This window comes from Burkholderia vietnamiensis LMG 10929 (assembly GCF_000959445.1).
In the GTDB taxonomy this organism is placed as follows: domain Bacteria; phylum Pseudomonadota; class Gammaproteobacteria; order Burkholderiales; family Burkholderiaceae; genus Burkholderia; species Burkholderia vietnamiensis.
Map to the genome: position 1 here is coordinate 2,504,680 of NZ_CP009631.1, position 113,413 is coordinate 2,618,092.

The 113,413-nt window shown below is 65.9% G+C and carries 104 protein-coding genes, 5 tRNA genes and 2 pseudogenes (2 of these 111 running past the window's edge); 46 read left to right on the top strand and 65 right to left on the bottom strand.

The window, feature by feature from the left end:
* A protein-coding gene (cysT, locus tag AK36_RS21280) for a sulfate ABC transporter permease subunit CysT (RefSeq protein WP_014722988.1) crosses the window boundary here: on the bottom strand, window positions 1-337 show its beginning. Its footprint begins 551 nt before the window's first position; 337 of the gene's 888 nt are visible here — the first part of the coding sequence; it begins with the start codon at window positions 335-337; the stop codon falls past the left edge of the window.
* Window positions 338-483: 146 nt separating this feature from the next.
* Window positions 484-1,521 carry a sulfate ABC transporter substrate-binding protein gene (locus AK36_RS21285; protein WP_045579132.1) on the bottom strand — a complete coding sequence of 346 codons (1,038 nt, stop codon included), beginning with the start codon at window positions 1,519-1,521 and terminating at the stop codon, window positions 484-486.
* A 264-nt stretch (window positions 1,522-1,785) separates the two neighbouring features.
* On the opposite strand from AK36_RS21285, the gene lexA reads away from it, so the two are divergent.
* Genes lexA through AK36_RS21300 form a run of 3 tightly spaced genes read left to right on the top strand, consistent with a single transcriptional unit; the run spans window position 1,786 to window position 3,535 of the window.
* On the top strand, window positions 1,786-2,433 hold the full coding sequence (gene lexA / locus AK36_RS21290; protein WP_011884733.1) for a transcriptional repressor LexA: 648 nt from the start codon (window positions 1,786-1,788) through the stop codon (window positions 2,431-2,433).
* A 26-nt stretch (window positions 2,434-2,459) separates the two neighbouring features.
* The gene (locus tag AK36_RS21295) at window positions 2,460-2,798 is read left to right on the top strand and encodes a hypothetical protein (RefSeq protein ID WP_011884731.1); all 339 of its coding nucleotides are present in this window, start codon (window positions 2,460-2,462) and stop codon (window positions 2,796-2,798) included.
* A 29-nt stretch (window positions 2,799-2,827) separates the two neighbouring features.
* Entirely contained in the window at window positions 2,828-3,535 is a 708-nt protein-coding gene (locus tag AK36_RS21300) for a DUF2939 domain-containing protein (protein WP_045579133.1), read from the top strand.
* A 111-nt stretch (window positions 3,536-3,646) separates the two neighbouring features.
* On the opposite strand, the gene AK36_RS21305 is transcribed toward AK36_RS21300, so the two are convergent.
* On the bottom strand, window positions 3,647-4,144 hold the full coding sequence (locus AK36_RS21305; RefSeq protein ID WP_011884727.1) for a universal stress protein: 498 nt from the start codon (window positions 4,142-4,144) through the stop codon (window positions 3,647-3,649).
* Window positions 4,145-4,469: 325 nt separating this feature from the next.
* On the opposite strand from AK36_RS21305, the gene nodI reads away from it, so the two are divergent.
* Together nodI and AK36_RS21315 are read left to right on the top strand one after the other, a co-directional pair.
* A complete protein-coding gene (gene nodI / locus AK36_RS21310) occupies window positions 4,470-5,384 on the top strand; it encodes a nodulation factor ABC transporter ATP-binding protein NodI (RefSeq protein WP_014722983.1) in 915 nt (304 codons plus the stop codon).
* Between the two features lie 6 nt (window positions 5,385-5,390).
* Window positions 5,391-6,224: an ABC transporter permease gene (locus AK36_RS21315; protein WP_045579134.1), complete on the top strand. Its 834-nt coding sequence runs from the start codon at window positions 5,391-5,393 to the stop codon at window positions 6,222-6,224.
* Between the two features lie 48 nt (window positions 6,225-6,272).
* On the opposite strand, the gene AK36_RS21320 is transcribed toward AK36_RS21315, so the two are convergent.
* The 5 genes from AK36_RS21320 to AK36_RS21340 all read right to left on the bottom strand — a co-directional run bounded on the left by AK36_RS21320 (window position 6,273) and on the right by AK36_RS21340 (window position 10,656).
* Window positions 6,273-6,695, bottom strand: a complete 423-nt coding sequence (locus tag AK36_RS21320) for a hypothetical protein (RefSeq protein ID WP_011884724.1) — start codon at window positions 6,693-6,695, stop codon at window positions 6,273-6,275.
* A 212-nt stretch (window positions 6,696-6,907) separates the two neighbouring features.
* On the bottom strand, window positions 6,908-7,966 hold the full coding sequence (locus AK36_RS21325) for a permease (RefSeq protein ID WP_011884723.1): 1,059 nt from the start codon (window positions 7,964-7,966) through the stop codon (window positions 6,908-6,910).
* Window positions 7,963-9,102: a tRNA 2-selenouridine(34) synthase MnmH gene (gene mnmH, locus AK36_RS21330; RefSeq protein ID WP_045579135.1), complete on the bottom strand. Its 1,140-nt coding sequence runs from the start codon at window positions 9,100-9,102 to the stop codon at window positions 7,963-7,965. The genes AK36_RS21325 and mnmH overlap by 4 nt, the downstream gene beginning before the upstream one ends.
* Before the next feature lie 111 nt (window positions 9,103-9,213).
* Window positions 9,214-9,390, bottom strand: coding sequence for a hypothetical protein (locus AK36_RS21335; protein ID WP_410719673.1), 177 nt, complete (start codon window positions 9,388-9,390; stop codon window positions 9,214-9,216).
* Window positions 9,391-9,603: 213 nt separating this feature from the next.
* Window positions 9,604-10,656: an NADP(H)-dependent aldo-keto reductase gene (locus AK36_RS21340; protein ID WP_011884718.1), complete on the bottom strand. Its 1,053-nt coding sequence runs from the start codon at window positions 10,654-10,656 to the stop codon at window positions 9,604-9,606.
* A 237-nt stretch (window positions 10,657-10,893) separates the two neighbouring features.
* On the opposite strand from AK36_RS21340, the gene AK36_RS21345 reads away from it, so the two are divergent.
* Window positions 10,894-11,517 (top strand): phospholipase D family nuclease, encoded by a 624-nt coding sequence (locus AK36_RS21345; protein WP_011884717.1) that lies wholly within the window; start codon window positions 10,894-10,896, stop codon window positions 11,515-11,517.
* 160 nt (window positions 11,518-11,677) lie between these two features.
* Here the strand turns inward: AK36_RS21345 and AK36_RS21350 are convergent, their stop codons facing one another.
* Window positions 11,678-11,899 (bottom strand): hypothetical protein, encoded by a 222-nt coding sequence (locus AK36_RS21350; protein ID WP_045579136.1) that lies wholly within the window; start codon window positions 11,897-11,899, stop codon window positions 11,678-11,680.
* 274 nt (window positions 11,900-12,173) lie between these two features.
* Here AK36_RS21350 and AK36_RS21355 point away from each other — a divergent pair, with 274 nt between their 5' ends.
* Complete coding sequence (locus AK36_RS21355; RefSeq protein WP_011884713.1) at window positions 12,174-13,145, top strand: GGDEF domain-containing protein; 972 nt, start codon at window positions 12,174-12,176, stop codon at window positions 13,143-13,145.
* Between the two features lie 95 nt (window positions 13,146-13,240).
* On the opposite strand, the gene AK36_RS21360 is transcribed toward AK36_RS21355, so the two are convergent.
* Window positions 13,241-13,714, bottom strand: coding sequence for a VOC family protein (locus AK36_RS21360; protein ID WP_014722977.1), 474 nt, complete (start codon window positions 13,712-13,714; stop codon window positions 13,241-13,243).
* 270 nt (window positions 13,715-13,984) lie between these two features.
* The gene (locus AK36_RS21365) at window positions 13,985-14,293 is read right to left on the bottom strand and encodes a hypothetical protein (protein WP_034193095.1); all 309 of its coding nucleotides are present in this window, start codon (window positions 14,291-14,293) and stop codon (window positions 13,985-13,987) included.
* 120 nt (window positions 14,294-14,413) lie between these two features.
* Here AK36_RS21365 and AK36_RS21370 point away from each other — a divergent pair, with 120 nt between their 5' ends.
* Both AK36_RS21370 and AK36_RS21375 read left to right on the top strand, forming a co-directional pair.
* On the top strand, window positions 14,414-15,157 hold the full coding sequence (locus tag AK36_RS21370; RefSeq protein WP_045579137.1) for a DUF695 domain-containing protein: 744 nt from the start codon (window positions 14,414-14,416) through the stop codon (window positions 15,155-15,157).
* A 484-nt stretch (window positions 15,158-15,641) separates the two neighbouring features.
* Window positions 15,642-16,106 carry a plasmid fertility inhibition factor family protein gene (locus AK36_RS21375; protein WP_011884706.1) on the top strand — a complete coding sequence of 155 codons (465 nt, stop codon included), beginning with the start codon at window positions 15,642-15,644 and terminating at the stop codon, window positions 16,104-16,106.
* A 78-nt stretch (window positions 16,107-16,184) separates the two neighbouring features.
* Here the strand turns inward: AK36_RS21375 and AK36_RS21380 are convergent, their stop codons facing one another.
* A complete protein-coding gene (locus AK36_RS21380) occupies window positions 16,185-17,624 on the bottom strand; it encodes a PAS domain-containing sensor histidine kinase (protein WP_011884703.1) in 1,440 nt (479 codons plus the stop codon).
* Window positions 17,625-18,271: 647 nt separating this feature from the next.
* On the opposite strand from AK36_RS21380, the gene AK36_RS21385 reads away from it, so the two are divergent.
* Complete coding sequence (locus AK36_RS21385) at window positions 18,272-19,000, top strand: lysozyme inhibitor LprI family protein (RefSeq protein WP_045579472.1); 729 nt, start codon at window positions 18,272-18,274, stop codon at window positions 18,998-19,000.
* A gap of 402 nt (window positions 19,001-19,402) precedes the next feature.
* Here the strand turns inward: AK36_RS21385 and AK36_RS21390 are convergent.
* From AK36_RS21390 to ssuD, 8 genes are all read right to left on the bottom strand, one after another.
* Window positions 19,403-19,478: transfer RNA gene (locus tag AK36_RS21390), tRNA-His, on the bottom strand.
* Between the two features lie 59 nt (window positions 19,479-19,537).
* A complete protein-coding gene (gene dusA / locus AK36_RS21395) occupies window positions 19,538-20,524 on the bottom strand; it encodes a tRNA dihydrouridine(20/20a) synthase DusA (RefSeq protein WP_014722972.1) in 987 nt (328 codons plus the stop codon).
* Between the two features lie 136 nt (window positions 20,525-20,660).
* Complete coding sequence (locus AK36_RS21400; RefSeq protein WP_011884697.1) at window positions 20,661-20,915, bottom strand: hypothetical protein; 255 nt, start codon at window positions 20,913-20,915, stop codon at window positions 20,661-20,663.
* Window positions 20,916-20,970: 55 nt separating this feature from the next.
* Window positions 20,971-21,168: a hypothetical protein gene (locus AK36_RS21405; RefSeq protein WP_011884695.1), complete on the bottom strand. Its 198-nt coding sequence runs from the start codon at window positions 21,166-21,168 to the stop codon at window positions 20,971-20,973.
* Window positions 21,169-21,311: 143 nt separating this feature from the next.
* Window positions 21,312-21,527 carry a TOBE domain-containing protein gene (locus AK36_RS21410; protein WP_006400187.1) on the bottom strand — a complete coding sequence of 72 codons (216 nt, stop codon included), beginning with the start codon at window positions 21,525-21,527 and terminating at the stop codon, window positions 21,312-21,314.
* Between the two features lie 55 nt (window positions 21,528-21,582).
* Entirely contained in the window at window positions 21,583-22,548 is a 966-nt protein-coding gene (locus AK36_RS21415; protein WP_045579138.1) for an ATP-binding cassette domain-containing protein, read from the bottom strand.
* Complete coding sequence (gene ssuC, locus AK36_RS21420; protein ID WP_014722970.1) at window positions 22,545-23,354, bottom strand: aliphatic sulfonate ABC transporter permease SsuC; 810 nt, start codon at window positions 23,352-23,354, stop codon at window positions 22,545-22,547. The genes AK36_RS21415 and ssuC overlap by 4 nt, the downstream gene beginning before the upstream one ends.
* A gap of 16 nt (window positions 23,355-23,370) precedes the next feature.
* Entirely contained in the window at window positions 23,371-24,528 is a 1,158-nt protein-coding gene (gene ssuD, locus AK36_RS21425) for an FMNH2-dependent alkanesulfonate monooxygenase (RefSeq protein WP_011884686.1), read from the bottom strand.
* Window positions 24,529-24,869: 341 nt separating this feature from the next.
* Here ssuD and AK36_RS21430 point away from each other — a divergent pair, with 341 nt between their 5' ends.
* Window positions 24,870-25,298, top strand: coding sequence for a hypothetical protein (locus tag AK36_RS21430; RefSeq protein ID WP_014722967.1), 429 nt, complete (start codon window positions 24,870-24,872; stop codon window positions 25,296-25,298).
* A 130-nt stretch (window positions 25,299-25,428) separates the two neighbouring features.
* Here the strand turns inward: AK36_RS21430 and AK36_RS21435 are convergent, their stop codons facing one another.
* From AK36_RS21435 to AK36_RS21445, 3 genes are read right to left on the bottom strand one after another with little or no spacing between them, the layout of a single operon-like run.
* On the bottom strand, window positions 25,429-26,589 hold the full coding sequence (locus AK36_RS21435) for an enoyl-CoA hydratase/isomerase family protein (RefSeq protein WP_045579139.1): 1,161 nt from the start codon (window positions 26,587-26,589) through the stop codon (window positions 25,429-25,431).
* A 31-nt stretch (window positions 26,590-26,620) separates the two neighbouring features.
* Window positions 26,621-26,953: a DMT family transporter gene (locus AK36_RS21440; RefSeq protein ID WP_371464602.1), complete on the bottom strand. Its 333-nt coding sequence runs from the start codon at window positions 26,951-26,953 to the stop codon at window positions 26,621-26,623.
* Window positions 26,954-26,962: 9 nt separating this feature from the next.
* Entirely contained in the window at window positions 26,963-27,460 is a 498-nt protein-coding gene (locus AK36_RS21445; RefSeq protein ID WP_045579140.1) for a heme-degrading domain-containing protein, read from the bottom strand.
* A 213-nt stretch (window positions 27,461-27,673) separates the two neighbouring features.
* Here AK36_RS21445 and AK36_RS21450 point away from each other — a divergent pair.
* From AK36_RS21450 to AK36_RS21480, 7 genes are all read left to right on the top strand, one after another.
* Window positions 27,674-27,750, top strand: a tRNA-Met gene (locus tag AK36_RS21450).
* Between the two features lie 160 nt (window positions 27,751-27,910).
* Complete coding sequence (locus AK36_RS21455; RefSeq protein ID WP_011884676.1) at window positions 27,911-28,456, top strand: NUDIX hydrolase; 546 nt, start codon at window positions 27,911-27,913, stop codon at window positions 28,454-28,456.
* Window positions 28,457-28,467: 11 nt separating this feature from the next.
* A complete protein-coding gene (gene aat, locus AK36_RS21460; protein ID WP_014722964.1) occupies window positions 28,468-29,232 on the top strand; it encodes a leucyl/phenylalanyl-tRNA--protein transferase in 765 nt (254 codons plus the stop codon).
* A 33-nt stretch (window positions 29,233-29,265) separates the two neighbouring features.
* Entirely contained in the window at window positions 29,266-30,096 is an 831-nt protein-coding gene (locus AK36_RS21465) for an arginyltransferase (protein WP_011884672.1), read from the top strand.
* Between the two features lie 139 nt (window positions 30,097-30,235).
* The gene (locus AK36_RS21470; protein ID WP_034193041.1) at window positions 30,236-31,273 is read left to right on the top strand and encodes a quinone-dependent dihydroorotate dehydrogenase; all 1,038 of its coding nucleotides are present in this window, start codon (window positions 30,236-30,238) and stop codon (window positions 31,271-31,273) included.
* A gap of 99 nt (window positions 31,274-31,372) precedes the next feature.
* Window positions 31,373-32,167, top strand: a complete 795-nt coding sequence (locus tag AK36_RS21475) for a cystine ABC transporter substrate-binding protein (RefSeq protein WP_011884668.1) — start codon at window positions 31,373-31,375, stop codon at window positions 32,165-32,167.
* A 122-nt stretch (window positions 32,168-32,289) separates the two neighbouring features.
* On the top strand, window positions 32,290-32,982 hold the full coding sequence (locus tag AK36_RS21480) for an amino acid ABC transporter permease (protein WP_041493821.1): 693 nt from the start codon (window positions 32,290-32,292) through the stop codon (window positions 32,980-32,982).
* Between the two features lie 46 nt (window positions 32,983-33,028).
* Here the strand turns inward: AK36_RS21480 and AK36_RS21485 are convergent, their stop codons facing one another.
* The 6 genes and pseudogenes from AK36_RS21485 to rnr all read right to left on the bottom strand — a co-directional run bounded on the left by AK36_RS21485 (window position 33,029) and on the right by rnr (window position 40,231).
* Window positions 33,029-34,015 carry a Gfo/Idh/MocA family protein gene (locus AK36_RS21485; RefSeq protein ID WP_045579473.1) on the bottom strand — a complete coding sequence of 329 codons (987 nt, stop codon included), beginning with the start codon at window positions 34,013-34,015 and terminating at the stop codon, window positions 33,029-33,031.
* 97 nt (window positions 34,016-34,112) lie between these two features.
* Window positions 34,113-34,829 carry a FadR/GntR family transcriptional regulator gene (locus tag AK36_RS21490; RefSeq protein WP_045579141.1) on the bottom strand — a complete coding sequence of 239 codons (717 nt, stop codon included), beginning with the start codon at window positions 34,827-34,829 and terminating at the stop codon, window positions 34,113-34,115.
* 282 nt (window positions 34,830-35,111) lie between these two features.
* Window positions 35,112-35,804: a ribose-5-phosphate isomerase RpiA gene (gene rpiA, locus AK36_RS21495; RefSeq protein ID WP_011884660.1), complete on the bottom strand. Its 693-nt coding sequence runs from the start codon at window positions 35,802-35,804 to the stop codon at window positions 35,112-35,114.
* An 89-nt stretch (window positions 35,805-35,893) separates the two neighbouring features.
* Window positions 35,894-36,723: pseudogene (locus AK36_RS31515) on the bottom strand (N-acetylmuramoyl-L-alanine amidase).
* A gap of 131 nt (window positions 36,724-36,854) precedes the next feature.
* Window positions 36,855-37,598, bottom strand: coding sequence for a 23S rRNA (guanosine(2251)-2'-O)-methyltransferase RlmB (rlmB, locus tag AK36_RS21500; RefSeq protein WP_011884657.1), 744 nt, complete (start codon window positions 37,596-37,598; stop codon window positions 36,855-36,857).
* Between the two features lie 149 nt (window positions 37,599-37,747).
* A complete protein-coding gene (rnr, locus tag AK36_RS21505) occupies window positions 37,748-40,231 on the bottom strand; it encodes a ribonuclease R (RefSeq protein ID WP_011884656.1) in 2,484 nt (827 codons plus the stop codon).
* Between the two features lie 249 nt (window positions 40,232-40,480).
* On the opposite strand from rnr, the gene AK36_RS21510 reads away from it, so the two are divergent.
* The 7 genes from AK36_RS21510 (at window position 40,481) to AK36_RS21540 (ending at window position 46,394) form a co-directional block, all read left to right on the top strand.
* Window positions 40,481-40,567: transfer RNA gene (locus AK36_RS21510), tRNA-Leu, on the top strand.
* Window positions 40,568-40,793: 226 nt separating this feature from the next.
* Window positions 40,794-40,880, top strand: a tRNA-Leu gene (locus AK36_RS21515).
* 259 nt (window positions 40,881-41,139) lie between these two features.
* Window positions 41,140-41,226, top strand: a tRNA-Leu gene (locus tag AK36_RS21520).
* 277 nt (window positions 41,227-41,503) lie between these two features.
* On the top strand, window positions 41,504-42,751 hold the full coding sequence (locus AK36_RS21525) for an ROK family protein (RefSeq protein ID WP_045579474.1): 1,248 nt from the start codon (window positions 41,504-41,506) through the stop codon (window positions 42,749-42,751).
* Complete coding sequence (locus AK36_RS21530; protein WP_014722957.1) at window positions 42,738-44,291, top strand: sugar ABC transporter ATP-binding protein; 1,554 nt, start codon at window positions 42,738-42,740, stop codon at window positions 44,289-44,291. The genes AK36_RS21525 and AK36_RS21530 overlap by 14 nt, the downstream gene beginning before the upstream one ends.
* 38 nt (window positions 44,292-44,329) lie before the next feature.
* On the top strand, window positions 44,330-45,367 hold the full coding sequence (locus AK36_RS21535) for an ABC transporter permease subunit (protein ID WP_011884653.1): 1,038 nt from the start codon (window positions 44,330-44,332) through the stop codon (window positions 45,365-45,367).
* Window positions 45,368-45,449: 82 nt separating this feature from the next.
* Window positions 45,450-46,394, top strand: coding sequence for an ABC transporter substrate-binding protein (locus tag AK36_RS21540; RefSeq protein WP_011884652.1), 945 nt, complete (start codon window positions 45,450-45,452; stop codon window positions 46,392-46,394).
* A gap of 289 nt (window positions 46,395-46,683) precedes the next feature.
* Here AK36_RS21540 and AK36_RS21545 read toward each other — a convergent pair whose 3' ends face one another.
* The 3 genes from AK36_RS21545 to AK36_RS21555 form a co-directional block, all read right to left on the bottom strand.
* Window positions 46,684-48,402: a SulP family inorganic anion transporter gene (locus tag AK36_RS21545; RefSeq protein ID WP_011884651.1), complete on the bottom strand. Its 1,719-nt coding sequence runs from the start codon at window positions 48,400-48,402 to the stop codon at window positions 46,684-46,686.
* A 38-nt stretch (window positions 48,403-48,440) separates the two neighbouring features.
* Window positions 48,441-49,067, bottom strand: coding sequence for a ParB-like protein (locus AK36_RS21550; RefSeq protein ID WP_011884649.1), 627 nt, complete (start codon window positions 49,065-49,067; stop codon window positions 48,441-48,443).
* Window positions 49,068-49,178: 111 nt separating this feature from the next.
* Window positions 49,179-49,721 (bottom strand): GNAT family N-acetyltransferase, encoded by a 543-nt coding sequence (locus AK36_RS21555; protein WP_045579475.1) that lies wholly within the window; start codon window positions 49,719-49,721, stop codon window positions 49,179-49,181.
* A 268-nt stretch (window positions 49,722-49,989) separates the two neighbouring features.
* On the opposite strand from AK36_RS21555, the gene AK36_RS21560 reads away from it, so the two are divergent.
* From AK36_RS21560 to AK36_RS21575, 4 genes are all read left to right on the top strand, one after another.
* The gene (locus AK36_RS21560) at window positions 49,990-51,210 is read left to right on the top strand and encodes an MFS transporter (RefSeq protein ID WP_014722954.1); all 1,221 of its coding nucleotides are present in this window, start codon (window positions 49,990-49,992) and stop codon (window positions 51,208-51,210) included.
* A gap of 216 nt (window positions 51,211-51,426) precedes the next feature.
* On the top strand, window positions 51,427-52,245 hold the full coding sequence (locus AK36_RS21565) for a TetR/AcrR family transcriptional regulator (RefSeq protein WP_045579142.1): 819 nt from the start codon (window positions 51,427-51,429) through the stop codon (window positions 52,243-52,245).
* A gap of 270 nt (window positions 52,246-52,515) precedes the next feature.
* On the top strand, window positions 52,516-54,270 hold the full coding sequence (locus AK36_RS21570; protein WP_045579143.1) for an AMP-binding protein: 1,755 nt from the start codon (window positions 52,516-52,518) through the stop codon (window positions 54,268-54,270).
* A 29-nt stretch (window positions 54,271-54,299) separates the two neighbouring features.
* Window positions 54,300-55,217 carry a DUF1571 domain-containing protein gene (locus AK36_RS21575; protein ID WP_045579144.1) on the top strand — a complete coding sequence of 306 codons (918 nt, stop codon included), beginning with the start codon at window positions 54,300-54,302 and terminating at the stop codon, window positions 55,215-55,217.
* 30 nt (window positions 55,218-55,247) lie between these two features.
* On the opposite strand, the gene AK36_RS21580 is transcribed toward AK36_RS21575, so the two are convergent.
* Window positions 55,248-55,529 carry a PXPV repeat protein gene (locus AK36_RS21580; RefSeq protein ID WP_041493957.1) on the bottom strand — a complete coding sequence of 94 codons (282 nt, stop codon included), beginning with the start codon at window positions 55,527-55,529 and terminating at the stop codon, window positions 55,248-55,250.
* 294 nt (window positions 55,530-55,823) lie between these two features.
* Between AK36_RS21580 and hfq the strand changes: the two genes are divergently transcribed.
* Window positions 55,824-56,384, top strand: coding sequence for an RNA chaperone Hfq (gene hfq / locus AK36_RS21585; protein ID WP_034195564.1), 561 nt, complete (start codon window positions 55,824-55,826; stop codon window positions 56,382-56,384).
* An 83-nt stretch (window positions 56,385-56,467) separates the two neighbouring features.
* Here hfq and AK36_RS21590 read toward each other — a convergent pair whose 3' ends face one another.
* The 15 genes from AK36_RS21590 to AK36_RS33825 all read right to left on the bottom strand — a co-directional run bounded on the left by AK36_RS21590 (window position 56,468) and on the right by AK36_RS33825 (window position 70,983).
* Window positions 56,468-57,172 (bottom strand): DUF2968 domain-containing protein, encoded by a 705-nt coding sequence (locus AK36_RS21590; RefSeq protein ID WP_011884635.1) that lies wholly within the window; start codon window positions 57,170-57,172, stop codon window positions 56,468-56,470.
* A gap of 54 nt (window positions 57,173-57,226) precedes the next feature.
* On the bottom strand, window positions 57,227-58,618 hold the full coding sequence (locus tag AK36_RS21595; protein ID WP_011884633.1) for a sigma 54-interacting transcriptional regulator: 1,392 nt from the start codon (window positions 58,616-58,618) through the stop codon (window positions 57,227-57,229).
* 11 nt (window positions 58,619-58,629) lie between these two features.
* Window positions 58,630-60,669, bottom strand: a complete 2,040-nt coding sequence (locus tag AK36_RS21600; protein ID WP_080938704.1) for a pilus assembly protein TadG-related protein — start codon at window positions 60,667-60,669, stop codon at window positions 58,630-58,632.
* An 11-nt stretch (window positions 60,670-60,680) separates the two neighbouring features.
* Complete coding sequence (locus AK36_RS21605) at window positions 60,681-61,004, bottom strand: DUF3613 domain-containing protein (RefSeq protein WP_034195566.1); 324 nt, start codon at window positions 61,002-61,004, stop codon at window positions 60,681-60,683.
* 20 nt (window positions 61,005-61,024) lie between these two features.
* Complete coding sequence (locus tag AK36_RS21610; RefSeq protein WP_045579145.1) at window positions 61,025-61,867, bottom strand: tetratricopeptide repeat protein; 843 nt, start codon at window positions 61,865-61,867, stop codon at window positions 61,025-61,027.
* 17 nt (window positions 61,868-61,884) lie between these two features.
* Entirely contained in the window at window positions 61,885-62,877 is a 993-nt protein-coding gene (locus AK36_RS21615) for a type II secretion system F family protein (RefSeq protein ID WP_034195568.1), read from the bottom strand.
* A gap of 4 nt (window positions 62,878-62,881) precedes the next feature.
* Window positions 62,882-63,868 carry a type II secretion system F family protein gene (locus tag AK36_RS21620; protein ID WP_034195569.1) on the bottom strand — a complete coding sequence of 329 codons (987 nt, stop codon included), beginning with the start codon at window positions 63,866-63,868 and terminating at the stop codon, window positions 62,882-62,884.
* Window positions 63,861-65,225: a TadA family conjugal transfer-associated ATPase gene (locus tag AK36_RS21625; RefSeq protein WP_034195570.1), complete on the bottom strand. Its 1,365-nt coding sequence runs from the start codon at window positions 65,223-65,225 to the stop codon at window positions 63,861-63,863. The genes AK36_RS21620 and AK36_RS21625 overlap by 8 nt, the downstream gene beginning before the upstream one ends.
* Before the next feature lie 3 nt (window positions 65,226-65,228).
* Entirely contained in the window at window positions 65,229-66,503 is a 1,275-nt protein-coding gene (locus AK36_RS21630) for a fimbrial protein (RefSeq protein ID WP_045579146.1), read from the bottom strand.
* 60 nt (window positions 66,504-66,563) lie between these two features.
* The gene (locus tag AK36_RS21635) at window positions 66,564-67,895 is read right to left on the bottom strand and encodes a type II and III secretion system protein family protein (protein ID WP_045579147.1); all 1,332 of its coding nucleotides are present in this window, start codon (window positions 67,893-67,895) and stop codon (window positions 66,564-66,566) included.
* A gap of 64 nt (window positions 67,896-67,959) precedes the next feature.
* Complete coding sequence (gene cpaB, locus AK36_RS21640) at window positions 67,960-68,904, bottom strand: Flp pilus assembly protein CpaB (RefSeq protein WP_045579148.1); 945 nt, start codon at window positions 68,902-68,904, stop codon at window positions 67,960-67,962.
* A 75-nt stretch (window positions 68,905-68,979) separates the two neighbouring features.
* The gene (locus AK36_RS21645) at window positions 68,980-69,474 is read right to left on the bottom strand and encodes a TadE/TadG family type IV pilus assembly protein (protein WP_034195574.1); all 495 of its coding nucleotides are present in this window, start codon (window positions 69,472-69,474) and stop codon (window positions 68,980-68,982) included.
* Complete coding sequence (locus AK36_RS21650) at window positions 69,471-69,971, bottom strand: A24 family peptidase (RefSeq protein ID WP_034195575.1); 501 nt, start codon at window positions 69,969-69,971, stop codon at window positions 69,471-69,473. Before AK36_RS21650 ends, AK36_RS21645 begins: the two co-directional genes overlap by 4 nt.
* A gap of 99 nt (window positions 69,972-70,070) precedes the next feature.
* Complete coding sequence (locus AK36_RS31520; protein ID WP_034195576.1) at window positions 70,071-70,298, bottom strand: Flp family type IVb pilin; 228 nt, start codon at window positions 70,296-70,298, stop codon at window positions 70,071-70,073.
* A 460-nt stretch (window positions 70,299-70,758) separates the two neighbouring features.
* Entirely contained in the window at window positions 70,759-70,983 is a 225-nt protein-coding gene (locus AK36_RS33825; protein WP_014722940.1) for a hypothetical protein, read from the bottom strand.
* Here AK36_RS33825 and AK36_RS21660 point away from each other — a divergent pair.
* The 4 genes from AK36_RS21660 to AK36_RS21675 all read left to right on the top strand — a co-directional run bounded on the left by AK36_RS21660 (window position 70,960) and on the right by AK36_RS21675 (window position 76,401).
* Window positions 70,960-72,549: a collagen-like triple helix repeat-containing protein gene (locus tag AK36_RS21660; protein WP_045579150.1), complete on the top strand. Its 1,590-nt coding sequence runs from the start codon at window positions 70,960-70,962 to the stop codon at window positions 72,547-72,549. The two genes, AK36_RS33825 and AK36_RS21660, sit on opposite strands and share 24 nt — an antisense overlap.
* Window positions 72,550-72,590: 41 nt before the next feature.
* Window positions 72,591-73,943, top strand: a complete 1,353-nt coding sequence (locus AK36_RS21665) for a collagen-like triple helix repeat-containing protein (protein WP_045579151.1) — start codon at window positions 72,591-72,593, stop codon at window positions 73,941-73,943.
* A 144-nt stretch (window positions 73,944-74,087) separates the two neighbouring features.
* Window positions 74,088-75,773 (top strand): ShlB/FhaC/HecB family hemolysin secretion/activation protein, encoded by a 1,686-nt coding sequence (locus tag AK36_RS21670; protein ID WP_011884609.1) that lies wholly within the window; start codon window positions 74,088-74,090, stop codon window positions 75,771-75,773.
* 166 nt (window positions 75,774-75,939) lie between these two features.
* Complete coding sequence (locus tag AK36_RS21675) at window positions 75,940-76,401, top strand: DUF2147 domain-containing protein (protein ID WP_011884608.1); 462 nt, start codon at window positions 75,940-75,942, stop codon at window positions 76,399-76,401.
* A gap of 100 nt (window positions 76,402-76,501) precedes the next feature.
* Here AK36_RS21675 and AK36_RS21680 read toward each other — a convergent pair whose 3' ends face one another.
* The 6 genes from AK36_RS21680 to typA form a co-directional block, all read right to left on the bottom strand.
* Entirely contained in the window at window positions 76,502-76,915 is a 414-nt protein-coding gene (locus tag AK36_RS21680) for a transposase (protein WP_014722934.1), read from the bottom strand.
* A gap of 142 nt (window positions 76,916-77,057) precedes the next feature.
* The gene (gene zapE, locus AK36_RS21685) at window positions 77,058-78,155 is read right to left on the bottom strand and encodes a cell division protein ZapE (protein WP_011884606.1); all 1,098 of its coding nucleotides are present in this window, start codon (window positions 78,153-78,155) and stop codon (window positions 77,058-77,060) included.
* Window positions 78,156-78,254: 99 nt separating this feature from the next.
* A complete protein-coding gene (lpdA, locus tag AK36_RS21690) occupies window positions 78,255-79,685 on the bottom strand; it encodes a dihydrolipoyl dehydrogenase (RefSeq protein ID WP_014722932.1) in 1,431 nt (476 codons plus the stop codon).
* Window positions 79,686-79,766: 81 nt separating this feature from the next.
* Entirely contained in the window at window positions 79,767-81,044 is a 1,278-nt protein-coding gene (gene odhB, locus AK36_RS21695) for a 2-oxoglutarate dehydrogenase complex dihydrolipoyllysine-residue succinyltransferase (RefSeq protein ID WP_011884604.1), read from the bottom strand.
* Between the two features lie 135 nt (window positions 81,045-81,179).
* Window positions 81,180-84,044: a 2-oxoglutarate dehydrogenase E1 component gene (locus tag AK36_RS21700; protein ID WP_011884602.1), complete on the bottom strand. Its 2,865-nt coding sequence runs from the start codon at window positions 84,042-84,044 to the stop codon at window positions 81,180-81,182.
* A gap of 316 nt (window positions 84,045-84,360) precedes the next feature.
* Entirely contained in the window at window positions 84,361-86,187 is a 1,827-nt protein-coding gene (gene typA / locus AK36_RS21705) for a translational GTPase TypA (protein WP_011884600.1), read from the bottom strand.
* 335 nt (window positions 86,188-86,522) lie between these two features.
* Here typA and AK36_RS21710 point away from each other — a divergent pair, with 335 nt between their 5' ends.
* The 4 genes from AK36_RS21710 to AK36_RS21725 all read left to right on the top strand — a co-directional run bounded on the left by AK36_RS21710 (window position 86,523) and on the right by AK36_RS21725 (window position 91,470).
* A complete protein-coding gene (locus AK36_RS21710) occupies window positions 86,523-87,014 on the top strand; it encodes a MarR family winged helix-turn-helix transcriptional regulator (protein WP_014722928.1) in 492 nt (163 codons plus the stop codon).
* Window positions 87,015-87,101: 87 nt separating this feature from the next.
* Window positions 87,102-88,607 (top strand): efflux transporter outer membrane subunit, encoded by a 1,506-nt coding sequence (locus AK36_RS21715; RefSeq protein WP_045579152.1) that lies wholly within the window; start codon window positions 87,102-87,104, stop codon window positions 88,605-88,607.
* A 52-nt stretch (window positions 88,608-88,659) separates the two neighbouring features.
* Window positions 88,660-89,883, top strand: a complete 1,224-nt coding sequence (locus tag AK36_RS21720) for an HlyD/EmrA/EmrK family protein (protein WP_045579153.1) — start codon at window positions 88,660-88,662, stop codon at window positions 89,881-89,883.
* 27 nt (window positions 89,884-89,910) lie between these two features.
* Window positions 89,911-91,470 (top strand): DHA2 family efflux MFS transporter permease subunit, encoded by a 1,560-nt coding sequence (locus tag AK36_RS21725; RefSeq protein WP_045579154.1) that lies wholly within the window; start codon window positions 89,911-89,913, stop codon window positions 91,468-91,470.
* Window positions 91,471-91,554: 84 nt separating this feature from the next.
* Here AK36_RS21725 and truB read toward each other — a convergent pair whose 3' ends face one another.
* The 8 genes from truB to AK36_RS21765 form a co-directional block, all read right to left on the bottom strand.
* The gene (truB, locus tag AK36_RS21730; RefSeq protein ID WP_014722924.1) at window positions 91,555-92,487 is read right to left on the bottom strand and encodes a tRNA pseudouridine(55) synthase TruB; all 933 of its coding nucleotides are present in this window, start codon (window positions 92,485-92,487) and stop codon (window positions 91,555-91,557) included.
* Between the two features lie 12 nt (window positions 92,488-92,499).
* Window positions 92,500-92,898: a 30S ribosome-binding factor RbfA gene (rbfA, locus tag AK36_RS21735; RefSeq protein WP_011884590.1), complete on the bottom strand. Its 399-nt coding sequence runs from the start codon at window positions 92,896-92,898 to the stop codon at window positions 92,500-92,502.
* A 112-nt stretch (window positions 92,899-93,010) separates the two neighbouring features.
* A complete protein-coding gene (gene infB, locus AK36_RS21740) occupies window positions 93,011-95,935 on the bottom strand; it encodes a translation initiation factor IF-2 (protein ID WP_014722923.1) in 2,925 nt (974 codons plus the stop codon).
* Window positions 95,936-96,026: 91 nt separating this feature from the next.
* Window positions 96,027-97,502, bottom strand: coding sequence for a transcription termination factor NusA (nusA, locus tag AK36_RS21745; protein ID WP_011884586.1), 1,476 nt, complete (start codon window positions 97,500-97,502; stop codon window positions 96,027-96,029).
* Window positions 97,502-97,960, bottom strand: coding sequence for a ribosome maturation factor RimP (gene rimP, locus AK36_RS21750; RefSeq protein ID WP_011884583.1), 459 nt, complete (start codon window positions 97,958-97,960; stop codon window positions 97,502-97,504). The genes nusA and rimP overlap by 1 nt, the downstream gene beginning before the upstream one ends.
* 425 nt (window positions 97,961-98,385) lie before the next feature.
* A complete protein-coding gene (rluB, locus tag AK36_RS21755; RefSeq protein ID WP_045579155.1) occupies window positions 98,386-100,083 on the bottom strand; it encodes a 23S rRNA pseudouridine(2605) synthase RluB in 1,698 nt (565 codons plus the stop codon).
* A gap of 60 nt (window positions 100,084-100,143) precedes the next feature.
* Entirely contained in the window at window positions 100,144-101,166 is a 1,023-nt protein-coding gene (gene scpB, locus AK36_RS21760) for an SMC-Scp complex subunit ScpB (RefSeq protein WP_011884579.1), read from the bottom strand.
* Between the two features lie 397 nt (window positions 101,167-101,563).
* Complete coding sequence (locus tag AK36_RS21765; RefSeq protein WP_045579156.1) at window positions 101,564-102,466, bottom strand: LysR family transcriptional regulator; 903 nt, start codon at window positions 102,464-102,466, stop codon at window positions 101,564-101,566.
* A 428-nt stretch (window positions 102,467-102,894) separates the two neighbouring features.
* Here AK36_RS21765 and AK36_RS21770 point away from each other — a divergent pair.
* Together AK36_RS21770 and AK36_RS31535 are read left to right on the top strand one after the other, a co-directional pair.
* Window positions 102,895-103,290 (top strand): annotated as a pseudogene (locus AK36_RS21770) (transposase); the annotation flags it as partial.
* 199 nt (window positions 103,291-103,489) lie between these two features.
* Window positions 103,490-103,741 carry a hypothetical protein gene (locus AK36_RS31535; protein ID WP_011884576.1) on the top strand — a complete coding sequence of 84 codons (252 nt, stop codon included), beginning with the start codon at window positions 103,490-103,492 and terminating at the stop codon, window positions 103,739-103,741.
* A gap of 209 nt (window positions 103,742-103,950) precedes the next feature.
* Here the strand turns inward: AK36_RS31535 and AK36_RS21775 are convergent, their stop codons facing one another.
* The gene (locus AK36_RS21775) at window positions 103,951-104,268 is read right to left on the bottom strand and encodes a hypothetical protein (protein ID WP_011884575.1); all 318 of its coding nucleotides are present in this window, start codon (window positions 104,266-104,268) and stop codon (window positions 103,951-103,953) included.
* 157 nt (window positions 104,269-104,425) lie between these two features.
* Here AK36_RS21775 and AK36_RS21780 point away from each other — a divergent pair, with 157 nt between their 5' ends.
* From AK36_RS21780 to AK36_RS21790, 3 genes are all read left to right on the top strand, one after another.
* A complete protein-coding gene (locus AK36_RS21780) occupies window positions 104,426-105,142 on the top strand; it encodes a YdcF family protein (RefSeq protein ID WP_034195586.1) in 717 nt (238 codons plus the stop codon).
* 219 nt (window positions 105,143-105,361) lie between these two features.
* A complete protein-coding gene (locus tag AK36_RS21785) occupies window positions 105,362-105,631 on the top strand; it encodes a hypothetical protein (RefSeq protein ID WP_034195587.1) in 270 nt (89 codons plus the stop codon).
* Between the two features lie 137 nt (window positions 105,632-105,768).
* Window positions 105,769-106,026: a hypothetical protein gene (locus tag AK36_RS21790; protein WP_011884572.1), complete on the top strand. Its 258-nt coding sequence runs from the start codon at window positions 105,769-105,771 to the stop codon at window positions 106,024-106,026.
* A gap of 568 nt (window positions 106,027-106,594) precedes the next feature.
* Here AK36_RS21790 and bamC read toward each other — a convergent pair.
* A complete protein-coding gene (bamC, locus tag AK36_RS21795) occupies window positions 106,595-107,806 on the bottom strand; it encodes an outer membrane protein assembly factor BamC (protein ID WP_034195588.1) in 1,212 nt (403 codons plus the stop codon).
* Window positions 107,807-108,853: 1,047 nt separating this feature from the next.
* Between bamC and AK36_RS33220 the strand changes: the two genes are divergently transcribed.
* From AK36_RS33220 to AK36_RS21800, 3 genes are all read left to right on the top strand, one after another.
* The gene (locus AK36_RS33220) at window positions 108,854-109,063 is read left to right on the top strand and encodes a hypothetical protein (RefSeq protein WP_126220149.1); all 210 of its coding nucleotides are present in this window, start codon (window positions 108,854-108,856) and stop codon (window positions 109,061-109,063) included.
* Between the two features lie 118 nt (window positions 109,064-109,181).
* Window positions 109,182-110,879, top strand: coding sequence for an arylsulfotransferase family protein (locus tag AK36_RS31540; protein ID WP_224383387.1), 1,698 nt, complete (start codon window positions 109,182-109,184; stop codon window positions 110,877-110,879).
* A gap of 729 nt (window positions 110,880-111,608) precedes the next feature.
* Window positions 111,609-113,009, top strand: coding sequence for a tyrosine-type recombinase/integrase (locus tag AK36_RS21800; RefSeq protein ID WP_158348957.1), 1,401 nt, complete (start codon window positions 111,609-111,611; stop codon window positions 113,007-113,009).
* A 329-nt stretch (window positions 113,010-113,338) separates the two neighbouring features.
* Here AK36_RS21800 and AK36_RS21805 read toward each other — a convergent pair whose 3' ends face one another.
* On the bottom strand, window positions 113,339-113,413 hold the final stretch of the coding sequence (locus AK36_RS21805) for a DEAD/DEAH box helicase (RefSeq protein ID WP_045579157.1). It continues 2,169 nt past the right edge of the window; only the last 75 of its 2,244 coding nucleotides appear in the window; its start codon lies beyond the right edge, outside the window — the gene reads right to left on this strand; its stop codon occupies window positions 113,339-113,341.

Consider the following 113,413-nt stretch of genomic DNA (forward strand, 5'->3'; position numbering starts at 1 on the left):
CGACGGACGTCGGCAGCGCGAACGGCAGGTCGACGATCGCGTCGACGACGCGCTTGAACGGGAACGTGTAGCGCACCAGCACCCACGCGACGAGAAAGCCGAACACGGCGTTGATCAACGCGCCGCCGAGTGCGGCCGAAAACGTCAGCCGGTACGACGCGAGCACGCGCGGCGACGTGACGGCCGCGACGAACTGGTCCCACGACAAGGTCGCGGTCTTGAGAAATGTGGCGGCGAGCGGAATCAGCACCACGAGGCTCAAATACGCCACCGTGATGCCGAGCGTCACGCCGAAACCGGGCAGCGCGCTCGGCTTGCGAAAGATGTACGTCGTCATCGGATGCTCTTGCTGGGTCGATGCTGCTCATGGGCCCGACGCATATGCCGGCGCTCGGAATCGCGCGCCGGCCCGTCGGGTATGCGGCGCGCTGTCGTGGCGCGCCGCTGTCGTTATCGTGTGCTGCGTGTCGTTACTGCGTGGCGTTATTGCGGCTTGTAGATCGAATCGAACACGCCGCCGTCCGCGAAATGCGTCTTCTGCGCATTCGTCCAGCCGCCGAACGTGTCGTCCACCGTGTACAGCTTGAGCTTCGGGAACTGCTTCGTCAGCTCCGCCGGCACGTTCTTCGAGCGCGGCCGGTAGTAGTTGCGCGCGGCGATCTCCTGGCCCTGCGGGCTGTACAGGAAATTCAGGTAGGCCTCGGCCAGCTTGCGCGTGCCCTTCTTGTCGACCACCTTGTCGACCACCGCGACGGGCGGCTCGGCGAGGATGCTCACCGACGGCACCACGATCTCGAACTTGTCGGTGCCGAATTCCTTGATCGACAGGAACGCCTCGTTCTCCCACGCGATCAGCACGTCGCCAATGCCGCGCTGCACGAAGCTCGTCGTCGCGCCGCGCGCGCCGGAGTCGAGCACGCCTGCATTCTTGTAGAGCTTCGTCACGAACTCCTTCGCGCTCTGCTCGCTGCCGCCCGGCTTGTGCACCGCGTACGCCCACGCGGCCAGATAGTTCCAGCGCGCGCCGCCCGAGGTCTTCGGGTTCGGCGTGACGATCGAAATGCCGGGCCTGGTCAGATCGTCCCAGTCCTTGATGCCCTTCGGGTTGCCCTTGCGCACCAGGAACACGATCGTCGACGTGTACGGCGATGCGTTGTCCGGCAGGCGCTTCTGCCAGTCCTTCGCGACGAGCCCCTTGTTCGCGAGCGCATCGATGTCGTATGCCAGCGCGAGCGTGACCACGTCGGCCTGCAGCCCGTCGAGCACCGAGCGCGCCTGCGCGCCCGAGCCGCCGTGCGACTGCTTGAAGTTGACCGTCTCGCCCGTCTTCGCCTTCCATTCCTTGCCGAACGCCTGGTTGTAGTCCTGGTACAGCTCGCGCGTCGGGTCGTAGGACACGTTCAGGAACGTCGTGTCGGCCCATGCGTGCGAGGCGATGCCGAGCGCCGCCGCCGCGCCCAACGCCAGTGTTGCGATCAGGCGCCCCGCTGCGCCGCCCAGCCCCGTATTGCGCTTCGCCATCATTGGTTCTCCAGTGTCGTCGGTGTTGCGATGTCGGGCCAGTCTAACGAACGGGTTACATTATTAAAAATAATCGTTCTTCATTTTTTAATACTCAAAAGTGCTAACGCAGACTGGGCGGACGGTTGCGGCGGATGAACCGGCGTCGGGACGTCGCAAAACGACGGCGGAATCGGCGCGATCGCATCGAACCTCAAGTAACACTTGAAATTCGCGAAGTACTGTATAAAAATACAGCTCACTGTCTATCCATACAGTTGAGCCATGACCAAACTCACCGCACGTCAGCAGCAAGTGTTCGACTTGATCCGCCGCGCGATCGAGCGCTCGGGTTTCCCGCCCACGCGCGCCGAGATCGCCGCCGAACTGGGCTTCAGCTCGCCGAATGCAGCCGAGGAGCACCTGCGCGCGCTGGCGCGCAAGGGCGTGATCGAGCTGGCGGCAGGCGCCTCGCGCGGCATCCGCCTGCTCGGCATCGACGACATGCCGCACCAGTTCACGTTGCCGCACGCCGGGCTGATGCAGTTGTCGCTGCCGCTCGTCGGCCGCGTCGCCGCCGGTAGCCCGATCCTTGCGCAGGAACACATCTCACAGCATTACGCGTGCGATCCGGCGCTCTTCACGAGCAAGCCCGACTATCTGTTGAAGGTGCGCGGCCTGTCGATGCGCGACGCCGGCATTCTCGACGGCGACCTCCTCGCGGTGCAAAAGCGCACCGAAGCGAAGGACGGCCAGATCATCGTCGCGCGGCTGGGCGACGACGTCACCGTCAAGCGCCTGATGCGCCGTCCCGGCGGCATCGAGCTGATCGCGGAGAACCCGGATTACGAAAACATCTTCGTCAAAGCCGGCAGCGCGGAATTTGCGCTGGAAGGCATCGCCGTCGGGCTGATCCGCTCGGGCGAACTCTGACAATCGGTCTCGCTGAGGAGAACACCATGGAACGCCTGTCCCGTCTGCTGCCTTTCCGTCAATTCGGCCGCCTGCGTCACCTGCGCGGCCGCACGCCCTGCGCGCCGCTGTCCGCTGCGGCGCCCGCAGTGAGCGAAGAAGTCGCAGTCGAACGGCAGGCGTCGCTGCTGCCGTCGGCGCTGCCCGCATTCGCGCGGGTCTCGCTGAATGCCGGCCTGAATCATGCGGAACCGGCGCGCCGCGCACCGGTGCGCGTCTATCACGGCCGCTCGCGCCTGATCATGGTGGGGACGATCGACGCCGTCTGCCGGATGATCGACCGTTGCATCGCCGAGGAACGATCGGCAGCGCACCACGGTCTCTGAGGGCGGAACCCATCCGCACCGGAGGCATCGTGACTGGATCTGCGGGCCGCGTCCGGCGGCTCAAGCCGCTACTGATCGCCGTGCTGATCGTCGCCGTATTGGCGGCGATCGGTTACGCATATGCGTCGCCATACGTGGCACTCGGCCGGCTCAAATCGGCAATCGATGCGCGCGATGCGCAGGCGGTCAGCGAGTACGTCGATTTTCCGTCGCTGCGCATCAGTCTGAAGCAGCAGGTCACGGAAGAATTGATGCGCCGGATCGACGCGGTGAAGAAGAACAATCCGTTCGCGGTGCTGGGCGCATTGATCGGGTCTGCGTTGATCGGCCCGCTGGTCGACGCGTACGCGACGCCGGAAGGTGTTGCAGCGTTGATGAGCGGCATCCCGCCGCGCGGTAGTCCCGGCGAACGGCCTCCCGAATGGGCCGGCTCGCCGTCGAGGTCGCCGTCAGGCACCGCGCCAGCCAGCGCGCCGGCTGTGCCACCGTCGAGCGCCGGCAGTCCAGCGAGCGTGCCGGCAGCCGCCAGCGGCGCCACCTCGGTCCCGGTGCCAGCTCCCGCCCCAGCCGGCGCGAGCGATCCCGGTCGGACACAGCAAACGAGCGCGGGCTACCGCAATATCGACGAGTTCGTCGTGACGTACCAGCGCAGCGCCGACGGCACACGCTACGCGGCGATTTTCCACCGCTTCGGCCTGTTTACGTGGAAGCTCGCGGCAATCGACCTGCACGGCTGAGCGCGCGTTGCCGGTAGGCGGTGCCGCGGATGCGGCACACGGCACGCGCTCATCGCGAAGCCAGCGAGCTGGTCATGCGGCAAACGCGTGCATCCTCGTGCCATTAGCCCACTATTTACCGCTCGCGGTAGCCGCCTCGCGCTCGCGTGCGATCTCGGCCTTCTGCTCCTGGGCCGACGAACATGCGACGAGGATGCTGCAGTTCACGCGATCGAGCAGTAGCGTGTTGCCGGCCCCCATCCACCATCTCGACAATCCGCTTCGACAGCGATGGCCGACGACGACGAGGTCGGCGCCGATCTCGGTTGCGAGGTTCGCGATTTCGTCGATCGGGTAGCCGAACGCAAAATGACCTTCGGCCTGCACGCCGCGCTCGCGCAGCCAGTTCACCCCTTCCTGCAGGATCTCGCGCGCGGTTTCTTCGAAGCGGCCGCACGCGACATCGGTCAGCAGTCCCGCGCTCTGCGCGATGCTCGAGCGCATGTCGACGACCGACAGCAAATGCGTTTCCGCCTTCAGGTCGAGCGCGAGATTCGCGCCGCACCGCAGTGCCTTGCGTCCCTCGAGCGTGCCGTCGTAGCAAAGCAGAATCTTGTTGTAGCTAGCCATGAAACCTCCCGGTCGCGACTACGTGCGCTATGCAATCATCATGGTGCGCCGCAATCCAACGCGCAAGGGATGGAAAACGCTGATTCGCCGCACCACGCGCGTCGGCAATGATGCAGCGCACGATTCGTGTGCGCATCCGACGCAAACCGCAGGCCCGCGCTGAAGCGGCGCGGTCGATGCACTAGAATGGGTCGTCCGTGCCGTCAGCGCGGGCACGCGAGCCATGTCCGTGTGACCGGCGACAGTCCGAGCCGTTCGCATACGGCGCGTGGCATCCGCCGAGCCGGCCGGCGCGGCGGCGCCCGTTCACAACGACACCCTGCCCATGTCCGTTGCACCGATCGATTTCCGGAACGTCGAAAAACGCTATGGCGACCGACTCGTCGTCAACGACCTGTCCTTCCACGTCGAGGCCGGCGAATGCTACGGGCTGCTCGGCCCGAACGGCGCCGGCAAGACCACCACACTGAAAATGCTGCTTGGCCTCGTCTATCCGGACGCGGGCGCCATTTCGCTCTGCGGCGAGCCGGTCCCGTCGCGCGCCCGCCATGCGCGCCGGCGCGTCGGCGTCGTGCCGCAATTCGACAATCTCGATCCGGACTTCACGGTCCGCGAGAACCTGCTCGTGTTCAGCCGCTATTTCGGGATCTCCGCGCCGGCCGCGCGCGCACTCGTGCCGCCGCTGCTCGAATTCGCGAAGCTGGAGAACAAGGCGGACGCGCGCGTCGGCGAGTTGTCGGGCGGCATGAAGCGGCGCCTGACGCTCGCGCGGGCGCTCGTGAACGATCCCGACGTGCTGGTGCTCGACGAGCCGACGACCGGCCTCGATCCGCAGGCGCGGCACCTGATGTGGGAACGCTTGCGCTCGCTGCTCGCGCGCGGCAAGACGATCCTGATCACGACGCACTTCATGGAAGAAGCCGAGCGCCTGTGCGATCGGCTGTGCGTGATCGAGGAAGGCCGCAAGATCGCCGAAGGCGCGCCGCACGCGCTGATCGAGTCGGAGATCGGGTGCGACGTGATCGAGATCTACGGGCCGGATCCGGTCGCGCTGCGCGACGAGGTGGCGCCGTTCGCCGAGCGCACCGAGATCAGCGGCGAAACGCTGTTCTGCTACGTGAGCGACCCCGAACCGCTCGCCGCGCGGCTCAAAGGCCGTGCGGGATTGCGCTATCTGCACCGTCCGGCCAATCTGGAAGACGTGTTCCTGCGGCTCACGGGCCGCGAAATGCAGGACTGACCGACCATGGACGTTCGCAACTATTCCGCCTCCACATCGTCCGCCCCGCCGCGCGAAACGCGCTTCGCGATCGCGCTGCCCGCGAATGCGACCAACTGGATCGCGGTGTGGCGGCGCAATTATCTGGTGTGGCGAAAGCTCGCGCTCGCGTCGCTGTTCGGCAATCTCGCCGATCCGATGATCTACCTGTTCGGGCTGGGATTCGGGCTGGGGCTGATGCTCGGGCACGTCGACGGCGTGTCGTATATCGCGTTCCTCGCGGCCGGCACGGTCGGTTCGAGCGTGATGATGTCCGCGAGCTTCGAGTCGATGTATTCGGGCTTCTCGCGCATGCACGTGCAGCGCACGTGGGAAGCAATCATGCACACGCCGCTCGCGCTCGGCGACATCGTGCTCGGGGAGATCGTCTGGGGCGCGAGCAAGGCGCTGTTGTCGGGCGCCGCGATCATGCTGGTCGCCGGCCTGCTCGGCTATGCGCGGTTTCCGTCGATGCTCGCGGCGCTACCGGTGATCGCGCTCGCCGGCCTCGCGTTCGCGAGCACCGCGATGATCGTCACCGCGCTCGCGCCGTCCTACGACTTCTTCATGTTCTACCAGACGCTCGTGCTGACGCCGATGCTGCTGCTGTCCGGCGTGTTCTTCCCGATCACGCAGTTGCCGCCGCTCGCGCAGCACGCCGCGCATCTGCTGCCGCTCGCGAACGCGGTCGAACTGATCCGGCCCGCGATGCTCGGCCGGCCGGCAACCGACGTCGGGCTGCACGTCGCGGTGCTCGCCGCCTATGCGCTCAGCGGCTTCGTGGTGTCGGCGTGGCTGTTCCGGCGGCGGATGATGCGCTGACGCGCACGCGCATACCGCGCCGGCCGGTGTGCCGAGCCGACGACGACGTCACTCGTCGTCGTCGCTCCACGGAATTTCGACGTCGGTCAGGAACGCGACGGTCGCCAGCGGGCCGCCTTCCTGACGACCGAGCTTGCCGTCCGCGCGATGCCACTCGACGCGGAACTGCGTGCCGGGATCGTCGGCGATCAGATAGACCGCGCGCAATTCCTCCGCGTCGGCCTCGGCTACCGGACCGTCGAACGACACCAGCATCTTTTGCGGCCACAGCCCGTTGACCGGGTCGTAGATGCGATCGCCGTGCGGAATCTCGATGCTCGCTTCGACGCCGATCGTGGCGGACGCTTCGATGATCATCGTGCCGAGCGCGTTCAGCACGGCCGTGGCGCGTGCGGAATTGGCCTGGCGGATCGCGAGATCGCCGCGCGTCAGCGCCTTTTCGAGTCGAGGATGAATCTTCGGTTGGGTCATGCGTTTTCCTGTTTGCTTCTTGTAAAGGGCACCGCACGCGTGTAGCGGCGGCGCCGGGTGAATACGAGGCGCGGGCGGCGCGCCGGCCGGCCGGTCACCGGGCACGCGCACACGGCCGGCTCGCTGGTCCGCATGGGCGGCTGTCGCGCGCGGCTACTGCGGTGACAGCGGCGGCAGCAGCGAGCATCCGCCAATACGGCGCCGGCCGCCGGTCAGAACCCGAACGCGATCGCGAGCAGCCCGCTCACGACCCCGAACACGACGACGAGCACCGAGACGATCGCCAGCATGTACGGCTTGAAAGAGCGCGCGAGCATCGCGAGCGACGGCACGCTGATCGGCGGCAGCGTCATCAGCAGCGCGGCGGCCGGGCCGACGCCCATGCCGAGCGACAGCATCGCCTGGATGATCGGCACCTCGCCGGCGGTCGGGATCACGAACAGCGTACCGGCGACCGCGAACGCGACGATCCAGCCGAGATGGTTGCCGATGTCCGGACCGATGTGCGGGAACAGCCACGCGCGCGCCGCGCCGAGCAGCAGCACGAGCACGATGTATTCGGGCACGAGCCGCACGGCCATGCGCGCGAGCAGCTTCACCCAGCGGACGAACGGATTGCCCGCGGCGGCCTGCTCGGCCGCCAGCGCGGCGAGCTGCGCGTCGTCGATGCTGCGATCCTCGGGGCGCGCGATGCGGTTCAGCAGATAGCCGATCCCGAACACCATCGCGACGCCGAGCACGAGACGCAGCGCGCTCCATTGCCAGCCGAGCACGAAGCCCATGAACACCAGCGCGGCCGGATTGAGCACCGTGTTGCCGAGCCAGAACGCGACCGCACCGCCCGGCGACGCATGTCGCGCGCGCAGGCCCGCGACGACCGGCGCCGCGCAGCAGGTGCACATCATGCCCGGCAGCGACAGCAGGCCGCCCGCGGCGACGCTGCCGAAGCCGCTGCGACCGAGCACGCGCGCGACCCAGTGCGCGGGCAACAGCGCCTGCACGGCCGAACCGAGCAGCAGGCCGAGCACCATCGCCTGCCAGATCGCCTTGCCGTACGCCCATGCGTAGTCGAGCGCCGCCTTCAGCGACGGTTCGGGCGCGCTCGCCGACGTGCCCATCAGGATCGAGTTGCCGATCGAGTGATGCTCGGCGGCGACGAACGCCTTGTTGTAGTACGGGAACCATTTCACGTAGAACAGGCCCGCGACTGCGATCAGCAGGAAGGTCATCCAGCCGAGCGCCGGACTGGGTTGGGAGCGTGTGGTCGTCATCGTGTGGGAGTCGTTGCGTTGTTGTGGGTATCGGTATTGGTATCGGCACGCGCCGCCGCATCGCCCGCGGGCGATGCCGGCAGGCCGGCCTGCGCGAGCGCATCGAGCAGCGCGCGCGCCTGATCGCGCGCGTCCGCTGCGTTCGGCCGGAACGTGAACGTCAGCACGCGGTTCGGTCTGTCGTACGACGAACGATAGGTGCGCGCATAGGCAGGATCGTAATGCCGGTCGATCAGCGCGCGGAACAGGTCGGCGCGCGCATCGGCGTCGACCAGCGTGCTCCAGTGCGCGACCTCTTCGCGGCTGTGCAGCCCGATCAGCCGCGCGAGTTGCGCCTTGAACGCGTCGCGGTCGTCGAACAGATGCGCATAGTCGTCGAGCAGGAACGCGATGCGCTCGTCGTGCGCGGCCTCGACCTGCACCCACGGCCCCGCACGGAACGCATCGAGCAAGGCGAGCGGCAGTTGCACCAGCCCGATCTTGCGGCTTTCGGACTCGACGAACACCGGCCACGCGGGGTCGAAACGTTCGAGCGTCCCGACCAGCCCCGAGTCGAACGCCTTCTGCGTCGGCTGCGGCACGCCCGGCAGCGCGCCGAGCAGCGAGCCGCGATGACGGGCGAGCGCCTCGAGATCGAGCGTCTGCGCCCCTTCTGCGCGCAGCGCGTTCAGCAGCCGCGTCTTGCCGCAACCCGTATGACCGACGAGCGTGATATAGCGAAACTGCGCGGGCAGCGTATCGAGCGTCGCGCACACCGAGCGCCGGTATGCCTTGTAGCCGCCGTCGAGCTGGCGCGCCTGCCAGCCGATCAGGTTGAACCAGGCCGTCATCGAACCCGAGCGCTTGCCGCCGCGCCAGCAATAGATCAGCGGCCGCCAGTTGCGCGGACGGTCGGCGAAGGTGGTATCGAGATGCCGCGCGATGTTGCGCGCGACCATCGCCGCGCCGACCCGCGTCGCTTCGTACGGCGACACCTGACGGTACATCGTGCCGACGATCACGCGCTCCTCGTTACTGAGTACGGGCGCGTTCAGCGCGCCGGGGATGTGGTCCTCGGCGAACTCGAGCGGCGTGCGCACGTCGATGATCTCGTCGAACTCGCCGGCGCGATCGAGGGTGACAATCAGGTTCTTCAATTTGGCGTCGAACAGGGGCGATGCGGCTCGGCGAGCCGCACGGGCACGGAAGGCGGATTCGCAATTATCTCACGGCCGGGCGTCGCCGGCGGCGCGCGGTCGGCGTGGCGCTCATCGCGTCGAGCAGGTGATCGCGAAAAGCGCGCACGGGCGCCACAGCGAGAAACCGGCGCGGCGCGCCTTGAAGGCGGCGCGCGCGCCGGGCAGGAACTCGCTCGAGAATCCCTCCGAGCACGCGATCTTCAACAGGCTGCCGTGCAGCACTTCCAGCGCGCCGATTTCCTTCATCGCGTGCTCGACCTCCAACAGGCAACCGTGCGAAGTGCAGCAGCCGCTCGCCGCCCGGCAACCAGCTCGCGCCTGGACTGTACCTGATGGGCTGGCGCCGTTCGGTCTTGCCGCACAGCCGAGCGCGCATCCGGCTCGGGATGCGCTGACCACGCTGCGCCATGAAGCGACCTCGCAGCATCGATAGCGATGCCGCGCGTTGATCGAGGCCGCTTACGGCGCCGGGTTCGGCTGCAATTCGTGCAGCGCGTCGATTTCGGCGAGGACCTCGTCGGACAGCTTCACGTCGATGCTGCCGATGTTCTCCTTCAGCTGCTCGAGCGACGTCGCGCCGATCAGGTTGCTGCGCACGAACGGCCGGCTGTTGACGAACGCGAGCGCGAGCTGCGCGGGCGACAACCCGTGGCGCTGCGCGAGTGCGACGTAGCGCGACGTCGCGGCAACGGTGTGCGGCTTGCTGTAACGCTGAAAGCGCTCGAACAGCGTGATGCGCGCACCGGCCGGCCGCGCGCCGTTCTCGTACTTGCCCGACAGCCAGCCGAACGCGAGCGGCGAATACGCGAGCAGACCGATGCCGTCACGATGGGTGAACTCCGACAGGCCGTTCTCGAACGTGCGGTTCAGCAGGCTGTACGGATTCTGGATGCTCGCGATGCGCGGCAACCCGAGCCGCTCGGCCGCGCGCAGGAACTGTGCGACGCCCCACGGCGTTTCGTTAGAAACGCCGATCGCGCGGACCTTGCCGGCCTTCACGAACTCCGCGAGCACGCCGAGCGTTTCCTCGATCGGCACCGTATAGGCATCGTCGACCCACGGATACGCGCTACGGCCGAACGTCGTCGTGCTGCGATCGGGCCAGTGCAGCTGGTACAGGTCGACATAGTCGGTCTGCAGACGCTTCAGGCTGCCATCGAGCGCCTCGGTCAGATTCTTGCGGTCGAACTGATTGCCTTCGCCGCGAATGTGACGCGGGTTGTGCGGCTGCCGCGCGGGGCCAGCGATCTTCGTCGCGAGCACGATGCGTGCGCGCTGCGCACGATGCTGCGCGAGCCAGGTGCCGATGTACTGCTCGGTGCGGCCCTGCGTGTCGGCCTTCGGCGGCACCGGGTACATCTCCGCGGTATCGATCAGCGTCACACCCTGCGCGAGCGCGTAATCGATCTGCTCGTGCGCGTCGCGCTCCGAATTCTGCTCGCCCCAAGTCATCGTGCCCAGGCCGATCAGGCTGACCTCGATGCCGGAATCGCCGAGTGTGCGGTATTCCATGGTGCTCCCGTCGCGTCAGTGGAAAGCAGGAACGCTATCACATCGGCGCGCGCCGTTCAGATGGGCCGTGCGTACGCTTACGGACCGCCTGCTGCCCCGGGCGCCGCACGTTGCCGCAGGCGATCCCGGTACCCGCACCCGCCACGTCGTCCGTTGCATCCACATCCGGGCGTGGCCGCGCCGCCCTGTCTGCGTTACACTCACGGCCCGCTGTCTCAAAATCATTCGCTGTCCACGATGTTGTCGCGCCAACGCCTCGCCGCCGCCTGTCTCGCCGCTTCCCTGCTCGCCACTCCGTTCGCCGCGTTCGGCAAGACGCACAACGAATCGCTGCTTCAGCAGGCGATCGATTTCGTCACGCAGCTGCTGCCCGCCCCCACCCATGCAGCGCCCGCCACGCAGGTCGTCGAATCGGCGTTCTCGCCCGATGGCGGCGCCGAGGCGCTGGTGCTGAAGGCGATCGGCGCAGCACGCACTTCCATCCGCGTGGCCGCCTATTCGTTCACGTCGCCGCCGATCACGCGCGCGCTGCTCGCCGCGAAGCGGCGCGGCGTCAACGTCGCGGTGGTCGTGGACGACAAGGGCAACCGCGCCAAAAGCAGCCAGCAGGCATTGAACCTGCTCGTCAACGCGGGCATCCCGACACGCACGATCGATGTGTACGCGATCCACCACGACAAGTACCTCGTGATCGACGCCGAGCATGTCGAGACGGGCTCGTTCAATTACAGCGCGTCGGCCGCCAGCCGTAATTCGGAGAACGTCGTCGTGGTGTGGAACAACCCGCAGCTCGCGTCGCGCTACCTCGCGCATTGGCAGAGCCGCTTCGACCAGGGCACGCCGTATCGCTCATCGTATTGACGCGCCGCACCGGCGCGATCGCCGTGGCCGTTCACGCACGCCGCAGTCGGCAAGCACCGCGACGTCGTCCATGATCCGCGTGGACGGCGCGCGCATCAACCTGGCCGAATGGCCAGCCCCGCACGCACGACGCTAGCGCAGCCGGTACGAACGAGCGACGTCAGTGGATCTCGGCAGAAGAGTGTCCACCGCTCTGCGCCGTCGCGACACATCGCCCGGGATGCGCGTGCGCGTCGCTCGCGGAAGGCTTGGGCACGTCGCGCGCACCGCCCGGCAGCGCGCCGACGATACAGCCCGCACTGAAGGCCAGCGTGTTCTGGACCATCGGATAGAGCAGATACAGCGCAAACGCGAGATACCCTAAATACAGGAAACGGACCATGGGGCGATAGCGGAACGATTGATCTCGCCCCTGTTTACGGCCTCGCAGCGGGCGGCTTGAGCGCGCAGAGCTCGAACCTCGGGCCGCCGGCGCGGCACCATGCGACGCGCCCAGCCCGTTCTGGCGGCGCGATGGAGAATGCGCGATACTGATTCACAGTCGCTCGTCGGCGCGCCTTCGGCAGCAACCGCCGCCCGCCTGCTACGTCGTGTCCGCGCGAGGCGACATTCGTTCGATGACCGGCTGCCCATGCCGGCACCCGAGACAAAGACCCATGCAGATTGCTTCCAAACCGGCCGACGAGACGGCCCGGCTCGCCACACTCCATTCATTGTCGATTCTCGACACGCCGCCCGAAGAACGCTTCGACCGCATCACGCGCCTCGCGCGCCGGCTGTTCGACGTGCCGATCGCTGTCGTGAGCCTCGTCGACGAGGACCGCCAGTGGTTCAAGAGTCATCCGGGGCTCGACGCCACGCAGACTTCGCGCGACGTGTCGTTCTGCGCGCATGCGCTGCTCGCGGACGACACGATGGTCGTCAAGGACGCGCTCAACGACGATCGTTTCCACGACAACCCGCTCGTCACCGGCCAGCCCGGCATTCGCTTCTACGCAGGCCGTCCGCTTGCCGCGCCGAACGGCGCGCCGGTCGGCACGCTGTGCCTGATCGATACGCGGCCGCGTGAGCTGTGCGCCGACGAGCTCGCGCTGCTCGGCGATCTCGCCCACATGACCGAACGCGAAATCGCGGCGCTCCATCTCGCGACCACCGACGAGCTGACGCAACTGACAAACCGGCGCGGCTTCGAGATTCTCGCGCGTCAGGTGCTCGGCCTGTGCGAGCGCACGGGCCGGCAAGCGGCACTGCTGTTCTTCGACCTGAACGGTTTCAAGGCGATCAACGATCGCTGCGGCCATGCGGAAGGCGACCGTGCACTGAAGGCGTTCGCGCAGACGCTCACCGGCACGCTGCGCGACAGCGACGTGATCGCCCGGCTCGGCGGCGACGAGTTCGTCGTGCTGTTGAGCGCGATCGACCCGGCCGACGTCGGCGAGCCGATCGAACGCGTGAAGCAGGCGCTCGAGCGGCGCAACGCGGACGACGCGCGCGGTTACGCGATCCGCTTCAGCGTCGGCCACGTCGCTTACGATCCCGCCCGTCATCGCACGGTGGCCGACCTGCTCGATTCGGCCGACCGGCGCATGTACGAGGACAAGCGGCGCGGCAAGGCCACCGGCGGCTGAGCGCCGGCACGCCGCTGCCGATGCCGCGGCGGCGCGCGGCCGGGGCTGCGGCGTTCAGCCCGCTGCGTCGGCCCCGCGGGGCCTGCCTGCTGCGGTCAGCTGCCGCAAGGCGGCGCGCTGGCCATCGCCTCGGCGATCTGCCCGGGCGTCAGATCGCGCTGGTGGGTCGCGATCGACCAGCGATGACCGAACGGATCCTCGACCTGACCGTAGCGATCGCCCCAGAACATGTCGGCCGCCGGAACCCGGAGGGTCGCGCCGGCCGCGACGGCCTGCTCGATGGCCGCATCCACGTTCGGCACGAACAGATGCAGACTGACCGGCGTGCCCTTCAGCGCCTTCGGCCCGACCGCGCCGTGCTCGGGCATTTCATCCACGAGCATCAGCGCCGAATCGCCGATCGCGAGACACGCGTGCGCGAGCCGGCCGTCGGGCAGCATCAGGCGGAACCGTTCGGTGGCGTTGAACGCGCGCGTGTAGAACTCGATCGCGGCGGTTGCGCCGGCGCAGATCAGGTGCGGCGTCAGCGTGCGCATCCCTTCCGGAATCGGTTTGACGGACGTGGCCATGGGTGTCGCTCCTTCAGTGAGTTGTCGTATCGGAAACGGGACGGACGCGCGATGCATCCGCCGCCGATGACACGACGAACGGGCTCGACTGAAATCGACATCGGTTCGGAAATTTTTTTGCGACGTGCCGGACCGGCACGAACGTACGCGGGCAGCGAGCGCGGTGCGGCGCCAACGGCGCGCTGGAGACCGGCGGCATCGCGTTTGCTGCCGCGGCGGGATGGGTCGTCGTGCGGCGCTGCGCAGTGCGGGCGCGCGCCGCAGTTGCCGTCAGATTTGCGGAAGGTCGCGCAGCGTGCGCGACTCGTTCGTCGCGTCGATGTCGAGCTCGATCCCTTCGGATGCGTCGCGGTACAGCACGCGTTTCAACCTCGGCCCGACGGCCGTTGCGTCCGCTTCGTCGAACACGGCCAACACGTCGGCGCCGGCGGCGAGCGCGCTGGCGACCTCCGCGACCGTCGCCTCGCTGGGCGCTGCGGCCCACGAGCGGTCCGTTGGGTTGACGGCCGCCCAGCGCACGTGTGTCACCCGCGCGCTGCGCACATCGATTCGGACACCATTCACCGCGAACATCGACATCGACCTCTCCTTCGAAACGGTTGCGACCGGCCGCGCGCGCGGCTTCGGCCGACGCGATTTTCGATGATACATTGAGACGCTTTGCAACCGTCAACAGACCATCGTGCACCGGAGAAACACATGACCGACGCCTGGGGAACCTTCCCGGCCAGAATGGGCGACCATCAGGCTTTCATCAGCTTCAATCACGCGTTCGCGGAAATCGCCGAGACCGACCCGCGCACGTCGCTGCTCAGCGTGCGCGTCGCGCTCGCGCATCCGACGCCCGACGGCCTGCCCGGCAGCGACGAATTCGCCGAACTCACGCGCGTCGAGACGCTGCTGGACGCCGCGGTGACTGGGCGCAACGGCGTGCAGGTCGGCCGCATCACCGTCGACAACAACCAGGATTTCCTGTTTTACGTGTCGTTCGACGAAGACACGGCGGCCGGGATCGTCGACGCGCTGGCCGACCAGACGGCCTACGCACTTCAGTACGCATACCACGAGGATCCGGACAAGGAGACCTACTGGCGCACGCTCTACCCGACCGACGACGACTGGCAATTGATGCGCGACATGCGCGGGCTCGACGCGCTGCTGCAAAAAGGCGACGTCGGCGACGTGAGCCGGCGCGTGGCGCACTGGGCCTACTTCCCGGATCCGAGCGACGCGCACCAGTTCGCCGACTTGGCCGAGTCGAAGGGCTATCTGGTCGAATCGGTCGCGCCGACCGAGGACGGCAAATCGGCCGTGCGCTTCGCGCACGAAGGGACGATGGCGCTGGCCGACATCACGCGCCATACGCTCGAGATCAACCGCGAGGTGCGCGCGCTCGGCGGCAACTACGACGGTTGGGAAACGAGCGTCGAACAGGCTGGGTGAGCGGGCCGGCCTGCAAAAAGTCCCCGCTCCTGCACGAGCGAGCGGGGAAACGTTGACCGGGCCGGGGAGAACGGTCAACCCGTCGGATTGTGATCGTGGCGCGCGCAACCGTCTGTGCGACAACTCACCCTTGCAACCGGCAAGCGCCAGTGTCGATCGCGCTCGTCGACAACGACGCTTGCACCCTTCGTCGGCGAATTCCGTTGTTTCCCTCCGCGCGGCACGCGCCGCGTCCGCGATGTGCCGGCGCGTCCGGATGCGCGCTGCACCGCGTGAATCTTGTGTGAATTTCGCTCGTGGGAATAAATTCCGGACGCACGGTGCCGTTATTCTCGGAATGATCGCGAACGCGTCGACGAGCGCGGCGCGGCGGCGATCGCGCGTTAGCTGCTCGTGTGACCTCTGTCGCCGCATTCCGCTGCGGACGGAGGCCGCCGCACTGCGACGGTCGAGCCACAGAAATCACCGCAATACGATGCAAACCATGACACTCGCTCAGGCACAACACGACGGCGTCGACGTCTGGATCGTTCCGTTGCCCGGACACGCCGCCTACGCCTATACGCACCTCAAGCGGGTATTCGGATCCGACGACTCGCGACATCGCGTCGTGACCATCGACCTGCGTCGGCTGCTCGCGTGCGCGGACCGCGACACGACCGATTACGTGCTGCCGTCCGTTCAGGACTGGCCGCCCGGCAAGGCGGCCGGCATTCGCGAATTTCTCGACCCGGACAAGGCGCGGATTCCGGACATGCCGTTCATCACGTTCCGCGAGACGAGGCCGCGGACGCTGCTCGGCATCCCGAGTCTGTCGAAGACCGGCGTTGCGTCGTTCCGGAACGGGCAGCATCGCGCGCGCTATCTGGCGCACGCGGGCGCGACGCGCGTGCCGGTGGAGGTGCATGAGACGGAAGCGGATTTGCTCGCGCGCTATTGCGGTATGTGAGGCTCGATCGGATCGGCAGTGGCGGCGGTTCGGTCTCGACGTTCGCGAACACGGCGCGACGACGTTGTGCCGTTGGCCTCAGTCGGTCGTGACCGATCTGCGTGGGACCGACAGACTGATGCCGAAGCCCCGCGACGGTAAAGGCTCCGCGACGCTCGTGCCGCCGAGCCGTCGCACGCGATCGCGAATGCCGGCGAGCCCCGACGAGTGAACCGCAGCCGGCGGGCGCTCGGTTGACGGGGCCGGCTCGCCGTCGTCCTCGATCGACAGGTCGCATTGCGATTCCGTGCAACGGAATGCGATCCGGACTTCGGTCGGATTCCATGCGTGCCGCGCAATGTTCGTGAGCGCCTCCTGGACGATGCGGAACAACGCCGTCGACGCGGCGTCCGTGAATCTCACATCGCAACGCTCTGTGTGGAACAGCACCCGCAAGCCGGAGCGTTGCCGAAAGTCGTCCACCAGCCACTCGAGCGCGGGAAGCAGGCCGAGATCGTCCAGGATCGCCGGCCGCAAACCGGCCGACAAGCGTCGCACCGACAGGATCGCGCGGTCGAGCGCGGCGCGCATGCTGTCGGCGAGCTGGGCCGCTTGGGCACTCGGCGTCGCGTCATCCTGCGTCACGAGCCTGTTCAGGCCCATCTTCAGCGCCGTCAGCTGTTGGCCGAGGTCGTCGTGCAGTTCTCGCGAGATCCGCTTCTTTTCTTCCTCGCGAGCCGTCTCGATACGCGCCGCGAGTTCGCTTGCGTACTCCAGTTGCTTCAGGCGATTACGCTCGGTCATGTCGCGCGTAACTTTCGCGAAGCCCAGCAATTTGCCGGCCGGACCGTAGACCGCCGTAATCACGACGTTGGCCCAGAAACGCGATCCGTCTTTGCGCAGCCGCCAGCCCTCGTCCTCCACCCGGCCCTGTGCGGCCGCGGTCGCCAGTTCCCTCTCCGGCTTGCGCGCCGCGATGTCTTCCGCCGGATAGAAACGCGACACGTGGTGGCCGATGATCTCCGCCGGTTCGAAACCTTTGAGCCGCTTCGCACCGGCGTTCCAGCTGGTGATGTGACCGTCCGGGTCGAGCATGAAAACGGCATCCTCGACCGCGTCCATCAGCAAACGCAAGCGCTCTTCGCTCTGACGCAGTCTCTCTTCATTGCTGCGGCGCTCGGTCAGGTCGCGCGTGACTTTCGCGAAGCCGACCAGCATGCCGTCGCGGTCTCGCAGCGGCGTAATGACGACGTTGGCCCAGAACCTCGAACCATCGCGGCGTATGCGCCACCCTTCGTCCTCCCAGCGTCCGAGCGTGACGGCGCGAGCGAGTTCTTCCGCCGGATAGCCGCGCTGTTGCGCGTCGGATGGGTAAAAGACCGAGAAGTGCTGGCCGATGATCTCGTCGGCGCGATAGCCTTTGATACGCTCCGCGCCGGCGTTCCAGCTGGCGACATGGCCAGTCGGGTCCAGCAGAAAAATCGCATAGTCGCGGATTGCGTCGACCAGCGAGCGGTAGCGCTCCTCCGCTGAAACCATGGCGATCGCCTCGCTCGGGTGCCCGCCGTTCGGTCCGTTTTCGGCATATTCCAAGGCGCTCGTTCCTCCATAAACCTTGTGTCGGATATCGACAGAATAAACCGCGGTCGAATCGGCGGTGATATTGCGGCGGTAATCATGCTGAAAATAGGGGCGCCAAAAGCGATCGTGCTGCTTCCCCGTTTGTGTCCATCAGAAAAAAACGCTGATTTGACACCTTCAGCCACCGACTGATCCAAGTCAACACCGGCATACTGATTTAGCATCAAATTAGTTAACAAAACAAATAACCTTGAACCAGACCGTAGGTACCGGGCTCGGCTATGCGATGGGCCGCTTGCGATGCCCGCGGCCGACTGACATGATCGACTCGCAAGCGCACCTTAGGCGCATGTGCGTGCAGCGAAATCTGCTAGTCGCAATGGAAATACTAAATCAAACAAGAAACGAGGAAGACCATGAAACATATTGGCCCTGTGCTGCTTGTCGTTGCAGCTCTCGCGGGATGTAATTCGAAGCAGGACAACACTAATTCGCAAACCACAACGGCGGCACCTGCCGCGGCCAGTGACACTGCCCCGGCCTCTCAGGTTTCTCCGACGCAAACGACCATCACTGCCCCGCCCGCGCCTCGGCACAATTACGCCATCAATCAGGACGGGACTTATGGTTACGAGCCGGGCCTAAGCGAAGATGATATTCGTGCCGGAAAGACGGCCAAGCCTTTGGTCATGATGCGATACGTCGGCCTTCGCGACGGCACGTACATCCTGCTGTTGATCGACGAAGATAATCCGAATTTCTCGACGCGCGTCGCGTGTCAAGCGCCCTGTGAATTCGCAAAATCGCAGACTATGGCCGGAGATATGGTGGTAAAGACGGAAACCATACGTGTTGCGCCGGGATCCCTGTTGAATGGAATGGTGGAAGATGCCGTAGCCGGGCAACTGATTCCGTTCGGCCAGAGAGCGCCAAGTCAGACCGTGAGCCAGGCTCCGGTCGGTGCAACATCGTCATCGCAAGTGCTGCAACCACCGACCACGACCACACCCGCCACCGACGCTCAGTATGACTCTGCCAACGGCCCCGTCCAGCAAACGAGCTTCGACTGCAGCAAGGCGAAGTCGATTCCAGAGTTTCTGATCTGTCACGATCCGGATTTGGCGGCAGCTGACCGCGACCTCGCCGACACGTACCGTCAGGCCAAGGAGGCCGCGGTAGACAAAACGGCGTTCAATAATAGAACGAGGCGGCAATGGAACTTTCGAGAAAAAAATTGCCGCGATAAAGACTGCCTGATGTCCTGGTATGCATATCAGAAGCGCGTGCTATCCAAGATTGCCCAGACCGGTGACGCGGCCGTTCAAGACAACTAGGACGGCGACCGCCGCGGGTCAAACTCCGCTCGATGAGGGACGCTGTCTGGGTTCGCCGCGGGTCCCGGGCCGGGTTCGGGTGGCTTGCGTCGGCTGACGCGCGCGGCTTCAACGGCGCGACGAGAAGCGACTGCTCGGCCGCGAGCCGTTTCCGGCAGCGCACCGCTGCCGCGCGACGGACTCGGCACTGGGAGCCGGCGCACGTATTCGTGACCCGGCAAAGGCGGACCCAGTGCGTTGCGGGATCGGCATGCGTCCGGCGACGGCTGCCCGCCCCTGCGACTTCACATAGCTCGTAAAGCGTTACCGCGCGCAATTCCCAATTCGGGAATGCCAAAACAAAAACGGCACTGTCTTTCAGGACAGTGCCGTTTCAACGACTTGATACCGCTAGGAATTCTTTGGGGTGGCTGATGGGACTCGAACCCACGACAACAGGAATCACAATCCTGGACTCTACCAACTGAGCTACAGCCACCACTGATACTGCTTTGCGTCTTCGCTGTTTCGTTTCGTGTTCAGCAGCGAAGAACAAGATTATACGAACACTTTTCCATCTTGCAAAGCATTTTTTTCAAAATTTTCGATAGCGTCGTTCAGATGCGTGCGCGCCTCGTCGAACACGCTCAGATCGCCGCGCGCGAGCTTCTTGTTGTCCGACAGCACGCGCCGCCAGCCACGTGCGCCCGCGACACCGCGATACAGCCCGAGCGCGTGCCGGACGATCGCGCCGAGATAGGTGCCGCGCTTCAACTCCGCCGCGCAATATTCGATCAGCTTCGCCTCGGCCTCTTCGCGCGTCGGCGCCGGCGCAGTCGATCCGTAAAAGCGCGCATCGACGCCCGCGAGCACGTACGGGTTGTGATACGCCTCGCGGCCGAGCATCACGCCGTCAACGTGCTCGAGATGCTCCGCCACCTCGTCGAGCGTCTTGATCCCGCCGTTGATCACGATCTCCAGCGCCGGGAAATCGCGCTTCAGCCGATACGCATAGTCGTACTTGAGCGGCGGGATCTCGCGGTTCTCCTTCGGCGACAGCCCTTTCAGGATCGCATTGCGGGCATGCACGATGAACGTGTCGCAGCCTGCCTGCGCAACCGTGCCGACGAAGTCGCGCACAAATGCATAGTCCTCCACTGCGTCGACCCCGATCCGGTGCTTGACCGTCACGGGCACCGACACCGCATCGCGCATCGCCTTCACGCAGTCGGCGACGAGTTGCGGCTCGTTCATCAGGCACGCACCGAATGCGCCGCGCTGCACGCGCTCGGACGGGCACCCGCAATTCAGGTTGATCTCGTCGTAGCCCCACTGCTCGCCGAGCTTCGCTGCGCGGGCGAGATCGTCCGGTTCGCTGCCGCCGAGTTGCAGCGCGACCGGCGATTCGTTCGGCGTGAACGCGAGATGCCGCTGCGCGTCGCCGAACAGCAGCGCGCCCGTCGTGATCATTTCCGTATACAGCCACGTGTCGCGCGTCAGCGTGCGATGGAACGAGCGGCAATGACGATCGGTCCAGTCAAGCATGGGCGCCACGGAAACGCGGCGGGGAGGAAGCGTAGACGGTGCGGACATGGAATTCGGGGCAGCAAGCAGCGCGAAAGGCAACCCGTGATTTTACCGCAACGCGGGCCGCACGGCCGCGCCGGCCACCGTAACGAGGCTACGCGGCCGCGCCGCCGCCGAGTTCGACGTCCACCGCGCGCCGCGCCTCGTCGAGCACGCGCTCGATCACACGTCGTTCGGTCAGCAGCATCCCGTCGACTTTCACGAGCCGCCAGTCGATCCGCACGACGGCGTCCTGCAGCACGCGGTAGTGCGCGTGCTCGCCGTCCCACACCTGCTCGGTCTTCACCTCGATCTCATAGCCTCGGTACGGCTCGCTGAAATCGCCGAGATCGCTGCCCGTCGGTTCCATCGCTGGCTCCGTCGCGCCACGGCGCCTGGCCGCCGCGGCGGCCGGCGACGCGCGCTCAATCGTATTCGTTGGACAAAACGGATCGGCCGTCGGCGGTCAGATCGACGCGCCCGGCTGCCGCCTGGTAGATCAGCCCTTCGTTCAGCAACGCATACACCACGTCGTCGAACGCGGCGGGCACCGGCCGGCTGTCGCCGAACTGGTCGATCCACTTCAGCGCCTCGATGGCTTCGGGAGAAAGGATGGGGGTCATGCGTTGGCCTCCGGCATCGGTGTCGCTCCATCCTAGCACTTCGTCCGGACGGCGAATACCGAGGCAAACGCGGGCTGAACCCGCCGCCCGCCGCCGCGCGGACCGGCAACCGCCCCACCCGCGCGCCGGCACGGCAAACCGGCTCAGAGGCGCGCGATCGACACCTCGGTCGACTTGACGAGCGCAACGACTTCCGCGCCGACCTTCAGTTCGAGTTCGTCGACCGAGCGCGTGGTGATCACCGACGTGACGATGCCGAACGGCGTCTCGACGTCGACTTCCGACACCACCGGCCCGCGGATGATCTCCTTCACCTTGCCTTTGAACTGGTTACGTACGTTGATTGCAGTGATGCTCATCGGGTAATCGCTCCGAATGGAAAGTCCAGGGACGGGCGGCCTCAGCCGCCCGCGTTTAAACGGCCCAGCGAATCTGCGCGGCCGGTCGTACGTAATCGTCGTCGCGTGCTGCGTGCGGATCGGCACCGCCCGGCCCGCCGGCGAGCACGCGTTGCAGCACGCGGTCCTCGAGCGCCGCGAACGCCGCCGACGCGCGCGCACGCGGCCGCTCGAGCGGCACGGGCTGATCGAGCGCGACGCGCCCCTGCTCGATCAGCAGGATCCGGTCGCCGAGCGCGACGGCTTCCTGCACGTCGTGCGTGACGAGCAGCGCGGTGAACCGGTGCTCGCGCCACAAGCGCTCGATCAGCGCATGCATTTCGATGCGGGTGAGCGCGTCGAGCGCGCCGAGCGGCTCGTCGAGCAGCAGCAACTGCGGCCGGTGCACGAGCGCACGGGCCAGCGCGACGCGTTGCCGCTGGCCGCCCGACAGCTGGGCCGGCCAGTCGTTCGCGCGCTCCAGCAGTCCGACTTCGTCGAGCACCGCACGCGCCCGCTCGCGCGCCTCTCGGCCGCGGCCGAGGCCAAGCATCACGTTCTGCAGCACGGTCTTCCACGGCAGCAGGCGCGCGTCCTGGTACATGATCCGCGTGTCGAGCGCGCCGCCGCCGTCGCCGTGCGTCGCGAGCGTGCCGCTGCTCGGCGCGTCGAGCCCCGCGACGAGACGCAGCAGCGTCGATTTCCCGCAGCCGCTGCGACCGACGATCGCCACGAAGCTGCCGCGCGCGATGCCGAGTTCGACGTCATCGAGCACGGTGCGCGCACCGAACCGCTTGCTGACGCCCGACAGCGTCACCGCATCGTCCCGTGACGGATTGCCCGCGCGGCGCGGCGCGATCGGGACCACCGATGCGCGGCCGTCCCGCTCGGCGAGCGCCGCGTCGCGCGCGTCATCGTCGGTCACGCGCGCGTGTGCCAGCTCGGCCTCGAGGTCTGCGCCGGCGAGCGCGCCGTAGGCCGCCGCCGAAGTCGTCGCATTCATGCCTTTGCTCCGGGTTGATAAGCGGGGTGCCAGCGCAGCGTCACGCGCTCGATCCATTTCGCGAGCACGTCGGCCAGCTTGCCGAGCACCGCGTACAGCAGGATGCCGACCACCACCACATCGGTTTGCAGGAATTCGCGCGCGTTCATCGTCATGTAGCCGATGCCCGATTGCGCGGAGATCGTTTCCGCGACGATCAGCATCACCCACATCAGCCCGAGCGCGAAGCGCACGCCCACGAGGATCGACGGCAATGCGCCGGGCAGGATCACGTCGCGATACAGCGCGAAGCCGCGCACGCCGTAGCTCTTCGCCATCTCGATCAGGTTCGCGTCGACCGAGCGGATCCCGTGATACGTGTTGATGTAGATCGGGAAGAACACGCCGAGCGCGACGAGGAACAGCTTCGCCTTCTCGTCGATGCCGAACCACAGGATCACGAGCGGAATCATCGCGAGCGCCGGGATGTTGCGGATCATCTGGATCGTCGAATCGAGCGCGACCTCCGCCGCCTTCGACAGACCGGTCGCGAGGCCGAGCGCCAGGCCGACGCCGCCGCCGATCGCGAAGCCGAACAGCGCGCGCCACGTGCTGACCTTGACGTTCGCCCACATTTCGCCCGACGTCACGAGCGACCATGCGGCGCGCACCACCGCCACCGGTTCGGGCAGCACGCGGGTCGACAGCCAGCCGGCGCGCGCGCCGATCTCCCACCCGGCCAACAGCGCGAGCGGCACGAGCCACGGCGCGACGCCGCGCCACGCGCGGGCGGCGACGGCGGCGGTCACGGAGGTTTTCGTTGTCATCGCCAGCCTCCTTCGTTCAACTTTGGCTCGCCTTCGGCAGATAGTTGTTGCCGACGATCTCGCCGAACGGCCCGGACAGCGGACCGGACGCCCGCTTCGCGCCGCTGCTCTTGATCAGCGGGAACACGAGTTCCGCGAAACGGTACGACTCCTCGAGATGCGGATAGCCGGACAGGATGAACGTCTCGATGCCGAGATCCGCGTATTCGCGCATGCGTTCCGCGACCTGCTGCGGATTGCCGACGAGCGCCGTTCCCGCGCCGCCGCGCACGAGGCCGACGCCGGCCCACAGGTTCGGATACACCTCGAGCGTGTCGCGGCCGCCGCGCTTGCCGCCGTGCAGCGCAGCCATCCGGCGTTGCCCTTCCGAATCCATGTTCGCGAACACCTGCTGCGCGCGGGCGATCGTCTCGTCGTCGAGACGGCTGATCAGGCGCTCCGCGTCGCGCCACGCTTCGTCCTCGGTCTCGCGCACGATCACGTGCAGGCGGATGCCGAACTTGATCTTGCGGCCGCGCGCGTCGGCGCGGGCGCGGATGTCGGCGATCTTCTTCGCGACGGCCTCGGGTGGTTCGCCCCAGGTGAGATAGGTGTCGATGTGGTCGGCTGCGATCGCATGCGCGGCCGGCGACGAGCCACCGAACCACAGCGGCGGATGCGGCCGTTGCACGGGCGGATACAGCGCCTTGCCGCCCTTCGACTGCAGATGCTTGCCGATATAGTCGAAGCCGCCGTTGTCGTGCGACGCGGTGAGCAGCCCGCGCCAGATGTTCAGGAAGTCGTCGGTGATTTCGTAGCGCGTGTCGTGATCGGCGAACAGGCCGTCGCCTTCGAGCTCGGCGGAGTCGCCGCCCGTCACGACGTTGATCAGCAGCCGGCCGCCCGACAGCCGGTCGAACGTCGCGGCCATCCGCGCCGACAGCCCCGGCGACGCGATGCCGGGACGGATCGCGACGAGGAACTTCAGACGCTGCGTCGCCGGGATCAGGCTCGACGCGACGACCCACGCATCCTCGCAGGAACGGCCCGTGGGCAGCAGCACGCCTTCGTAGCCGAGCGTATCGGCGGCGACGGCGATCTGCTTGAAATAGTCGTAGTCCGCTGCGCGCGCGCCTTCGGTCGTGCCGAGGTATCGGCTGTCGCCGTGCGTGGGAATAAACCAGAAAACGTTCATCTGCTGCTCCTGCTTGACTGTTCGTGCCGGAATTCGGACAAAAGGCGCCCCTGCATGCATCGCGATTACGCGGCGCATGCATGGTGTGCATTCAAATCGGGATGGCTCGCCGGCCTGATCGTGCCGCTCGCGAGAGCGCCACTGCACGGCTGATTCCGGGAAATCAGTCTATGGATCGCTACAGGGCTTAGGAACGATTTTTTTGAGCTTAGGTTTTCCGCTTTCGTGATTAGCGCGACGCTGCAGCGAATATCGCGTCGACCGGCCCCTATAATGACGGATCTCTCCGAACAACTTCGCGCGCCCGGCTTGCGTCGTGCACGCCTGCAATGCACTCATCGATGCAGAAACTGATCCTGCCGTTCCTGTCCGGCTTCCTGGCCGCCCTGTTCTTCCGCGAAGCGACGCTCGCGCTGCTGCATACGGCCGATCTGATCGCCGCCGCCGGCTTCTCGACGCAACCGTTCGCGCCGCTCGGTATTCCTGAATTCGTCGCGAACGCGCTGATCAGCGCGTGCTGTGCGGTGCCGATGGCGTGGCTGCTGCGCGTGTCGCCGGATCGCGAAGCACCGTGGATCGGCGCACTGGTATTCGGCGGCATCGTGTTGACCGCGGCGCGCGTGTTCGCGATCGATCCGCTGCGCGGCATCTGGCCGTCGGGCAACATGATGCCCGTGCTCGCAGCCGGTTTCGCGACCAACGCGGTGTGGGGATTCGGCGCGCTCGTGTTCATGCGCGCGTTCATGTCGGACGACGCCGGCGACGAGTAAGCGCGCCCGTCCGCAGCGCGGACGGCGTTGCGGCCGCGACGCGGCCGAACCGCTATCCGCAACGCAAAGAGGCCGCGTGCATCTGCACGCGGCCTCTTTTGTTTTTGAAGCGATCGCGTGACGCTCGCGATCAGTCCTCGAGGTCGCGCAGCGGATGGGTGTCGGGCGTCCACGGGCTGTCGAACATCGCGACGACGTGCGCGCGATCGAGCGCGTCGATCGACTTGAAGCGCCACACCGGCTGGTGGTCCTTGTCGACGATCAAGGCCCTGACGCCTTCGATCACGTCGCCGTGCGCGAACGTCGAGCGCGTGAGGTCGAGGTCGCGCCGCAGGCAATCGGCCATCGTCGCATCGCGCGCGCGCTCGACGACCTCGAGCGACACGGCCATCGACAGCGGCGACAACTGGCTGCGCATCGCATCGGCGGCCTGCGCGACCCATCCGTCGACGGCCGCGCCGTCGCGCGCCGCGTCGAGCGACGCGAGGATCGCGCCGAGGTCGGGCTGCGCGAAATGGCGGTCGATGCCGGCGCGCGCGGCGGCGAGCGCCGACGTATCGGGCGTCGGCACGACGCGGTGCGCGGCGGCCGCGTCGATCACGCATTGCACTGCGTGCGCGCCGCTGTCGAGGCGCGCGCTGCGCAGCGTATCGAGCAGCGCGGGCAGCGTCGCATCGGGCAGATAGACGTCGGCGAGCTGCGCGTACAACGCGCCGGCCGCATCGAGCGTCGCGCCCGTCACCGCGAGGTAGCGGCCGATCGCGCCGGGCGTGCGCGCGAGAAACCAGCTCATACCGACGTCCGGGAACAGGCCGATGCGCGTCTCGGGCATCGCCATCCTGGTCGAATCGGTCACGACCCGCAGGCCGCCGGTATGGCGCGCGGCCTGCGAGATGCCCATGCCGCCGCCCATCACAACGCCGTGCATCAGCGCGATATACGGTTTCGGATACGTGAAGATCGTATGGTTGAGCGTGTATTCGTCGATGAAGAACGTGTCGATCGCATCGCGCTCGCCGCGTTGCCATGCGTCGTGGAAGAAGCGCACGTCGCCGCCCGCGCAAAATGCGCGCGGATGCGGGCTGTGCACGACGACGGCGACCACGTCGGGATCGGCGCGCCACGCGTCGAGCGCCTGCTGCATCAGGCGGATCATCCCGACCGACAGCGCATTGAGCGCCTTCGGGCGGTTCAGTTCGAGATAGCCGATGCGGTTCGCGACGTACGCGCGCACATCGGGCTGAGGCGTGTCCGCGCCAGCGGGCCCGGAACGGGAAGTGGAATCGGTCATGTGAGTCATCCGGCGTATCGCGGGCGCACGCTCAGTGCGCCTGCATCTTCGAGAACAGGTTCAGTACCACGACGCCCGAGACGATCAGCCCGAGGCCGATCACCGCCGGTACGTCGGGCACCTGGCGATACAGCAGCATCGCGACGAGCGTGATCAGCACGATGCCGGCGCCGGACCACACCGCGTAGATGATGCCGACGGGCATCGTGCGCAGCGTCAGCGACAGGCAGTAGAACGCGATCCCGTAGCCCGCGACGACCAGCGCCGACGGCCAGAAGCGCGTGAAGCCATCGGCCGCGCGCAGCGCGGATGTGCCGACCACTTCCGCGACGATCGCGATCGCGAGCCATGCGTAACCGGGCAGTTGCATCGGTCAGCTCCTTTCGAGTGCCAGCACCGCATAGTCGTGTCCGAGTTCGGCGCACAGCGCTTCGACGACGAACTCGTGATCCGCGCGCTGCGGCAACCCCGATGCGGTGATCGAGCCGATCACGCCGGCCCCGGCGACGGTCAGCGGAAACGAGCCGCCGTGCAGCGAATATTCGGAGATCGGCAGCCCGTGCTTGTCCGCGAGCGTTGCGCCGGCCTGCTGCATGCGCAGGCCGATCGCATACGAGCTGCGGCGAAAATGCGCGACCACGTTGCGCTTGCGGCGCACCCAGTCCGCGTTGTCGGGCGTCGCGCCCGCAAGCGCCGCAAAGAACAGCGGCTGACCGAACGTCGCGATGTCGATCGCGATCGCATGGCCGCGTGCCGTCGCGAGCGCATGCATGCGGTTGCCGAGCGACCATGCGCGCGCGGGGTCGAATTGGGGAAACACGAGCGCCTGTTCCTGCGCGCCGATCGATTGCAGATCGTGAGCGATGTCCATGAATCCGTCGAGGCAGTAGTGAGGGTTGCAACGGCGACGATGCGAGATGCGCACGGCCGCGCTGCGGCATGAATGACACGAGCAAACCGAGCGATTCTAGCGCACGCGCCCGAACCTCCGCCCTGCGCGGCCCGCGATGGGCCGTGCAGGGCGATTGTCAGAAAGTGCTTGCATGCATTTGGGGAAGTCCATATAATTCAATTCTTCGACGGACGCGGGGTGGAGCAGTCTGGCAGCTCGTCGGGCTCATAACCCGAAGGTCGTAGGTTCAAATCCTACCCCCGCAACCAACGTCCCGATTCATGCAAAAAGCCCGGCTCTGCGCCGGGCTTTTTGTTTTTCCGCGTCCGGTTTCTTGCATTGCTCGTCGCGCGCCGCGCACACGCGCCGGCGTTCGAGAATGCGCGGCCCCGGTGATACACTCGCATCACCTCGTCCCTTCCACTCGACATGAAATTCTGCTCCGTCTGCGGCCACGAAGTCATCGCGCGCATTCCTCAGGGTGACAACCGCGAGCGCTTCGTTTGCGATCACTGCGGCACGATCCATTACCAGAATCCGCGCAACGTGGTCGGCACGGTGCCGGTCTGGGGCGATCAGGTGCTGCTGTGCCGCCGCGCGATCGAACCGCGCTACGGGTTCTGGACGCTGCCCGCGGGCTTCATGGAAATGGGCGAGACGACGGCCGAGGCCGCCGCACGCGAAACGCTCGAGGAAGCCGGCGCGCGCGTCGAGATACAGAACCTGTTCACGCTGCTCAACGTGCCGCACGTGCACCAGGTCCACCTGTTCTATCTGGCGCGGCTCATCGATCCCGACTACGAGGCCGGCGAGGAAAGCCTCGAAGTGAAGCTGTTCGACGAAGCCGACATCCCGTGGGACGAGATCGCGTTCCCGACCGTCAGCCAGACGCTGCGTTTCTTCTTCGCCGATCGCGCCGCCGGCGACTACGGCGTGCATACCGGCGATATCTTCCGCTCGCTGCGCACCGGCTGAGCCCGCGCCCCATGGTCCCCTGGCTCGACCCGGACGATCCGTTTCCGCCCGTCGAACGCGCGCTCGGGCCCGCGACCGGCGCGCCTGGGCTGCTCGCCGCGAGCGCCGACCTGCTGCCGTCGCGGCTGATCGACGCTTACCTGCGCGGCATCTTCCCGTGGTACTCGGACGGCCAGCCGGTGCTGTGGTGGAGCCCCGATCCGCGGATGATTCTCGCGCCGGCGGAATTCAAGGTGTCGCCGTCGCTGCGCAAAACGCTCAAGCGCGTGCTGCGCGACGCCGCATGGGAAGTGCGCGTCGATCACGATTTTGCCGGCGTGATGCGCGCCTGCGCGCAGGCGCCGCGCCGCGGTCAGCGCGGCACGTGGATCACCGCGGAGATCATCGACGCGTACACGTCGCTCCACCGCTCGGGCAACGCGCACAGCATCGAGACGTGGCACGACGGCCGGCGGGTGGGCGGCCTCTACGGCGTCGCGTTCGGACGGATGTTCTTCGGCGAATCGATGTACGCGGATGCCACCGACGCATCGAAAATCGCGCTGGCGACGCTGGTCGCACACCTTCGCGACCAGGGGCTGGAAATGATAGACTGCCAGCAGAATACGTCGCATCTAGCGTCGCTCGGCGGCCGCGAGATCGCACGCAAGGCCTTTGTCGCTCACGTGCGCCGCGCGGTGGCCGAACCGCCGATTCCGTGGCAGTTCGACAAGCGCGCGCTCGCCGCGCTGACGGGCCCCGCCGGAGCGGCGGCCCCTCGTGGGATCGAGCGCTAGCGCGGCACTCCTTCCCTGCATCGAGAGCTGCCCATGACTCACCCGACTGAGCTGCCGCTTTCACCGCTTTCGGCGTTGCAATTCTATGCAACGGCGCCTTATCCGTGCAGCTATCTGGACGGTCGCATCGCGCGCTCGCAAGTCGCGACGCCGAGCCATCTCATCAACTCCGACATCTATACCGAACTCGTGAAGGCCGGCTTTCGCCGCTCGGGCGTGTTCACCTATCGGCCGTACTGCGACGGCTGTCGCGCGTGCGTGCCGGTGCGCGTGCCGGTGCGCGCGTTCACGCCGTCGCGCACGCAGCGCCGGATGTGGAAGCGCCACCGCGCACTGGTGGCGACGGTCTCGCCGCTGCACTACGACGAAGAGCACTACGCGCTCTACATGCGCTACCAGTCGGCGCGTCATGCGGGCGGCGGCATGGACCGCGACAGCCGCGACCAGTACGAGCAGTTCCTGCTGCAAAGCCGGATCAACTCGCGGCTCGTCGAATTCCGCGACCTCGACGCGTCGGGCGGCGAGCCCGGCAAGCTGCGCATGGTCAGCATGATCGACATCCTCGGCGACGGTCTGTCGTCGGTCTACACGTTCTTCGAGCCGGACGACGCGCACACGAGCTACGGCACCTACAACATCCTGTGGCAGATCGAGCAGGCGCGAAGCCTCGGGCTGCCGTACGTGTATCTCGGCTACTGGATCCGCGAAAGCCCGAAGATGGCGTACAAGGCGAACTTCCATCCGCTCGAAGGCTTGCTCGACGGACGCTGGAAGACGCTCGATCCGGCCCGCGTCGACCTGCCGCCGGTCGACGCCGCGCTCGCCCGCGCGCCGCTGCCGGGCGGGCATTCCGGCGCGGGCTGAGGACGGCGCGCGCTCGCGCGCCTTCACTCTCCCCTTCGCCCGCGCAACGGAGACGCCTACGAAGCGAAGCGCGCCCTTGCCGCGCAACTCCCGGTAAAATAGCGGGTTGTCATCCATTTCGGCCGTCCGCCCAATTCCCGTGTTCAGTTCCCTCTACCCGCTGGCCCGCGCATCCCTGTTCAAGATGGATGCGGAAGACGCTCATCACCTCACGCTGCGCGCGCTCGGCGCGGCTGGCCGCACGGGCCTCGCGTGCGCGCTGTCGGCCCGTGTGCCCGATGCGCCGCGCACCGTGATGGGGCTCACGTTCCGCAACCCGGTCGGCCTCGCGGCGGGCCTCGACAAGGACGGCGCGGCCATCGACGGCCTCGCCGCGCTCGGCTTCGGCTTCATCGAGGTCGGCACGGTCACGCCGCGGCCGCAGCCGGGCAATCCGCGCCCGCGCATGTTCCGGCTGCCGCAGGCCGACGCGCTGATCAATCGGATGGGCTTCAACAACCACGGCGTCGACCAGTTCGTGAAGAACGTCCAGGCGGCCCGCTATCGCGGCGTGCTGGGCCTGAACATCGGCAAGAACGCCGACACGCCGATCGAGCGCGCGGCCGACGACTACCTGTACTGCCTCGAACGCGTGTATCCGTTCGCGAGCTACGTGACGATCAACATCTCGTCGCCGAACACGAAGAACCTGCGCCAGCTGCAAGGCGCCGGCGAGCTCGACGCGCTGCTCGCCGCGCTGAAGGACAAGCAGCAGCGGCTGGCCGACCTGCACGGCAAGCTGGTGCCGCTCGCGCTGAAGATCGCCCCCGATCTCGACGACGAGCAGGTCAAGGAAATCGCCGACACGCTGCTGCGCCACAAGATCGAAGCGGTCATCGCCACCAACACGACGCTGTCGCGCGCAGCCGTACAAGGGCTGCCGCACGCGGACGAAGCCGGCGGGCTGTCGGGCCGGCCGGTCTTCGACGCCTCGAACGAAGTGATCCGCAAGCTGCACGCCGAACTCGGCAGCGCGGTGCCGATCATCGGCGTCGGCGGCATCTTCTCCGGCGACGACGCCCGCACGAAGCTCGCCGCCGGCGCGTCGCTGGTCCAGCTGTATACCGGCTTCATCTATCGCGGCCCGGCGCTCGTCGCCGAATGCGTGAAGGCAATCGCCGCCGAGCGCGCCGCGTAATATAGCCATAATCAAACGATATTTAGTAGCCGATTGCATTCTTGCTATGATCGGCGTCACTGTCCGAATCACGCCCGCTGGGGCAAGGAAGCTCACACGATGAAAATTTCGCTGCTGAAGAAGCTGCTGGTCGCCGGCCTGGTCGGCACGTCGTTCGCTGCTGCCACCGCGCACGCGGCCGACCTCCTCGACGAGGTCAAGCAACGCGGCACGCTGCGCGTCGGCCTCGAAGGCACGTTCCCCCCGTTCAACTCGAAGAGCCCGCAGGGCGAGCTCGTCGGCTTCGACGTCGACATCGCGAAGGCCGTCGCCGCGAAGCTCGGCGTGAAGGCCGAGTTCGTGACGACCGAATGGAGCGGGATCATCGCGGGCCTGCAGGCCGGCAAGTTCGACGTGATCGCCAACCAGGTCGGCATCACCGACAAGCGCAAGGAAACGCTCGACTTCTCGCCGGCATATACGTACTCGTCCGCGCAGCTGATCCAGCGCAAGGACGACACGCGCCAGTTCAAGTCGCTCGAGGATCTGAAGGGCAAGAAGCTCGGCGTCGCGCTCGGCACGAACTACATGGACATGGCGAAGTCGGTGCCCGGCATCGACGTGAAGACGTACCCGGGCGCGCCCGAGTATCTGCGCGACCTGGCGGCCGGCCGTCTCGACGCGGCGCTGAACGACCGTCTGATGCTCGCGTATCTGACGAAGAACTCGCAGCTGCCGCTGCGCCCGGGCGCGAACGTCGGCTCGGCGAACCCGTCGGGCATCCCGTTCAAGAAGGGCAACCCGAAGTTCCAGAAGGCGATCGACGACGCGATGACGCAACTCGAAGCCGACGGCACGTTCACGAAGATCTCGGACAAGTGGTTCGGCATCGACGTGACGAAACCCGTCAAGTAAGCACGCCTCTGTTTCCCGCCTGACGGCGGGCTGGAATGGGCGGCATCCGAAACGATGCCGCCCTTTGTTTTATTCGTCCGGTTTATGATTGCGCTTTCGCGCACGCACTCGATTCGCCATCCATGTCGACAACGTCCCTGCTCGTCCAATCGCTGCCGGTGCTCGCCCAGGGCGCCGTGCTGACCGTCAAGTTCGCCGTGCTGTCGATGGTGTTCGGCCTGCTCGGCGCGGTCGTGCTCGCGATGATGGGCATCCGGCAAAGCGAAGCGCTCGAAGGCTTCGAACGGATCTGGGTCAACGCGCTCGCATGGCTCGCTCGCGGCTACGTGAGCCTGATGCGCGGCACGCCGCTGCTCGTGCAGATCTTCGTCATCTATTACGGGCTGCCGAGCCTCGGCATCTCGCTCGATCCGACGCCGGCCGGCGTCATCGCGCTGTCGGCGAACGTCGCGGCGTACATGTCGGAAAGCATGCGCGGCGCCATCAACGGGATCGCGCGCGGCCAGTGGCTGGCCGCCTACAGCCTCGGGCTGTCGTGGTCGCAGACGCTGCGCTACGTGATCGGTCCGCAGGCGCTGCGCATCGCGGTGCCGAGCCTGTCGAACAGCCTGATCAGCCTGATCAAGGACACGTCGCTCGTGTCGGTGATCACCGTCACCGAACTCCTGCGCAGCGCGCAGGAAGTGATCGCGGCGACCTATCAGCCGCTGCCGTTGTATCTGGCCGCCGCGGCCGTGTACTGGGTGCTGTGCCAGATCCTCGAATGGGTCCAGCGCTGGTACGAGAAGCGCCTGTCGCTGCCCGGCCGACACTGAACGCCGCGCTGCGCTTCGCGGCCGGCGCGGCCAGCCTGCTCTCTCCCTACTCGCCCGAATAGCGCACGCCGAGCGCCGCGCGTGCCGCATCGGTCATCGCGATCATCTGCCGCGAATGGTCGTGCGTCACGATCGGGCTCTCGAGCGCGCCCGCGCGCAGCAATTCGCAGAAATGCGCGGTTTCGTAATTGAGGCCGCCGCCTTCGACCGGCGCATCGAGTTCGACGGTGCGGCCGTCCGCGTAGCGGATCGTCGCGCGCGCCGGGTTCCACCACTTCTCGTGAATCGTCACGTGGCCGCCGGCCGCCGCCAGCAACGCGTCGCCGCGCCCCATCACGTCCAGCCCGCAAAAGAGCTGCGCGATGCCGCCGTTCGCGTGGCGGCTGTTCAGGCTCGCGAATACGTCGACACCGGTCGCACCGACGCGGCCGAGCGTCTGCACGTCGTGCACCGCGCCGAGCCAGTCGACCGCCAGAAACGCTTCGTAGATGCCGATGTCCAGCAGCGCGCCGCCGGCGCAGTCGAGCCGGTAGACGGAATGCTCGGCCGGCACCGTCGATGACGCGCAGCCCGCGCGCACGAGCCGGATCTCGCCGATCGGGTCGTCATCGAGATGCGCGCGCAATCGTCGGTACAACGGAAAGAACGGCGGCTTCATCGCCTCCATGAAAAGCCGCCCCGCCACGCGTGCCGCGTCGAGCACGGCATCGAGCTGCGCTGCGTTCAGCGTCGCGGGTTTTTCGCACAGCACGGCCTTGCCGGCCGCGAGCGCGGCCTGCGCGTACTGCGCATGGCTGTCGTGGAGTGTCGCGATGTAGACGGCGTCGATATCGCTTGCCAGCAGTGCATCGAGGCTCGCGGCCGGCGTGCCGCCGCAGCTGTTGCAGAACGCGATGGCGGCGTCGGCGCGGCGCGCCCACACACCGCTGAGTACGGCGCCGGGCACGTGCGAGAGGCTTTGCGCGAAACGGTGGGCGATGCTGCCTGCGCCGACGATGCCGAAGCGCACCGGGCGGTCGTTCAAGTCGTTCATCGGATCTTCCGTGGCGGTCGTATGACGGTGGCCGGCGCACAGCCGGCCGGCCGTCATGATACGCGCACCGGCTCGCCGATGAACGACCCGTGCAGCGTCACGCCCGCACCGGCACGTCGACGGAGAAGTCGCGCGAGATCTCGTCGGCGCTGAAGTCGATCAGCGCGAGCGAGGCGGCCTCGGCCTCGCGCGGATCGCGTCGTTCGATCGCGTCGACGACGCGCGCATGGGCCTTCACCGCGATGTCGTGCGCACCTTCCTTCTGCACGACGCGCGGATTCACGAGCCGCACCGCGCCTCGCACGATCGCCGCCATCTGCTGGAAGAACTGGTTGCCGCTCGCCTGGACGATGCGCGTATGCAGCAGCTCGTCCGCGGTGTCGTAGTTCGGGTCGCCCGGCTGCAGCACCTTGACCGCCTCGAATGCCTCGCGAATCCCGGCGATGTCGACCGCCGTCGCGCGCACGGCCGCCTGGGCGGTGGCGCGCGGCTCGATCAGCATGCGGAATTCGATCACGTCGCGCATGAACTGCGGGTCGGGCTTCGCACGAAACCGCCAGCTCACGACGTCTTCATCGATCATCCGCCAATCGCGCATCGGCCGAACCCGCGTGCCGACTTTGGGACGCACGTCGAGCATGTCGCGCGCCAGCAACATCGACAATGCTTCGCGCATGACCGTGCGGCTGACGTCGAACTCTTTCGACAACACATCCTGCGGCGGCAAAATGCCGCCGTACTTGTCCTCAACGATACCCGCGACAAGTCCATCCATCACTTTAGCGACCAGTGACCGGTCTTTGCCCTGCTCCATGACACCTCCCCGTGCGTCTATTTGCGAATAACTGCTCCGCAGTTCCGCCGGCCCTGGTTACGACTGTTCTTATGATCTATAAGTTGATGAGTTCGGAGATATTTCGCTATCTGGTAAACACCTGACAGGGTTATCCCTCTTTTATATGGAGTGATTTATAAGGCCTCAAAAAAAGCCCGGGAAGCGCTCTGCGCTTGCCGGGCGGGCCATTGAACAATATTTAAACATGCAGTCCGTTACGACTCGTGACGCAACTACGGACTGCTTCTCATTCAGAAAAGATTAAGCGGGATAAATAATCGTTTCAACGCCGTTTTCCGTGCCGAGCAGGCACAGGTTCGCGCCGCGCTCGGCAAACAGGCCGACCGTCACGACGCCCGGCCACGCGTTCACCTTCGCCTCGAATGCGCGCGGCTCCGCGATCTGCAGCCCTTTGACGTCGATGATCTCGTTGCCGTTGTCGGTGATGTACGGCGCGCCGTCCTTCGTCACGCGCAGCACCGGCACCCCGCCGAGCGCGGCGACGCGCCGGCCGATCGCCGTGCGCGCCATCGGCACGACTTCGATCGGCAGCGGGAAGGCGCCGAGCACCGGCACGCGCTTGCTGCCGTCGGCGATGCAGACGAACGTATCGGCCACCGACGCGACGATCTTCTCGCGCGTCAGCGCACCGCCGCCGCCCTTGATCATCGCGCCGCTCGCGTCGATCTCGTCGGCGCCGTCGACGTACACCTGCAGCGCGTCGATCTCGTTCAGATCGAACACCTTGATGCCGTGCGATTTGAGCCGCTCGGTCGTCGCGACGGAGCTCGATACGGCGCCGCGATAGCGCGACTTGACGGCCGCGAGCGCATCGATGAAGCAGTTGGCGGTCGAGCCGGTGCCGACGCCGATCACCGCGCCTTCGGGCACGTTCTGGATCACATAATCGGCGGCCGCCTGGCCGACCAGGCGTTTGAGTTCGTCTTGAGTCATGGTGGAAATGCTGCGGGATGGCGAAAAGGCGCCAGTTTACCGGACTCGGACCACGGCCCACGCTTTTTCGGCGCGGGAGGTGCCGGCGATCAAGGTGCGCCGGGTGCCGTCGCGTCGCCGCCAGCCGCGTGCCGGGGAAATACTTGTCGAGCAGCGCCTGCGCGATCGCGTCGGTGCCCGCATCCGGATTGCCGTCGTAGTCGGACGGCCGGAAGTGCATCTGAAACGCCGCGAACACGCGCCGCGAGCGCTCATCGAGCACGCCATCGGTCGGGACGTCGTAACCGTAGCGCGCGAGCTTCAACTGCAGCTCGCGCACGTCGACGAGCGCATGCGGATCGCGCGTACCGAGCCGCGCGGCGACGGTCGCATCGTCGGGCCACGCGCCGACGCCGGCCTGCGCGAGCGCATGCCACGGAAAGAGCGGGCCCGGATCGATCTTGCGCTGCGGCGCGATGTCGCTGTGGCCGACCACGCGCGTCGGCGGGATGCCGTAGCGCGCGACGATGTCCTTCGAGAGCCGGATCAGCGCATCGACCTGCTCCGGCGTGTACGGTTGCCAGCTGCGGTGCTGCGGATCGAGCGGCCCGCGGTTCACGTTCTCGATGCCGATCGACACCGCATTGAGCTCGGTCGTGCCCTGCCATGCGCTGACGCCCGCATGCCACGCGCGTTTCGATTCCGGAACGAGCTGGTACACGACGGGCTCACCGCGTTCGATGCGCGGTTGCGGCGGCACCACATAGTGCACGCTGACCGAGTCGCCCGTCAGCGTGCGCAACGCTCGCACTTCGTCGCTTTCGGTGTAATGCATCACGAGGAAGCGGATGCGCGAATCGGCGCCGCGCGCGTGCAGGCTCGTGTCCGCGTAGTAGCTGCCGCGCTCGACCAACGAAGGCGACGCGCAGCCGGCCAGCATGCCGGCGATCGCGCACGACGCACCGATGCGCAACAGGAACCTGGTTCGCAGTGCGTCGAGCACGCGCCGCGCGCGATCGCGGCACGCGTGGTTCGGGTGAAGCGGCTTGCCCATACGCAACGCCGGGCGCGTCAGCCCTTCACGCGCCGCTGCCGTACCGCTTCGTACAGGCATACGCCGCTCGCGACCGACACGTTCAGGCTTTCGACGCTGCCGGCCATCGGGATGCTCATCACGTCGTCGCACGTGTCGCGCGTGAGCCGGCGCATGCCTTCGCCTTCCGCGCCCATCACGATCGCCACGGGGCCGTCGAGCTTCGTGTCGTACAGCGTGCCCGACGCTTCGTCGGCGGTGCCGATGATCCACACGCCCGCGTCCTTCAGCTCGCGCAGCGCGCGGGCGAGGTTGGTGACGGTGATGTACGGCACGGTGTCGGCCGCGCCGCTCGCGACCTTCGCGGCCGTCGCGTTCAGGCCGACGGCGCGGTCACGCGGCGCGATCACCGCATGGGCGCCCGCCGCGTCGGCGACGCGCAGGCACGCGCCGAGGTTGTGCGGATCGGTGACGCCGTCGAGCACCAGCAGCAGCGCCGGGCCCTGGATGCCGTCGAGCAGCTCGGACAGGTTCTGCGCGAGCGGAACGTCCTCGACGCGCGCGACGACGCCTTGATGGCGCTCGGTATGCGCGAGCCCCCACAGACGCGTTTCGTCGGCCGCGATCAGCCGCACGCCCGCTTCCTTCGCGGCGTGCAGGAACTCCTGCATGCGGCGATCGCGGCGCGTCTGGTCGTACAACACCTCCGCAACCGTCGACGCATCGTGCCGCATACGTGCGGTCACCGCATGGAAACCGTAAAGAACCTTCAGACGTGACATGACTGGAACAACCTTCGATCAAACGTGCGGCCGCGCAACGCGCGCGGCCGCGACCATGGAAAAGGAAAGCGCCGCGTGGCCGGCCGGCGGCCGGTGCAACGCGGCGTCTGTCGATACGGCGAGGGCGGCGCCGGCGCCGCCCCGTACGCTCAATACTTCTTGCGCGGGTGCGCCTTCTTGGCGGGCGTCTTCGCCGCCGCACCGCCCTTCTTCTTCGCGGCGCGCGCGGCACGTGCCTCCTTCACCGCGGCAGTCGGCGCGCTCGCCGCCTGCTTGCGGCGCGGCGCGGCTTCGTCCGCGGCCGGCAGCATGCGCAAGCGCGGGCCGCCGCGATCGCTGCCGTTGGCATTGGCGTTGCCATTGCCGCCCGCAGCGGGCGCCTGCGGCGCCGGACGCGGCGCCTTCACCGGCGTGTCGCGCACGAGGCGGAAGTCGATCTTGCGCGCGTCGAGATCGACGCGGCTCACCTGCACGCGCACGCGATCCGACAAGCGATAGCGGATGCCCGTGCGCTCGCCGCGCAGTTCGTTCTTGATCTCGTCGTACTGGAAATAGTCCGAGCCGAGCTCCGTGACGTGCACGAGCCCTTCGATGAACAGCGTGTCGAGCTGCACGAAGATGCCGAACGACGTGACGCCGTTCACCATCCCGCCGTACTCCTCGCCGAGCTTGTCGCGCATGAAGTAGCACTTGAGCCACGCTTCGACGTCGCGCGACGCTTCGTCGGCGCGCCGCTCGTTCGCCGAGCAGTGCAGACCGAGCTCTTCCCAGATCGCCGTGTTCGGACGCGAGCGGCCGCGCGTTTCGTCGTCGGCCTGCTGCATCGCGCGCGCGCGGGGCGACAAAGCGGTGTTCAGCTCGAAGCCTTCCGGCGCCTTCGGCGTGTACTTCTTGCCCGACAGGATCGCGTAGATCGCGCGGTGCGTGAGCAGATCGGGATAGCGGCGAATCGGGCTCGTGAAGTGCGCGTACGCCTCGTAGGCGAGACCGAAGTGGCCGATGTTGTCCGGGCTGTACACGGCCTGCTGCATCGAGCGCAGCAGCATCGGCTGCAGCATCTGCGCGTCGGGCCGGTCGCGGATCTGCGCCATCAGCGCCGCATAGTCGCTCGCGTGCGGCTTCTCGCCGCCGCCGAGCGTCAGGCCCATGCCGCGCAGGAACGCGCGCAGGTTCTCGAGCTTCTCGGGCGTCGGGCCCGCATGGACGCGGTACAGGCCCGCATGCTTGTTGCGCTTCAGGAAATCGGCCGCGCAGACGTTCGCGGCCAGCATGCATTCCTCGATCAGTTTGTGCGCGTCGTTGCGCTGGCGCGGCACGATCTGCTCGATCTTGCCCTGCGAATTGCAGACGATGTACGTCTCGGTCGTGTCGAAGTCGATCGCGCCGCGCTTCTGACGCGCGGCGAACAGCGCCTTGTACACGCCGTACAGATCCTGCAGGTGCGGCAGGAGATCCGCGCGGCGCGCGGCTTCCGGCCCCTTCGTGTTCGACAGCACGGCAGCGACTTCGGTGTACGTGAGCCGCGCGGCCGAGTGGATGACGGCCGGATAGAACTGGTACGCCTTGATCTCGCCGCGCGCGGTGATCACCATGTCGCACGCGAGCACGCAGCGGTCGACCTGCGGATTCAGCGAGCACAGGCCGTTCGACAGCTTCTCCGGCAGCATCGGAATCACGCGGCGCGGGAAGTACACCGACGTGCTGCGCTCCAGCGCGTCGGCGTCGAGGCCGTTGCCGGGCTGCACGTAGTGCGAAACGTCGGCAATCGCGACGATCAGCCGGAAGCCGTCGCCGCGGCCGACCTTGGTGGGCTCGCAGTAGACCGCATCGTCGAAGTCGCGCGCGTCCTCGCCGTCGATCGTCACGAGCGGCACGTCGCGCAAATCGACGCGGAAGCGCAGATCGGCCGGCCGTACCTTGTCCGGCAGCGCGGCGGCTTCGTCGAGCGCCGGCTGGCTGAATTCGTGCGGCACGCCGTACTTGCGCACCGCGATCTCGATTTCCATGCCCGGATCGTCGATGTCGCCGAGCACTTCGACGACGCGGCCGAGCGGCTGCGAATGGCGGCTCGGGAAGTCGGTCAGCTCGACGACGACCACCTGCCCGACCTTCGCCTTCTTCACGTTCTGCGTGATCAGGATGTCGTGACCGATGCGCTTGTCTTCCGGTGCGACGATCAGCGCGCCGTTCTCGTTGAGCAGCCGGCCGATCACGCGCTTGTTCGCGCGCTCGGTCACTTCGACGACGTGACCTTCCGGGCGGCCACGGCGATCGTAGCCGACGATGCGCGCGAGCACGCGATCGTTGTGCATCACCTTCTGCATTTCGCCGTTGGGCAGGAACAGGTCGTCCTGACCGTCGTCACGGATCACGAAGCCGTAGCCGTCGCGATGCCCCTGCACGCGGCCGGCAACGAAGTTCGATGGGTGGGTGAGCTGATAGTGCCCGCGCTTGTCGAGGCGGATCTGGCCGTCGCGTTCCATCGCGGCGACACGCCGGAAGAACCCCTCGCGCTCCTGGCGCTTGATCGACAGCGCCTCGGCGATGTCGTTGGCGGCCAGCGGCGCGTCGCTCGTGCGCAGCACGCCCAGAATTTCTTCACGGCTCGGAATGGGGTACGGGTATTTGCTCAAGGGCTTGTCGATGGTTGTTCTCGTTGCGTTGACTGATGGTGCACGGCATCAACATAGAAGTGTCCGTCAGACAGTTCTATAGTGACGGCGGCGAGTCATTCTATCACCCGCCCGTGTCGCGAAATGACCCGAATGCCGCATGCATGCGCCGCCGCGCGCCGTTCACGGTGCATCGCAAAAAAGTGTTGACACGAATAATTGGGGCGCTATAATTTCGCTTCTTTGCAGCAAGCAGCTACTGCAAAACGTGCCCAGGTGGCGGAATTGGTAGACGCACTAGGTTCAGGTCCTAGCGGTGGCAACATCGTGGAGGTTCGAGTCCTCTCCTGGGCACCATCTGTTTTCGAAAAGGTCGGCTTCTAGCCGGCCTTTTTTATTTTCCGCGCGCGGTTCGATGAGATCGCCAGGTGCACTCGTTCAGCGGCGTGATGCGCGGCAACCTCACCCTGCACCATCGTGAAATCGCATCCGGAAAATATTATCGTTCGCAGCCTCAAATTCTGTTGACAGATCTCCCAGACACGCTAGAATAGTGGTCTTCGCATCGCAGCAAGCGAAACGTGCCCAGGTGGCGGAATTGGTAGACGCACTAGGTTCAGGTCCTAGCGGTGGCAACATCGTGGAGGTTCGAGTCCTCTCCTGGGCACCATCTGTTTTCGAAAAGGTCGGCTTCTAGCCGGCCTTTTTTATTTTCCGCGCGCGATTCGATGGGCTCGCCAAGTGCACGGGCTGGGGGAAGCCACGCGCATGCGGCGCGATTCATCCAGCGGCGTGATGCGCGGCAACTTCACCCTGCACCGCCGTGAAATTTCATCCGAAAAATATTATCGTTCGCGACCTCAAATTCTGTTGACAGATCTCTCAGACACGCTAGAATAGCGGTCTTCGTATCGCAGCAAGCGAAACGTGCCCAGGTGGCGGAATTGGTAGACGCACTAGGTTCAGGTCCTAGCGGTGGCAACATCGTGGAGGTTCGAGTCCTCTCCTGGGCACCATCTGTTTTCGAAAAGGTCGGCTTTTAGCCGGCCTTTTTTCATTTCTGCTCCCTGAACCACGATTCCCGATCGCGCCGACACGACGCGACCAGCCGCCCGGCATGCGTCGCATCCGCGCGGTAACGCGCCGGCAACCGCCCTCTCCCGCATGCCCCCACTCTCGTCACCAAGAAAAACCGGGATTTCCCTAGGCTGACATGACGCCGTCCACGCGGTTAAATAAATCAACATGATTTATTTAATGCGCCGACACCGGTGCGACATGGAAGGAGACGCGATGAGAAGCCCGCACATCGGTCAGGGCAGCAACTCGGCCAACGTGCGCCGTTACAACGAGCGCCTGTTGCTGAAGACGCTGCGCCGCGCGGGCAGCGCGTCGAAAGCCGATCTCGCCCGACTCGCGAACATGACCGGCACGGCCGTCGGCAGCATCATCGCGTCGCTCGCCGATGCGAAGCTGATCGAATTCGCCGGGCGCACCGAAGGCCAGCGCGGCCAGCCGGCGTCGCTGATCCGTCTCGATCCGCGCGGCGCGTTCGGCATCGGCGTCCATCTCGACCGCATGCGCATCGAGACGGCGCTCGTCAATTTCGCCGGCGACGTACTCGGCCGCCGTTCGCACGACACCCTGCTGCCGCCGCCCGCCGAAGTCATCGAGATCGTGCGCCACGACATCGACGCGATGCAGGCTCTGCTGCCCGCGCACGAACGCGCGCGGCTCGCGGGCATCGGCGTCGCCCAGCCGTACAACCTCGGCGCGTGGATGCGCGAGCTCGGCCTGGCGCCCGACACGTTCCGCGCGTGGGAAGACGTCGACTTCGCCAGCGACCTCGGGCGCACGGTGTCGCTGCCCGTGTTCGGCGAGAACGACGGCAACGCGGCCGCCATCGCCGAACTGTTCTACGGGTACGGCCGCCAGTGCGACGACTTCGTCTATCTGTTCATCGGCCCGGCGATCGGCGGCGGCATCGCGATCGACGGCGACTGCCTGCGCGGCGTGACGGGCAATGCCGGCGACATCGCCGTGATCCCCGTGCTGCCGAGCCGGCTCGCCTCCGCGCCGCCGCCACGCGGGCCGTGGGACATCCTGCTCGCGCGCGCGTCGCTGCATGCGCTGGTGCGCCATCTGCGCCATCACGGCGAGACGGTCGAAAGCCGCGCCGACCTCGAGGCGTGCATCGCCCGCGGCCTGCCGGCGGTGACCGAATGGATCGACGACTGCGTCGATGCGCTCGCACCGGCACTGCGTGCGGTGCTGTGCGTCGTCGATGCGCCGGTGGTCGTGCTCGACGCCGATACCGACGCGGGCCTGCTCGACGCGTTGACCAGCCGCCTGCGCGCTGCGCTCGTCGCCACCGCTCCGGAAGCGCGCGGCACGCCGACGCTCGTGCGCGGCACGTTCGGCGCCGACGCCGGCGCGATCGGCGCCGCGACGCTGCCGATGTACTTCAACTTCTCCCCGCGGGCCGGCATCCTCAGGGGCGCCCGCATCGAATCGCAGGAGGTCAACCATGTCGCGATCTGAGTCGCCGCGGCCGCTGCTCGAAATGCGCGGAATCAGCAAGACGTTCCCGGCCGTGCGCGCGCTCGACAATGTCAGCCTGACCGTCTATCCGGGCGAGATCCACTCGCTGATGGGCGAGAACGGCGCGGGCAAGTCGACGCTGATGAAAATCCTCTCGGGCGCGTATCGTGCCGACGCCGGCGGCGAAATCCTGATCGACGGCCAGCGCATCGACGTCGACGGCCCGCTCGCCGCGCGCGATGCCGGCGTCGCGGTGATCTATCAGGAGCTGTGCCTCGCGCCGAACCTCACCGTCGCGGAGAACATCTACGTCGGGCGCGAGCTGCGCCGCGGCAACCGGCGCTGGGGCACCATCGACCGCGCGGCGATGGCGCGCGGCTGCCAGGACGTGCTGGCGCGCCTCGGCGCGCCGTTCGGGCCGGACACGCTGGTCGGCACGCTGTCGATCGCCGAGCAGCAGCTCGTCGAGATCGCGCGCGCCGTGCATACCCGCGCACGCATTCTGGTGATGGACGAACCGACGACGCCGCTGTCGTCGCGCGAAACGGAACATCTGTTCGGCCTGATCCGCCAGCTGCGCGAGGAAGGCCTCGCGATCATCTACATCAGCCACCGAATGGCCGAGATCTACGAGCTGTCCGACCGCGTGTCGGTGCTGCGCGACGGCACCTACGTCGGCACGCTCGAGCGCGCGGCGCTGTCGGCCGACCGGCTCGTCGCGATGATGGTGGGCCGCGACATCTCCGGCTTCTACAAGAAGGAACACGCGCCGTACGACCCCGGCCACCTGCTGCTGTCGGTGCGCGACATCGCCGACGACGAGCGCGTGCGCGGCTGCAGCCTCGACCTGCACGCGGGCGAAGTGCTCGGCATCGCCGGGCTGGTCGGCGCGGGCCGCACCGAACTCGCGCGGCTGATCTTCGGCGCGGAGCCGCGCACGCGCGGCGAGGTGAAGCTCGGCGAGCGCACGTTCGGCGCACATTCGCCGCGCGATGCGATCGACGCCGGCCTCGTCTATCTGACCGAAGACCGCAAGCGCCAGGGCCTGTTCCTCGACATGAGCGTGCGCGACAACATCAACATCTCGGTGTGCAACCGCGACGCGCGGCTCGGCACGCTCGATCTCGCGCGCGGCGCCGAGCGCGCGCGCGACGCGATCGCGTCGCTGTCGATCCGCGTGCCGCACGCGAACGTGAACGTCGGCGCGCTGTCGGGCGGCAATCAGCAGAAGGTACTGCTGTCGCGGCTGCTCGAGACCAAGCCGCGCGTGCTGATCCTCGACGAACCGACGCGCGGCGTCGACATCGGCGCCAAGTCCGAGATCTACCGGATCATCAACGAACTGGCCCGCGCGGGCGTCGGCGTGATCGTGATCTCGAGCGAGCTGCCGGAGATCATCGGCGTCGCCGACCGCGTGCTCGTGATGCGCGAAGGCGAAATCGCCGGCGAACTCGGCGGCCACACGCACACGCCGATCACGCAGGAAGCGATCATCGCGCTCGCGACCGGCTCGCAGGCCGAACTCGCCGACGCGCACTGACCGCGGCCCTCACTCACTCCTTCATCCAAGGTACCGACATGATCAACCAGCCCAAGCAACGGAACCTCGCTTCCGCGGCGGCCCAACCGGTCGCCACCCGCACGCCGCTGTTGCGCGGCGCCGATCATCGCGCACGCATGCAGTCGCTGCTGCGCACGGCAGGGATGCTGCCCGTGCTGCTGGTGCTGTGCATCGGCTTCGGCTTCCTGACCGACGGCTTCTTCACGCTGCAGAACCTGTCGATCGTCACGCAGCAGGCGTCGATCAACATCGTGCTCGCCGCCGGCATGACGTTCGTGATCCTGACGGGCGGCATCGACCTGTCGGTCGGCTCGGTGCTGGCCGCGTCGGCGGTCGCCGCGCTGCTCGCGTCGACGATCCCCGGCTGGGGCTGGCTCGGCGTGCCGATCGCGCTCGCCGTCGGCCTCGCGTTCGGCGCGATCAACGGCGGCCTGATCTCGTTCCTGCGCCTGCCGCCGTTCATCGTCACGCTCGGCGCGATGACGGCCGTGCGCGGCGTCGCGCGCCTGATCGGCAACGACACGACCATCTTCAACCCGCAACTGCCGTTCGCGTTCATCGGCAACGGCACGGTACTCGGCGTGCCCTGGCTCGTCGTGATCGCCTGCGCGGTGATTGCGCTGTCGTGGTTCATCCTGCGCCGCACCGTGCTCGGGATGCGGATCTACTCGGTCGGCGGCAACCCGGAAGCCGCGCGGCTGTCGGGCATCAACGTGCGCGCGATCCAGCTGTTCGTCTATGCGGCGTCGGGGCTGCTCGCCGGGCTCGGCGCGGTGATGTCGGCCGCCCGGCTCTACGCGGCCAACGGCCTGCAGCTCGGCCAGTCGTACGAGCTCGACGCGATCGCCGCGGTGATCCTCGGCGGCACGAGCTTCGTCGGCGGCGTCGGTTCGATCGTCGGCACGCTGATCGGCGCGCTGATCATCGCGGTGCTGACCAACGGCCTCGTGCTGCTGGGCGTATCGGACATCTGGCAGTACATCATCAAGGGGCTCGTGATCATCGGCGCCGTCGCGCTCGACCGCTATCGCCAGCGCGACTCGGCCCGCACCTGAGCCGCCCTTCCCGTTCAACCATCGGGGCGCAGGCAGGTCCTCCTGCGCCCGACCGCCAACGGACCTTCGGAGACACAACGACATGTTCAAGCACCAAGCCGCCCTGACCGCCGTCGCCTGCGCGCTCGCATTCGGCACCGCCGCCGCCCACGCGGCCGACAAGCCGCTGAAATCGATCGGCGTCACGGTCGGATCGCTCGGCAACCCGTACTTCGTCACGATCGTCAAGGGCGCCGAAGCGCGCGCGAAGCAGATCAATCCGAACGCGAAAGTCACCGCGGTGTCGGCCGACTACGATCTGAACAAGCAGTTCACGCAGATCGACAACTTCATCTCCGCGCACGTCGACATGATCCTGCTGAACGCGACCGATCCGAAGGCGATCGAGCCGGCGGTGAAGAAGGCGCAGGCAGCCGGCATCACGGTGGTCGCCGTCGACGTCGCGGCCGCCGGCGCGAACGCGACCGTGCAGACCAACAACGTGAAGGCCGGCGAACTCGCGTGCGACTACCTCGCGAAGAAGCTCAACGGCAAGGGCAACGTGATCATCGAGAACGGCCCGCAGGTGTCGGCCGTGATCGACCGCGTGAACGGCTGCAAGGCCGTGCTCGCGAAGAACCCGGGCATCAAGCTGCTGTCGAGCGACCAGGACGGCAAGGGCTCGCGCGAAGGCGGGATGAACGCGATGCAAGGCTACCTGACGCGCTTTCCGAAGCTCGACGGCGTGTTCACGATCAACGATCCGCAGGCGATCGGCAGCGATCTCGCGGCGAAGCAACTGAACCGCCCGAACATCGTGATCACGTCGGTCGACGGCGCGCCCGACATCGAGGTCGCACTGAAGTCGAACACGCTCGTGCAGGCGTCGTCGAGCCAGGACCCGTGGGCGATGGCGCAACAGGCGGTGAACGTCGGCTACGGCATCATGAACGGTCAGAAGCCGGCCAACCCGATGATCCTGATCGAGCCGACGCTCGTCACGCGCGACAACGTGAAAGGCTACAAGGGCTGGACCAGCCCGCGCTGATCGCGGCGTACGTGCTCGCGTGCGGTGTCGGACGGGGCGTGTGGGCTGAGGGCGGATGCGGGTGGTCGCGGGGCACGAGTCGCACTGGCCGCATTCATTGGCGGCCCCGCGCCGTGGATCGCACGAGCGGCACGGGTGGCACGAGCGGCGCTGGCGGCACGGATTGCATTAGCCGCCGCCCGTCACGCCGCATGCAGCGCGACCGCCCGCCGCGCTTCACGTCGACGCCGCCGGCGCGAGCGTCCCGCTTGCCCGTTACATATCCTGCTCAACGCACCACCCGCCCCCATCACCCGCCACTCGCCCCGTCGCGACCGCGCGCCTGCAGCAATTGCAGGCTCTCATCCACGCTCAGTTCCGACATCGCGTCGTCGCGCAGCGTATCGTCGGCCGCCCGGCGCAGCGCATTGAGCGCATGCGCCTTGAGCCGCACGATCGCGAGCCGCAGCCCGCGCGCCGCACACTCGGCCGCGAACGTGCGCAACGACTCGATCGTCGTGCCGTCCACGTCGGGCGTTTCCTCGAGGCTCAGCATCACGGTGTGCGCATCGGGTGCGTCCTTCATCAGCGCGCGCACGCGGTTGAGCATCCGGTCCGCGTTCGCGAAGAACAGCTGCGCCTCGGGCCGCACGATCAGCACGCCGGGCACCGGCTTCGCATCGGCATGATTCGCGACGTCGACGAAATCGTGCCCGTCGCGCAGCCGGCCGAGCACGCTGACGTTCGGCTCCGACAGCTTGCGCAGCGTCAGCAGCAGGTTCACGCCGATCGCCACGAGCAGCCCGTGCAGCACGCCGAGCACGAGCACGGCCAGCAGCGCCGCGATCACGACGAGCCGGTCGCGGTGCCATACCCAATACGGCCGGAATATCGACGGATGCAGCGAGTGGCTGACCGCGAAGATCACGATCGCCGCGAGCACGGGCTCCGGCGTGCGCGCGAGCTGCGGCAGCAGCAGCCCCACGATCAGCGCGACCACCGCCGCGGCCCACAGCCCCGCGAAGCGGGACTGCGCGCCGGCGGCCTCGTTCGCGGCCGTCGCCGAATAGCCGGCGCCGACCGGCATCCCGTGCAGCAGCCCCGAGACGAGGTTCGCGCAGCCGATCGCGACCAGGTCGCGATTCGCGGACACGCTGTCGCCGTGCTTCAGCGCGAAGTTGCGAATCGATCCGTACGACTCCGCGTACAGGATCAGCATCAGCGCGAATGCGAGCTCGACCGTCTGCATCCACGCATTGCGGTCGAGCCGCGGCAGCCCGAATTCGATATGCCGGAAATCGATGTGTCCGACCACCGCGATCCCGTAGCGCTGCCAGTCGACCAGATAGCCGGCGACGATCGACAGCACGATCACGACGAGCGTCGCCGGCACGCGCGAGCGGCGCCCGAGCGCAAACAGCAGCGCGAGCGCGGCCGCGCCGAGCGCGACGCTCGCGAGGTTCGCCTGCGGCGCGCCCCTGACGAGTTCGAGCACGACGTGCGGCGCATCGCCGTGCCGCACGGAAACCGCGAGGATCTTCGGCAGTTGCTTGATGACGATCGTCAGCGCGAGCCCGAACGTGAACCCGCGCAGAACCGGCCGAGCGACGAAATCGGACATGCCGCCGAGCCGCGCCGCGCCCGACAGGATGAACAGCACGCCGGTCACCGTCACGAGTGCGGCCGCCAGCGCGAGTTGAGCGGCCAGCGCGAGCCCCGACTCGCTCAGCACGGTCGCGGCGAGCACGGCGGCCGACGACGACGTCGACGACACGATCGCAAAGCGGCTGCTGCCGGTCAGCGCATAGATGACGAGCCCCGACAGCAGCGCGATGAGGCCCGCCTGCGGCGGCAGGTTCGCAAGGCCGGCATATGCGACGGCCTCGGGGATCAGCAGACCGGCGATCGACAGGCCGGCCAGCGCGTCGAGGCCAACGCGCCGCGGCGGCGAAGGCGCGGCCGCATCGAGTGCGGCGAAATGCTCGGCGCGCTGCGGGCCGGCTTCCGGGCGAGTCTGGGTGGTCGTCATCGAGCCTTCTTCATCGAACGTCGGATCGCCTGCGCCGGTCACGGCTTGACCGCGATCACGCCGGACCAGCCCGGCAGATAGCGCGCGTCCTGATCGTGGGCGCGGCGCAGCGACAGGTCGAGCGCCTTGTCGAAATTCTTGCGGATCTGGTCGAGGCTCACGTGCTGGCGCAGGTAGTCGGCCCACAGGAATTCGCTGAACGGCGTCGCGTCCTTCGCGTAGCCGCCCGCGGTGCGCAGCTCGCCCGCGAGGCTGCGATACGGGTCGTCCTCGAGCCCGGTCAGCGCCTGCGGCAGATGCGCGTATTCGCGCCGCGCACCGTCCGGGCCGAACGGATGCACCCACTGGTTGTGCTCCATGATCCGCCAGAAAATCGTGTCGTCGAGCCACGACAGATCCTTCAGCAGCATGGCGTTCACGCGCGTCTCGCCCTCCTCGATCAATGCGAGGCCGAGATGGTGATGATCGGTGATGTAATGCAGGCCGCCCGGGCCGAGCACCGCGGGAAACCAGTGCGATTCGATCGCGGCCTGGCGCGCGCGCTTGCCGAGCGTCTTCCAGTGCTTGCGCTTCGCCTTCACTTCGCGATAGCCGACCGTCATCTGCGTCGGACGCAGCGCGTCGAGCCGGACGGGAATCAGATGAACGTCGTTGCCGAGTGCCATGGTCGTACCCCATGTTGCGAATGTCGGCAACGATACTCCTGATCGGACGAGCCGTTAATACGTCGCGACCTCGATACGCGTACGCTTGACGATCTCTGACAACCGGCGCCGCTAGGTGCGCAGGTCGTCGCGCTCCAGACGATGCCGCACATAAGAGATGCCGTCATCCACGACGCCCACGCGGCGCATCCCGAGCTTGTGTGCGACGTTCAGCGAACCGGTGTTGGCCGCCGCGATGTCGGCGATCACACGCGGCAGCCGCACGGTGTCGAATGCGTGCCGCACGACGGCCGCCGCGGCCTCGCTCGCGATGCCGCGCCCCCACGCCGTGCGCACGAGCCGCCAGCCGATCTCGACGTCGCGCGCGCCGCCCGCGTAGTCGGGAATCAGCAGCACCCAGCCGATGAACCGGTCGGGCGCGGCCTTCTCGAAGATCGACCAGTAGCCGAGGCCGGCCGGATAGTCGCGCGTGATCCGGTGCGTGACGAAGCGGCGATGCTCGGCGGGGTCGTGCCACGGGCCGGCGATGTACCGCGTCACTTCCCGATCGCGATCCATCTCGATACACGCGTCGAGATCGGCGAGCACGCGCGGGCGCAGCCACAAGCGCTCGGTCTGCAGCACCGGCAACGCGGGATCGGGGGATTCGGCCATCTGGATTCCTGCTTCGGGAACGATGCGCATCGCGCGTGACGTGATCGATACAAAAAGCCTGCCGCAATGATACAGACGGCTGACGCGTCGCTCGGCCGGCATCGCCTCCGTTGCACGCAATGGATCATTTCATAGGGATTATTCCCGATTCGCCCGTATCGCGCGGCGCGACGGCCTACACTCGATCCATGCCCGCCGCACTGCGCGCCTGCCGGCCGGCAACCGTACGAGCCGGCAGGCAGGCAAGCCAACGAGGAGAACCCACGACATGAGCTGGACTCGCGAGCAACGCAACGTCACGATCGCCGCCTACCTCGGCTGGACGCTCGACGCATTCGATTTCTTCCTGATGGTGTTCGTGCTGAAGGACATCGCGGCCGAATTCGCAACGACGATCCCCGCCGTCGCGTTCGCGCTCACGCTCACGCTCGCGATGCGCCCGCTCGGCGCGCTGATCTTCGGCCGCCTCGCCGATCGCTTCGGCCGCCGCCCGACGCTGATGGTGAACATCGCGTGTTATTCGCTGCTCGAGCTGGCGTCGGGTTTCGCGCCGAGCCTGACCGCGCTGCTGGCATTGCGCGCGCTGTTCGGCGTCGCGATGGGCGGCGAATGGGGCGTCGGCTCGGCGCTGACGATGGAAACCGTGCCGACGCATGCGCGCGGCATCGTGTCGGGCCTGCTGCAGGCCGGCTACCCGAGCGGCTATCTGCTCGCTTCGGTCGTGTTCGGGCTGTTCTACCAGTACATCGGCTGGCGCGGCATGTTCATGGTCGGCGTGCTGCCTGCGCTGCTCGTGCTGTACGTGCGCGCGCACGTACCGGAGTCGCCCGCGTGGAAGCAGATGGAGAAACGGACGCGGCCGAGCCTCGCCGCCACGTTTCGGCACAACTGGAAGCTCGCGATCTACGCGATCGTCCTGATGACCGCATTCAACTTCTTCTCGCACGGCACGCAGGACCTGTATCCGACGTTTCTGCGCGAACAGCATCACTTCGATCCGCATACCGTGTCGTGGATCACGATCGTGCTGAACCTCGGCGCGATCGTCGGCGGCCTGTCGTTCGGCGCGATCTCGGAGCGGATCGGCCGCCGCCGCGCGATCTTCATCGCGGCGCTGATCGCACTGCCCGTGCTGCCGCTGTGGGCATTCTCGAGCGGCCCGCTCGCACTGGCGGCCGGCGCGTTCCTAATGCAGATATCGGTACAGGGCGCGTGGGGCGTGATCCCCGTGCATCTGAACGAAATCTCCCCCGACGAGATCCGCGCGACCTTCCCCGGTTTCGTCTACCAGCTCGGCAATCTGCTCGCGTCCGGCAACGCGACGATGCAGGCGTCGCTCGCCGTGTCGCACGGCAACGACTATGCGTTTGCGCTCGCGCTCGTGGCCGGCATCGTGGCCGTCGCGATCGCCGTGCTGATCCTGTTCAGCCGCGAGCGGCGCGGCATCGACATGACGCAATCGGTCAATACACGTACCGGCGCCGGCTGAACCCGCACGTTGCCGCGCCGCACCATCGGATGCGCCGCGCGGGGCGTGGCTTGCGTCCGACGTATCCCGCATCTGCACATCGAACTAGAGGAATTTGCCGAGACTCCGCGCTTGCCCGGCCTGCCTGCGTCTTTTTATCTTAATAAAAACAGCCGTTTGAATCAGACGAACGAATCAGCTGTTCGCGGCAGGGCGACCGGCATTGGGAGGCGGGACATGGCAGTAACTCAGGAGGGGCGGCCGTCGACGGGACGGCCGTCGGGGACGCGACCGTCCGGCGCTCGGCAGAGCGGCGGCACGAAGGTGCGCATCCTCGATGCAGCCGAGGATCTGTTCATCGAGCACGGCTTCGAAGCGATGTCGATGCGGCAGATCACGTCGCGTGCGGCGGTGAACCTTGCCGCGGTCAATTACCACTTCGGCAGCAAGGAAGCGCTGATCCACGCGATGCTGTCGCGTCGGCTCGACCAGTTGAACCAGGAACGGCTCGGCATCCTCGACCGCTTCGATGCGCAACTGGGCACCCACATCACCTGCGAGCACGTGCTCGGCGCGATGTTCATTCCCGCGCTGAAGGCGTCGCGCGATCCCGAGCGCGGCGGCCCTGCGTTCCTGCGGCTGATCGGCCGCGCGTACACCGACCCGTCGCCGTTCGTCCGCAACTTCCTGACCGCGCACTACGCGAGCGTCGCCGGTCGTTTCTTCGATGCGTTCCAGCGCGCGCTGCCGCACCTGCCGCGCACGGAACTCGGCTGGCGGCTTCACTTTGCGATCGGCGCGCTGTCCGGCGCGCTCGCCGGCGCCGAAACCGAAAGCCTGATCGACGAATTCTCGCAACGCCGCACGATGAACGACGTGCAGATGATCGCGCGGCTGTCGTCGCTGATCGTCGCCGCGCTGAAGGCGCCGATGCCCGACAGCGCGCAGCTGGCAATCTTCGCCGCCGTGCTCGACGATGCCGGCGCGAGCGAAGCGCTCGGGATGCCGTCGGCGGCGGCTGCCGTCGATACGGCGGCAGCGCATTCGGCGGGTTGAACGCGGCGCGTTGTGCAGATCCAGCGTTTCATGACTCGTTTGATCGAGGCCGGTGGGGGTACGTCGCCGGTTGGGATCGGATTTTTGTGGCGAAAACCGATGGGGTTTTCGCCGGATGAGGATAGTGCGGGCGGTGACGCGCTGGGGTGCGTCGACCGCGAAGCATGGGGCGAGAGTAGGCGCTGAAGCGCCAACTCTGGCCGACCGCGAAGCATGGGGCGAGAGTAGGCGCTAAAGCGCCAACTCTCGCCGACACCGGAGACACACATCATGTCAGCACCCGCAGCAACCGCAACGGCGCAGCTCCCGCCCGACACCGACGGCATCTGGTACAAGTCGTACCCGCGCGGCGTGCCGCACGAAATCGACGTCGCGCAATACACGTCGCTCGTGCAATTCTTCGACGAATGCACGACGCGTTTCGCCGAGCGAGTCGCGTACGTGAGCGCCGGCGCATCGATGACCTACCGCACGCTCGCGCAGAAAGTCGATGCGTTCGCGTCGTATCTGCAAAGCATCGGCGTGAAGCCGGGCGACCGCGTCGCGATCATGCTGCCGAACACGTTCCAGTATCCGGTCGCACTGTTCGGCACGCTGAAAGCCGGCGCGATCGTCGTCAACGTCAATCCGCTCTACACCGCCCGCGAACTCGCGCACCAGCTCAAGGACAGCGGCGCCCAAACCATCGTCGTGTTCGAAAACTTCGCGCGCACGCTGCAGGACGCGCTGCCCGACACCCAGGTGAAGAACATCGTCGTCACCGCGCTCGGCGACCTCCTCGCCGACGGTCTGAACGCCAAAGGACACCTGATCAACTTCGTGCTGAAGCACGTGAAGAAGCTCGTGCCGCCCTACAACCTGCCGCAGGCGGTGCGGCTGCGCTCGGCCCTCGCGCTCGGCGCGCGCACCAAACCCCAGCCGGCGCGCGTCACCCGCGACGACCTCGCGTTCCTGCAATACACCGGCGGCACCACCGGCGTCGCGAAAGGCGCGATGCTCACGCACGGCAACCTGATCGCGAACCTGCTGCAAGCGAAGGCATGGATCGCCGATCAAGTGTCGGGCGACGTCGAAACCGTCCTCACGCCGCTGCCGCTTTACCACATCTATTCGCTGACGGTGAACGCGTTCATCTTCATGGGGCTCGGCGGGCGCAACATCCTGATCGCGAACCCGCGCGACATGACGATGGTGATGAAGATCATCCGCAACGAAACCTTCACCGGCATCACCGGCATCAACACGCTGTACAACGCGTTCCTCGACAACGAAGAATTCCGCAAGCGCGACTTCTCCAAGCTCAAGCTCGCGATGGCTGGCGGGATGGCGATGCAACGCGCGGTCGCGGAACGCTTCGAGGAAGTCACGGGCAGGCCGGTCGTCGAAGGCTACGGGCTCACCGAATGCTCGCCGATCGTCACGATGAACCCGGTCGACCTCAGCGACATGGCCGCGTTCAGCGGCTCCGTCGGCCTGCCCGCGCCATCGACCCAGGTGCGCTTTCGCCGCGAGGACGGCACCTGGGCCGGCATCGGCGAGCCCGGCGAGCTGTGCGTGCGCGGCCCGCAGGTGATGCGCGGCTACTGGCAACGCCCCGACGAAACCGCCAAGGTGCTCGACGCCGACGGCTGGCTCGGCACCGGCGACATCGGCGTGATGGACGAGCACGGCTTCATCCGTCTGATCGATCGCAAGAAGGACATGATTCTCGTATCCGGCTTCAACGTGTACCCGAACGAGATCGAGGAAGTGCTGGTCATGCATCCGGGCATCAGCGAGGCTGCGGCGATCGGCATTCCGGACGAGGTGCACGGCGAGCGGATCAAGGTGTTCGTCGTGCGGCGCGACCCCGCGCTCACCGTCGACGACGTGCTCGCGCATTGCCGCAAGAACCTCACCGGCTACAAGATGCCGAAGTCGGTCGAATTCCGCGACGCGCTGCCGCAGACCAACGTCGGCAAGATCCTGCGCCGCGCGCTGCGCGACGAGGAGCTCGCGAAACTCGACGCCGCGAAACAACGCTGAACGATGGCTCGCCCCCGGAGACGCCGCCGATGAACCCACGAACGATGCGCCGCGCCGCGCATGCGGCCGCCGCCGTCGCATGCATGCTGACGCTGGCACCGCCGCACGCGCAGGAAACGGCCGCCGCTGCCGCCAGCGCGCCCACGGCCACAGCCACGACGCTGCCGGCCGAGCTCGACAAGGTCACGCACGAACCGGCTGCGCAGCAGGCGCGCTGGCTGCGCGCGGCCGCGCAGCGCGGCACGCTCGCGCAACTCGACGACGCGACGCTCACCGCGCTGTTCAACGCGCTCGATCCGCTCGCGGTGCCGCTCTATGTCGGTCATGGCCCGAACGGCTATCCGTCGTACCAGTTCACGATGGCGCGGCAGGAACGCATCAACGGCAAGTGGCCCGACACGCCCGACCGCATGCTCGTGAAGACGACGCGCGAGCCGCTGCGCGTGTACGCGAAATGGCTGCCGGGCGGCGCGCATGCGGGACAGGAAACGATCTACGACACGACGCTGCGCAAGGACGAGATGTACGGCCATCTCGGCGGGCTGCTCGGCAAGATTCCGCTGTGGACGGCGCTCGACGGCGCGCTGGCGCGCGCCCAGTCGAATCACCAGGTGAAGGATCTCGGCACCGAGTTCATCGCGAACCTGTACCTGAGCGAAGCAAGGAAATACCAGGAGGCCGGCGTCCAGCGGCCGACCCACGTCGAAGCGAAAACCATCGGCGGCGTACGCGTGGTCGCCCTCACCTACGAAACGCCGACCGGCCGCCCGCAGTTCTATGCGAAGAAGGAAGTGCTCGGCCTCGATCTGCACGCGCCCTACTTCCGGACCGTCGAGTCGTACGACAACGACGGCAGGATCTTCGAGCGGATCGTCATCGAGACGATCGCGCCGGCGACGCTCGACGCGTCCGCGTTCGATCCGAAGAACCCGGACTACGCGTTCTGAGCGTCACGCGTGCTGCGCCGCGCGCCGTGCTCAATCGTCGTCATCGTCGTGGTGCTTGCGCCAGTGCTTGTAATAGTGCTTGCGCCACTTCCGGTAACCGTCGTCGTCATCGTCGCCATAGTAGCCGTACCCGTAGCCCGGATAGGCGACGACCGCCGGCTGCGGCGCCACATAGACCGGCGCCGGCTCGACATAGACCGGCGCGACCGGCACGCCGATCCCGACGGACAGGTCGACGTGCCCCGCCATTGCGCTGCCGGACGCGACCAATGCCGCGCCGCCGATCCACACCGCCAAGCCCCTCTTGTTCATGTTTCGTTCCATGTTCCGCCGGCCTGCCCGGCATTCGCCGCGACTGTAATCCGGACGCACACGGCGAGGTGCTACGCCGCTGCGAGAGTCGTAACGCGACGTAACGGAACGGCAACTGGCCGTTCGGCCGAATCGCGAAAATGCCGCGGAGCGTCTATAGTGGGTTACGGTTCGACACAATCGCGATCACGCGCGGGCGGAACGAACAGGGTAGAATCCCGCTAAATACTTGGTGAGCGATCACGCCACACACACGCACAACACATCTCTGACGCAGGCTCCTGCCGCACCTCAATGGCCAATCCCGCAGAATCCCATCCGCAAAACGACTTCATCAATTCGGCACGCAAGGAACGTAAGCGTGTTGAAATCTATCTCGTCAACGGCATTCGTCTGACGGGTTGCATCGAGTCGTTCGATCAGTACCTGGTGATGCTGCGCACCCCTGTGGGTCTGCAAGGCATCTACAAGCGCGCGATTTCGACGATCCAGCTCGACACGGGCGGCTCGCGTCCCGGCGGCGGTCCGCGTGGCCCGCGTCCCGGCGGCCGGCCGGGCGGCCGTGAAGGCGGCGGCCACAGCCCGTACGGCTCGCACGGCGGCTCGCGCGAGTCGCGCGGCGACGGCGGCTACGGCTCGCGTGAACCGCGCGAAGGATACGGCTCGCGTGAGCCGCGGGAAGGCTACGGCGCACCGCGCGAACCGCGCGAAGGTTATGGCGCACCGCGCGAAAGCTACGGCGCGCCGCGCGATACCAGCGACGCACCGGGCAGCAGCGCGCCGTCCGATTCACGTGGCGGCACCGGGCCGGTGATCGTCACCCGGCGCCGGCGAATCGTGCCGGACGGCCAGTAAAACAAAAGGGCAAGCCAAACGGCTTGCCCTTTTTGCTGGTAGGCCGGCGCGGCATGTCGCCGCACCGCGCACCCCATGACCGCTCAGTGTGCCGTCGACGGCAAGCCCGCATTGGCCTCACGCTGCAGCGCGCGCACCTGCTTCTGCAACGCGCGCAACTGACCCTGAAGCTGCGCCTGCTGCGTCTGCAGCGCCGCCGTTTCGTCGCGTACGTTCTTCTGGTGATCGGCGACCGCGGCCTGCTGCTCGTGCGCGATCGACAGGTCGGCTTGCAGGCGACGTGCGCGGTCCTGCGTGGCCTGAATCTGCCGGTCGGTTTGCGCCTTCTGCGCTTCCAGCTTCGCCGCCCGCAACTCGTTGACGGCCAGCCGCGCCGCCTGATGCGAGAAGTCGCGGTAGATCGCTTCGGCGCGCGCGTCGTCGTGCGTCTTGATCACACGCCAGAACGCCTTCTGCTGAAACAGCGCCACGAAATACGCACCGTCCTTCACGTTGAACAACAGGCTCGCGCCGTAGCTGCCGTTATAGTTCGTGCGCATTTCCGTCAATGCATGCGCCTGCATCTGCCGCTGCAGCTCGTCGACCGTGCTTTGCCCGGTCGTCTCGCCCGCCTGCGGCTGCACCGACTGAACCTGCGGATCGAGCGCCGGAATCGCCGCTACCGGCGCCGACGCCTGCTGCACCGCCGATGCCGCATCGGCTGCCAATCCCTGCGCGTACACGCCCTGCATGCCTCCCATCATGGCGAACAGCACGCATGCCCGCCCCAACCCCGTAATGTGGCTCATGAATTTTTATTCCCGCCCGTGTCGTTGTAATTGAGCGCGATTTTATCTCATTAATTAATCGCTTTCGCGAGTCTCGGGCTCTTCGTCGAAGATCTGGTACTTGCGCATCTTTTCCCACAGCACCTTGCGGCTGATGCCGAGTTGCTGCGCGGTGTCCTGGCGTCGCCAGCCGTTGGCGTCCAGTGCGGCGATCACGCGGCTGCGTTCGTTCATGTCCCACTTGCTGCGATCGACGAACACTTCCGCCGCGCTCTCCGCCGGCACCGGCTGCGCCGAATTGCGCGCGTGCGCGATCAGCCGCTGCAGCCGCGCGGCATCCCAGCCGCCCGTCTGCCGCACCGTCACGCCGACGCGCTCGGCCAGATTGCGCAATTCCCGCACGTTGCCCGGGAAATAGCTGTCCGCGACCGCGTCGGCGAGCCAGTAAGGCAGGTCCGACAGCTCGGCGAGGCGCGCCTCGCCAACCACGTCGGCGACGAACGACTTGAACAACGCGATCTTGTCGACCGCGCCGCGCTCCTCCAGCGACGGAATGCTCAGCTCGATCACCGCGAGCCGATAGTACAGATCCGCGCGAAACAGCCCGTCCTTCACGAGTTGCGGCAGCTTCTTGTTGCTGGCCGCGACGAGGCGGAAATCGACCTTGACCGGCGTCGTCGCACCGACCCGCAGCACCGCGCCGTCCTCGAGCACGCGCAGCAGCTTGACCTGCTGATACAACGGCAGATCGCCGACTTCGTCGAGGAACAGCGTGCCGCCCGCCGCCTGCTCGAAGTAGCCTTTATGCGCAACAACCGCACCCGTGAACGAGCCCTTCGCATGGCCGAAGAACAGCGATTCGAACAGGCCGTCGGGGATCGCGCCGCAGTTCACCGGCACGAATTCGCCGTGCCGGTAACGCGAATGCTTCTCGTGCAGCAACTGGGCGATGCGCTCCTTGCCGACGCCGGTTTCGCCGTGCAGCAGCACGTTGGTGTCGCAGTCGGCGAAGGTATCGACTTCGTGCAGCAGCGCCTGCATCGACTCCGAGTGCGCGACGAGTTCGGACGGCTGCAGCGTTTCGGCCGCGTGCGCGCGCAATTGCGTGACGAGCTTGCCGACCATCCCGCGCAGTTCGGCACAGGTGAAGTCGAGCGGCAGGATGTGCGAATAGTCGGGCGGATACTGCGACGCATCGTGATCGCGCGCCGCACCGACCCACACGACGGGCATGCCGATGTTGGCCTGCCAGTCGCGCAGGAACGCCGCACCGGTTTCGATCATCGTCACGCTGATGATCGCGAGCGACGGCCGCAGTGCGGCGCGCTCGGGCGAGATCTCCGCGTTGTCGGCACGGATCACCTCGACGTCGAAGCTCGCCATGCAGCGGGCAACGCGGTCGACGATGTCCGCCTTGCCTTCCCAGACGTACAGGTCGAGTTCTGCGATTGCGGGCGTGTTTCTCATGGCTGTTGCTTTCAATGGACGATTTGCGGGGCGTTGCATGTCAGGCTGTGCTGAATCACGGTCAATTGGCCGACTTGCAGTCCGAGTGCGGACAGCAGCGGCGTCACGAGCGTGTTGAGCAACGGATTCACAAGCCCGACGAGCAACGGGATGAGTTGGTCCGTCAGCGGTTGGAGAATCTGCGTGAGAATCGACAGATCGAGGCCCAGAACGTTGAGCTGCAGCGCGGTGCCATTCAACACATTGGTCAGCTGGACGCCCAGCGTGTTGGTGGCAGTCGCCGACGTGGTCCAGTTGGGCCCCGGAGACCAGGCCGACGATGCGCAAGCGCCGTTGCCCGGCTTGGTATTGCAGAACGAGTATTGCGAATTGTTCGGATAGACGATGCCGGTACCGGTCAACGGCAGGTCGGCATTCAACGCGCCCGGTGTCGACGGCAACGGCGGCCCGCTGTATATCGGCGTGCTGGCGCTGCCGCCTACATACGCGACGGGGTTCGACGCCGACAGCGCGATTTGCAGCGCGGTGAAGTTGCCGAGTATTCCAGACGCCGAGAGCTTCGCGACGGGAATCGTGCCGGACGAAGCCGCACAGCTCGGCGCATTGAGGTTCAGCTTGCCGCCGGTATTCTGTCCGGCGCAGATCATCGCCGCGCCCGGCAAGGCGCCGAACGTCGCGGTGCTCGCGGCCGGCGCCGACTGGCAATCGGTACTTGCCAACCAGGCCCGCGCCGGGCCGCCCGCGATGATATAGAGCGGCAGACGCGGCCCGGAAAGCTGGATCGTCAGCAACGGCACCAACGGCGGAATCTGCAGCGGCGGCGGGTCCGACAATACCTGCAGATCGGCGTAGATGCCGATCTCCGCCTGCGACGCCTGCGTGCGCCAGATGCCGTTCACCTGCCCTGCCTCGCCGATGCCGATCGACGGCGGCGCCAGCACCTGCAGTTGCAGACTGTTGACGCGCGCAAGCGCCGATACCGCGCTGATCAGCGGACACAATGCGTTTCCCGGGCAACTGGTTTGCCCGATCGATACCGACAATGCACTGTTGTATGCGCCGACCTCCGCCGTCGTGATCAGCAACTGCAGCACATTGATGCTGGCGTTCGCCGCAGCCTCCGCGTTACTGCCGGAGTATTGAAGGAGGCTGCCCAACGCGATCTTCGACACATTGACGCTCGCACCGACGCTGCCCCGCAACGTGGTGAGCACCACGCCGACCGTCGTATCCTTGCCGACCGCCGTCGCGGCGAGATTGAGAATATCGGATACGGTCAGATCGAGGCCCAGCAGCTGGCCGATCGTGGGCGGACTCGACATGCCGGACTGGCCGAGCTGCAGCGCGGCGTTGGCCAATTGAGCCAGCGTGACGTTGGCCACGGCCAGCGACTGATAGCTCGCCAGGCCGACGTTGACGTTGGCCGAAGCACCCAGCAAGCCGGTCAGCAACGAATCGAGCAGCGCGGAAGACGACGTATTGAGACTCGCGAGCGTCGCAGCGACGCTGAACGTATCGATCGCCGACGAACGTGCCGTTGCAGTGGCCGACAACACGGCCTTTCGACCACTCAATTGGCTCAGCAGCCCGAGAAAGAAATACTGCACTTGCCGGTACACCGTCACGCGTGCCGCATTGGCGACCGACTGCGCCGGCGTAACGTATGCATTCGCGGTATCCCATGCGCCGCAGCTGACGGCGATCTGGTCGTTGCCCGGCGTCGGCGTGGCGTTCGCCGCGGCATCGATCAGCGTGACCGAATAACCGTTGTCGTTCAGGCCCGCGCTGACCGCCACGTTCTTCTTCGCATCGCTCAGGCATCTGGCCGGATCGCTCGACATCGGCTGAACCGCCGCCAATGCGACCATGTCGGCGACGCGCTGCAGGTCCCGCTTCTGAAAATACAGGTTGCCGACGTCGATCGCCCCCAGCACGACGAGCGCGACCAACACCCAGATCGCTCCGATGACCGCAATCGAGCCGCGCTGCCGACGTCGCGCCATCCAACCTGCGCTGGGCCGCCGAATCACGTATGGATGATCACCGCGCATCGTCGTCTCGCTTACTGCGCACTCTGCCCGCCGCCCGACATGCCGCCCGCGGAGCCCATCTGCGAACTCATCGATTCTGGAATCTTGTTCTTGAAGGAATCCAGATAGCGCTGGTACGTCAGCGTCGCAACGTCGCCGAGCAACGGCTGTGTCGGCGCAGCCACGCGGTTGTCCCGCTGCAGCGACAGCCATTGCTGCGTCGAGCGCCCCACCTCCGATGCGCCCGGCGCAGCGACCTGCCCGTATGCGGCAACGGTACCCAGCGCGATGCCGGCGATCGCGCCGAGCAGAGCGATGCGGCCCGCGCGCATGTATCGGTGAAATGTCTGCTTCATGTCGTTCCCCGCGTATCCGTTCATTGTGCAAACCGTTGCAGCAGCGGCGCGGTCTGGTCATAGCTGAGATTGTTCGCCATCGGCGCGATCGACACCGGCGCGGCACGCCGCGATACCACCGGCGGCGTTGCCACCGCCCGCTGCTGCGCGCGCGCCGCGGCCGCCACTCTCGCGGCATCGCTGCTGATGTCCTTGCGGATATTGGCCGGCAAACGCTGCTGGTTCATCAAGCGCTGCGCGTCCTGCGCGCGCCCCGCGGCAACCAGATACAGCGCGAGGTTGCTGACGATCTTGGGGTTGCGTTGATCCAGTTCAGCGGCCTTCATCAGCGGCACGCGCGCGCCGACGATGTCGCCGCTGCGCAATTTCGCGTACGCGAGATCGGACAGCAGCGACGCATCGGTCGGCGCGAGTTCGGACGCCTGCGTCAACGCCTGCACCGCCTGGCCGAAATCGCCGGCTGCGCCCGCGATCAGCCCGAGCCCGCGATAGCCGCGCGCGGCGAGCGGCGTCTTCAGCAATTGCTCATAAGCTGCCGCACTCGCGGCCGGCTGGTCCGTCATCCGCAGCGCATCCGCTCGCAGCAGTATCGTGTCCGGCGATACGCCGTACGTTTTGTCGTACGCGTCGATATGCGCGAGCGACGCGTAATACAAACCTTGTGTCTGCATCCGCTGGATCAGGCCGAGATACATGCCCGGCGTATCGGGCACCGCTTGCTTCTGGTCCGCGGCCTGGATCAACGCCGCACGTTCGGTCTGTGCGCCGACACCATATCCGCTCTCCTTGGTCGCGCATGCAACGAGCATCAACGCCATCGTCGCCATGCCGGCCAGCCTTGCCATCCTGCCGATCCGCTTCATCGTCTTTCCTTCCACCGTCAATGGTGCGCCGACAGCGCGTGCGTCACTGCCAGAAATCCGGGGCCGGCCGTCACGATCAGCAGCGCAGGCAGCAGCGTCAGAACCATCACCCCGGTCATCTTCACGGTCAATCGGCCGATTCGTTCGCGCAGCATCGCGCGACGCGTCTCGCGCAATCGATCGCCGAACTGCTTGAGCGGTTCCTGAACGGCGCCGCCGTGCTTGTCCACCTGCACCATCAGCCGTGCGATCGCGCGCAAATCCTCGTTGTCGAAGCCGCCGGACAAGCGCTGCATCGACTGCTCGCGCGTGCGGCCGGCCGCGAAATGGCGCTGCGCGATGCCGACCTCCGACGAGAGCACCGGCATCATCCCGCGGAAATCGTTCGTCACGACCTGCAGGCTTTGATCGAGCGACAAGCCGACGCCCTGCAACAGCCGCAGCATGTCGACCAGCAACGGCAATTCGTCGATCACGCTCTGACGTCGAGCCGCGGCACGGCGGCGCACGTAGAGCTTCGGCAGCATGAAGCCGAATGCGAATGCGGCGAACACGCCGATCGTCCAGTATCCGCCCTTCATCCGGCCGCTCGCGAACACCGCGAACAGCACGGGCACGGCGATCCCGCAGGCGAGTCGCGCCATCAGGAACAGCCCGCGCGTGCGGGCGTCGACGTAGCCGCATTGCTCGAGCAGACGACGGTCTTCGTCCGCGACGATATGCTTGCCGAAGCCGGTGTCGAGCAGGCGCATCCCGTTCGCCGATACCCAGCCAAGCATGCGTTCGACGCGTTGCCGAACGCGCGCGTCCGGTTTCCCGGCGGAATCGCCGGCCGCAGCGCTTCCCGGCTTGGCTGCCTCGAGCGTCGCCATGCGGTGTTCGAGCGCATCCTTCAGCGCACGCTCGGCACGCGACGCGGCGCTCGCGCGCAACATCGCGGCCATGCCGAACAGCAGGACGCCGAGCGCGCCAAGCGCCAACGCGATCGATCCGATTTGAGTTGCCGTCATCGCATCACCTCAGCCGGGCCATCCGGTACAACCACACACTGCCCGCCACCTGCATCACGAACGCGAGCGTCAGCAGCACGCGTCCGCCCGGGTCGTTCCACATCCCTTGCAGATACCTCGGGTTCGTCATCACGACAAAACTGCCGATCGCGACCGGAAGCATCATGAGCACGAACGCCGACAACCGCGTCTCCGCCGACATCGCCGTCAGCTCGCGCTCCGCCTGCTCGAGATCGCGCATGAACACGGCCATCCTCTCGAGCATCACGTCCGCGCGTCCGCCGTATTTCACCGACAGCCGCAGCACCGAGCCGAGCAGCTCGAATTCCTTCGTGCGGTAGACCTTCGCGACATGTAGCATCGCGCGATCGATCTCGACGCCCGAGCGCAGCATCCTCGACACGTGATCGAGACAGCCGCGCAGCGGTTCCTCGCTCGTCAGCAGCGCCGCCTGGAACGCCGCGGGCACGCTGTTGCCGAGCGTCACCAGCCGCACGATGCCGTCGAGGAACGACGGAATCTGCCGGACGATCTTCAGCCGTCGCCGCTGGATGCGCGATGCCAGCCAGACGCCGAACATCGCGCCGCCGCACACGAGCGCCGCCAGACCGGCGAGCACGCCGGCGCGATGGGTCGCGAGCCCGGCGATCGCCAGCAGCACGGCGAGCGCACCGATCGCCTTGCCGCGAGCGCCTTCGATGCCCGCGCGGTTCACGAGATTGGCGAGGTACTCGGCGGCCGACGCATACCACTGCACCCAGAAGGCCTCGGCCATCGCGCCGCGCGCGACACCGGACGGCGACGCGGTGCGCGCGCCGGCAGATGCCGCCGCCGGCTGCGCCGGCGCGCGCGCGCCCGGTTCGAGCCGGCTGTCGATGAAGCGCTTCGCGTCCGTTCGCACGCGCCGGGTTTCTGCATGTCGCCACAGCATCAATGCCGATGCCACGCACAGCATCGCGACCGCGAGCACCCAGACCATCGCGCTATACATTGAAGCCCCCGCCGCGACCGAATCCGCCGCCGCCGAACCCGCCGCCGAATCCACCGCCCGCCGCGCCGCCCGACAGCGTCTGACGGAAACGCGCGAGCTTCGGCGAATGCGGATGGATGCCGAGCGACTCCCAGTGATCGACTTCCTCGCCCTCCGGCGTCACACGCGCCTCGTAGCGATACAGCTCCTGCGTCGCGATGATGTTGTCGGACAGCCCGGTCACCTCGGTGATCGACAGAATCCGGCGACGCCCGTTCGACAGCCGCCCGATCTGCACGATGAAGTCGATCGCGTTCGCGATCTGCCGCCGCAGGCTCGACTCGGTACCCTGAAAGCCGGCGAAGCCCGCGAGCATCTCGAGACGGTACAGGCACTCGCGCGGCGAGCTCGCATGCACGGTGCCCATCGAGCCGTCGTGGCCGGTGTTCATCGCCTGCAGCATTTCGAGCACTTCGCCGCCGCGCACTTCGCCGACGATGATCCGGTCCGGACGCATCCGCAGCGTATTGCGCAGCAGGTCGCGAATCGTCACCACGCCGGAGCCGTCGAATCCACCCGGCCGGCTCTCGAGCCGCACGACGTGCGGATGGTTCAGCGACAGCTCGGCCGTATCCTCGATCGTCACGACGCGCTCGGGCTCGGGAATATGAAACGCGAGCGCATTGAGCAACGACGTCTTGCCCGAGCTCGTGCCGCCCGACACGAGCACGTTGCAGCGCGCTTCGACGGCCGCCTCGAGCAGCGCGCCGATTTCTTCGTTGTACGTGCCGTTGCCGAGCAGGTCCGACGGCTTCAGCGGATCCTTGCGGAACTTCCGGATCGACACGATCGGGCCGTCGATCGACAGCGGCTCGATCACGACATTCACGCGTCCGCCGTCCGGCAGCCGCGCATCGACCATCGGGTTCGACTCGTCGAGCCGGCGGCCGATCGGCGCGAGGATGCGCCGCACGATGCGCAGCAGATGCGCGTTGTCGGTGAAGCGCACCGGCAGCTTGGCGAGCATGCCGTGACGCGACACGTACACGTCGTTGTAGCCGTTGATCAGGATGTCCTCGACGGCCGGGTCCGCGAGCAGGTCCTCGATCGGCCCGAAGCCCGCCAGCTCCTTCGTCAGCGCCTCGGCGATCGCGCGCACTTCGTTCTCGTTGAGCGGAATCCGGCGCAGGCGCACGAAGCTGTCGATCTCCAGATCGACGAACTGGTTGATCGCCTGGCGCGACCAGCGGCCGAACTCGGCGCCCAGCTCCTCGATGCGCGTGAGCAAGTGCTCGTGCGCGGCATTCTTGATGTCGTGGAATTGCTGGGTCTGGGAGAACGGCGCTGCGCCGTCGGCAAATTGAATGTCGTGTGCCATCGGTTACGACCGCTTGGACGAAGGTTGAATGAAGCGCTTGAGCGCGGACAGGCGCGGCGCGGCACGCGACGCGCCGGCCGTGCCGGAGATGCCCGGCAACCGCACGGCGAGGGATTCGAGGGCGCGCACGTACGGATCGCGCTCCGCCGCATCGACGATCAGCCGCCCCTGGTTCGCGGCATGGCCGATCGCGACGCGCCGCGCGGGCAACGTGCCCACCAGCGACAGCCCGAGACGCTCGGCGATCTGCGCGGGCATCAGGTCCAGCGCGGGGTCGTACTGGTTGACCACCAGCTTGACGCGATCGGTGTCGATCCCCGCGTCACGCAAGCCGGTGAGTAGATCGGCCGCGGACACGATCGACGCGACGCCCTGATCGCAGACGAGCCACGCTTCGTCGGCCGACGCGGCGATCTGCGTGACGAAGTCGCGATTAGAGAAGCCGCCGAGATCGACGACCTGCTGATCGAAGAACGCGCGAAACCGGTTCAGCAAGCCGACGCAAGCCGCATACGACACGTCGCGCAGGCCGCCGAGGTCGGGCGGCAGCGTGGTCAGCGCCACGCCGCTCTGGTGCCGCGTCAGCGCGGTGTTCACGAACGTGCGGTCGATGCGGCGCAGGTTCTGCACGGCGTCGATGAAATGGAACTCGCAGCGCGTGTTCAGGAACAGCGCGCCGTCCCCGGCCGGCAGTCCCAGATCGACCAGCGCGGTCTGACGGCCGGCCGGCGTGCTGCCGCCGTGTTGGTCTTTCGCGCCCGGTCCGAGCGCGTGCTTCTGCAACCACACGGCGAGATTCGCGGCGAGCGTGCTGACGCCCATGCCCGCGCGCGCGCCGAGCAGCGCAACGACCTTGCCGTGGCGACTCGCCGGCTCGCCGACGTTGGACAGCAGGCCGCGCGTCGTGCGCAGCGCCTCCTCGGCAGGCGCCGACACGTCGATGAAGTCGCGCACGCCCGCGCGCAGCGCGGCGAGCGTGCTCTCCGGCTGGGCCAGCGAACCGAGCGCGACGATCGGCAAGCCCGGATGCGCGGCGCGGATCGCGGCGACGGCAATGCTCGCCGCGTCGCTGCTTGCGGAGAAGTCGACGAACACGAGCGCCGGGTTGAGGCCGGTGATGCGCTGCGCGAGCACGCCGGGCTCGAGCGATGCGGCTTCGACCGCACCGGCCGACACGAGCGTGTCGGCGAGCCAGCGCACGTGTGCGTCCTTCTGCGTTGCGCAAACGAAGTAGTCCGTCACGGCGGGTTCACATAGTGATTCGATTCGTGCATTCATGTCGCACACTCCCGATTGCGCAATGCGCCGCGCGGGGACCCGGCGCGTCGTGCTTCGTGCTCATTTCGAAAACCCCGGCGCCGCGTCCGGCGACGCCGCACCGCCGAGATACGACCGCCATACCGGCCCGTCATGCTGCTCGGCCAATTCGCCGGGCGTCGCGGGCAGCACCGCGCCCTTCGCGATCGGCGCGACGAGATGCGGCGTCACGATGATCAGCAGTTCCTTGTCGTTCTGCTGGTAATTCAGGTTCTTGAAGAACGTGCCGATGATCGGCAGGTCGCCCAGCAGCGGCACCTTGCTGACGTTCGACATCGTCTGACGGTCGATCAGGCCGCCGATCACGAAGCTCTCGCCGTCGCCGAGCTCGACCGTCGTGTCGGCGCGGCGCGTCGTGATGCCCGGCACCGCGACGCCGCTGATCGTCACGCTGTTCACGAAATCGAGCTGGCTCGATTCCGGCGCGACCTTCAGCGCGATCCGGTTCGGGCTCAGCACCGTCGGCGTCAGCGACAGCCCGACGCCGTATTGCTTCCACTGGATCGCGGTCGAGCCGAGCCCCTGCGGCGACGGCACCGGAATCTCGCCGCCGGCGAGGAAGCTGGCGCTCTGGCCGGACAGCGCGACGAGCGTCGGTTCCGCGAGCACGCGCGCCAGGTTGTTCGCTTCGAGCAGCGACAGGTCGGCGAAGATGCCGTGCCCGGCCGCGTTCACGACCAGGTTGAAGGCGGACGCAACGGGTGCGCCGAGCGTCGGGATATAGGCCGCCGTGCCGGGACCGGACCCGCCGTTGTACGACTGCACGCCGCCCGGCGAGAACGAGCCGAACGAAAAGCCGTTGCTCTGCTTGAAGAAGTTGAAGCCGACCTGCTTGAGCACCGAACGGCTGAATTCGACGACGCGCACGTCCACTTGCACCACGTTCTTGCCGGCCAGCGTCGAACGATCGATCACCGCGCCCTTCGGGCTCATGTTCTTCGCGACGGCCACCGCGCGTTCGTGCGCGTCGAGCGAGCCGGCCGCGCCGCGCAGCACCGACGTGCCGCCATAGGCCTTCACCTGCGGCGTCGACGCGTCGAGCACGGCCTGCGCGGCCGCATCGACGACTTCGACGTTCCAGACCGTCGGCTCGTCGTGGCCGCGCTCCCAGACCATCACGTTGGTGGTGCCGGGCGCCTTCGCGGTCAGCAGCACGGAGCCGGCACGGCTGCCTTTCATGATCAGCACGTCGGCGATCGCCGGATCGCCGACGGCGACCCGCTGCAGCGCGCGGCCGGCGGCGATCTGCCGTTGCGCGCCGACCGCGAGCTCGATCGTCCCGCTCGCGCTTGCCATGGATGCGAAGGTCAGGACCCACAGAGCCATCGCGAATGCAGTCAGGGTGTTTTTCATGGATTGTTGTACCGTGGCACGGCCATTACATGTCGTCGCTGATATCGATAGGAATCAATGCTGTTCAATACGCAACCGTTTCCGAGCGGCCGCCGCGGATTACCTCGATGCTGCCGCCGCTGCCCGTCGCCCCCGCGGCGGACCGCACGGCCGGCGGAAGGTGCGACGGCAGCGGCGGGACATTGACATTGGCCGCCGCGGCATTGCGCTGGGTGCCCGACAGCTGTTGCAGCGAGACGCCGGCCGCGGCCAGCGCCGACGGCGACAGCTTGTTGTCGGTGCGTACCGCGACGGTCTGCATCGCGAGTTCGTCGTCGCGCGGGTTGCGCAGCGCGAGCGTCAGCCGGCCGGTGGCCTCGCCGAGCGTCAACGCGTCGACCTGGGCGGTCGGCACTGCCAGTACGGCGATGCGGGCATTGCTCGGCTGGCCGTTGCTGCCGTTCGTGGTGCTGCCGCTGTCGCGCTCCGGCGTCGCGTCGCCGAACGACAGCACGCGCACCTTCGACATCAGCAGGCGCGCCTGCGTCTGGGACACCTCGCCGTCGAACATCGCGCCGCCGCCTTCGCGCTTCAGATTCAGGAACACGTCGACGAAGTTGCCGGGGCGCAGCCGGTTGCCGACGGCATTGGTCTCGTCGACGCGCACCGCGATCGCGCGCTCGCCAGGCTGGATGTCTTCGGCGAGGCCGGAAACCAGCGCGTCGGGCGTGATCGGCGCAGATGCGGGGATGTCGCGGGCGGGGACACGGCCGGCAACCATCGTCGGATCCATGAACGCGCCTGTCGGCACCGGGCTGATCGACTGGACCTTCAACGCGTCGGCGGGAATCGGCTGGCCGGCCGGCAACGCGTGCGTTGCGATCACCACCGGCGCCGCATTGGCGGTGACGACCTGCGGCGCCGGTACGGAAGCGGGCGCGCTGCGTCCGAGCATCCACGCATAGATGCCGAGCAGTACGGCGATCGCGATCAGCAGCCCGGCGATGATCTTCGTCAAATTGTTGGTCATGTTCAAAGAAGGATGGATGCCGGAATGACGACGCGAAATTTCTCGATGGCGCGACTCGGACTCATGACGCGCTGCTCATAGCATGGACTGCGGGATTTGCACGACCGCCGAACTCGTCAGCGGGCCCTTCAGCACTTGCCCCAGTAACGGGATCGACGTCAGCCACTGCAAAGGCACGTAGCTGACCGTGACCGTCAGGCAATTGGTCGGACTCGCCGAGCCGTCTGTACATGCATTGGTCTTCACCGTCACCGACGCCGGCTGCGGATTGCCGTTCAGCCAGCTCAGCGAACTCAACGCGGTATTGCACGCGCTCTGCGTGCGCGTCATGGGCTTCGATACCGACGTACAGGGGTTCTGGTCCGAACCGAGGCTCGGCGCGTAAGTCAGCCCGGCGCGCGCGCCTTCGCTGACGGCGAACGTCAGGCTTTGCTGGATGAGGAAAATCATGCCGAAGCTGACGATCGCGTAGAAGATCATGAAGAACAGCGGAAACACAATCGCGAATTCGACCGCGGTCGCGCCGCGTTGACGATCGCGTTTCCGGCACCCTGCGCTTTGACGATTCATCGCCCTGCCCCTGCCATGACGAGGTACACGAGCCACGCAGCCACCGGTGCGACGAGGCATGCCGCATAAGGCGTCGCACGATATCCGCCGACCATCAGGACGGGCGCGCGCCGTGACCGCAGCGCCCGGATGCGCGTGCGCGAGAGCAGCATCAGGACAAGGACGTGCACGCCGGCCGCAAGGCTGGCCGCGACCCAGACCCACAGCAACGCGTTCGCGCCGCACCAGGCGCCCAGCACCGCGAAAATCTTCACGTCCGCCGCACCCATCACGCGCAACAGGAAAAACGGCAGCAGAACGATCAGGCCGACGAACATGCCGATCATCGCGCGCACCGGAAGTACACCGAATGGATTAGCGTCCAGACTCGCCGCCAGAAACCCCGCTACCAGCCCCGCCAGCACGAGCACATTCGAAATACGTCGGTAACGGATATCGCTGGCCGCGACAACGAGCGCCCATGCGAGAAATGCCCCGGTGAATAGGAAATGTGCCATCGCATCACGAGTGGCCGAACATGCCGTGACAGGCGAATCGCGCACGGCGATTCGCCTGTCACGGCACTACGGCTGGCTTGTATCAGTGATGAAACGGGTTTATTTCCAAGGCGCCGTGCAGGCTACGTTGGCCGTTGCCGATGAGCCGGTGCCGGTCGTGGGAGACGTTATGCAGGAGCCCAGATTGGTGAACATGTTGCCGAGGCTACCGCCAATGGACGAAACGCCCGCAACGATGGCCACGGCAATCAGACCCGCGATCAACCCATATTCGATCGCGGTAACCCCGGTTTCTTCCTTGAGGAAGCGCTTGATGAGTGCTTTCATTTTATTCCTCGTGCCTGTATGTACGTTCTTTGGCCTGTTATACGTTGTACATCCCCGCATATCCGGCCGTTGCCCCGCGTGATTCGTTACTTGTGCTGTAACGACAAGCGGGTGCGCTTTCTTTATAGGTCACCCCGAAGGGCGCATACGACGATTTGATGCAAGTTAACATTCGCGATAGTGATCCTCCTCGAACGTCGTGTACCGGACTGTACATTTACTTACACCGATCCGGATTCTATATCCGATCCTATTTATGTTCCAACCTCTTTTAAGAGCCGGCCGAAAAACTTTCCGCCGCAGGACCATTTGTACGGGGTTTCGGTACGACTTACACATAGGATTTACGATAGGTTAGATGTGCACATCTAGTCCACCAGTAAAACAATTCGCGCACCCGTGCCACCTGCCCCACATCCACGTTACGCCGCGCGCGTAACGCCAAAGACCGCACGTTACGTTACGAAACGCGCGAAATCGTTTGCCTCAATCCGGCTTTAAACAGTTTCAACAATCTTTCAATTACCGCCAATGCCTTTTGCGACAAGGAATTGGCGCGTTTTAAGCGATTCATCGACTCCGTCGCCATCGGAATGGCACGACAGTTGCAGAGTAATCCTCGCATCACCCAACACAACATCAGCTTCAATGCGAGGACGAAATGGACATTCAGGTTATCCCTCATGGCACGCTCCGGACGACTATGATCGCGGCCACCGTGGCAGCCATGCTTTCCCTTTCCGCGTGCGGCGGTTCCGGTTCGATCAGCAAGGGCATCAGCGGCGGGTCGAGCTCGGGCGGCGGCGATTCGATCTCCACCTCGGGCGGCGGCACCTCGGGCGGCACGTCGGGTTCGACCAGCGGCAGCACGTCGGGTAGCACCAGCGGCTCGACGAGCGGTTCGACCAGTGGCTCCACCAGCGGCTCCACGAGTGGAACGACCAGCGGCACGTCGAGCGGAACGAGCGGAACGTCGGGTGTGTCGTCGAACTCGGTGGGAACTGTCCTCGCAAGCAGCGGCAATATCGTCACCGGAGTCGGTTCGACGGTATCGGGTCTCGGCACCGTGATCGCCGGTCAGTCGCTGCCCGGTGTGAACCCCGGCACGACGCAGGCGGCCGGCGGCATCGTGCAGAGCGTCGGCGGCGCGGTCACGGCACTCGGCAACGGCCTCGGCAGCGGGCTCGGCCAGCTCGGCGCAACCGCCAACCCGGTGGGTGTCACCGTCGCCAGCACGGGCAACGTGGTCAACCAGCTCGGCGGCGCAGTGACGCAGACGGGCAACCTGGTCACCAGCCTCGGCAGCGGCCCGCTGGCGCCGCTCGCACCGGTCACCGGCGCCGTCGGTGGCCTCGTGACGACCGTCGGCAACGCGGTCTCGGGCGGCGGCACGACACTGTCGAACGTGCTGTCGACCGGGCCGGTCCAGCAGCTCACGCAAACGGTCAGTTCGGCCATCACCCCGATCACGACGATGGTCGGCCAGACGACGCAGACGATCGGCACGGCGACCGGGCTCGGCGCGCCTGTCAACACGCTGCTCGGCACGATCGGCAACGGCCTGAACCAGGGCGGCGCGCTGATCGCATCGACGGGCGGCAATCCGATCACGACCGGCCTCGGCAACACCGTGTCGTCGGCGGGCAATACCGTGAAGTCCGTGGGCGGCCTGCTGGCCGGCAGCTCCGGCGGCGCGACCAATCCGCTCGCGCCGCTCACGGGCCTCGTCTCGACCGTCACCGGCACGCTCGGCGGTGCAACGGGCGGCGGCAGCGGCCCGCTCGCACCGGTCACCGGCCTCGTCTCCACAGTCACCGGCGCACTCGGCGGCGCAGCGGGCGGCGGCAGCGGCCCGCTCGCGCCGGTCACCGGCCTCGTCTCCACAGTCACCGGCGCGCTCGGCGGCGCAACGGGCGGCAGCGGCGGCCCGCTCGCGCCGGTCACCGGCCTCGTCTCCACCGTCACCGGCGCACTCGGCGGCGCTGCGGGCGGCGGCAGCGGTCCGCTCGCGCCGGTCACCGGCCTCGTCTCCACCGTCACCGGCGCGCTCGGCAGCGCGACGGGCGGCGCTGCCGGCAGCGGCCCGCTGGCCCCGGTGACGGGCGCGCTGTCCACGGTCACCAGCGCAGCCGGCGCGCCCGCACTGAGCGGCGCCACGGGCACCGTCACGAACTCGGGCTCGGGTTCGAACCTGCTCGCGCCCGTCACGTCGCTGATCGGCGGCCTGCTCGGCGGCACGCACGGCAAGTAATCCGGCATCCATTCATCGACAAGACAGCGAGGAGTCCAATCATGTCCCAACAACATTCCTTCACGACGGCCGCCCTGCGCCCGTGGCGCGCTCCCCTCACCGCGTTCGCGGCAGCGTGCGTGCTCGCCGCTTGCGGCGGCGGCGGCGTCAGCTCGCCGCCGACGAGCAGCACCAGCGGCACGAGCGGTACCAGCGGAACCGGCAGCAGCGGGACGAGCGGCACCAGCGGCACGACGACGGGCACCAAGGGCGTGGTCAGCACGGTCGGCCAGACCGCGACGGATCTCGGCAGCACGGTGGGCAACGTCAGCCTGCCGGGCCTCGGCGACGGCGTGACGAAGGGCGTCGGCAGCACGCTGTCGAGCACCGGCACGATCATCGGCGCCGCCGCCGACGCGTTGAGCAACGGCCTCGGACAGACCGGCACGACGAGCAATCCGGTCGGCACAACCGTCGCGGGCCTCGGCAACGTGGTCGGCGCGACGAGCAATACCGTGTCCGGCCTGAGCTCGACCGTCAAGGCGCTCGGCACCGGCCCGCTCGCGCCGCTCGCACCGGTCACGTCGCCGGTCGGCACGGTACTCGACACGGTCGCCAACGGCCTGTCCGCGGCCGGCACGACGATCGGCTCGACGCTGTCGTCGGGCGCCGTGCAGCAGGTCACGCAGCCGCTCAGCTCGGCGATCACGCCGCTCGTCATCACCGCCGGCCAGGTCACGCAACAGGTCGGCACGACGACGGGCCTCGGTCAACCGGTGTCGGGCCTGCTCGGCCAGATCGGCGGCGCGATCAGCTCGGCCGGCACGCAGGTCGCGGGCACGTCGAAGCAGCCGCTCGTCGGCGACGTCGGCCAGCTCGTCACCGCGGTGGGCAACACCGTGACCAACGCGGGCGGTCTCGTGAACCCGAACGGCCCGAACGGTGCGGCGCCGATCCCCGGCCTGATCACGAGCCTCGTCGGCGGCTCGACGGCGACGGTCCAGAGCGGCTCGTCGTCGGGTTCGGGTGCGACGAACCCGCTCGGCGGCCTGCTGTCCGGTCTCGGCTCGACGCCGCTCGGTTCGCTCACCGGCGCGGTCGGCGGCGCGACGGGTGGCTCGGGCAGCAGCCCGCTCGCGCCGCTCACCAATCTCGTGTCGACGGTCACGGGCACGCTCGGCGGAGCAACGGGCGGCGCAAGCGGGGCAAACCCGCTCGCGCCGGTCACGGGCTTGCTGAATACTGTCACCGGCGCGGTCGGCGGCGCAACGGGATCGGGGGGATCGTCGAGTCCGCTCGCGCCGGTCACGTCGCTCGTCGGCGGCGTGTCGAACTCGGCGTCGTCGGGCAGCTCGACCGGCCTGCTCGCGCCGGTAACGGGCCTGCTCGGCACGCTGGGCAGCGTCGGCAAGTAAGGAGGACGGCCGCGCCCGTGCAGCCGGTGCACGGCGCGCGGCCGTACCAACACGACCGGCAACGCGGCACGCGGCGCGCGACATTCCGGTGTCGCGCGCACGCAATACAAAGAAGATGAAAAGCAAGGCCTACGAGGAAGAACAATGAAATCCAGACTCGACAGTTGGATGCTGCTGCTCGCCATCGCAGCGGCCGGCGGCGCACACGCGCAGACGCGCGCGGCAGGCAACCCGCTCGACTCCCTTCCGCAGATCAACACACCGAAACAAGGTCCGAACGTCACCGTGCAGGTCGCCCCGCAGGCGCCGCAACTGCAGGAGCTGCTGTCGCGACATCTGACGCCTTCCACGTTCCAGGTCGAGGGCGTGAAGTCGGTGCCGTTCGACGAAATCTCGCGACGCTTCACGCCGCTCGTCGGCAAGGACATCACGATCGGCCAGCTGATCGAGACCGCCAACGGCGTGACCAAGCTGTACCAGGAGCGCGGCTACGCGCTGTCGTTCGCGTTCGTTCCCGCGCAGACGTTCGAGAACGGCGTCGTGCGCATCACCGTCGTCGAAGGCTATGTATCCGACGTGAAGGTAACCGGCAAGCCCGGCGCGATGGAGTCGAAGATTCGCGCGATTGCCGCGCACATCACGGCCGACCGACCGCTGCGCCGCGCGACCTTCGAACGCTACGTGAACACGTTCGGCCTCCTGCCCGGCGTATCGGTGAAGGCCAACGTGCCGCCCCCGCAGACGACCGACGGCGCAACGACGCTCGAGCTCGCCGTCGATCGCAAGGCCTTCAACGTCAGCACCGGGATCGATTTCAATCACCCGGGCGTCCAGGGGCTCATCACGGCGACGGAGAACGGTCTCACGTCGTTCGGCGAGCAGCTGAGCATTTCGGCGCTGGTGCCGCCCGGACGCGACAAGCAGACCTACGTCGCGTTCAGCGGCGCGGTGCCGGTCGGCAGCAGCGGCCTCGTCACGCGGCTGGATGCCAGCACCTACCGCGGCAAGCCGACCGACAACCCCGGCCTGCCGTCCACCGTCGAGCGCACCGTGAAGAACGAGAAGCTCGGTCTTTCGGCTTCCTATCCACTGCTGCTGAACAACCAGCGCAGCCTGCTCGGCACGGTGTCCGGCTACGCGTCGCACAACGAAGACCGCTACCAGAACACGATCACCGGCAACAGCATCGACACGCGTTCGCAAGTGCGCGTGCTGCAGATGCAGCTCGACTACACGAGCGTGTCCGCCAAGCAGGTGCAGAAGCTGAGCGTCAACGTCGCGAAGGGCTTCAATATCCTCGGTGCGTCGAAGTCGCAGAACACGACGATCGGCGGGAACACGACATCGGCCGACAGCCCGATCTCGCTCACGTTCGTGCGCACCGGCGCGACCTTCACGCAGACCAACGAATGGCCGTTCAAGATCGGCACGTCGGTGTCGCTGACGGGCCAGTACAGCCCCGATTCGCTGCCGACGTCGGAACAGATCTCGTTCGGCTCGACGCGCTATGCGCTCGGCTACCAGCCCGGCGAAACGTCGGGCGACTCGGGCTGGGGAGCGTCGCTGGAGGTCAATCGCGCGTTCACGCCGGGCTGGACCTACATGAAGTCGATCACGCCGTACATCGCGTACGACATGGCGCGCGTGTACCTGCACACCGGCACGCCGTCGCCGAGCCGGCTGTCGTCGGTCGGCATCGGCGTGCGCTTCACGGACAACCGCTATTACAGTCTCGACCTGAACATCGCGAAGCCCGTCGGCGATGCGCCGGTCGAAAGCGCATCGCGCAGCCCGCGCGTGAACGCGGCGTTTTCGTATCAGCTCAATTGATTGCGCAGCGCACGGCCCGCATGTGGCGGGCCGTTTAGATTAGAGTGCCGTCTATCAAACGCGGCACGCTGTTTCACGTATTCTGACGTGGCTCGCAACATGCCACCGCCCTATGCAGGCGGTCGTGCGAGCGAATCGAACACGACACGAAACAAGGAGGAAGACAATGGTTCAACTGACCCGCCCGTTGCGCGCACTGGCCGTCGCCGGCGCACTGCTCGCTTGCGCTGCCCCCACCTTCGCTCAGGCCGACAGCCCCGTCGGCATGTGGCAGACGATCGACGACAGCACGCACGCGCCGAAGGCCCTCGTGCAGATCGCCGAAGATGGCGACGGCTCGCTGTCGGGCAAGGTCGTCAAGGGCCTCGGCGCGAACGACACGCCCGATCGCCGCTGCACCGCATGCACGGACGAACGCAAGGATCAGCTCATCAAGGGCATGACGATCATCAAGGCGATGAAGAAGGACGGCGACCACTGGGACGGCGGCAACATCCTCGATCCGGAAAACGGCAAGGTCTACAAGTGCAAGATGTCGCTGGAAGACGGCGGCCAGAAGCTGGTCGTGCGCGGCTACATCGGCGTATCGCTGCTCGGCCGCTCGCAGACCTGGGTGCGCGCGCAGTAATGCAGCGCGCGTCGATGCGCGCGATGCAATGAAAAATCGGCCTGCGACAACGTCGTCAGGCCGATTTTTTATGCGCGCACGATAGTGAAATCGCACGACGTCACGTCGCGAGCTCCATCGTGTCGGCGGCTGCACGCTTGCCATGTGCAACGTAGGCCGGCACGGCGGCATCGGGCACCGCTACCGCATCCGGTTGGCAGTGCTTGCGCATCCGCGCGGACAGCGCATTGCACAGGTTCACGCCCGCCTCGCCGTACAGCACGCTCATCACCTGCATCAACGTGCCCGTGTCGTGCCAGGCCTTGAAGCGGCGATGGCAGGTCTGATACGAAGGGTAGCGACGCGGCATCGCGGACCATGTCGCGCCGCTGTAGATCACCCACAGCACGCCGTTCAGCACGGCGCGTGTGTTGGCCAGTGGCCGACCGCGCAATTCGGTGCGCGGCTTCATTTCAGGCAGAAGCGGCACGATGGAGCGCCACTCCTGGTCGGTCAGATCGCGATACGGTGTCATGGACATCTCCAGCCTCAGGAACCATGACACACGATATCGCCCGACCTTTTCGGCGACTATAAGACAAATCCGAAAATACCGTCAAATTGAGGCAATTTGACCGGAATTGACGATTGAAGCGCATGACTTGCGGCAGCCGCGCTCAGGTCAGCGAAGTATCGACGATGCGACGCGGCGCTTCGAGGTACTCCTTCGATTGCATTTCGACGATCCGCGATACCGTGCGGGCAAACTCGTTCGCCATCGGCCCTTCGACGTACAACTGCTCGGCCGGCACCGCGGCCGACATCAGCAGCTTGACCTTGTGGTCGTACAGCACGTCGATCAGCCACGTGAAGCGCCGCGCCTCGGACGCCATCCGCGGCGACATCTGCGGCACCTCGGACAACACGATCGCGTGGAAGCGGCTGGCCAGCTCGAGATAGTCGTTCTGCGAGCGCGGGCCGCCGCACAGCGTCGCGAAATCGAACCACACGACGCCGTCCGCCTTGCGCAACGCCTTCAGCTCGCGCTTCTCGATATGCAGGATCGGGCTCTCGTCGGGCACCGCGGCGAGCTTCGCGAACGCACGGCGCAGCTCGCGATCGGCGTCGGCGCCGAGCGGCGTGTGATACATCTGCACCTGCGCGAGCGTGCGCTGCCGATAGTCGACGCCCGCGTCGACGTTCAGCACGTCGAGCTTCTGCTTGATCAGCGCGATCGCCGGCAGCATGCGGTCGCGATGCAGGCCGTCGGGATAGAGATCGTCGGGATCGTAGTTGGACGTCATCACGAACTGCACGCCGTTGTCGAACAGCCGGTCGAGCAGCCGGTACAGGATCATCGCGTCGGCGATGTCCGACACGTGGAATTCGTCGAAGCAGATCAGCCGGTAGCGTTTCGCGATACGTCGCGCGAGCTCGTCGAGCGGATCGGCCTGCCCTTTCAGCTCCTCGAGCTCGCGATGGACTTCCCGCATGAATTCGTGGAAATGCAGGCGCGTCTTGCGCTGCACCGGCACCACCGCGTAGAAGCTGTCCATCAGGAAGCTCTTGCCGCGCCCGACGCCGCCCCACATGTAGACGCCGCGCGGCAGATCGGGACGATTGATCAGCTTCTTGAACGCGTTCGAGCGGCGCCCCTTGTACTCGACCCATTCGTCGAAACAGCGCTGCAGACGATCGACGGCCGCGCGCTGGGCGGGATCGGACTGATAGCCGCGCGTACTCAGTTCGCGCGTGTAGTATTCGTTGACGTTCATCGGGCAAACCGGAAAAGACGAAGGCGAGCGGGAAATTCCCGCCCGCCTTCGTCATGAGACGGCTGCGCCGGCCGAGCGCCGGCCGGCGCTATACCGCGCTCAGCTGTTCAGCGAGCGCTTGTCGACCGCGAGCGCCGCTTCGCGCATCACTTCCGACATCGACGGGTGCGGATGGCAGATGCGGGCGATGTCTTCCGACGCCGCCTTGAATTCCATCGCCACCACGGCTTCCGCGATCAGGTCCGACGCATTCGCGCCGATCACGTGCACGCCGAGCAGTTCGTCGGTCTTCGCGTCCGCGATCATCTTCACGAAACCGTCCGGTGCGTTCATGCCGAGCGCACGGCCGTTGATCGAGAACGGGAACTTGCCCGACTTGATCTCGCGGCCTTCCGCCTTCAGCTGCTGCTCCGTCTTGCCGACCCATGCGATTTCCGGGTACGTGTAGATCACCCACGGAATGCAGTTGTAGTCGATGTGCGGCTTCTGACCGTCGATCACTTCCGCGACCAGCACGCCTTCGTCTTCCGCCTTGTGCGCGAGCATCGGGCCGCGCACCACGTCGCCGATCGCATACACGTTCGGCACCGCCGTGCGGCAGTGGTCGTCCACGTCGATGAAGCCGCGCTCGTTCGCCTTCAGGCCGATTGCCTCGAGGCCGAGGTTGTCGGTGTTCGGCACACGGCCGACCGACACGATCAGGCGGTCGGCGTCGAGCGTCTGCGCGTTGCCGTCCTTGTCCGTGTAGGCGATCGACACGCCGTTCGCGGTCGTCTTCACGTCGCCGATCTTCACGCCGAGATGAATGTCGAGGCCCTGCTTCTTGAACAGCTTCGCCGCTTCCTTCGCGAGCGCTTCGTCGGCTGCGCCGAGGAACGCCGGCAGCGCTTCGAGCACCGTCACGTCGGCGCCCAGACGACGCCACACCGAGCCGAGCTCGAGGCCGATCACGCCCGCGCCGATCACGGCGAGCTTCTTCGGCACCGAGTCGAAGCGCAGCGCGCCTTCGTTGTCCGACACGATCTTGTTGTCGACCGGGATGTTCGGCAGATGACGCGCCTTCGAGCCCGTCGCGATGATCACGTTCTTCGCGGTGACGACTTCGGCTTCGCCTTCGCCGCTCACTTCGATCTGCACGCCGGCGTCCGTCTTGCCGGTGAACTTGCCGTGGCCCTTGAGCCAGGTGATCTTGTTCTTCTTGAACAGGAACTCGATCCCGCTCGTCATCTTCTCGACGATCGCGTCCTTGCGGCCGAGCATCTTCGCGACGTCGATCTTCACGCCGTCGACCGTGATGCCGTGGTCGGCCAGATGGTGCGACGTGTTTTCGAACTCTTCCGACGACGCGAGCAGCGCCTTCGACGGGATGCAGCCGACGTTCAGGCAGGTGCCGCCGAGCTTCAGCGCGCCGGCCGGGTTCTTCCACTTCTCGATACAGGCAACGGTCTTGCCGAGCTGCGCGGCGCGAATCGCGGCGATGTAGCCGCCGGGGCCGGCGCCGATCACGACGACGTCAAATTCCTTGGACATGTCAATCCTTTCTACTTGTACGTCCGCACGCGCGCGCGAAGGCGCGCGCGTGCGGAACGGGTCAGTGCGGTGAGACTCGGCTTACAGGTCGAGCAGCAGACGTGCCGGATCTTCGAGCGCATCCTTCATCGCGACGAGCGACAGCACGGCTTCGCGGCCGTCGATGATGCGGTGGTCGTACGACAGCGCGAGGTAGTTGATCGGACGGATCACGATCTGGCCGTTCTCGACGACCGGACGTTCCTTCGTCGCGTGCACGCCGAGGATCGCCGACTGCGGCGGGTTGATGATCGGCGTCGACAGCATCGAGCCGAACACGCCGCCGTTCGAGATCGAGAACGTACCGCCCGTCATTTCCTCGATCGACAGCTTGCCGTCCTTCGCCTTCTGGCCGAATTCGGCGATCTTCTTCTCGATCTCGGCGAGGCTCAGCTGATCCGCGTTGCGCAGGATCGGCACGACCAGGCCGCGCGGCGAACCGACCGCGATACCGATGTCGAAGTAGCCGTGGTAGACGATGTCGTTACCGTCGATCGACGCGTTCACCAGCGGGAACTTCTTCAGCGCGTGCACGGCCGCCTTCACGAAGAACGACATGAAGCCGAGCTTCACGCCATGTTCCTTCTCGAACTTGTCCTTGTACTTCGCGCGCAGGTCCATGACCGGCTGCATGTTGACTTCGTTGAACGTCGTCAGGATCGCGTTCGTTTGCTGCGACTCGAGCAGACGCTCGGCGATACGCGCGCGCAGGCGCGACATCGGCACGCGCTGTTCCGGACGGTCGTTCAGCCAGGTCGTGGCCGATGCCGGGACCTTCACTTCCGGCAGCGACGGCTTCGCAGCGGCGGTCTTCGCCGGTGCGGCGGCCGGTGCAGCCTTCGGTGCGCTGCCTGCGGCGAGCGCGTCGCCCTTCGTGACGCGGCCGTCGCGGCCCGAGCCTGCGACGTCGCCCGTCGACAGACCCTTCTCGGCCAGCAGCTTCGCTGCGGCCGGCGATGCGGCGGCCGAGCTCGACGCCGTTGCGGCAGCCGGCTGTGCGGCCGGTGCTGCTGCGGCCGGCGCTGCCGCCGGCTGCACTTCCGCGGCGCCCGCTGCGGCTTGCGCAGCACCTGCCTTCGCTTCGGTGTCGATCGTCGCGATCACTTGATCGGCGACCACGGTGTCACCGTCGTTCTGCAGCACTTGCGCGAGCACGCCCGCGGCCGGTGCCGGCACTTCGAGCACGACCTTGTCGGTCTCGAGTTCGATCAGGATTTCGTCCTGCGCGACTGCTTCGCCCGGCTTCTTCTTCCACTGCAGCATGGTGGCTTCCGAAACCGACTCCGAAAGCTGGGGGACTTTGACTTCTACGATAGCCATGTGATTTTCCTGGATGCTTAATCTGGGTAATGACGAGGTTCGTGCGACTCGCTCGGCCACCAGGGCGCGCGACGCGCCACGCGGGCCAAACGAGACGGGAAAGCGCCGCGCGCCTTCCCGTTTCGCTTACGTCGATTATTTCGCGATCGATGTGCTCTTCAGGCGGCCGAATGCACCTTCGATGAGGGCCTTCTGCTGCTCGTAGTGCTTCGCGTAGTAGCCAACTGCCGGCGAGGCCGAAGCCGGGCGGCCGCTGTATGCCAGCTTCTGCCCTTCCTTCATGCCTTCCTTCAGGTGGTGCTCGACGTAGAACCAGGGGCCCTGGTTCTGCGGCTCGTCCTGCACCCAGACCACTTCAGTCGCGTGCTCGTACTTCTTCATTTCCGCTTCGAACTGCTTGTGCGCGAACGGATACAGCTGCTCGATACGGATGATCGCGACGTCGTTCGCCTTCGCTTCGCGACGGTGCGCGACGAGGTCGTAGTACACGCGGCCCGAGCATGCCAGCACACGCTTGACCTTCTTCGGGTCGATGCCGCCGTCGGTTTCGCCCAGCACCGGCTGGAACGAGCCCTTCGCGAGCTCGGACAGATCCGACACCGCTTCCTTGTGGCGCAGCAGCGACTTCGGCGTAGCGATGATCAGCGGCTTGCGGAACAGGCGGATCATCTGGCGACGCAGCAGGTGGAAGATCTGCGCCGGGGTGGTCGGCTGAACGACCTGCATGTTGTGATCCGCGCACAGTTGCAGGAAACGCTCGATTCGGGTCGACGAGTGTTCCGGGCCCTGGCCTTCGTACCCGTGCGGCAGCAGCATCGTCAGGCCCGACACGCGGCCCCACTTCACTTCGCCCGACGAGATGAACTGGTCGATCACGACCTGCGCGCCGTTGACGAAGTCGCCGAACTGCGCTTCCCACAGCACGAGCGTGTTCGGCTCGGCGGTCGAGTAACCGTATTCGAAGCCCAGCACCGCCTCTTCCGACAGCACCGAGTCGATCACCGTGAACTTCGCCTGGCCTTCGGCGATGTTCTGCAGCGGCACGTACGTGCCGTCGTTCCAGCGCTCGCGGTTCTGGTCGTGCAGCACCGCGTGACGGTGCGTGAACGTGCCGCGGCCCGAGTCCTGGCCGGTCAGGCGCACTGCATAGCCCGATGCGACGAGCGACGCGAATGCGAGGTGTTCGCCCATGCCCCAGTCGAGCGGCTGGTCGCCGCGCGCCATGTTGCGACGGTCGTTGATCACGCGCTCGACGAGCGGGTGAACCTTGAAGTTTTCCGGGACCGTGGTGATGCGTTCGCCCAGGCGCTTCAGTTCGGCGAGCGGCACGGCCGTATCGGCTGCGTCCGTCCACTTGCGGTTCAGGAACGGCACCCAGTCGACCGCGTACTTGCTCTTGTAGTTCGACAGGACCGGATCGACGGTGTGGTGGCCGTCGTCCATCGCCTTGCGGTACGCCTTCACGTAGCCGTCGGCGTCTTCCGCCGTGATCACGCCCTGCTGAACCAGCTTCTCGGCGTACAGCGCACGGGTGCCCGGGTGCTGCGCGATCTTCTTGTACATCAGCGGCTGCGTGACGGCCGGCGTGTCCTGTTCGTTGTGACCCAGCTTGCGGAAGCACACGATGTCGATCACGACATCCTTGTGGAACTGCATCCGGTAGTCGATCGCGATCTGGATCGCGAGCACGACGGCTTCAGGATCGTCGCCGTTCACGTGCAGCACCGGCGCTTCGATCATCTTGACCACGTCGGTACAGTACAGCGTCGAGCGCGCGTCGCGCGGGTCGGACGTCGTGAAGCCGATCTGGTTGTTGATGACGATGTGCAGCGTGCCGTGCGTGCCGTAACCGCGCGTTTGCGCGAGGTTCAGCGTTTCCATCACGACGCCCTGGCCCGCGAATGCCGCGTCGCCGTGGATCTGCACCGGCAGCACCTGCAGGCCGTCGTCGTCGCCGCGACGGTCCATCCGCGCCTTCGCCGAACCTTCGACCACCGGGTTCACGATTTCGAGGTGCGACGGGTTGAATGCGAGCGACAGGTGGACCGGGCCGCCTTCCGTCGACACGTCCGACGAGAAGCCCTTGTGGTACTTCACGTCGCCGGCCGGCAGGTCGTCGACGTGCTTGCCTTCGAATTCGGCGAACAGGTCGGCCGGCATCTTGCCCAGCGTGTTGACCAGCACGTTCAGACGGCCGCGGTGGGCCATGCCGATGATGATTTCCTGCACGCCGCTCTTGCCCGCGTGCTGGACGACTTCGTCCATCGCCGCGATGAAGCTCTCGCCGCCTTCGAGCGAGAAGCGCTTCTGGCCGACGTACTTGGTGTGCAGGTAGCGCTCGAGGCCTTCGGCGGCCGTCAGGCGATTCAGGATGTGCTTCTTCTTGTCGGCCGAGAACGCCGGCGTCGCGCGCGTCGATTCGAGGCGCTCCTGCCACCAGCGCTTCTGCTCCGGATCGCTGATGTACATGTACTCGGCGCCGATCGTGCCGCAGTACGTGTCACGCAGGCCCTTGACGATGTCGCGCAGCGAAGCCTGGTCGAAACCGAAGTACAGGTTGCTTGCGCTGTACGTCTGGTCGAGGTCGCCTTCGGAGAAGTCGTAGAAAGCAGGTTCGAGCTCGGGGATGGCGGGACGTTCGCGACGCTTCAGCGGATCCAGATTGGCCCATTGCGAGCCGAGGAAGCGATAGGCGCTGATCAGGGACTGGACATGAACCTGCTTGCGCGCGGTGGCCAGATTGCTGCCGCTTTCGCGCGGGATGAAGGCATTGGCCTTCGCACGCTCGGCGAACGATTCGACGATCGGGTAGTGAGCGACGTCGTTGGCATTCGAACCGTCCGTTGCCGGCACGTTCTGCAGCGCGTCGAAATACTCTCGCCAGTTTTCCGGCACCGACGCCGGATTGTTGAGATATGCATCGTACAGTTCTTCAACGTACGAAGCATTGCCGCCGAACAGATAGGAGTTCAGCTGAAACTGCTTCATTACATCTGACATTTTACGCTCACCTTTCTTCGAGCTTCTCGAGAAATAGCGGGTTGCTCAACCTTCCGCGACACGGCCTGACCGTTTAGCGGATTGCGAATCAAGTCTTGCTTGGAAGGACCTAAACTTGCGTGCGCGCAGCATATCACAGAACCGATACCGGAGTTCGCGCCGAAATGTGCCCGAAAGCACCGCGTGGCGGGGTTTTGCCGGATTGGCACGAGGCGCAGAAACAGTGTTTTGCCGGCTATTCGGTTGCACGTCGAGCGAATGCAAAAAAGGCCGCCCGAAGGCAGCCTTTTTCGTCGTGCACGGGAACGCACGATGCTCAGTCGACCGCGCCTTCACGGCTTGCGCGACGACGCTCGTGTTCCTTCAGGAAGCGCTTGCGCAGACGGATCGATTGCGGCGTGACTTCGACGAGCTCGTCGTCGTCGATGAATTCGACCGCATATTCGAGCGACATCTGGACCGGCGGCACGAGGCGCACGGCTTCGTCGGTGCCCGACGCACGCACGTTGGTCAGTTGCTTGCCCTTGATCGGGTTCACGACCAGGTCGTTGTCGCGGCTGTGAATGCCGATGATCATGCCCTCATACAGCGCGTCGCCCGGCTTCACGAACATGCGGCCGCGATCCTGCAGCTTCCACAGCGCGTACGCCACCGCGGCGCCGTCGTCCTGCGAGATCAGCACGCCGTTGCGACGCTCGAACACCGAGCCTTCCTTGACCGGTGCGTACGAGTCGAAGATGTGGCTCATCAGGCCCGTGCCGCGCGTGAGCGTCAGGAATTCGCTCTGGAAGCCGATCAGGCCGCGCGCCGAGATGCGGTATTCCAGACGCGTACGGCCGCGGCCGTCCGACGCCATGTCGAGCATCTCGCCCTTGCGGCGGCCGAGCTCTTCCATCACGCCGCCCTGGTGCTCGTCTTCGACGTCGACCGTCAGCAGCTCGTACGGCTCGTGCTTCACGCCGTCGATTTCCTGCATCACGACGCGCGGACGCGACACCGCGAGCTCATAGCCTTCGCGGCGCATGTTCTCGACGAGGATCGTCAGGTGCAGCTCGCCGCGGCCCGACACTTCGAACACGGTTTCGTCGCCGGTGTCCTTCACGCGCAGCGCGACGTTGTGGTTCAGTTCCTTCATCAGGCGGTCGCGGATCTGGCGGCTCGTCACGAACTTGCCTTCGCGGCCTGCCAGCGGCGACGAGTTGACGAGGAAGTTCATCGTCAGCGTCGGTTCGTCGACGGTGATCATCGGCAGCGCTTCGGGCGTGTCGACCGCGCAGATCGTCGCGCCGATGCCGACGTCTTCAATGCCGTTGATCAGCACGATGTCGCCGGCTTCGGCCGACTCGACCTGCACGCGCTCGAGCCCCTTGAACGACAACACCTGGTTGATCTTGCGGTTCAGCACCTCGCCTTCCGGACCGAAGCGCATCACGACCGGCTGACCCGGCTTGATGCGACCACGCGTGATGCGGCCCACGCCGATGCGGCCGACGTACGTCGAATAGTCGAGCGACGTGATCTGCAGCTGCAGCGGCGCTTCCGGATCGGCCGGGCGAACCGGCACGTGCGCGAGGATCGCCTCGAACAGCGGGCGCATGTCGCCTTCGCGGGTCGCCGGATCGAGCGACGCGTAGCCGTTCAGGCCCGATGCGTAGACGATCGGGAAGTCCAGCTGCTCTTCGGTGGCACCGAGCTTGTCGAACAGGTCGAAGGTCTGGTTGATCACCCAGTCGATCCGCGCGCCCGGACGATCGATCTTGTTGATCACGACGATCGGCTTCAGGCCGAGCGCGAGCGCCTTCTTCGTGACGAAGCGCGTCTGCGGCATCGGGCCTTCGACCGCGTCGACCAGCAGCAGCACCGAGTCGACCATCGACAGCACGCGCTCCACCTCGCCGCCGAAGTCCGCGTGCCCGGGCGTGTCGACGATGTTGATGTGCGTGCCTTCGTATTCGACCGCGCAGTTCTTCGCGAGGATGGTGATCCCGCGCTCTTTTTCGATGTCGTTCGAGTCCATCACCCGCTCGGCAATCTGCTGGTTCTCGCGGAAGGTGCCGGACTGGCGAAGCAGTTGGTCGACGAGCGTAGTCTTGCCGTGGTCGACGTGAGCGATGATGGCGATGTTGCGAAGGGCGCGGGTCATAGAAACCTGAAATCGTTGAACGCGCAAACGCGCACGCTCGTCAGTCACCGGGACACGTGCGCGCGCGTTGCAGCTTGGAAACCGCAAATTATAGCACGTCGGAATGTCGAAAGCCGGACCGTCCGTTGCATCGCAGCAAGCAACGCCCGCCTCGGCCGCCCCGCCGCCGCGTCCCGCCCACCCGCCGGCGGCGCCCACCCGCGACAAAAACCCCGCCGCCGACAAGGTGATTCGCCCACCTTCAGCGCGCCGTTGCCTGTTCGATTAACATTTGCCGCGGCAAGCAAATTGCCCCTATACTGCTGCCTAGTCAACTATTGCAGCTTCAGGGTTTTATGTCCGATTCTCCTTCTCAATCGCCCGTTTCGCCGCTGTCCTCGTACCAGATCAACGACAGCGTCGGTTATCTGATGTCGCGCGTGAAGTCCGTGATGACCAACCTCGTCACGCAGCGCACGCAGGAAGAGCTCGGCATCACCGGCACGCAGGCGAGCATGCTGTTCATGATCGCGGTCGGCAAATGTTCGACGGCCGCGGAGCTGGCGCGCGAGTATGGGATCGACGCCAGCGCGGTCACGCGCCTGCTCGATCGCGTCGAGAAGCGCGGGCTGCTGTCCCGCGTGCGCAGCATCGAGGACCGCCGCGTCGTGCGCCTCGAGTTGACGGACGAAGGGCGTGCGCTCGCCGAGCGGTTGCCGCCCGTGTTCCGCAGCGTGCTCGACGAGCTGCTCGAGGGCTTCACGCCGGAAGAAGTCGGATTTCTGAAGAGCATGCTGCGCCGCATTCTCAGCAATTATTGCGAGAACGCGGGCAATAGCATCACGTAATAGTTGCCATAACAATTACTTTTGACAGATTAATGTAAGGAAATCCTTGCAGTGTCCATCATTCATTCCGAGTCAGGGAACAGCGCGATGAAATCCTCCACGTTGTCCGTGCGCGCCGGGTCGTGCCGCACCGCCGTCGCCGCCGCAGTTGCCGCGCTGGCGCTGGCGGGCTGCGCAAACTATATCGGCATCAAGAGCGACAAGCAGATCGCGCCCGCGTCGCAATTCGAATCGGCGCAAAGCCTGCCAGCCCAGGGCGGCCAGTGGCCGACGCTCGACTGGGCCAGCCAGTTCGGCGATCCGCAGCTGCCGAAGCTGATCGACGAGGCGCTCCAGGGCAATCCATCGATCGCGCAGGCGCAGGCGCGGATCGCGAAGGCGTCGTCGTATATCGAATCGTCGCGCTCGAACCTGATGCCGAAGGCCGAAGCGAGCTACTCGTGGACGCGCGAGCTCTATTCTTCCAATGCGCTGTTCCCGCCCCCGTACGGCGGCCAGTGGTACAGCGAGAACAATGTGCTCGCGAGCGCATCGTGGGATCTCGACCTGTGGGGCAAGAACCGCGAGCGGCTGCACACCGCCGTGTCGCAGGAAAAGGCCGCCGAAGCGGACATGCAGCAGGCGCGCATCACGCTCGCGTCGTCGGTCGCGCGCACCTATAACTCGCTGGCGCAACTGTATGCGCTGCGCGACATCGCGCAGCGCGAGATCACCAACCGTCAGACGGTCGGCAAGATCACCGACGGTCGCGTGTCGGCCGGCCTCGACACGAATGTCGAGCGTCAGACCGCCCGCGGCAACATCGCGACGACGCAGGCGTCGCTGTCCGACCTCGACGGCCAGATCACGACCGTGCGCTACCAGCTCGCCGCGCTGCTCGGCAAGGGGCCGGACCGCGGGCTGCAGATCGCCGCGCCGGTGATGAACCCGTCCGGCGCGGTCGCCCTGCCCGGCAACCTGCCGGCCGACCTCGTGGCGCGCCGCCCCGACATCGTCGCCGCGCGCTGGCAGGTGGAAGCCGCGATGCACGACGTGAAGGAGGCGAAGGCCGAGTTCTTCCCCGACGTGAACCTCGCGGCCGGCTTCGGCTTCGACGCGTTCGGCTGGGGCAAATTCCTGAACTTCGCGAGCCGCCAGGCGCAGTTCGGCCCGGCCATCCACCTGCCGATCTTCGATGCCGGCGCATTGCGTGCGCAGCTCAAGGGCCGCTATGCGGACTTCGACCTGTCGGTCGCGAACTACAACCAGACGCTGATCGGCGCGCTGAACGACGTGGCGACGCAGGTCGCGTCGATCCGCGCGGTCGACCGCCAGATGGACGACGCGCAGCGTGCGCTCGACGCATCGACGCGCGCCTACGACCTGGCCGTGATCCGCTACAAGGCCGGCCTGTCGCCGCAGCTGCAGGTGCTCACCGCCGACAGCAACCGCCTCGCATCGGAACAGACGGTCACGAACCTGAAGATGCGCCGGCGCGACATGCAGCTCGCGCTGATCAAGGCGCTCGGCGGCGGCTTCGACGCAACCGGCACGCGGCTCGCGGCGCCCGACGCAGAACAACAGAAAACGCAAACAAAGCAGGCCGCCAACTGATCCGGCGCCACCACTACGCAGACACTCGAAATAACGGACGGAGAAAATCGCCATGAGCGACCCTCAACAAAACGCGGCCGGCGCCCAGCCGCAGAACAACGGCAAGCGCAAACGGATGATGATGCTGCTGATCGCGGTGATCGTGATCGCGGCCATCGCGTACGGTCTGTACTACTTCCTCGTCGCGCGTTTCCATGAGGAAACCGACGACGCATACGTGAACGGCAACGTCGTGCAGATCACGCCGCAGGTCACCGGGACGGTGATCGCCGTGAAGGCCGACGACACGCAGACGATCAAGGCCGGCGACCCGCTCGTCGTGCTCGATCCGGCCGATTCGCAGATCGCGCTTCAGCAGGCCGAGGCCAATCTCGCGCAGACGGTGCGTCAGGTGCGCGGCCTGTTCGTCAACGACGATCAGTACCGTGCGCAAGTCGCGCTGCGCCAGTCCGACCTGTCGAAGGCGCAGGACGACCTGCGCCGCCGGCTGGCCGTCGCGCAGACGGGCGCCGTGTCGCAGGAAGAAATCTCGCATGCGCGCGACGCGGTACGCGCCGCGCAGGCATCGGTCGACGCCGCGCAGCAGGAACTCGCGTCGAACCGCGCGCTGACCGCCAACACGACGATCGCGTCGCATCCGAACGTGATGGCCGCGGCCGCGAAGGTTCGCGACGCCTACCTCGCCAACGCGCGCAACGTGCTGCCCGCGCCGGTCACCGGCTATGTCGCGAAGCGCTCGGTGCAGGTCGGCCAGCGCGTGTCGCCGGGCACGCCGCTGATGTCGGTCGTGCCGCTGAACGCGGTGTGGGTCGATGCCAACTTCAAGGAAGTGCAGCTCAGGCACATGCGCATCGGCCAGCCGGTCGAGCTGACGGCCGACATCTACGGCTCGTCGGCGGTCTATCACGGCAAGGTCGTCGGCTTCTCGGCCGGCACGGGCTCGGCGTTCTCGCTGCTGCCGGCGCAGAACGCGACCGGCAACTGGATCAAGGTCGTGCAACGCCTGCCGGTGCGTATCGAGATCGATCCGAAGGACCTCGACAAGCATCCGCTGCGCATCGGGCTGTCGATGCAGGTCGACGTCGACATCAAGGACGAGCGCGGCGATCAGCTCGCCAACGCACACAACACCGTCTACGAGACCGACGTATTCGTGAAGTACGGCGACGAAGCCGACGCGGAAATCGCCCGCATCATCGCCGCGAACGCCGGCGGCAACGCGCCGGCATCGGCCGCGGCTGCGGCGAAGACGGGCACCGCCGCGAAGATGATGTAACGGCTTCGACACCGGACAACTACCGACATGGCACAGGCTCCAGTCTCCTACCCGCCGCTGCAGGGCGGGCAACTCGTGCTCGGAACGATCGCGGTGTCGCTCGCCGTGTTCATGAACGTGCTCGACACGTCGATCGCGAACGTCGCGATCCCGACCATCTCGGGCGACCTCGGCGTGTCGTCCGACCAGGGCACGTGGGTCATCACGTCGTTCGCGGTCGCGAACGCGATCTCCGTGCCGCTGACGGGCTGGTTGACCGACCGCTTCGGACAGGTGCGCCTGTTCCTCGCGTCGATCATCCTGTTCGTCATTTCGTCGTGGATGTGCGGGCTCGCGCCGACCCTGCCGTTCCTGCTCGCGTCACGCGTGCTGCAGGGCGCGGTCGCCGGGCCGATGATTCCGCTGTCGCAAGCGCTGTTGCTGTCGAGCTACCCGCGGGCGAAAGCGCCGATGGCGCTCGCGCTCTGGTCGATGACGACGCTGATCGCGCCGGTCGCGGGGCCGATTCTCGGCGGCTGGATCTCGGACAACTACTCGTGGCCGTGGATCTTCTACGTGAACATCCCGGTCGGCATCGCCGCTGCGCTCGCCACGTGGTCGATCTATCGCACGCGCGAATCGACGGTGCGCCGCGCGCCGATCGACGGCGTCGGCCTCGCGCTGCTGGTGCTGTGGGTCGGCTCGCTGCAGATCATGCTCGACAAGGGCAAGGATCTCGACTGGTTCGCGTCGACGACGATCGTCGCGCTCGCACTGATCGCCGTCGTCTCGTTCGCGTTCTTCGTGATCTGGGAGCTGACCGCCGAACATCCGGTCGTCGACCTGTCGCTGTTCCGCATCCGCAATTTCACGGGCGGCACGATCGCGCTCGCCGTCGGCTACGGTCTCTACTTCGGCAACCTCGTGCTGTTGCCGCTGTGGCTGCAGACGCAGATCGGCTACACCGCCACCGATGCGGGCCTCGTGATGGCGCCCGTCGGCTTGTTCGCGATCCTGTTGTCGCCGCTGACCGGCAAGTTCCTGCCGCGCACCGATCCGCGCTATATCGCAACAGCCGCGTTCCTGACGTTCGCGCTGTGCTTCTGGATGCGCTCGCGCTACACGACCGACGTCGACGAGTGGTCGCTGACGCTGCCGACGCTCGTGCAGGGCATCGCGATGGCCGGCTTCTTCATCCCGCTGGTGTCGATCACGCTGTCCGGCCTGCCCGGCCACCGCATTCCCGCGGCATCGGGCCTGTCGAACTTCGTGCGGATCATGTGCGGCGGCATCGGCACGTCGATCTTCCAGACCGCGTGGGATCACCGCAACAACTTCCACCACGCGCAACTGGTCGAGCAGACCAACGTGTACAACCCGACGTTCAATCAGGCCGTCACGCAGATGGGCAAGCTCGGGCTGACGCCGGACCAGGCGCACGGCCTCATCAACAACATGGCCACGCAGCAGGCGGCCCAGCTCGGCGTGAACGATCTGTTCTACATCTCGGCGGCGATCTTCGTGCTGCTGATCGGACTGATCTGGATCACCAAGCCCGAACGCGCGGGCGGCGGCGATGCGGGTGCGGCGGCGTCGGCGGCGCACTGAGCGGCACGCGCGAACGCATGCAATGCAAAAGCCCGGCAACAGCCGGGCTTTTTTCGTTCCGACGCCGCGCTTGCGCGCGGCCGGTCAGGCGGCCGTCACGACGAGACGCTCGGGTGCGAGCACGCCGCTCGCCTTGCGTGCGACGCCCAGCAGCCGCTGCGCGTCGTACACGCGCACGCGCGCGCCTTCGGCCGCATCGATCGGATCGAGCGCCGACAGCGGCAGGCGCTGCCCGTGCAGGAACCGCTTCGCGCTGGCGTCGTCGAGACGCACCAGCGGGAACGTCGACAGCAGCGCGTCGACCGGCTGAAGCCACGCGTCGCGCGCCGCTTCGGCAGCGTCCGACAGTGCGTCGAGCGTCACCGCGTGCTCGAGCGTCAACGCGCCGACCCCGGTACGGCGCAGCATCGTCAGATGCGCGCCGCAACCGAGCGCTTCGCCGATGTCCTCGGCGAGCGTACGCACGTAGGTGCCCTTGCTGCAGGTCACGCGGAACGTCACGTCCGGCAGCGCGCAATCGAGCAGGTCGAGCGCATGGATCGTCACGTTGCGGCCTTCGCGCTCGACGGTCTGTCCGGCCCGCGCATATTCATACAGCGGCTTGCCGTCGCGCTTGAGCGCCGAGTACATCGGCGGCACCTGCACGATGTCGCCGGTGAAGCGCGCGAGCGCCGCCGCCACTGCCGCGCGATCGCATGCGACCGCGCGCGTCTCGAGCACGTCGCCTTCCGCGTCGCCGGTGGTCGTGCGCACGCCGAGACGCATCGTCGCTTCGTAGGTCTTGTCCGCTTCCAGCAGGTCCTGCGAAAACTTCGTCGCCTCACCGAAGCACAGCGGCAACAGCCCCGAGGCGAGCGGATCCAGCGTGCCGGTATGACCGGCCTTCTTCGCGAGCAACAGGCGCTTCGCGCGTATCAGTGCGTCGTTGCTCGACAGGCCGACCGGCTTGTCGAGCAGAAGCACGCCGTCGAGCGCGCGCCGCGGCACGCGCGGACGTTGGGGAGCTGCAGTCGTCATAGGCGCGTGCGCTCAATCGTCCTGCGCGGGCGCGCCGGCTTCGTCGTCGTCCTTCGCGCGCGTCGAGTTGGCTTCCTTGATCAGCCGCGACATCTCGACGGCCTTCTCGATCGTCTGGTCGTAATGGAAATGCAGCGTCGGCACCGTGTGAATGTGCAGGCGCTTGAACAACAGGTTGTGCAGATGGCCCGACGCGTGGTTCAGCGCTTCCTGCGTCTTCTCGGGATCGCCGGTGAGCGCCGTGAAGTAGACCTTCGCGTGCGCGTAGTCCGGCGTGAGCTCCACGCTCTGGATGGTCACGATGCCGATGCGCGGATCCTTGACCTCGCGCATGATGAGCTCGGACAGATCGCGCTGAATCTGGTCGGCGATCTGTACGTTGCGATTGGGGGAAGTACGTTTCCTGGACATGATCGATCCGTGATCCGTTTATCAGGATGAAGCGGCGCACCGTTGGCGCGCCGCCATGAAAATGGGCGGGACAGGCCCAAGCCTGCCCCGCCCACGAGCCGATACGCGACGATTACAGCGTACGGGCGACTTCGGTCACTTCGAAGACTTCGAACTGGTCGCCTTCGACGATGTCGTTGAAGTTCTTCACCGACATACCGCACTCGAAGCCTTGCTTGACTTCCTTCACGTCGTCCTTGAAGCGCTTCAGCGATTCGAGTTCGCCCGTGAAGATCACGACGTTGTTGCGCAGCACGCGCACCGACGACGAGCGCTTGACGATACCGTCGGTGACCATACAGCCGGCGACCGTACCGATCTTCGGCACCTTGAACACCTGGCGCACCTCGACCATGCCGGTGATGACTTCGCGCTTCTCCGGCGCCAGCATGCCCGACATCGCCGCCTTCACCTCATCCACTGCGTCATAGATGATGTTGTAGTAGCGGATGTCGATGCCGTTCGCTTCGGCCAGCTTGCGCGCCTGTGCATCCGCACGCGTGTTGAAGCCGATGATGACCGCCTTCGATGCCGTCGCGAGGTTGACGTCGTTTTCGCTGATGCCGCCCACCGCGCTGTGCACGATCTGCACACGCACTTCGTCGGTCGACAGCTTGAGCAGCGACTGCACGAGTGCTTCCTGCGAGCCCTGCACGTCGGCCTTGATGATGAGCGGCAGGTTCTGCACTTCGCCTTCGCCCATCTGCTCGAGCATGCTTTCCAGCTTCGCGGCCTGCTGCTTCGCCAGCTTGACGTCGCGGAACTTGCCCTGGCGGAACAACGCGATTTCGCGCGCCTTGCGCTCGTCCGGCAGCACGATCACTTCCTCGCCTGCGCCCGGCACTTCCGACAGACCCTGAATTTCGACCGGGATCGACGGACCGGCTTCCTTCGTCGGCTTGCCGTTCTCGTCGAGCATCGCACGCACGCGGCCGTAAGCCGAGCCTGCCAGCACGATGTCACCTCGGTTCAGCGTACCCGACTGCACCAGGATCGTCGCGACCGGGCCCTTGCCCTTGTCCAACTTCGCTTCGATCACGATACCCTTGGCCGGCGCCTCGACCGGTGCCTTCAGTTCCAGCACTTCGGCCTGCAGCAGCACGTTCTCGAGGAGATCGTCGATGCCTGCGCCCGTCTTCGCCGACACCGGCACGAACGGCGAATCGCCGCCGTACTCTTCCGGCACGACGCCTTCCGCGACCAGCTCCTGCTTGACGCGATCCGGGTTCGCTTCCGGCTTGTCGATCTTGTTGATCGCCACGACGATCGGCACACCGCCCGCCTTCGCGTGAGCGATGGCTTCCTTCGTCTGCGGCATCACGCCGTCGTCGGCCGCCACCACCAGCACCACGATGTCGGTCGCCTTCGCGCCGCGTGCACGCATGGCCGTGAAGGCCTCGTGACCCGGCGTGTCGAGGAACGTGATGACGCCGCGCGGCGTTTCGACGTGGTATGCGCCGATGTGCTGCGTAATGCCGCCCGCTTCGCCTGCGGCAACCTTCGCGCGGCGGATGTGGTCGAGCAGCGAGGTCTTGCCGTGGTCGACGTGACCCATCACCGTGACGACCGGCGGACGCGGCAGCTGCTCGGCGTCCGAACTCGTTTCGCCTTCGACCAGCAGCGCTTCCGGATCGTCCAGCTTGGCCGCGACCGCACGGTGGCCCAGTTCCTCGACGACGATCATCGCCGTTTCCTGGTCGAGCACCTGGTTGATCGTGACCATCTGGCCCATCTTCATCATCACCTTGATGACTTCCGAGGCCTTGATCGACATCTTGTGCGCGAGATCGGCAACCGAAATGGTTTCCGGCACGTGCACTTCACGCACGATCGGTTCGGTCGGTGCCTGGAACGTCGATGCGCTGTCCTGGTGACGGCCGCGCCCCTTCGGGCCGCCGCGCCAGCCGCGGTCGACGCCGCCGCTCGAATCGCCGCGCGTCTTGATGCCGCGACGCTTCGCTGCGTCGTCCTGCCAGCCGCCCTTGCCGCCGCCCGGCTTCTTGTTGCGGTCGCCCGCGCCTGCTGCCGGCGCCTGCGTCGTGGCCGGCGTCGCACCGGCCGGCTTCTTCACGGCCGGACGTGCCTGCACGCCTGCGCCTGCCGGCTTCGCCGGCTTGTGCAGCGTGCCCTTCGCCTCGGCGGGCTTCGGTGCCTCGACCGGCTTCGGCGGCTCGACGGCCTTCACGACTGCCTTGCGCGGCGTGTTCATCATTTCGCGAATCGCGCGCGCTTCGGCTTCGGCCGCCTCGCGACGCTTGCGAATCTCTTCCTGCTCGGCGCGCGCCTTGTCCGCCGCCTCTCGGGCTGCGTCCTCGGCCTTCTTCGCCGCTTCGCGCTGCGCTGCACGCTCGGCAGCCGCGCGTGCTTCTTCCTGCGCGGACTGCGCGCCCGGCGCTTCCTGCTTCGCTTCGGCGGCTTGCTGCGCGGCAGCCTGCTGCGCCGCTGCGGCTTCCGCCGCCGCACGCTTGGCCGCTGCCTCTTCTTCGGCACGACGGCGCTCGGCTTCGGCCGCTTCCTCGCGGGCGCGGCGCTCGGCTTCTTCACGCTCGAGGCGCTCTTGACGCTCGCGCAGCTCCTGCGCCTGCTGCTCGAGCAGCTCGGCTTCGCGGCGCGCTTCTTCCTCGCGACGCTTCAGTTCTGCATCGTCGTCCGCTTCGGCGACTTGCGCCTGACCCTGTTCCGCACCTTCGGCGACGTCGTCGCGCTTGACGAACGTACGCTTCTTGCGGACCTCGACCTGAATGGTGCGAGCCTTGCCCGTCGCGTCAGACTGCTTGATCTCCGACGTATGCTTGCGGGTCAGCGTGATCTTGCGCTTGTCGCCGTCGGTTGCGCCGTGCGACTTGCGCAAATGATCGAGCAGACGCGCCTTGTCCGTCTCGGACAGCGCATCGTCTTCACTCGCTTTCTGGACGCCCGCTGCCTGCAGCTGTTCGAGCAGCACACCAGCAGGCATTTTCAGTTCCGCGGCAAATTGGGCTACGTTGTTACTCGCCATTCATTCCTCTTAGTGCAAGGACCGATTCCTTGCGGTTAGCATCGGGTCAGGCCATACGGCCGCCATCAAATCAGTGCGCCATGGTCATTTCTCACTGGAACCAATGTTCACGTGCTTTCATGATCAACGCCTTAGCGGCATCCTCTTCCACTCCGGTCATGTCGACCAGTTCATCCACAGCAAGCTCGGCGAGATCGTCGCGCGTCTGCACGCCGTGTTCGGCCAGCTTCGTGAGCAACTCCGGCGTGATGCCGTCGAGGCTCTTCAGATCCAGCGCAGCGTTCTCGACCTTTTCTTCGTTCGCGATCGCCATCGTCAGCAGCGCGTCGCGTGCGCGGTTGCGCAGTTCGTGCACGGTGTCCTCGTCGAACGCCTCGATTTCGAGCATTTCGTTGAGCGGCACGTAGGCGATCTCTTCGAGGCTCGTGAAGCCCTCGTCGATCAGGATGTCGGCGACTTCTTCATCGACGTCGAGACGCGCCATGAACAATGCACGCAGCCGTTCGCGTTCTTCGCCCTGCTTCAGGGCGGATTCGTCCGGCGTCATGATGTTGATTTGCCAGCCGGTCAGTTCGCTGGCAAGGCGAACGTTCTGACCGCTGCGGCCGATCGCGACGGCCAGCTCGTTCTCGTCGACGACGACGTCCATCGAGTGCTTTTCTTCATCGACGACGATCGACTGGACGGCTGCCGGCGCGAGCGCGCCGATCACGAACTGGGCGGGATCCTCCGACCATAGCACGATGTCGATGTTTTCGCCACCGAGCTCGTTGCGCACGGCCTGCACGCGCGAGCCGCGGATGCCGACGCAGGTGCCGATCGGATCGATGCGCTTGTCGTATGCGATCACGCCGATCTTCGCGCGCACGCCCGGATCGCGCGCGGCCGCCTTGATCTCGAGCAGGCCCTGCTCGATTTCCGGCACTTCCATCTCGAACAGCTTCATCAGGAACTCGGGCGCGGTACGCGACAGTTCGATCTGCGGGCCGCGCGCGGTGCGGTCGACCTTCGCGATGTACGCACGCACGCGGTCGCCCACGCGCAGGTTTTCCTTCGGGATCAGCTGGTCGCGGCGCAGCAGCGCTTCGACGCGGCCCGATTCGACGATGAAGTTGCCCTTGTCGAGGCGCTTGACCGTACCGGTCATGATCTTTTCGCCGCGCTCGAGGTAGTCGTTCAGGATCTGCTCGCGCTCGGCGTCGCGCACCTTCTGCAGGATCACCTGCTTGGCAGCCTGCGCGCCGATCCGGCCGAACTCGATCGACGGCACCGGTTCCTCGATGAATTCGCCGACTTCGACGTCGGGCTTCTGCTCACGTGCTTCGAACAGCAGGATCTCGCGATCCGGCTCCTGCAAGCCTGCCTCGTCGGGCACGACGAGCCAGCGACGGAAGGTTTCGTGCTCGCCGCTTTCGCGATCGATATGGACGCGGATTTCGGCGCCTTCGTCGAACAGCTTCTTGGAAGCGGAAGCGAGCGCGGCCTCGAGGGCGCCCAGCACCACATCCTTGTCGACGTTTTTCTCGCGCGCCAGCGCATCCACCAGCATCAACACTTCGCGACTCATTATTTGCGGCTCCTAAAGTCAACTTGCGGAATCAGGCGGGCTTTGTCGATATCGGCCAGCGTGAAATCCAGCATGGCGGCCTCGCCCTTATTCCTCTCAAATTCCAAACCGATCGTTTCGCCATTCGGCGCGTGCAGAATGCCCCGGTACGTCTTGCGCCCGTCCAGCGGCTTTTTCAAGGTCACGGAAACTTCGCTGCCGGCGAAGCGCTCGAAGTCGGCCAGTTTCTTCAACGGGCGGTCGAGCCCCGGGGACGAGACTTCGAGCCGTTCGTAATCGATGTTTTCGACCGTCAAGACGTGCTGGAGCTGACGCGTCACCTTTTCGCAATCGTCGAGCGAAATGCCGGCAGGCTGATCGATATAGATGCAAAGCATGCCGCGCCCGGTGCGCTCGAGATCCACGAGCTCATAGCCGAGCCCGGTGACCGTGGTTTCTATCAGTTCCGTCAGTTGCACAGTGTCCTCTCAGGTGTTCGCGCCCGCCGCTCGCGATTCACCCGCGGGCGCGCGCCTTAGCCGGCGCAGGAAGCGCTACCCGAGATGCCTAACCGTTTCAGCAAAAAAAAATGGGCGGAACGCCCATCTTCTCTTACTGGTGGTCGCACCTGAGCCGCACATTGAATCCGTACGCCCAGCGACTCCGCGATTATAGCGTTTTTTAGCGCAATCGCCAAGCCAGCCGGTTAAAGCAGCGTTCAGCCCGCCTTTACCGGCCAAAAATGCGAAGCCGGACTGTCCGACCACGCGGCACAATCCGGCAACACGACATATATACAGTCGAAAACAGCGGGCGAGATACCGGCCGAATCGGCGTGCGCCGATTTCGCCGGCACATCGGCGGCGTCATGCCGCCGTCGCGCCGCCGTCGTTTGCGCGAACGGTCAGCGACCGCGCGAGCGATTGCGCTGCGGACGCTGGCCGCCGCGCGCACCGCCGTTGCCGTTGCCGGCGCCGTCGGCACGATTGCCGTTCGCGGTGCGCGGGCCGCCCTTGCCGGCGCCTCGCTTGCCACCCGCGCCTTCACGCTTCGGACCGGCGCCATACGACGCACGATTGCCGTCGACATCGCGACCGCCCGAGCGATTGCCATAGCCCGACGGCGCAACCGGCAGGCTGCCGTAGCCGCTCAGGCCAGGCAGGCCGGGCGCGCCGCGCCGGCCGCCGCCGCGACGCGGCTGATCGAGCTGACCATGCGTCGTCAGCACCGGCTCGCGGCTGATGAAGCCCATCGACGTCTGCATCGGATCGGGTTGGCGGCGCTCCTGCTGGCCGCCGGCGCGCTTGCCCTTTTCTTCGGACGGCGCCTTCAGGCCGACGGTCGCCATCAGCTTGCGCACCTGCGCCTCGTCGAGCTCTTCCCAACGACCGCGCTTGAGCCCGCGCGGCAGCGGAATCGGGCCGTGACGCGTGCGGATCAGGCGGCTCACCATCAGGCCGGCCGCCTCGAACATCCGCCGCACTTCGCGGTTGCGGCCCTCGGCCAGTGCGACGTGATACCAGTGGTTCGTGCCTTCGCCGCCGCCATCGCGGATGCGCAGGAAGTTCGCCGGACCGTCGTCGAGCTCGACACCGTGCAGCAGCTTCTGACGCATCCCCTCGGACAGCTCGCCGACCACGCGCACCGCGTATTCACGCTCGACGCTGTAGCGCGGATGCATGAAACGGTTCGCGAGATCGCCCGACGTCGTCAGCATCAACAGACCTTCGGTGTTGAAGTCGAGACGGCCGACCGCCAGCCATTTCGCCGTCTTCATCGGCGGCAGGCGATCGAACACCGACGGACGACCTTCCGGGTCGGCGTGACTGACGATTTCGCCGGTCGGCTTGTGGTACAGCAGCACGCGCGGCGGCTTGTTGGGCAGCTTGCGCTTGACCGGCTTGCCGTTGATGCGGACCTGGTCGGTCGGCATGATGCGCTGGCCGATGTGCGCGGGCTCACCGTTCACCGACACGCGGCCGGCAACGATCAGCTCTTCCATTTCGCGGCGCGAACCCATGCCGGCTTCCGCCAGCACCTTGTGGAGCTTCGGCGCATCGTCGTCCGGCGACAGCACGCGCTTATTCGCCGGCTGGGCGCGGCCGCGGCGCAGCATCGGCGCACGCACGCCGCTGCCGCCCGCGGCGTTGTCCGCGTCGAACGCCGGCGACGTCACGTAGGCGAACAGATCGTCCTGCGATGCCGCCTCGGTGCCGGCATTCGCGACGGCGCCGTCGGTTTTGGCCGCGCCGCCGCGCCGCCCCTGACCGCCCTGCGCGGCCTTGGCCGCACCTTCGCGCTTGCCGGCCGGCTTGCGGCCGCCCTTGGCCGCTGCGTCCTTGCGCGGCGCACGCGCGGGTTGCGCGTCGGCAGCGTCGGCCGGCGGCGCATCCGCGGCTTCGCCGCCTTGCGGTTCGCCATCGGCGCCCTTCGATTTGGCAGCAGCGCGCCGGCGCGCGATCAGGCTGCGCGGGCCGCGCCGCAGGCCGCGACGGGGACGTTCGTCACCACCCGCGGCGCCAGCGTCCTGCTCCGGCGCATCGTCGGCACGCGCGGCCTGCACGGCAGGCGCGGACGATTCAATATCGTGGATATCTGTCAAAACAACCTCAAAATGTCAGGTCTCGCGCCCGGCCCGGGCGCGGCAAGAAGTCGGCCGCGATCAGGCGCGGCGCTGTTCGGGTTCTGCTTCGTCGTCGGGCAGCGCGTCGGCGCCGCGGGGCGCGCTCGCACTGCGTACGGCATCGGCCAGGCTGTCGGACGTATCGTCCAGCATCTCGCCGTCCGCGGGACGGGAGCGCGAGGCATCGGCCTGGCCAGCCTCGCCCGGCATGTCGCCGGCCGCTTCCGCTCCGTCTCCGGCAGCCGCATCGGCGGCCGGCTTGCGGTCTTCCTCGTTCCATTGCTCGTGCAGCGACTCGGGCTGCACGCCGGCCGGCGCTGCTTCGGCGCCGCCCTGCTCCGCCTGGGCGCGATCAGCTTGCAGCGTATCGCGATTCGGCGTTTCCTGCGTCGACGCTGCGCCCGTGGCAGCGTCGACCGGCAATTCGTTCGGTGCGTCATGCGGCTCGTCGGCCGCCGGTTCGACGGCCTCCGGCTCCGCTTCCGCAACCGCCGCATCGCCGTCGAAATCCATCGCCTGTTGGGCAAGCAGCGCGGCCTCGATGTTCGCCGCGGGCTCCTCGAGCGCCGGCAGATCGTCGAGCGCCTTCAGGCCGAGGTCGTCGAGGAACTGCTTGGTCGTCGCGTACAGCGCCGGGCGGCCCGGCACGTCGCGATGGCCGATCACCTCTATCCAGCCGCGATCCTCGAGCTGCTTCACCACCTGCGTATTGACCGTGACGCCGCGAATCTCTTCGATGTCGCCGCGCGTGACCGGCTGCCGATACGCGATGATCGCGAGCGTTTCGAGCACCGCGCGCGAATATTTCGGCGGCTTCTCGGGATGCAGGCGATCCAGAAAATGGCGCATCGCCGGCTTGCTCTGGAAGCGCCATCCGGTTGCCAGCGCCACCAGTTCGACGCCTCGGCCGGACCAATCCTGTTTCAGATCTTCGAGCAACGTGCGGACCGTGTCAGCCGACACGCCGTCGGCAAAGAGCTTACGCAAATCGCCGAGCTTCAGCGGCTCCTGCGCACAGATCAAAGCAGTCTCGAGGACGATCTTCGCCTCTTGGGTATTCATGCAGCTAGGCCAGACCCTGTGGTCAAACGAACCGGATCAACGAACAGACGAAAGGAACGGAAGACGCGCTCGCCCGATTCTGATCGGTCATATTGATGGGAGCACGAACCGGGGGCGGCGAACCAACTTCAAGCCAGGCCCAAACCGGACGGAACAGCACGGCTCAACGGCGGAACCGCGTGACTGAGCGCCATATTACGCAAAATTGCCCGGTGCGTAAAGATAAGCCGATCGCACTACTCCGCCTCATACCACGCTGCTCCATTCCGGCTGCGGTGCGGGTCGGCCATGCGGCGCAGTGTCGGCGTCGGCGCGTGGCGTGGGCGCAAGCGGGGCTCGAAAACCGGCGTCGAAACACACGACCCACGCCGGAGACGCACATGCGCACAACCCACGCCTAGTCCAGATCCTCCGCCCTCGACGGCATCTGGCGCACCAGCTCCCAGATCGCCTGCGCGGCGGGCGACAGCGACCGGTCGCGGCGGCGGACCAGTTCCACGGTGCGCTCGGTGCGCGGCGCGAGCGGCCGCGCGACCAGCGTCGATCCGGCGGGCAGCGGCAACGACAGCCACGGCTGCACGCTCACGCCGACGCCGGCTTCGACGAGCCCGAACACGGTCGCCGAATGACCGAGTTCCTGCACGACCGTCGCATTGACGCGGTGAGCGGCCAGCGCGGCGTCGATCAGCGGCCGGCTTCCGGACGCGTGGTCGAGCAGCACGAGGCGCTCACCCTCGAGCGCCGCCCACGGCACCGAGTTGCGCGCCGCGAGCGGATGATCGGCGCGCGCGACGAGGCAGAACGAATCGGTCATCAACGGTTCGCAGACGAGATCGCCGGCAGCGAGCGGGCCGATGACCACGCCGAAATCGACTTCGCTCGATTTCACCTTGCGCAGCACGTCGCTCTGCACGTCGTCGCGCAGCCCCAGCGTGACGAACGGAAACTGGCGCTCGCACGCCGCCACGACGCGCGGCATCAGTCGGCAGGCAATCGTCGGGCTCGCGGCGACGATCACGCGCCCGCGCCGTTGTTCGCCGATCTCGCGAATTTCGCGCAACGTATCGTCGAGATCGTCGATCAGGCGCGACACGCTCGCGATCAGATTGGCGCCGACGTCGGTCAGCTGCACGTCGCGCGTGGTCCGGTCGATCAGTTTCAGCCCGAGCTCGGCCTCGAGCTCACGCACGCACCGGCTGACCGCGGACTGCGTGAGCCCGATCTCGTCGCCCGCGCGGCTGAAGCTGCTGAGCCGCGCGACTTCGATGAATACGCGAAGCTGCCGCAGCGTTACGTTCATCTCCACCCCTCATCAATCGTCGCCATCGATGCGCGATTCTAATGCCTGCCGAGCGACGACACGCCGATCGAGCGCCTATCGGCCATGTTTCGCTGCGGTGCAATATCACCGCAAACGCACGTGACGCGGGCGACTTGCACAAGATTGGTGATTGTCCCGATTTGCTGGCGGGTTATTTTGGCGTCTTATACGCCCCTAGCTGACTTAGCCGTCAGCCCGCTGCCAAGCGGCTCTCGAGGGTATCGCCCCAGACATGGCACGCTTCATGCGTGAGATGGCGTACAGGGCGCAGGTTTCGTCGGGCGGAAGGCAGAAACGCCGCTGCCGGCCAACCGGACGCCCCCACCTGGCACTCGACGCTCGAGTGCTTGAAGAGTGCGCGGCGCAGGGCAGCGCACCGGAGTTAGCTTCGCTGAGGTGAGGACATGATGCTGTTCGACGATTTGAGAGATAACGAATGGGCGCTGGTCGAGGGTCTGTTTTGCTCGGAGCCGGCTCGGAGCGAACGACGCGGCCGTCCCCGCGTGGAGGCCCGTTCGGTGGTCAACGCCGTGCTCTGGGTACTGTCGACCGGCGAAGGCTGGTCGAAGCTGCCCGGCCGCTACCCGTCGCCGCCGACCTGCCGCCGTCGTTTCGACGAATGGCAGGCTGATGGTACGCTCGCCGAAATCGTCAAGCGACTCGGCACGAACGGCCGTCAGATCTCGCTGCGCGGCCGGATCGGCGCAACTGCGGCAAAGCCGCCCGCACCGCCCAGCCGCGACCGCCTGCGCGGCGCGTTCTGGACCAACCCGGAATCGTGGCGCGCACCTGTGAAGATGGCGTAACGCATCCGTGATCGGGCGGCTTCGGCCGCCCGGTTCGTTTTGGCGCCGCGGCGTCGTGCACGCGACGGTCGTCCCGTCGGCGTCGTTGTCGCGTAGCGATACATCTATTTACTAATATTTACAGCAAGCCTGCACTCCCGCGCTTACCTTAGCGAAATATCAACAAGCCGCACCGACGGCTTGAAGGGAGCCCGCCATGAAACCAATGTCACTGCTCGTTGCATGGGGCATTGTGATTTCGCTGGCGCTGACCGCCCCCGCACGCGCTGACGATCGCGCGAAACCGCCTCACCGCCAGCAGGATCACCGCACCACCCTTCGCCAGCAACCACCGCCGGCATCGTTCAATCGGCAGACGGTGCCGCGTGGCGATTTGCGCGGCGACATTGCAAGCAATGCACGCGCGCGCATCGGCCCGCAGTTGACTGAGCCGCGGCGTCATCCGTAGTCTGCAGTCCGATATTGGTACGTCGCATCGCAACGGTTCCCTAAAGAAAATCCCTCGCTTGGGGAACTGGCCGCCAGCCGACGAGTCACATGGTTGCCATGAGCACAGCGTGGCAACAGCAAAAGTATCCGGTACGCCCGTATCCTCGCGATACGGGCTTTTTTTTTGACATCGCCCGCGAGCGGACGGGCGAGGAAGGGAGTGCGCTGCTAGAGGCGGCTTTCGAGGATCGACATGGCGCCCGCATCGCTCAATACGTAGTCGTCCATACGACGATCGACCCAGGAGAGCAATTTCTCGTCGCGCTCGAGGCGCGCACATTCGGCTCGACCGCTGTCGGTGAGTACCGCGATGTCGACCGGGGCGTGAAAGCCGGGTGCAGGAGCGACGGTTTTCTGCCTGACCGTGTCCATCAGCCCCAGCGACCGGAGATACTCGAACACGCCCGGGCGGCGCGCCCACGGTACCTGGCGGTACTGCACTCGTCTCAATGCGTCGAGCACCGCTTCGTTGGAATACGTGGCCATCTCGATTCTTTCTTAAAGTGCAGCGACAATGCGAAGCGGCACGTCGGGCAAAATCACCACCCGCGGATACCGCCACCGGTTCTGGGGGCCGATATTCGGCGTCGCGTCAAGGCTGGATCGTCACTGATCCATAAAAAGACACCATACCCCAATCAAATTGATTCTGTTCGATTCATTTGCACTTCTCTTCATCTGTTTCATGCTCTGTCGCAAGCAGCGGCGGCACATCGCCATCGCCGGCGCCGCAGTGTTCTGGCTGCTCGCCACCGGATGGCTCGCCGCCCCGCTGATCGCATGGAGCGAAGCTGGCGTCGCACCCGTCGAGCACCCCGACATGCACGGGCGAACGACGTTGATCGTGCTCGGCACCGGGACGCGCCGCAGCGACAACGGCCTGCGACCGCCACCCGATGGCGAAGCGCGAATCCGCAAAACCGCTGCGCTCTATCGCGTCTGTCGCGAACAGACGATCCGCTGCACCGTCGTAATGTCAGGCGGCGACCCGCAGCGTCACGGCGACACCGAGGCTGCCGTCTATGGCCGCCTGTTGCTCGCACAGGGCGTTGCACCGGCTGACCTCATTCTCGAACCCGACAGCCGCACGACCTACGAAAACGCCAAGTTCACTGCGTCTATACTACGCTCACAACATGACGACTCGCGCATTCTCGTCACGTCGTCGTATCAAATGCGGCGCGCGCTACTCGATTTCCGTCACTTCGGCATCGATCCGCAGCCCGTGTACGCGAACCGCCGGCTCGCGCAATGCGGCTTGCTGCCCCGTTGGCGCAATCTGGCGGCGGCGAACCAGGCGGTGCACGAGCTCATCGGTATCGCCCAGTTCTACGTATATCGGCAACTCGGCTGGTTTTGAAGGCGTTGCGACCCGTGACCGACCGCCACTACACTGCGCCGAACGGCATGCGCATGACGAATTTAGCGAAGTGTTGCGCGACTTCAACGAGGGGTTGCGCCGCGCGGCGATCCGGTTCACATTGATCCGTCACTTTTGTTACACTCGTCACGCACTCGTTTGCGGTCGCCAGAAAACGGCAACATTCGGGTTCATCACCACTTTAGCGGAGGTAAAGCAATGAAGAAGACGTCCCTGGCTATTCTGGTCGCGATGTCGGCGCTGACTGGCGCAGCGTATGCGCAAGAGAGCACGCAAATCCAGACGATCACCGATCCCGCAAAAATCGCCGAAATCGAGCAACGCGCGCAGGCGCTGCAACAGCAGCAAGCGGCCGAAGCGGCTCAGCCGATGATGCACGAAGAGCATCACGGCAAGAAGGCTGCCCACCACAAGGCAGCGAAGAAGACCGCCAAGAAGGCCGCCCCGGCAGACGCTGCCAGCCAGTAAGTTCGACGGCACCGCACAAGCGAAAAGCCGAATCCGGGCAACCGGGTTCGGCTTTTTTGGTTGTGCTGCCCGCGCGCTGTGCTAAAGTCGCGCACCGAAATTTTCCACCCGTACGCACCGCCGGTGCGGAGGACAGCATGAGCAACATTCAACTCGACATCGAGTGGACCGAAGCAGCCACTCGCCAGATCAAGCAACTGATGCCGCGCGGTTCGGCCGATGCCTTCCTCGCGCTGCCGCCGATCGAATGTCTGCCGATGGAAGGCGACGTGCTTTTCCTCGGTCCGCAAGGCAAGCAGCAACCGTTCATCGTCGCAGAACGCCAGTATCACCACGACGGCGATGCCGACTGGACGATCATCCTGATTCTCGACGTTCCCAGCGCGTCGCACTGATCGCGCGCTGTCGCGGGTGGCACTCGCGCCGCCACGCCATCGCCGCGCAATTGCGCGAAAACGGCGAGCACGGTCCGCTGCCGCTCGAGCCGCAGCGCAGCGGCCTCCACCGTCACTTCTGCTGCCAAAAAAATTGCCCGCGCTTCAGACGAAGCGCGGGCAAAACCGTCGCCCTACGAGGATAGGCGACGGGGCCATCGAGATCCGCGCGCTGCGCAGATCATCATCGAATGCGCCGGCGCTCGTTGCACCGGCATATGCGGACATCGACACCGTTGGTCGGGCGCTCGCGACGCACGCCCGGCATCTGACGCCATCCTCCCTGCCCTAACGATTCCAACTTATAAAGCAGGTTGCATGCCAAGCGCGATTTGTCGCGCACACCATTGATTTTTAACTGAATTCCGGAGCATACGGAAACGATGTGGGCCATCGCGTCGCCGTAACGCGAGGATGTTACGTAACATCCCAACAGGCATCGGTCATGGCACGCATGCAGGCTTGCGGCGCGCGAACATAAAAAAAGCCCGCCGAGCGGCGGGCTTTACGAGACGGGATCTCGCGACGATCAGCGCAGCTGGTTCACGAGCAGCGCCATGATCTGCCGCGCCGGCGACGACGTATCGATCGCACCGGAATCATCGACCACGGCTACTCGCGTCTGGTCGGGCGTCAGCGCCTTCACGTTCACGCGATACTGCTTCGCCTGCTTTTCCTTCTTGCCGTGGAACAGCTGGCTCCAGAAGCCCTGCTCGGCCGCGCTCAGATCCTTCGGATCGACGTACCGGACGAAATAGAGGCCCTTCGTGCGGTCGCGATCGTCGACCGTGAAGTTCGCACGATCCAGCGCCAGGCCGACATGCAGCCACGACCGATCGTACGGCTCGCCGAGCGTGACTTCGGACGGCACCGTGCTCGTCTCGACGTCGTTCGCCTGCGATGAAGTGCGCGCGACGTTCTGCGCAGCGATCGCCGCAGCCGCGGCCTTCGCTGCGTCGGTATCGGCCTTCTTGTCCTTCACGACGACCGTGTTGTCCTTGATGTTGGCGATCGGCGGCTCGCCGTTCTTCGCCCGCTGCTCGTTCTGAGCGAGCACCGCCATCAGGCGCTTCAGGTATTCGGCCTCGAGCGCGGGATCGTTCGGCTTCGCTTCCCACTTGCTCGAATCGTTGTTCGCGCCGGTGATCGCCTCGCGCATGCCCTTCTGGCTGATGAACACGTAGGTGCCACCGTTCGGCGCGGTATCGAGGCGGGTGCGGTACTTGTTGCGCTCGGCCGTCACGTAGGAATTGCCCATCGCCTTCGAGATCACGCTGCGAATCAGGCCGTCGTTGATCTGCGGGTGGGTTTCGTTCCAGTCGGTTTCCATCACGCCCTTGTCGCGCTGATCGACGACCAGCAGGAAACCTTGCTCCTGCCAGAAGCGGCGCACCTGCGGCCAGATCTCGGCAGGCTTTCTGCCGTCGATCACGAGCCAGCTCTCGGTGCCGTCGCGCTGGATGTGCATGCCGCTGACGGCCGGTGCGACGGTGTCCGTCGGCGGTGCTGCCTGCTGCACCTGGTTGAGCGCGGACAGGGAAGTCGCGCCGCCCTGGGGCGGCAGCGAACGCTGATCGGCCGTCTCGTCGAGCATGTTGGGCGGCACTGCGAGCGACGCTTCCTTCGATTTCGAATCGCTCTTGTAGTCCACTTTCGTGGGCGACGACGTACCGCAACCGGCGACGAGCGCGCCGGCGGCGAGCACTGCAGCGAACCGCATGGTAAGACGAAGATCAGTCATGTTCGGGGAATCCTCTTCCGCTAAATCACGGCGCTTTCCGTGGATCAACCTTGCATTTTACCGGGGCTGCGCCGGGCTGTGCAAAAAAGGACCGACAAGAAAGAACCCGCGTCGGCTTGAACTGACGCGGGTTCTTATCTGGTCGGGGCGAGAGGATTTGAACTTTCGGCCACCCGGCCCCCATGCAGGCCCCAAGTCATTCCCACCGCATCCCCGCCGATCCACTATTGCACACTTCTTTGATTTTAAACGACTAATTGACCACTCCGAGCTCAATTGGGGCCGCTAGAATGCACAACGGACCTCCGAAATCGTGCGGGCAAATGTGGGGGCAAAAATTTGTTCCTCGCGAAGAAAGCGACGACGGGACTCACGAGGAGAGAACGGCAACACCGACACCGGCCGCCGACCGACGACGTCTTGCCGACGGACAGGGAATCTTCGGCATCGTCCGCGCCGGTTTGAACGGGATCTCCGTGCGGTTTTCACTGCGCGCCCGATCGACCGGGGCAATTCGAGAGATCCGGGAAGCGCGCGATAAGGCGCGAGCCCACATCGGTTCAGGCGAAGACCCGCTGAAGCGAAGACGAATCGGTAGACCTAAAAAGGAAGCCCACATTGAGGCCGATGCCGTTGCCTTGGAGCAGAAACTGGCGCTCCGCGCCGCGCCGGACGCGCACTCGAGTCGTACAGCGACCCGGCCGGCTTTGCCATGACCATCCGCCACTGGCGGTTCGAGCACAACGATGCGCGAGGGCAATCTACCCTTTCGGCAAGGGCGCGCTGACGCTTGTCGACACCGCGTTCACCGGTAACTGCGCGATCTATGATGACGCGGCGCTCGCCCTCGGGGGCTTGATGGCAACGCGTGAGCGTTCTTCCCCCGTCCGCAACGAGGCCGCGCGCGACGGCGCTGCAGCTTACCGCGGACTACGGTTCGCTCGTGTCGTTCGACGCGACGCGGTTCCAGTCCAACGGGGCGCGCGACAAGCGGCCCCCGTCTACATGATCAGCCCTGCATCGCAGATGCGAGCGACCAGCGTCACGATGATGAAGAGCCTGTTCCGGGGCAGCAAGGCTCGCGCCGGCGCGAGCATCTACAACCTCGACGTGGGTACCTCGCGGTCGCGGACAAGGAGTACCCGTCCGGCTCGCTTTACCGGCCGAAAAGCTGAAGCAGGCCGTCGGGCCTTTTCGTATCGCGAGTTGGAATTCGTTTCATTCGATACGGTGCGCGTGGCAATGATAAGCGCCTGATCTATCAGGCGCTCGACCGAGAGCCCGCATGTGGCGACAGCGATGGGCCGATGGCAAAACGGGGCGGTCAGGCGGCTTGCGTACGCGTCGCCGTCATGCATTGGACGCTCCGATTTTCATGAAAACACTGAAGGGGGATTCAATGAGACGGAAATATTTTCACCAGAAACTGACGCACCTGAATTGCAAGATTAAAGATATTGGACGGGCGGCATTGCCGGTTTTATTGTCGACTGCGATAACCGGATGTGGTGGTGACGACAATGTCACATCGCAGGTTTTCTCGTGTGCCACCGACGTCTATCCATCGAATACCGGGGCTACCACGCCAGCGCCCATTCTGGCATCCCCTCAAGTCTGGAGCTTTGTTAGCGCGCCAAATCTGCACCCGATGAAAGTGAATGTCAATTACTCCGATCCCGTGCGGCTGGCCGAGGGATTGATTTTCAATTCACCTTATACGAGCTCGAATACCGCAATGTATGGGCAGAATGGCGCGTTAATTGCCGACAATGCCGGAAACCCGGTGTGGTTTAACGCATTGAATAGCGTAAGCCTGATGAATTTTGATTTTCGCGTCCAGCAATACTTTGGCATGCCGGTTTTGACTTTCTGGCAAGGCACCGTTGCTACGCCGCCCGCCTACACCAACTTGCCGTCCGGCGCAGCAGAGCCAGGAGCATGTTATTACATCGTCAATAACCGTTACCAGACAATAAAAACCGTCTCCGCACGCAATGGCTTTGTTGCCGACAATCACGAATTTCTGATTACGCCGAACAATACTGGACTATTCCTGGCAACCAAGGTGGTTCCCATGGATTTGACGCCATATGGCGGACCGAAAAATGGGGCAATCCACGATTTTTCCATTCAGGAAGTAGATCTGACCACAAATGAGTTGGTCTTTTTTTGGGACGCGAAGGACCACATCGCGTTGGAAAGCTCGCATCTCCCGGCCTCGACTGCCACCGCCACCAGTAATGTCTGGGACCCTTACCACCTGAATTCATTGGATCTTGTGGCAAACAATAACAACGATATCGTGTTCTCGGCCCGCAGCACCTGGACGGTTTATCGCCTGCACAAGCCCACGGGTGAATTTGTCTGGAAGCTGGCTGGAGACGGAAGCGGAGATTTCAAGATTCCCGCGGGTAATGCGCAATTTTCATGGCAACATGATGCCCGCTATATCTCCGATAATGTAATCAGCATGTTTGATGATGCTTGCGATGATTGTTATGCATCAATTCCGCCAGGAACCGCACCTTCACATGGCCTGGTGCTGAATCTCGATTTCAACAACATGGTCGCAACGGCACAGACGTCGTACTACCACAATCCAAACCTCTTCTCCTCCGCGCAAGGAAACACGCAATGGCTGGGAAACGGCAATAAATTTATCGGCTGGGGGAACGGGTATTACACTGAATTTGCGCAGCCCGGCAACACTGAATTAACGCCTGCGACCAGCACACTGTATGACGTAAAAATGGCTGGCGACAACATCTCGTACCGGACGTATCGGCAGGCGTGGGTGGCTACGCCATATTATCCGCCAAGCGTAACGGTCGCATCTGGTGACAGCGGCCCGGCCGTATATGCTTCGTGGAACGGTTCAACGGAAACGAGATCTTGGCAAGTATACGCCGGTGCTGCCGCGAATAATTTGAGACTCATAGCCAGCAGCGCGAAAACCGGTTTTGAGACGAAAATCCCCTTGACCGGGAATAGCTATGCTTATGTTCAAGTCAAGGCGATCGACAACGCTGGCGCAATTATCGGGGTCTCTGATATTAAAAATATATTCAAATAAAGCGGTTATTGGAAATTCCGGTCCTCAATAAGTGGATCCCCGGCAGAATCTGGCAACGACGCCGCAAGACGCAGTAAGCGGCGACTCCTGCCGCGGTCGGCATGGACGCGATGTCAGCATCGGTGTGATCGCAGTGAGCACCGCACTGGTGGCCGGCGCGCGGTCAGTGAGGCAGCCGTTCTGACTGTGCCGCGGCCTGCTGCTGCAGGGCGAACTGAACGACAGCAGATTCGGGACGTCGGTCCACACCTCCGCCAGAGAATCTGCCGGATCGACGAGTCGAGTACGTGTGAGCTGCTCTGTAGCACGACATGACGCTCACCGAACCGCTTGCGTCGACACCGAGCGATGGCCGCAGACCCAGAGAACGAAACGGCACGGATGCTTCGCGCCCGCGGACAATTCCCCGCGGCTCCCCCGAAAGCCATCCGTCTTGCGAAGCAAACCTTGGGCAAAAAATCCGCCCCAAATGGAAAAGGCCTTACAAGCATTGCTTGTAAGGCCTTGATTCCTGGTCGGGGCGAGAGGATTTGAACCTCCGACCACCTGCACCCCATGCACTTTTTTGTCGCATCCGTCGAGTTCCGCTGGCGTCCGAGAAAACACCCCAATGCATTGATTTTAATGCTTATTTTCTCAAGAACTTGCCCTAGCAATTCCATTACAATACGACCCAAGCTTCCGGATCTGTGGGGGCAAATGTGGGGGCAATTTCCCCCGGAGGTTGCAATGAGCACGCTCACCACGAAGGAATTGCAAGGGCTAATCCCAGCTGACAATGGCCGTCGCCTGTCCGATGGACATGGTGTTTTTGGTGTGGTCCGTGCCGGGGTGAAGGGCATATCGGTTCAATTTTCATTGCGCTATCGAGCAGGCGGCGGCGTCCGCGAGATCCGTCTCGGTACCTTTCCGAAGGCGAGCCTGCGCCAGATCAGAGATGCCCGCGACCGTGCGCGTGCACGCATTAGTTCCGGGGAAGATCCGCTGGAACAGAGACGCATCGAAAGGCTGAAGAAACTAGTCGACGTGAACGCAGAAGTCCGCACCCTCGAGGACAAGCTCGCGCGTAGGACGTTCAAACAGCGATTCAACGAGTGGGCCGACTCCGCCTTGCGGAAGCGGGCAGACAACGGACAAGAAGTCCGTCGAGCATTCAAAAAGGATGTCCTTCCAGTGATCGGCGACATCGCGATGGAAGACGTACGCCGCTCTGACATCATGTCCTCACTGGACGCGATTATCGCGCGAGGCGCAAACCGGCTCGCCAACCGGACTCTCACCGATCTCAAACAATTCATCAAATGGTGCCAGGCGCGGGAGTACGTTTCCGCCAATCCTCTGATGATGGTCTCAAAGAAGGATGTCGGCGGGACAGACGCCGAACGAGAACGAACCCTTTCCGATCACGAGATCGGCGCCTTTCCGAAAGCACTGGAGTCCGCGAACTTGCCGGAACCCACAAAGCACGTATTGATGTTGATCTTGGCGACCAACGCACGCGTGGGCGAGGTCATTAAGGCACGCAAGCGCGACATCAACCTTGAACTTCGGACTTGGCGCGTACCAATTGAAAACGCGAAGAACGGGGATGCACACATTGTATTTCTGTCTGACTACGCCACAACGCACATGAGCGCACTCTTTCACCTGTCCAACAGTAAGGAATGGCTGCTACCCGCCCGCCGGCACAAGGACAAACCAGAAACGCACATTGACCTCAAAAGTATCACCAAGCAGGTAGCCGACCGTCAGTTAGTCTTTTACGAGCGTGGCGCACATACGAACCGAACCGCTAAAACGAATTCCCTCGTTCTCGGCGACGAAAAATGGACTCCGCACGACTTACGGCGAACAGCCGCCACCTTGATGCAGGCGACGGGAGTATTGCCCACCGTGATCGACAAGTGTATGAACCACCGCGAGCAGAACCGCATGAAACGCATCTATCAGCGGTACCCATATACGGTCGAGAAGCGCGCCGCATGGCACCTGCTGGGGGCACGACTGGACCAACTGACGGGCCTGGATCGATTTGCAGAACGAGCTGAGCATGACGGGGCCACGGAAATGAGGGAGCACGCCATGCAGGCTGCCGCGATCGACGTCTCGACATCAGAGCCGGGGGGATAGGGCTCGCACTCTTTGGCGCCGGTGTGGAATCCATACGTAAGCGGCCAGCCAACCCGTCTGAGTTTGGCCGAGGCGCTTGGACATGCGTGCTGGTTTCGACACGGCCTTGGCGCGTGTGGTCACCGCACGTAGACCTCCTCGGAGACCACCCCTTCGAGAAATGGCGGCATCGACCGCTTTCGTGTCATCGTTGTTGTTCTCTTGCGCCCGTGGTTCGTGGCAAAAAATCGGAGCCGTGCACCGGCAGGCTCCGAAGGAAGAAATGATCGAGTGGGCGGTCACGAAATATCCGCCCCCTGGCATTTCTGCCGCTTCGTGCCTGTCTTCGCTTACTCGCCATCGCAACAAGCACTTCCGAGCTCACTGGCGAAAGCCAACGCGCCATCAATATCCAGATGTGTCGA

What these genes read in the sequence shown, in the direction of transcription:
- AK36_RS21635 (WP_045579147.1), bottom strand. Translation starts at nt 67,895, where the DNA reads ATGAAAAACACCCTGACTGCATTCGCGATGGCTCTGTGGGTCCTGACC.
- AK36_RS21800 (WP_158348957.1), top strand. Translation starts at nt 111,609, where the DNA reads ATGAGCACGCTCACCACGAAGGAATTGCAAGGGCTAATCCCAGCTGAC.
- AK36_RS21785 (WP_034195587.1), top strand. Translation starts at nt 105,362, where the DNA reads ATGAAGAAGACGTCCCTGGCTATTCTGGTCGCGATGTCGGCGCTGACT.
- AK36_RS21670 (WP_011884609.1), top strand. Translation starts at nt 74,088, where the DNA reads ATGAAATCCAGACTCGACAGTTGGATGCTGCTGCTCGCCATCGCAGCG.
- AK36_RS21345 (WP_011884717.1), top strand. Translation starts at nt 10,894, where the DNA reads ATGTTGTCGCGCCAACGCCTCGCCGCCGCCTGTCTCGCCGCTTCCCTG.
- AK36_RS21720 (WP_045579153.1), top strand. Translation starts at nt 88,660, where the DNA reads ATGAGCGACCCTCAACAAAACGCGGCCGGCGCCCAGCCGCAGAACAAC.
- AK36_RS21650 (WP_034195575.1), bottom strand. Translation starts at nt 69,971, where the DNA reads ATGGCACATTTCCTATTCACCGGGGCATTTCTCGCATGGGCGCTCGTT.
- ssuD (WP_011884686.1), bottom strand. Translation starts at nt 24,528, where the DNA reads ATGAACGTTTTCTGGTTTATTCCCACGCACGGCGACAGCCGATACCTC.
- hfq (WP_034195564.1), top strand. Translation starts at nt 55,824, where the DNA reads ATGGCCAATCCCGCAGAATCCCATCCGCAAAACGACTTCATCAATTCG.
- AK36_RS31535 (WP_011884576.1), top strand. Translation starts at nt 103,490, where the DNA reads ATGAAACCAATGTCACTGCTCGTTGCATGGGGCATTGTGATTTCGCTG.
- AK36_RS21555 (WP_045579475.1), bottom strand. Translation starts at nt 49,721, where the DNA reads ATGGCCGAATCCCCCGATCCCGCGTTGCCGGTGCTGCAGACCGAGCGC.
- zapE (WP_011884606.1), bottom strand. Translation starts at nt 78,155, where the DNA reads ATGAACGTCAACGAATACTACACGCGCGAACTGAGTACGCGCGGCTAT.
- AK36_RS21535 (WP_011884653.1), top strand. Translation starts at nt 44,330, where the DNA reads ATGATCAACCAGCCCAAGCAACGGAACCTCGCTTCCGCGGCGGCCCAA.
- AK36_RS21660 (WP_045579150.1), top strand. Translation starts at nt 70,960, where the DNA reads ATGGACATTCAGGTTATCCCTCATGGCACGCTCCGGACGACTATGATC.
- AK36_RS21715 (WP_045579152.1), top strand. Translation starts at nt 87,102, where the DNA reads ATGAAATCCTCCACGTTGTCCGTGCGCGCCGGGTCGTGCCGCACCGCC.
- AK36_RS21620 (WP_034195569.1), bottom strand. Translation starts at nt 63,868, where the DNA reads ATGTATAGCGCGATGGTCTGGGTGCTCGCGGTCGCGATGCTGTGCGTG.
- AK36_RS21415 (WP_045579138.1), bottom strand. Translation starts at nt 22,548, where the DNA reads ATGAATGCGACGACTTCGGCGGCGGCCTACGGCGCGCTCGCCGGCGCA.
- AK36_RS21370 (WP_045579137.1), top strand. Translation starts at nt 14,414, where the DNA reads ATGACCGACGCCTGGGGAACCTTCCCGGCCAGAATGGGCGACCATCAG.
- nodI (WP_014722983.1), top strand. Translation starts at nt 4,470, where the DNA reads ATGTCCGTTGCACCGATCGATTTCCGGAACGTCGAAAAACGCTATGGC.
- AK36_RS21630 (WP_045579146.1), bottom strand. Translation starts at nt 66,503, where the DNA reads ATGAATGCACGAATCGAATCACTATGTGAACCCGCCGTGACGGACTAC.
- AK36_RS21485 (WP_045579473.1), bottom strand. Translation starts at nt 34,015, where the DNA reads ATGAACGACTTGAACGACCGCCCGGTGCGCTTCGGCATCGTCGGCGCA.
- rlmB (WP_011884657.1), bottom strand. Translation starts at nt 37,598, where the DNA reads ATGTCACGTCTGAAGGTTCTTTACGGTTTCCATGCGGTGACCGCACGT.
- infB (WP_014722923.1), bottom strand. Translation starts at nt 95,935, where the DNA reads ATGGCGAGTAACAACGTAGCCCAATTTGCCGCGGAACTGAAAATGCCT.
- AK36_RS21455 (WP_011884676.1), top strand. Translation starts at nt 27,911, where the DNA reads ATGAAATTCTGCTCCGTCTGCGGCCACGAAGTCATCGCGCGCATTCCT.
- AK36_RS21725 (WP_045579154.1), top strand. Translation starts at nt 89,911, where the DNA reads ATGGCACAGGCTCCAGTCTCCTACCCGCCGCTGCAGGGCGGGCAACTC.
- AK36_RS21355 (WP_011884713.1), top strand. Translation starts at nt 12,174, where the DNA reads ATGCAGATTGCTTCCAAACCGGCCGACGAGACGGCCCGGCTCGCCACA.
- AK36_RS21575 (WP_045579144.1), top strand. Translation starts at nt 54,300, where the DNA reads ATGAACCCACGAACGATGCGCCGCGCCGCGCATGCGGCCGCCGCCGTC.
- AK36_RS21365 (WP_034193095.1), bottom strand. Translation starts at nt 14,293, where the DNA reads ATGTCGATGTTCGCGGTGAATGGTGTCCGAATCGATGTGCGCAGCGCG.
- AK36_RS21435 (WP_045579139.1), bottom strand. Translation starts at nt 26,589, where the DNA reads ATGACCGATTCCACTTCCCGTTCCGGGCCCGCTGGCGCGGACACGCCT.
- AK36_RS21295 (WP_011884731.1), top strand. Translation starts at nt 2,460, where the DNA reads ATGGAACGCCTGTCCCGTCTGCTGCCTTTCCGTCAATTCGGCCGCCTG.
- AK36_RS33825 (WP_014722940.1), bottom strand. Translation starts at nt 70,983, where the DNA reads ATGAGGGATAACCTGAATGTCCATTTCGTCCTCGCATTGAAGCTGATG.
- AK36_RS21305 (WP_011884727.1), bottom strand. Translation starts at nt 4,144, where the DNA reads ATGGCTAGCTACAACAAGATTCTGCTTTGCTACGACGGCACGCTCGAG.
- AK36_RS21610 (WP_045579145.1), bottom strand. Translation starts at nt 61,867, where the DNA reads ATGAAGCGGATCGGCAGGATGGCAAGGCTGGCCGGCATGGCGACGATG.
- truB (WP_014722924.1), bottom strand. Translation starts at nt 92,487, where the DNA reads ATGACGACTGCAGCTCCCCAACGTCCGCGCGTGCCGCGGCGCGCGCTC.
- dusA (WP_014722972.1), bottom strand. Translation starts at nt 20,524, where the DNA reads ATGCTTGACTGGACCGATCGTCATTGCCGCTCGTTCCATCGCACGCTG.
- AK36_RS21550 (WP_011884649.1), bottom strand. Translation starts at nt 49,067, where the DNA reads ATGGCACTCGGCAACGACGTTCATCTGATTCCCGTCCGGCTCGACGCG.
- AK36_RS21775 (WP_011884575.1), bottom strand. Translation starts at nt 104,268, where the DNA reads ATGGCCACGTATTCCAACGAAGCGGTGCTCGACGCATTGAGACGAGTG.
- AK36_RS21645 (WP_034195574.1), bottom strand. Translation starts at nt 69,474, where the DNA reads ATGAATCGTCAAAGCGCAGGGTGCCGGAAACGCGATCGTCAACGCGGC.
- AK36_RS21400 (WP_011884697.1), bottom strand. Translation starts at nt 20,915, where the DNA reads ATGGAACCGACGGGCAGCGATCTCGGCGATTTCAGCGAGCCGTACCGA.
- rbfA (WP_011884590.1), bottom strand. Translation starts at nt 92,898, where the DNA reads ATGTCCAGGAAACGTACTTCCCCCAATCGCAACGTACAGATCGCCGAC.
- odhB (WP_011884604.1), bottom strand. Translation starts at nt 81,044, where the DNA reads ATGGCTATCGTAGAAGTCAAAGTCCCCCAGCTTTCGGAGTCGGTTTCG.
- AK36_RS21590 (WP_011884635.1), bottom strand. Translation starts at nt 57,172, where the DNA reads ATGAGCCACATTACGGGGTTGGGGCGGGCATGCGTGCTGTTCGCCATG.
- AK36_RS21320 (WP_011884724.1), bottom strand. Translation starts at nt 6,695, where the DNA reads ATGACCCAACCGAAGATTCATCCTCGACTCGAAAAGGCGCTGACGCGC.
- AK36_RS21530 (WP_014722957.1), top strand. Translation starts at nt 42,738, where the DNA reads ATGTCGCGATCTGAGTCGCCGCGGCCGCTGCTCGAAATGCGCGGAATC.
- AK36_RS31540 (WP_224383387.1), top strand. Translation starts at nt 109,182, where the DNA reads ATGAAAACACTGAAGGGGGATTCAATGAGACGGAAATATTTTCACCAG.
- AK36_RS21405 (WP_011884695.1), bottom strand. Translation starts at nt 21,168, where the DNA reads ATGACCCCCATCCTTTCTCCCGAAGCCATCGAGGCGCTGAAGTGGATC.
- ssuC (WP_014722970.1), bottom strand. Translation starts at nt 23,354, where the DNA reads ATGACAACGAAAACCTCCGTGACCGCCGCCGTCGCCGCCCGCGCGTGG.
- AK36_RS21465 (WP_011884672.1), top strand. Translation starts at nt 29,266, where the DNA reads ATGACTCACCCGACTGAGCTGCCGCTTTCACCGCTTTCGGCGTTGCAA.
- cpaB (WP_045579148.1), bottom strand. Translation starts at nt 68,904, where the DNA reads ATGACCAACAATTTGACGAAGATCATCGCCGGGCTGCTGATCGCGATC.
- AK36_RS21570 (WP_045579143.1), top strand. Translation starts at nt 52,516, where the DNA reads ATGTCAGCACCCGCAGCAACCGCAACGGCGCAGCTCCCGCCCGACACC.
- AK36_RS21565 (WP_045579142.1), top strand. Translation starts at nt 51,427, where the DNA reads ATGGCAGTAACTCAGGAGGGGCGGCCGTCGACGGGACGGCCGTCGGGG.
- AK36_RS21340 (WP_011884718.1), bottom strand. Translation starts at nt 10,656, where the DNA reads ATGGAATACCGCACACTCGGCGATTCCGGCATCGAGGTCAGCCTGATC.
- AK36_RS21710 (WP_014722928.1), top strand. Translation starts at nt 86,523, where the DNA reads ATGTCCGATTCTCCTTCTCAATCGCCCGTTTCGCCGCTGTCCTCGTAC.
- AK36_RS21285 (WP_045579132.1), bottom strand. Translation starts at nt 1,521, where the DNA reads ATGGCGAAGCGCAATACGGGGCTGGGCGGCGCAGCGGGGCGCCTGATC.
- rpiA (WP_011884660.1), bottom strand. Translation starts at nt 35,804, where the DNA reads ATGACTCAAGACGAACTCAAACGCCTGGTCGGCCAGGCGGCCGCCGAT.
- AK36_RS21475 (WP_011884668.1), top strand. Translation starts at nt 31,373, where the DNA reads ATGAAAATTTCGCTGCTGAAGAAGCTGCTGGTCGCCGGCCTGGTCGGC.
- AK36_RS21675 (WP_011884608.1), top strand. Translation starts at nt 75,940, where the DNA reads ATGGTTCAACTGACCCGCCCGTTGCGCGCACTGGCCGTCGCCGGCGCA.
- AK36_RS21580 (WP_041493957.1), bottom strand. Translation starts at nt 55,529, where the DNA reads ATGAACAAGAGGGGCTTGGCGGTGTGGATCGGCGGCGCGGCATTGGTC.
- AK36_RS21490 (WP_045579141.1), bottom strand. Translation starts at nt 34,829, where the DNA reads ATGGAGCAGGGCAAAGACCGGTCACTGGTCGCTAAAGTGATGGATGGA.
- scpB (WP_011884579.1), bottom strand. Translation starts at nt 101,166, where the DNA reads ATGAATACCCAAGAGGCGAAGATCGTCCTCGAGACTGCTTTGATCTGT.
- aat (WP_014722964.1), top strand. Translation starts at nt 28,468, where the DNA reads ATGGTCCCCTGGCTCGACCCGGACGATCCGTTTCCGCCCGTCGAACGC.
- AK36_RS21605 (WP_034195566.1), bottom strand. Translation starts at nt 61,004, where the DNA reads ATGAAGCAGACATTTCACCGATACATGCGCGCGGGCCGCATCGCTCTG.
- lexA (WP_011884733.1), top strand. Translation starts at nt 1,786, where the DNA reads ATGACCAAACTCACCGCACGTCAGCAGCAAGTGTTCGACTTGATCCGC.
- AK36_RS21560 (WP_014722954.1), top strand. Translation starts at nt 49,990, where the DNA reads ATGAGCTGGACTCGCGAGCAACGCAACGTCACGATCGCCGCCTACCTC.
- AK36_RS21545 (WP_011884651.1), bottom strand. Translation starts at nt 48,402, where the DNA reads ATGACGACCACCCAGACTCGCCCGGAAGCCGGCCCGCAGCGCGCCGAG.
- AK36_RS21315 (WP_045579134.1), top strand. Translation starts at nt 5,391, where the DNA reads ATGGACGTTCGCAACTATTCCGCCTCCACATCGTCCGCCCCGCCGCGC.
- AK36_RS31520 (WP_034195576.1), bottom strand. Translation starts at nt 70,298, where the DNA reads ATGAAAGCACTCATCAAGCGCTTCCTCAAGGAAGAAACCGGGGTTACC.
- AK36_RS21790 (WP_011884572.1), top strand. Translation starts at nt 105,769, where the DNA reads ATGAGCAACATTCAACTCGACATCGAGTGGACCGAAGCAGCCACTCGC.
- AK36_RS21765 (WP_045579156.1), bottom strand. Translation starts at nt 102,466, where the DNA reads ATGAACGTAACGCTGCGGCAGCTTCGCGTATTCATCGAAGTCGCGCGG.
- AK36_RS21615 (WP_034195568.1), bottom strand. Translation starts at nt 62,877, where the DNA reads ATGACGGCAACTCAAATCGGATCGATCGCGTTGGCGCTTGGCGCGCTC.
- AK36_RS21430 (WP_014722967.1), top strand. Translation starts at nt 24,870, where the DNA reads ATGCAGAAACTGATCCTGCCGTTCCTGTCCGGCTTCCTGGCCGCCCTG.
- AK36_RS21665 (WP_045579151.1), top strand. Translation starts at nt 72,591, where the DNA reads ATGTCCCAACAACATTCCTTCACGACGGCCGCCCTGCGCCCGTGGCGC.
- AK36_RS21525 (WP_045579474.1), top strand. Translation starts at nt 41,504, where the DNA reads ATGAGAAGCCCGCACATCGGTCAGGGCAGCAACTCGGCCAACGTGCGC.
- AK36_RS21680 (WP_014722934.1), bottom strand. Translation starts at nt 76,915, where the DNA reads ATGACACCGTATCGCGATCTGACCGACCAGGAGTGGCGCTCCATCGTG.
- AK36_RS21325 (WP_011884723.1), bottom strand. Translation starts at nt 7,966, where the DNA reads ATGACGACCACACGCTCCCAACCCAGTCCGGCGCTCGGCTGGATGACC.
- lpdA (WP_014722932.1), bottom strand. Translation starts at nt 79,685, where the DNA reads ATGTCCAAGGAATTTGACGTCGTCGTGATCGGCGCCGGCCCCGGCGGC.
- AK36_RS21445 (WP_045579140.1), bottom strand. Translation starts at nt 27,460, where the DNA reads ATGGACATCGCTCACGATCTGCAATCGATCGGCGCGCAGGAACAGGCG.
- AK36_RS21600 (WP_080938704.1), bottom strand. Translation starts at nt 60,669, where the DNA reads ATGCGCGGTGATCATCCATACGTGATTCGGCGGCCCAGCGCAGGTTGG.
- AK36_RS21350 (WP_045579136.1), bottom strand. Translation starts at nt 11,899, where the DNA reads ATGGTCCGTTTCCTGTATTTAGGGTATCTCGCGTTTGCGCTGTATCTG.
- AK36_RS21360 (WP_014722977.1), bottom strand. Translation starts at nt 13,714, where the DNA reads ATGGCCACGTCCGTCAAACCGATTCCGGAAGGGATGCGCACGCTGACG.
- AK36_RS33220 (WP_126220149.1), top strand. Translation starts at nt 108,854, where the DNA reads ATGATGAAGAGCCTGTTCCGGGGCAGCAAGGCTCGCGCCGGCGCGAGC.
- AK36_RS21700 (WP_011884602.1), bottom strand. Translation starts at nt 84,044, where the DNA reads ATGTCAGATGTAATGAAGCAGTTTCAGCTGAACTCCTATCTGTTCGGC.
- AK36_RS21480 (WP_041493821.1), top strand. Translation starts at nt 32,290, where the DNA reads ATGTCGACAACGTCCCTGCTCGTCCAATCGCTGCCGGTGCTCGCCCAG.
- typA (WP_011884600.1), bottom strand. Translation starts at nt 86,187, where the DNA reads ATGACCCGCGCCCTTCGCAACATCGCCATCATCGCTCACGTCGACCAC.
- AK36_RS21595 (WP_011884633.1), bottom strand. Translation starts at nt 58,618, where the DNA reads ATGAGAAACACGCCCGCAATCGCAGAACTCGACCTGTACGTCTGGGAA.
- AK36_RS21335 (WP_410719673.1), bottom strand. Translation starts at nt 9,390, where the DNA reads ATGAAGGAAATCGGCGCGCTGGAAGTGCTGCACGGCAGCCTGTTGAAG.
- AK36_RS21625 (WP_034195570.1), bottom strand. Translation starts at nt 65,225, where the DNA reads ATGGCACACGACATTCAATTTGCCGACGGCGCAGCGCCGTTCTCCCAG.
- nusA (WP_011884586.1), bottom strand. Translation starts at nt 97,502, where the DNA reads ATGAGTCGCGAAGTGTTGATGCTGGTGGATGCGCTGGCGCGCGAGAAA.
- bamC (WP_034195588.1), bottom strand. Translation starts at nt 107,806, where the DNA reads ATGACTGATCTTCGTCTTACCATGCGGTTCGCTGCAGTGCTCGCCGCC.
- AK36_RS21380 (WP_011884703.1), bottom strand. Translation starts at nt 17,624, where the DNA reads ATGGTTTCAGCGGAGGAGCGCTACCGCTCGCTGGTCGACGCAATCCGC.
- AK36_RS21375 (WP_011884706.1), top strand. Translation starts at nt 15,642, where the DNA reads ATGACACTCGCTCAGGCACAACACGACGGCGTCGACGTCTGGATCGTT.
- AK36_RS21540 (WP_011884652.1), top strand. Translation starts at nt 45,450, where the DNA reads ATGTTCAAGCACCAAGCCGCCCTGACCGCCGTCGCCTGCGCGCTCGCA.
- AK36_RS21410 (WP_006400187.1), bottom strand. Translation starts at nt 21,527, where the DNA reads ATGAGCATCACTGCAATCAACGTACGTAACCAGTTCAAAGGCAAGGTG.